We start from the raw sequence: 115343 nt of genomic DNA, 5'->3' as shown, positions 1-115343 counted from the left end.
ATCACCCCGTACGACGCCACGCACCTCGGGCACGCCGCCACCTACCTCGCGTTCGACCTGGTGGGCCGCGTGCTGCGGGACAACGGGCACGACGTGCACTACGTGCAGAACGTGACCGACGTCGACGACCCGCTGTTCGAGCGGGCCGAGCGCGACGGGATCGACTGGCGCGATCTGGGCGCCCGCGAGACGGACCTGTTCCGCGAGGACATGGAGGCGCTGCGGGTCATCCCGCCGCGCGACTACATCGGTGCCGTGGAATCGGTCGGGGAGGTGGTCGACCTCGTCGGGAAGCTCCTGGACAACGGCTCCGCGTACGTCGTCGACGACCCCGAGTACCCGGACGTCTACTACCGTGCCGACGCCACGGAGCAGTTCGGCTACGAGTCCGGCTACGACCGAGCGACCATGGAGACGTTGTTCGCCGAACGGGGCGGCGACCCCGATCGCCCCGGCAAGCGCGACGCCATCGACCCGATCCTGTGGCGCGCCGCGCGGCCCGGCGAACCGTCGTGGCCCTCGCCGTACGGTCCCGGCCGACCCGGCTGGCACATCGAGTGCGCCGCGATCGCGGCGAACCGCCTGGGCGCGACGTTCGACATCCAGGGCGGTGGCAGCGACCTGATCTTCCCGCACCACGAGTATTCCGCCGCGCACGTCGAGGCGGCGACCGGCGAACGCCGATTCGCCCGGCACTACGTCCACGCCGCCATGATCGGCCTCGACGGCGAGAAGATGTCCAAGAGCCGCGGCAACCTCGTCTTCGTCTCGACGCTGCGACGCTCCGGCGTCGATCCCGCGGGGATCCGGTTGGGCCTGCTCGAAGGCCACTACCGGCAGGACCGGCCGTGGTCCGACGAGGTGCTGCAGCGCGCGCTGGCGCGGTTGGACCTGTGGCGACGCGCCTTCCGCGCGTCCTCGGGCCCCGAGGGCGACGAACTCATCGCCCGGGTCCGCCGGTACCTGGCGGACGATCTGGATACCCCGCGCGCCCTTGCCGCGATCGACGCCTGGGCGGAGAGGGCCGTCACCGTCGGCGGCCCCGACGCGAGCGCCCCGACCGCCGTGGCGACCGCGGTCGACGCGCTACTCGGTGTACCTGGCGCGGCCTGACAGCTCGACACGCTATATTGCGCCTGTGAGGACCGTCAGCGAGTTGGCCCCGGATCTGACCGAGGGCGTGTGGACCGTACAGACCCGCACGTCCACGTACGTGGTCGACCTGGGTGAGATGACCCTGATGCGCGCCCCCGGCATCGGGGGCGACTCGGAGGGCGAGCAGTGGAGCATCAGCTCGCTGCGCCGCGACTCGGAGGACATCCCGCTGCTGGGCATCAAGAGCTGCCGGGTGGGGGAGTCGGCCCAGTTCTGGGTCCGCGCCGCCGACGACCCCGACGTGCGCACCTGGCGCATCACCACCCCGGTGGTCTCGATCGAACGGATCGGCTAGAACCGAACGGGCCCGTCTAGGGACCAGTGCCCGGGTCCCGGCGCCGCAGGTACTTCTCGAACTCCGCGGCGATCGCGTCGGCGTCGATGTGCTGCTCGACGTCCTTCGCCTCCGCGTCGCCGCGCTCCTCGAGGCCGCGGACGTAGTCGGCGACGTCCTCGTCGTCCTCGGTCATCTCCGTCACCGACGATTCCCAGGCCTCGGCGCGGGTCGGCAGATCGCTCAGCGGCACCGCGAGGTCGAGGGCCTGCTCCACCCGCTGCAGCAGTGCGACGGTGGCCTTCGGGTTCGGGGGCTGAGAGACGTAGTGCGGCACGGCGGCCCAGAACGAGACCGCGGGGAAGCCCGCGCGCACGCACGCGTCCTGCAACACGCCGGTGATCCCCGTAGGGCCCTCGTAGCGATTCTGCTCGAGCCCGAAGCGCTTCGCCGACTCCGCGTCGTAGCCGGCCCCCGTCACCGGAACAGGGCGGGTGTGCGGCGTGTCGGCGAGCAATGAGCCCAGGATCACGACGCTGTCGATGTGCAGCTCGGCGAAGACGGCCAGCAGTTGGTCGCAGAAGGCGCGCCAACGGAAGTTCGGCTCGGTGCCGCGGAGCAGCACCACGTCGCGGTCCGCCTTGGGCGGCCGGCACACGGAGAGCGTGGTCGACGGCCACTCGACGGCCCGGGTCACCCCGTCGACCTGCTTGATGATGGGCCGGTTGACCTGGAAGTCGTAGAAGTCGTCCGAGTCGACCTCGGTGATGAGCTTCGCGTCCCAGGTCAGTTCGAGGTGCTCAACGGCACCCGACGCGGCGTCACCCGCATCGTTCCAGCCCTCGAACGCCGCGATGAGGACCGGGCGGTCGAGCTTCGGGAAGGACGTCACTTCGAACAGAGTACGCGCAGGTCGTGCCGATTCGATTTGCCCGCACCCACTACCCTGGGACTATGACCCGTACGCATCAGCAGCCGCTGCAGTCGAGTTTCCTGGAGGCGGCGTCACGCCGTGTTCTCATAGGCGACGGTGCGATGGGCACGATGTTGCAGGCAGCGGACCTGACCCTGGACGATTTCCTGGGGCTGGAGGGCTGCAACGAGATCCTCAACGACACCCGGCCGGACGTGCTGGAGGGGATCCACCGCGCGTATTTCGCCGCCGGCGCGGACGCGGTGGAGACCAACACGTTCGGCTGCAATCTGAGCAACCTCGGCGATTACGACATCGCCGATCGCATCCGGGAGCTGTCGGAGAAGGGCGTCGCTATCGCCCGGCGGGTGGCCGACGAGTTCGCCGCGGACGGCACGCCCCGGTTCGTCCTGGGGTCCATTGGCCCCGGCACCAAGTTGCCCACGCTGGGCCACACCTCGTTCGCGGTGATCCGCGACGCCTACGCCGAGGCCGCGCGGGGCATGCTCGACGGTGGCGCCGACGCCTTCCTCATCGAGACCTGCCAGGACATCCTGCAGTCGAAGGCCGCAGTCCTGGGCTGCCACGCCGCGATGGACGAGCTGGACCAGCGGATCCCGATCATCGTGCACGTCACGGTCGAGACCACCGGCACCATGCTGCTCGGCTCGGAGATCGGCGCCGCGCTCACGGCGCTGGAGCCGTTGGGCATCGACATGATCGGCCTGAACTGCGCCACCGGCCCGGCCGAGATGAGCGAGCATTTGCGGCACCTGTCGAAGCACGCCGGCATCCCGGTGTCGGTGATGCCGAACGCCGGCCTGCCCGTGCTGGGCAAGAACGGCGCGGAGTACCCGCTCACGCCGGAGGAACTGGCCGAGGCGCTGTCCGGGTTCGTCGCCGAGTTCGGGCTGAGCTTCGTGGGTGGCTGCTGCGGCACCACCCCGGAGCACATCCGCCAGGTCGCCGAGGCGGTGCGCGGGACCGAGCGCCTACAGCGGGTTCCGGAGACCGAGAGCGCGGTCAGCTCGCTGTACACGTCGGTGCCCTTCGCGCAGGACAGCTCGATCCTGATGATCGCCGAGCGCACGAACTCCAACGGCTCCAAGGCCTTCCGCGAGGCGATGCTCGCCGGCGACCACGACAAGTGCGTGGACATCGCCAAGGACCAGGTGCGCGACGGCGCCCACATGCTGGACCTGAATGTCGACTACGTGGGCCGCGACGGCGCCGCGGACATGGCTGCGCTGGCGTCCCGGTTCGCGACCGCGTCGACGCTGCCGGTGATGATCGACTCGACCGAGCCCGCGGTCATCCGGGCCGGTCTGGAACACCTCGGCGGCCGGTGCGCGGTGAACTCCGTCAACTACGAGGACGGTGACGGCCCGGAGTCGCGGTTCACCAAGATCATGGAGCAGGTCGTGGCGCACGGCGCCGCGGTGGTGGCTCTCACGATCGACGAGGAGGGGCAGGCCCGTACCGCCGAGTGGAAGGTGCGGATCGCCGAGCGGCTCATCGCCGATCTCACCGGGAACTGGGGCCTGTCGCTCGACGACGTCATCATCGATCCGCTGGTGTTCCCGATCTCGACCGGTCAGGAGGAGGTCCGGCGCGACGCGCTCGAGACCATCGAGGCCGTGAAGATCCTGCACGCGAAGTACCCGAGCCTGCACTTCACCGTCGGCCTGTCGAATGTCTCGTTCGGTTTGAACCCCGCCGCGCGGCAGGTGCTGAACTCGGTGTTCCTGCACGAGCTGACCGAGGCGGGTCTCGACTCCGCGATCCTGCACGCGTCGAAGATCCTGCCGATGAGCAAGATCGAGGACGTGCAGCGCGAGACCGCACTCGATCTCGTGTACGACCGCCGCGGCCTCGACGGCCTGCAGTCCCAGGGCGACCCGGACTACAACCCACTGTCGAAGCTGATGGAGCTGTTCGAGGGCGTCTCCGCCGCCGGGGCCCGCGAGTCCCGCGCCCAGGAACTCGCGAAGCTGCCGCTGTTCGAGCGGCTGGAGCGCCGCATCGTCGACGGCGAGCGCGAGGGCCTCGACGCGGACCTGGACGCCGCGCTGCAGGAGAAGCCGGCACTGGCGATCATCAACGAGACGCTGCTGTCCGGCATGAAGACCGTCGGCGAGCTGTTCGGCTCCGGCCAGATGCAGCTGCCCTTCGTGCTGCAGTCCGCCGAGGTGATGAAGGCCGCCGTCGCCTACCTCGAGCCGCACATGGAGAAGGCCGAGGACGACGCGGGCAAGGGCCGGATCGTGCTCGCCACCGTCAAGGGCGATGTGCACGACATCGGCAAGAACCTCGTCGACATCATCCTGTCCAACAACGGCTACGAGGTGGTCAACATCGGCATCAAACAGCCGATCGCCGCCATCGTCGAGGCCGCCGAGGACAAGCACGCCGACGTGATCGGTATGTCCGGCCTGCTCGTGAAGTCCACCGTCGTGATGAAGGAGAACCTCGAGGAGCTCAACACCCGCGGCCTGGGGGAGAAGTACCCCGTGCTGCTGGGCGGCGCCGCTCTGACCCGCGCGTACGTGGAGAACGACCTCGCGGAGGTCTACGCGGGCGAGGTCAGCTACGCCCGCGACGCCTTCGAGGGCCTGCGCCTGATGGACGACATCATGGCGCTCAAGCGCGGCGACGGTCCCGATCCCGACAGCCCCGAGGCCCTCGCGGCCGCGGAGAAGGCGCGCGAGCGCAAGGAGCGGCACGCCCGCAGCCGTCGCATCGCCGAGAAGCGCAAGGCCGAGGCGGCGCCGGTCGTGGTGCCGGAGCGTTCCGACGTGGCGGCCGACTTCGAGGTCGCGACTCCGCCGTTCTGGGGCACCCGCGTGGTCAAGGGCATCGCGATCAGCGAGTACGCCTCTCTGCTCGACGAGCGGGCGCTGTTCTTCGGTCAGTGGGGCCTGCGCGGCGCCCGCAAGGGCGAGGGCCCGTCGTACGAGGAACTCGTCGAGACCGAGGGCCGGCCCCGGCTGCGGTACTGGCTCGACAAGCTCAAGTCCGAGAAGATCCTCGACCACGCGGCCGTGGTCTACGGCTACTTCCCGGCCGTCAGCCACGGCAATGTCATCGACGTCCTGGAGTCCCCGGATCCCGATGCACCCGTGCGGTACTCGTTCGAGTTCCCGCGGCAGCAGCGCGGCCGGTTCCTCGCGATCTCGGACTTCATCCGCGACCGCGACACCGCCCGCGCGCGCGGCGAGGTGGACGTGCTGCCCTTCCAGCTGGTCACGATGGGGCAGCCCATCGCGGACGCGGCCAACGAGCTCTTCGCCGCCAACAGCTACCGCGACTACCTGGAACTGCACGGCATCGGCGTGCAGCTCACCGAGGCCCTCGCGGAGCGCTGGCACCAGCGCGTGCGGCAGGAGCTGATCCTGCCCGGCGGCCGGACGGTCGCGGACACGGACCCGTCGGCGGTCACCGACTTCTTCGACCTCAAGTACCTCGGCGCGCGCTACAGCTTCGGCTACGGCGCCTGCCCGGACCTCGAGGACCGCGCGAAAATGGTCGACCTGCTGCAGCCCGAGCGGATCGGCGTGGAGCTGTCCGAGGAGTTGCAGCTGCACCCGGAGCAGTCCACCGACGCCTTCGTCCTGACGCATCCTGAGGCGAAGTACTTCAACACCTAGGCCGCGATGGACGACTACCGCCTGCACCTCCAGGCCGGCGAGCCGGGCGACGAGGGCGCCTGGTTCTGGCGACTCGACGACGCCGCCGGCCTGCAGATCGCGGCATCCTGGGCCGCGTCGCTCGTGGATGCTCTCGATGCCGTGAAGCAGGTGTCCGTGGATCTCGGCCTCGACGACGCCTGACGGCGAGGAAGTCGGCGTCAGCGCAGTTCGGACAGATCGACGATGAGGGGGAAGGCACCGTCGATCGCGATGCGCCCCGTGACTCGGGCGACGTCCCGCCTCACGTCTGGTGGGGTGCGCTAGCAGCCACGCCGTACACGTCGCGGCGGGCGGTCGCTACAGCTTCGTGATCCGGCTGGTGGGGACCTGCAGGTCCGGGGTGGCCTGCAGGTACTTCTCCAGCGCGTCCAGGTCGATCCCGCCGACGGTGAGGTCGGTGGACTGGGTGAAGACGCTGAAGCCGTCGCCGCCCGCCGCCAGGAAGTTGTTCGTGGTCACCCGGTACTTGGCGACTGTGTTGAGCGGCTGGTCGCCGACCTTCACGCTGTCGCGCACCACCTTTCGGTTCGGCGCACCGTTCGGGTCGTAGCTGTACGTGATGCCCGACGGTGCCAGGATCGTGGTCTTGGCGGGGTTCTGCCACTGCTGCTCGAGCAGGTCGATGATCTGCTGGCCGGTGAGCGAGACGGTGACGACCTGGTTGCCGAAGGGCTGCACCGTGTACGCGGCGCCGTAGGTGACGTCGCCGCCCTTGAGATCGGCGCGGACGCCGCCCGGGTTCATGAGCGCGATCTGTCCGGCGGCCTCGTTCGGGGGCCGGGTGGTGAAGAGCATCCCGTCGGCGATGACATCACCGAGCGGCGAGTCACCGCCGGGGAAGGCCTCCCGCTTGAGGTCGGCCGGGATCGTGCCGATCACCCGGTCGGCCCGCGGCTTGGCCTCCTTCTCGTAGAACTCGACGAGGCGCTGTGTCGCGGCGTCGGCGGGGAGGGTCCGGCGCACGACCCGGTTCACGGCCGTGGCCTTCGCCGTCGGACCGCTGAAGTCGAGGGTGATGTCGGTGATGAGACGGCCGTAGGACGCGGCCTGCGTGATCGTCCGGCCGTCGATGGTGCAGGTGTAGGCCTGATGCGAGTGCCCCGTGACGAGCGAGGTGACGGCCGGATCGATCCGCTTCGCGAGGTCGGGCACGGGCGCGGAGACGTCCTTGCACGCGTTCGGATCGGCCTCGCCGGAGCCCTTCTGGGAGCCGCCGTTGTGCATGGTCGCGACGATGGCCTGCGCTCCGGCGGCCTTGATCTCGGGTACGTCCTTGTTGATGGCGTCGGCCTCGTCTCCGAAGCTGTAGCCGCGCACGCCCTCCGGGGCGACGATGGTCGCGGTCTCCGGCGTGACCGTGCCGATGACCGCGATCTTCTTCCCGCCGACCTCGAACATCTTCCACGGGACGGTGCCGGGCGGCAGTTGGCCCTGCTCGTTGGTGACGTTCGCGGCGAGGTACTGGTACGCGGTGCCGGTGAAGGGCTCGCCCGGCTCGCAGCCCTGCGGCGCGCAGCCGCCCTTCTGCAGCCGCTCCAGCTCGATGGTGCCGTGGTCGAACTCGTGGTTGCCCACCGAGCTCGCCTGCAATCCCACGGAGTTCAGGAACTTGATCGTCGGCTCGTCGCGGAACAGGGCGGAGACCAGCGGGCTGGCGCTGACCAGGTCGCCCGCCGCGACCGTGAGGTTGTTCGGGTACTGCTTCTTCAGGCGCTGCAGCGCCGTGGCGAAGTACGCGGCGCCGCCCGCATCCTGGCCGGCGATCTTCCCCGTCGAGCCGGTGGGCGGCTGCAGGTTGCCGTGGAAGTCGTTGAACGCGAGCAGGTGCACCTGGTCCGGGTTCGCCGCCGGCAGATCGTCGACGCCGGGCACCGTGAAGCTCGCCTGCGCGGCTGACGACGCCGCTCCGGAGGACGATGCCGCGCCGGACGACGGCGACGCGTCGTTCCCGGAGGTGCCGCAGCTCGCGAGGAGCGCGGCGGTCGCGGTGAGTGCCAGGACGGTGTGCAGCCTGCGATTGCGCATGGCAGGAATTCGAGCACAGACAACCATCGTTCGGGTGACGAATGAATTAACACCGCGTGCGCGCTCCACCCTAGGGTGATGGGCATGACCTCTCCGTCGCTGCCCGCCGCGGTCCTGTTCGACATGGACGGCACCCTCCTCGATTCCGAGAAGCTCTGGGACATCGCCGTCGCCGAGTTCACCCGCGACCTCGGCATGGAGATCACCGCGGAGGCGCGGGAGTCGACGCTGGGCAACGCGACCGCGGATGCGCTGCGCAAGCTGTTCGACTTCGCACGGGTCCCGGAGGTGGACCGCGACTACGCCGGAGCCGAGCGGTGGGTGTCGGACCGCGTGGTCGAGCTGTTCGACGGCGGTATCCCGTGGCAGCCGGGCGCCCGCGAGGCGCTGGACCTCCTGGCCGCGGCGGACGTTCCGTTGGTCCTGGTCACCAACACGATCCGCGAGGTCACCGAGCACGCGCTGGGCACGCTCGGGCGGGACCGGTTCGTGGCCACCGTCTGCGGCGACGAGGTGCCCAGCCCCAAGCCCGCCCCCGACCCGTACCTGCGCGGCGCGAAGCTCGCCGGCTTCCCGGCCACGGACTGCGTCGCCGTGGAGGACTCACCGACCGGCTCCCGCTCCGCGCTCGCCGCGGGCTGCACGGTCCTCACCGTCGGCCCCGCGCCGGTGCTCGACGGTGCCCGCCACCTCGGCACGCTGTCCGGCGCGACCCTGGCGGACTTCGCGCGGCTCAGCCGACGCTGAACGAGGCGTCGCCGGCGCGGCAGGTCGCCGGACCGCGCGAGACAGTCGCGGTGCAGCGCCAGCCTCCCGTCTCGACGGTGACCGCCTGGCCGTCGGCGTGCGCCGCCGCCGAGGAGTAGGCGCGTGCCGCCCGCAGCACTCGCACGCAGTTCGCCGAGCCGCTGCGGATCACGACGGGCGCGTCGTCCTGCGCGGCGGCGACGGAGCCGCAGATCGTCCCCGGCGCCGCGAGGTCGACGACGTCGATCGGCGCCGCGGACGGCGCGGTCGACGTGCCCGCGATGGAGGAGAAGCTCACCTCGCTCGCCGCCGCATCGTCGTTCGCAATCGCGCATCCCGCGAGAGGGAGCAGCAGCAGGCCGCTCACCGCCAGCCAACGTAGGTTCATTGCCAGAACGCTAGCGCCGGCCGGTCGCCCGCGCCCGGCGAGACGACCCGGAAGTGTTGGGCGTCACTGTTTTCCCGGTCCCGCCGAGGTGCGGCCGGACTACTTCTCCGCGCCGTCGACCGCGGCGCTGGCCATGACGGCCATCCGCACGCGCTCGGTGTCCGCGGGCGTCCAGCCGGCCGGCGGGAGAACCGCGGCGAAGGCGTCGACCACGGCGGTCCCGTAGTTGTGCCCGTGCCCGTCGGGCACCCCGGCCGCGTTGGCGAGGTCCGCGGAGACCTGCCAGAACGTGACGAACGGATACCAGGCCATCGCCGCGCTGCGGTCGCGCCCGGGAGCCTCCCGGAGCCAGTCCGGCTGGCGCAGCATCAGGTCGGTGGACCACCACACCACCGGATCCGACGGGTGCTGCACGTAGACGATGTGCGGCGTGAGCCACTCGGCCCCACCGCTACCGTCCTCGCCGGTCAGGGGGCGCTGCCCGTCGGTGAACCGGACGATCAGCCCGTCGGTGTACGTGGGAAGCACCTCGGGGGTGCCCAGGTCGCGACGCTCGGTGATCGCCGAGTGGAGGGGGTTCGCCCGTGGCGGGCCGAGCCAGACGACACCGTCGACCTCGCTCCGGATGTCGGACAGCCCCGTGAACGCACCCTCGCCGGCGCGGGTACCCAGGCTTTCTCCCATGACCAGGAGCTTGGGGCGCGTCTCGGTGGGCCGGGCGCGGACGTCGGCGACGACCGCGTCGATGAGCCGCTTCCCGGATGCGAGGGAGGCCTCGCCGTCGGTGAGGAACGAGATCCAGCTCGGCAGGTACGAGTACTGCATCGCGACCAGGGCGACGTCACCGTCGTACATGAGCTCGACGGCGCGGGCGGCCGTCGGGTTCACCCAGCCGGAGCCGGTGGTCGGTACCACCACGACGTGCCGGCGCTCGAGCGCGCCGGTCCGGGCCAACTCGCGGTGCAGGAGTGCGATCCGGTCCTCGGGGCTGTCCGCGTTCTCGAGGCCCACGTAGACGCGCACCGGCTCGGTCACGGGCCGGGTGGTGAACCGCGCTATTTCGGCGGCGCGCAACCCGCCGGAAACGAACTTGCGCCCCTCGTTCCCGAGACCCGACCACCGCGCGGCGGAGCCCTCGGACCCCGAGCGCCAGCTCTCGGCCGGCTGCGGGAACTCGGGCGACTCCTGGTCGTTGGTCGACGATGCCACCGTGTTCGCCGTCGCGGTGAACGCCCGCAGGCCCACGTCGTTGATCGCGAAGACCACCAGGATCACCACCAGTCCGAAGCCCAGCACCTTGGCCGCGGGCTGCGGCACCCGCAGGTACGTATTGGCGCGCCGCGCCAGGAACAACCCGAGGTCGCGGAGGACGCGGAAGGTCGAGATGAGAGCGGCGGCCACGAGGAAGGCCACGATCGGCGTGAGCACGTACCAGAGGTTGGACCCCGGAGGCATGCCCATCAGCGCCCGGACCTCGTCCTGCCAGCGCTTCGCGGCGACCATCATCGTGAACCCGCCCAGGAGCACGCCGAGGACGATCAGCGCCCGCCAGACGGGCACCAACCGGGCGCGCCGGGGATCGTCGCGGATGGGGTGCGCGCGCACCAGCAGTTCGACGATCACCCACTTGAGGAAGACGCCGATCGCGTAGCCGATCACCGCGTTGATCCCCGAGACGATGCCCTGGAAGAACCAGGAGCGGGGGAGCAGCGAGACGGTCAGGCTGCTCATCAGGAACAGGCCGCCCACGAACAGGCCCGCGAAGTCGAGGTGCAGCAGGCTCCACGCCCATGCGAGGAGTGGATGCCGGGCGGCGAAGTCGTCGTAGCTCTCCCGCAGGAAGCGGTCGGGGTCCCGCGCGGCGCGCACGAACCTCAGCCTCGCCCGGATCAGGGCGCGGGCGTACCGGTACTGGGCGGCGCCCTTCGCGGGCGTGGTGGCGGGAGCGTCGGAATGCGGGGCCGACGGTGCGCTCGCCTCGGTCCCCCTGCCCTCCACACGGACCACTGTAGTTCGCGTGGGAGAATGACCTCCGTGAAGACCATGGAGACGCTGTTCGCGGAGTTGGCCGTCAAGGCCGAGGAGCGGCCCGCCGGAAGCGGGACCGTCGAAGCGCTGGACCGCGGTATCCATTTCCTGGGCAAGAAGGTGCTCGAGGAGGCCGGCGAGGTCTGGATGGCCGCCGAGCACCAGAGCGACGAGGACCTCGCCGAGGAGGCCTCGCAGCTGCTGTACTGGCTGCAGGTGCTCCTGATCAAGCGCGGTCTGACGCTCGACGACGTCTACTCCTACCTGTAGCCCGACTCTCTTCTTCGAAGGATCTGACAGACACATGTTGCGGGTCGCCGTACCGAACAAGGGCGCGCTTTCCGAGGCCGCCGCCGCCATCCTGAGCGAGGCGGGCTACCGCCGCCGCACCGACGCCAAGGACCTCACGGTCCTCGACAACACCAACGAGGTCGAATTCTTCTTCCTCCGCCCCAAGGACATCGCCCACTACGTGGGCTCCGGCGATCTCGACATGGGCATCACCGGCCGCGACCTCGCGCGGGACTCCGGCGCCGCGTTCACCGAGCGCCTGGCGCTGGGCTTCGGCCGCTCGACCCTCCGCTACGCCGGCCCGGCCGGGAGGGACTGGACCGTCGCCGACCTCGACGGTAAGCGCGTCGCCACGTCGTATCCCAACCTGGTGCGCCGCGACCTCGCCGCACGCGGCCTCGACGCCACGGTGATCCGCCTCGACGGCGCCGTCGAGATCTCCGTCCAGCTGGGCGTCGCCGACCTCATCGCCGACGTCGTGGAGTCCGGCCGCTCGCTACGGCAGAACAACCTCGTCGCCTTCGGCGAATCGCTCTGCGACTCCGAGGGCGTGCTGATCGAGCGCGTCGGCACCGAGGCGGACCGCGCCAGGGGGCTGGAGACCGCGCGCGGCCGGGACCAGCTCACAGCGCGGCTGAAGGGCGTCGTCTTCGGTCGGCAGTACGTGTTGCTCGACTACGACTGCCCGCGCACGCTGCTCGACGGTGCCATCGCCGTCACGCCGGGCCTGGAGTCGCCCACCGTGTCGCCGATGGCCGACGACAAGTGGGTGGCGGTGCGTGCCATGGTGCTCCGCAAGGAGGCCAACACGGTCATGGACGACCTCGCCGAGCTCGGCGCGAAGGCGATCCTCATGACCGACATCCGCAGCTGCCGCTTCTGACCCGGACCGGTCAGCGCGCGGCGACGAGCAGCGTCTGGGCGCCGACGGCGAAGGCACCGTCACCGTCGTAAAGACGGGAGATCGTGGTGCCGATGCCCTCGCCACCGACCAGTTGGTCGCCCAGGAGGCCGACCCAGCCGTCGACGGGCCGTGGCGATCGGTGGAAGTGGACCGTCATATCGAGGTTCATCCAGGTCACAGCCGTGGGGTCGAGATAGGCGGAGATGCCGTTCGCGGCGTCGACCACCGAGAAGACCTGGACCAGCCGCGACGGTTCCTCGCCGGCGACGAGCGGTATCGTCGCGCGGACCCAGCACTGCTTGGCGCCGCCGGGCCCGTCGGGGTGATCGACGAACTTCCACTCGCACGCGGCGAGGAAGCCGTGGTCCTTGAGATGCGCGAAGAAGTCCGGCATGGCGCCCTGCTCCGCACCCGCCGGGGGGAGCGCGGGGGAGAGGTCGCGGGCGATCGCGGCGGTGTCCGACGCCGCGAGCGCCCATGCCTGCGCCCGAGCGACGGTGCGGTACTCCCCGGCACCGTCGACGCAGTCCATCTCCGCGGCGATGAGCGAGATGGTCCGCCCGGGCCGCGTGACCCAGGCCCGCACGCGGGTCCGGGTGATCGGCACGACGCCGAGCAGGTCGATGGTCACGCGGGAGATCCGCGCCTGCTCACCGACGAGCTTCTCCATCGCGCGCACCATGATCGCCGCGGGCGGCGCCCCGTGCTGCATGGTGTCGGCCCAGACGCTCGCGGTGGACGGCGTGGGGTCGAAGACCTCGTACTCGAGGCCGTCGGCGGCGAGGGGGCCGGCGGGGTGGAAGAACGCGTCATCAGCCATGCACCAGTCCTACCGATAGGTCGGATTCGCGGCGCGACCGGGGTGGCTGGGAAGATGTTCCACCATGGCGAACAGTGGGCCCTTCGTGGTGGGCGACCGAGTGCAGCTGACGGACGCGAAGGGCCGGAAGTTCACCGTCCACCTGGAGGCGGGCAAGGAGTTCCACACGCACAAGGGCGGCATCCGGCACGACGAGCTGATCGGCGCCCCCGAGGGCAGCGTGGTCAAGGCGGTCAACGGCACCCCCTACCTGGCGCTGCGGCCGTTGCTCACCGACTACGTGCTGTCGATGCCGCGCGGAGCGCAGGTCATCTACCCGAAGGACGCCGCGCAGATCGTCGCCGAGGGCGACATCTTCCCCGGTGCGCGGGTGCTGGAGGCCGGCGCCGGCTCGGGCGCGCTCACCTGCTCGCTGCTGCGTGCCGTGGGCCCCGCGGGCTCCGTGACCTCGTGGGAGGTCCGGGAGGACCACGCGGAGTACGCGGCGGCGAACGTCGAGGAGTTCTTCGGCGGCCGTCCCGACAACTGGAACCTGCAGCTGGGCGACCTCGCCGAGTACGACGGCCCGCAGGTCGATCGCGTGGTGCTCGACATGCTCGCCCCGTGGGACGTGCTGGACGCGGTCGGCAAGGCGCTGGTGCCGGGCGGCGTGCTCACCGTCTACGTCGCCACCACGACCCAGCTGTCGAAGGTGGTCGAGGCGATCCGCGAACAGGCGATGTGGACCGAGCCCCGGTCGTGGGAGGCGCTGGTGCGCGAATGGCACGTCGTCGGCCTCGCCGTCCGCCCCTCGCACCGCATGCAGGGTCACACCGCGTTCCTCATCACCTGCCGGCGCCTCGCCGACGGCACCGTCGCGCCGCGTCCGCAGCGGCGGTCCAACAAGGGGTAGCGTGAGAGGTCCCCACGGAAAGGGAGTGCATTCGTGACGGAACCGGATCCGACTCGTACCCCGGCCGCTGCGGCGGACTCGTCCGGCCCGCAGGCCACGTCCGCGGCCGTGCTGCGCGAGCGCGTCGATGCGCTCACCACCCGGAACGCGAAGCTGCTCGAGACGCTGCGCGATGCGCGTAACCAGCTGCTCACCCTCCGTGAAGAGGTCGAGCGGCTCGGCCAGCCGCCGTCGGGTTACGGCGTGCTCCTGGGCACCTTCGAGGACGACACCGTGGACGTCTTCACCTCCGGGCGCAAGATGCGGCTCACCTGCTCCCCGAACCTCGACGTGGCAGCCTTGCGCACGGGCCAGACTGTGCGCCTCAACGAAGCGCTGACCGTGGTCGAGGCCTCCGATTACGAAACGGTCGGGGAGATCTCCACCCTGCGCGAAATCCTCGACGACGGGGCCCGCGCCCTGGTCGTCGGCCACGCCGACGAGGAGCGTGTGGTGCGGCTGGCCGCCCCGCTGGCGTTGCAGGCCTCCGAGGATCCGGGCCTCGACGAGTTCGGGCTGCCCCGGCGCAAGCTCCGCGTGGGCGACTCACTGCTGGTCGACGCCAAGGCGGGCTACGCCTTCGAGCGGATCCCCAAGGCCGAGGTCGAGGACCTGGTGCTCGAGGAGGTCCCGGACGTCGACTACTCCGACATCGGCGGCCTGGGCCGGCAGATCGAGCTCATCCGCGACGCCGTCGAGCTGCCCTTCCTGCACAAGGATCTGTTCAAGGAGTACGCGCTGCGCCCGCCGAAGGGCGTGCTGCTCTACGGCCCGCCCGGCAACGGCAAGACGCTCATTGCGAAGGCCGTCGCGAACTCGCTCGCGAAGAAGATCGCAGAGATCCGCGGCGACGACTCGCGCGAGGTCAAGTCCTACTTCCTCAACATCAAGGGCCCCGAGCTGCTCAACAAGTTCGTCGGCGAGACCGAGCGGCACATCCGCCTGATCTTCCAGCGCGCCCGTGAGAAGGCGTCCGAGGGGACGCCCGTCATCGTCTTCTTCGACGAGATGGATTCGATCTTCCGTACGCGCGGCTCGGGTGTGAGCTCCGACGTCGAGACCACGGTCGTGCCGCAGCTGCTGTCGGAGATCGACGGTGTCGAGGGCCTCGAGAACGTCATCGTGATCGGCGCGTCGAACCGCGAGGACATGATCGACCCCGCGATCCTGCGGCCCGGACGTCTCGACGTGAAGATCAAGATCGAGCGGCCCGACGCCGAGGGTGCGATCGACATCTTCTCCAAGTACCTGACGACCGCCCTGCCGATCCACGAGGAGGACCTGGCCGAGTTCGGCGGCGACCGCGAGGCCTGCGTGAAGGCGATGATCGAGCGGGTCGTCGAGCGGATGTACGCGGAGACCGACGACAACCGGTTCCTGGAGGTGACCTACGCCAACGGCGACAAGGAGGTCATGTACTTCAAGGACTTCAACTCGGGCGCGATGATCCAGAACGTCGTGGACCGGGCCAAGAAGCACGCCATCAAGGGCTTCCTCGACACCGGCCAGCCCGGTCTGCGGATCACCCACCTGCTGGAGTCCATCGTCGACGAGTTCGCCGAGAACGAGGACCTGCCCAACACCACGAATCCCGACGACTGGGCTCGGATCTCCGGCAAGAAGGGCGAGCGCATCGTCTACATCCGCACGCTCGTGACGGGCAAGAATTCGAGCGCCTCCCGGGCGATCGACACGGAGAACAACACCGGCCAGTACCTGTAGGCCACCGGGCTCTGCGCGCCCGGCAAGCGCGGCATAAGTCCAGCGCAAGCGGCGTCCGAATATAGTCATCCGTGATGAGTACGGATACCGCGGTTCTCACCGTCACTGTGGACGGGCAGACGCTGACCTTCACCCCCGGTAAGACGGTGACCTTCGGGCGCACGCTCGAATCGGACGTGACGATCAACCACCCGTTGGTCTCGCGGACGCACGCCGTCGCGTCCGCGGGCCCGACGGGGTGGAGCCTCGCCGACCGCAGCACCAACGGCGTCTTCGCGGGGGGCGTCCGACGGCCCACGATCGCGCTGACCGGCACGCAGCAGCTGATGTTCGGCGACCCGCGGACCGGCGCTGCGGTCACGTTCTCGACGGCGGCACGATCGAACACCCCGCCCCCGCCGCCGGCCCGGACGCCGCCGTCCGCGGCCCCGCAGCAGCCTGTCCAGCAGCTCCCGGCCGCGCGGCGCGCACCGTCGAACCCCGGACGGGCCGCGGGCCCGGCGCCCCAGGCCAGCCCGGCACCTCCCTCCCGGCCGATGCCGCTGCCGCCGCGCCAGCCGGCCCCGATATCCCGCCCGCAGGCTCCGGTGCCGCCACAGCGGCTCACGGGCGACGTGCCGCCGCACCTGCGCGCCATGGCCGGCAACACCGGCCTGTACCAGGTGGCGAAGATGCCGGCGCGGCCCGTGGGCACCGGGCAGATGACCATCGGCCGCACCCCGGACAACGACATCGCGATCGGCGACATGCTGGTCTCGCGGCGGCACGCGCGCCTGCTCAGCGGCCCGCAGGGCCTCGTCATCGAGGACCTGGGTTCGGCGAACGGCACCCAGGTCAACGGTCGCAGGATCGCCGGTCCGACCGCGCTGCGCGAGGGCGACTTGGTCACCGTCGGCAACTCCGACCTCATCGTCGACCAGGGGCGCCTCGAGCGCCCGAAGGCCCAGGAGTTCGCGGGGGCCGGCCTCGCGGTGCAGGGCATCACGCTCACGGTCGACGGCAACAAGACGCTGCTGCACGGCGTGGACTTCCGCGCCTCGCCTGGCACGCTGACGGCCGTGATCGGCCCGTCCGGCGCCGGCAAGTCGACGGTGTCGCGGGTCGTCTCCGGCGCGGTCGCGCCGACCGCGGGCCGGGTCGAATTCGAGGGCCGCGACGTGCACCGCGACTTCGACGCGCTCCGCTCCCGTATCGGCATGGTCCCGCAGGACGACGTGCTGCACCGGCAGCTGACGCTGCAGCAGGCGCTCCGGTTCGCCGCCGAACTGCGGCTGCCGCCCGACATGTCGAAGGCGGACCGCGATCAGGTGATCGACGGCGTGCTCTCGGAGCTGCAGCTCACCGAGCACAAGCAGACGCGGGTCGACAAGCTCTCGGGCGGCCAGCGCAAGCGCGCTTCGGTGGCGATGGAGCTGCTCACCGGCCCGTCCCTGCTGATCCTCGACGAGCCCACGTCGGGCCTGGACCCGGCGCTGGACCGGCAGGTCATGCAGACGCTGCGCCGGTTGGCCGATGCCGGCCGCGTGGTCATCGTCGTCACACACTCCCTGACGCACATCGACATGTGCGACCAGGTGCTCCTGCTCGCGCCCGGCGGCAAGACCGCCTACTGCGGCTCGCCGAAGGGCGTGAAGGCCGCGATGGGCACCGACGACTGGGCGGAGATCTTCGACTTCGCCGCCAAGCAGCCCGACGTGGCCTGGCAGCGGTACCGCTCCGCGCACCCCGTCCCGCATCCGCCCGCGCCCACCGGAGCCCCGCCGGCGCCGACGAAGGCACCGCGGACCTCGACGCGCAAGCAACTGTCGGTGGTCGCGCGGCGGCAACTGCGGCTGATCCTCTCCGACAAGGCCTACCTCGCGTTCCTCGTCGCGCTGCCCTTCGTGCTCGGCGGCGTCACCCTGCTGGTGCCGGCGGAGAAGGGCCTCGTCGGCGTCGTCGAATCCGAGGTCGCGACGCCCAAGATGATCCTGGTGCTACTGGTGATCGGCGCCTGCTTCATGGGTGCGGCGCTCACCGCGCGCGACCTGGTCGGCGAGCGGGCGATCTTCCAGCGCGAACGCGCCGTCGGCCTGCGGCCCGGCGCCTACCTCTCGGCGAAGACGATCGTCTTCTTCGCGGCCGCGAGCATCCAGGCGGCGATCATGGTAGGCATCACACTCCTCCGCACGGAGGTGCCCCAGCAGGGCGCGATCCTGGCGATGGTGCCGCTGGAGCTGATCATCGACATCGCCGTCCTGGCCTGCGTCTCGACGCTGGTGGGCCTGCTGATCTCGGCGATCGCGAGGTCCGCCGAGCAGGTCATGCCGCTGCTCGTGGTGGTCGTGATCTCGCAGCTCGTGATGAGCGGTGGCCTGTTCGGCCTGCACGACCGGCCCGGCCTGGAGCAGGTGTCGTGGCTGTTCCCGTCGCGTTGGGGCTTCGCCGCCAGCGCGTCCACCATCGACCTGCAGAAGGTGACCGAGGTGACCGACCCGGTCTCGGGACGCCCGATGCCGGCGGAGGTGGACCCGCTGTGGGACTCGACGCCCATGCAGTGGGGCATCGCGATCGGCGTGCTCGCGCTCATGGCGGTGGTCCTGTGGGCGGCCACGCGGTGGCGCATCGCACGGCAGTCGGCCTGACGGGGCGTCGGCCGGTCGCCGTCATGGGAGCGGGGCGAGCGAGCGAACGGGATCACCCCCGATAGGCTGGCGCCATGCAGCGCATCATCGGGACAGAGGTGGAATACGGGATCTCCGCGCCGAAGGATCCCACCGCCAATCCGATCCTCACGTCGACGCAGGCCGTGCTCGCGTACGCCGCCGCGGCGGCGGTGCCGCGCGCCAAGCGCACCCGATGGGACTACGACCTCGAGTCGCCGCTGCGCGACGCCCGCGGCTTCGACCTCGGCCGCGGCGGACCGGCGCCGATCATCGACGCCGACGAGATCGGCGCGGCGAACATGATCCTCACCAACGGCGCCCGGCTGTACGTGGACCACGCGCACCCCGAGTACTCGGCGCCCGAGGTCACCGATCCGCTCGACGCGGTCATCTGGGACAAGGCGGGGGAGCGGGTCATGGACGCCGCGGCCCGCTACGCGTCGACGGTGCCCGGCGCCTCGGCACTGCAGCTGTACAAGAACAACATCGACGGCAAGGGCGCCTCGTACGGAACGCACGAGAACTACCTGTGCCGGCGCGAGACGCCGTTCGCGGCGATCGTCACCGGACTCACGCCCTTCTTCGCGACCCGGCAGGTCTTCACCGGCAGCGGCCGCGTCGGCATCGGCGCCAACGGCGACGAGCCGGGCTTCCAGCTCTCGCAGCGCGCCGACTACATCGAGGTCGAGGTCGGCCTCGAGACCACGCTCAAACGCGGCATCATCAACACCCGCGACGAGCCGCACGCCGACCCGGACAAGTACCGCCGGCTGCACGTGATCATCGGCGACGCCAACCTCGCGGAGACCTCCACCTACCTCAAGGTCGGCACGTCGGCGCTGGTGCTGGACCTGATCGAGGCGGGCGTCGACCTGTCGGACCTGCAGCTCGCGGCGCCGGTGACCGCCGTGCACCAGGTGTCGCGGGACCTGTCCTTGGCCGGCCGCCTGGAGCTGGCCGACGGTCGCCGCATGACGGCGCTCGACGTCCAGCGCGCCTATGCCGACCGTGTCGGGGCCTTCCTCGAGGGCTCCGACGATGCCCGCGCGCTCGACGTGCACGCGACCTGGGTGCGGGTGCTCGACACCCTCGCCGACGATCCGCTGCGGCTCGCGGACGAGTTGGACTGGCCGGCTAAGCTGCGCCTGCTCGAAGGCATCCGACAGCGCGAGGGCCTGGGCTGGGCGGCGTCGAAGCTGCAGCTCGTGGACCTGCAGTACTCCGACGTGCGGCTCGACAAGGGCCTGTACAACCGGCTCGTCGCGCGCGGCTCGATGAAGCGCCTGGTGACCGAGCAGCAGGTGATGGACGCCGTCACCACCCCGCCCGAGTCGACGCGCGCGTACTTCCGCGGCGAGTGCATGCGCCGGTTCGGCACCGACATCGCCGCCGCCAGCTGGGACTCGGTGATCTTCGACGTCGGGGCCGAGTCGCTGGTGCGGATCCCGACGCTCGAGCCTCTGCGGGGCACGAAGGAGCACGTCGGCGACCTGCTCGACGAGGCGGCCACCGCGCGCGAGCTCGTGGATTCTCTGCGAGGCTAGGGCCATGGACATCGGTCGCGAAGTGGAAAGGCTCTACGCGAAGGCGTTCCCCGAGGTGCTCAAGGCGCACGGCGCGCTGTACGTGCGTTCGGGCGGCCGGATCGGCCACAAGCTGCTCCTCGGCGTGCCCAGCCTGATCGTTCGCACCGTCGGGGCGAAGTCGGGCGAGCCCCGCACCACCGTCCTCACCTACGTGCGCGACGGCGACGACTACGTGGTGGTCGCCTCCAAGGGCGGCGCCCCGCGCAACCCGGCGTGGTACCACAACCTGGTCAAGGCCGGCACCGTGGACGTGCAGGTCGGCACGGATCGCTTCCCGGCCACCGTCGAGGCACTCAAGCCCGGCGACGGCGACTACCAGCGCCTCTGGGACCTCGCCGACGCGAACAACGGCGGCCGCTACGCCGCGTACCAGCGCAAGACGAAGCGCCCGATCCCGGTGGTCCGCCTCCGCCCCGCCTGACCGGTCGGGCTACATGCCGATCGCGAGGTTGCGGGCGAAGTCGACGCGCTGGAAGACGTCCTGCACCGCGAGGGGCGAGTGCACCGGGATGTTGGTGGTGTACGAGCGGCCTTCGGGGCCGAAGACGCTGACCTGGACGAAACCCTGCGTGCGGTCCTCCTTGACGAGCAGGAAGAGCAGCGAGAACAGGCAGACGACGAACGCGCCGACGATCGCCAGCACGGTGGCCCACGTCGGGATCTCCCGGGTCGTCACGCTCTGGTTCGTCACGGTCCACTGCGCTCCCGCGATGGGAAAGGTGCCCGCCGGGGTGATCACATCGGTCCGGGTGCAATGGATGTCGCCGATGCTCACGAGCACCGGATCGGGCAAGTTGGGCGGCGTGTACGGATCCACGGGAGAAGTGTAGGCCGGTAGTGTTGGCACATCGGGCCGTACGGCACGGATACGGTCGCTAAGGAGGCAGCGAGATGGCGCAGGAGCAGGTCAAGCGTGGCGGCGGCGGCGACGACGAGGATGCTGCGGGCGGCCCGTCGGGCGCCGGCCAGGAGCGCATCGAGAAGCTGACCGACGAAACGGACGATCTGCTCGACGAGATCGACGACGTCCTCGAGGAGAACGCGGAGGACTTCGTGCGCGCCTACGTCCAGAAGGGCGGCCAGTGACGCCGCTGCACGGCGGATCGTCGTTCGTCGAACATCTCGCCGCGGTGGCGCCGGAGGCGCTGCCCGGCGGGAGTTCCGGGTCCGACGGTGCGCCGGACGTGCCGCACGGCACCACGATCGTCGCCGTGGCCTTCGCGGACGGGGTGCTGCTCGCGGGCGACCGCCGCGCCACCATGGGCAATCTCATCGCGCAGCGCGATATCGTCAAGACCTTCGTGACGGACGAGCTCACCGCGGTCGGCATCGCCGGCACCGCGGGCATCGCCAAGCAGATCGTCAAGCTGTTCACCGTCGAGCTCGAGCACTACGAGAAGATCGAGGGCGTGCCGCTGACCTTCGAAGGTAAGGCGAACCGCCTGGCCGGCATGGTGCGGAGCAATTTCGGCGCCGCGTTGCAGGGCCTCGCGGCCGTTCCCCTGCTGGTCGGCTTCGACGAGGCCGAGGCACGCGGCCGGATCGTCTCCTACGACGTCACCGGTGACTGGCACGACGAGGTGGGTTACCACTCCATCGGCTCGGGCTCGGCGTGGGCGAAGTCGTCGATCAAGAAGCGCTTCCGGCCCGGCCTCGACGCCGACGGTGCGCTCGACGTGGCCGCCGAGGCCCTGTTCGACGCCGCCGATGACGACACCGCCACGGGCGGCCCCGACGTGCTCCGCAAGCTGTACCCGACGGCGATCGTCATCACCGCTGACGGTGCCGTCGAGGTCGCGGAGCAGGACGTGGCGGCTGCCACGGACCGGGTGATCGCGGCGAGGGGAGGTCGGGCATGACGTTCCCGTACTACGCCTCCGCCGAGCAGATCATGCGCGATCGCTCGGAGCTGGCGCGCAAGGGCATCGCGCGCGGTCGGAGCGTCGTCGTGCTCAAGTACGCCGACGGCGTGGTCTTCGTGGCCGATAACCCGAGCTCGCTGTACAAGATCAGCGAGATCTACGACCGGATCGGCTTCGCCGCCGTCGGCAAGTACAACGAGTTCGAGTCGCTGCGCCGCGCGGGCATCCAGTTCGCCGACACCCGCGGCTACCAGTATTCGCGGCGCGACGTGACCGGGTGGTCGCTGACCAACGCCTACGCCTCGACGCTCGGCACCGTCTTCACCGAGCAGGCCAAGCCCTACGAGGTGGAGCTGTGTGTCGCCGAGGTGGGCACCCCCGCGAATCCGGGGTCCCGGCTCTATCGCGTGGGCTACGACGGTTCCGTGGGCGACGAGAAGCAGTTCGTCGTCATGGGCGGGCAGACGGAGTCGATCACGCCGGTGCTCACCGAGGGCTACGCCGAGGCGCTCGATCTCGCGGCCGCCGTCGCGCTGGCGGTGAAGGCGCTGGGTGCGCCGGCACCGTCGAACGGCTCGTCGTCGGCGACCGCCGAGGCGAAGACCTTTCGGGCGAGTGAACTCGAGGTCGCGATCCTCGACCACACCCGACCCCGCCGCGCCTTCAAGCGACTCTCGGACGAGCGCGTCGGGGAGCTGCTGAGCTGAGGCGTCGAGCTGCCCGGTATCGTCCCAAAACGCACCGTTTATATCGCTATGACCGATACGGTTGACAGCGACGACGGAGGACCGCGTGAAGGGGAGGTTCTGGGTGACGGAGGCGACGATCGACCGGCCGCGCGAACAGTGGGGGACCCGCGCCGGGTTCCTGTTCGCGGCCATCGGGTCCGCGGTGGGTCTCGGCAACATCTGGCGCTTCCCGAAGGAGGCGTACGACAACGGCGGCGGCGCGTTCATGGTGCCGTACCTGATCGCGTTGCTGTCCGCCGGCATCCCGCTGCTGATCTTCGAGTACGCGGTGGGGCATCGGTACCGGGCCTCGGCGCCGCGGGCGATGCGCCGGCTGGGGCGTCCGGCGGCCTTCGTCGGCTGGTGGCAGGTGGCGATCTGCTTCTTCATCGCCACCTACTACGCGGTGATCCTGGCCTGGTCGGTCCGGTACATCGGGTTCTCGCTGGACAAACGGTGGGGTGACGACCCGGCGTCGTTCTTCCAGAAGGACTTCCTGCACGTCTCGGACACGCCGGCGCTGCTCGGCGCCTACGTGCCGGGCGTGCTGTGGCCGCTGATCGGGATCTGGATCGTGACGCTCGGCGTGCTTGCGCTGGGCGTCAAGCGCGGCATCGAGCTCGCCAATCGCATCTTCATCCCGCTGCTGGTGGTCCTGTTCGGGATCCTGGTCGTGCGGGCGTTGTTCCTGCCCGGCGCCGCCGACGGGCTCAACGCGCTGTTCTCGCCCGACTGGTCCGCGATCACCGACGGGGAGGTGTGGCGCTCGGCCTACGGCCAGATCTTCTTCTCGCTGTCGGTGGGCTTCGGCATCATGGTCACCTACTCCTCGTACCTCAAGCGCAAGGCCGACCTCACCGGTTCAGCGCTGGTCGCCGGGTTCGCCAACAGCGCGTTCGAGATTCTCGCGGGCATCGGTGTCTTCGCCACGCTGGGCTTCATGGCGCTGCAGGCGCAGTTGCCGGTGAGCGAGGTGGTTCAGGGCGGGACCGGGCTGGCCTTCATCGCCTTCCCGCAGATCATCTCCGAGATCAGCGGCGGCTCCGCGCTGTTCGGCGTGCTCTTCTTCGGCAGTCTGCTCATCGCCGGCGTCACCTCGCTGATCAGTATCGTCCAGGTGATCGTCGCGGCGGTCGAGGACAGGACGGGCCTCGGGCGCGTGCCCGCGGTGCTGGCCGTCGGTGGCCTCACGGCGGTCGTTTCGATCGCCTTCTACCCCACGGAGAACGGGCTCTACATCCTCGACTCGGTGGACCACTTCATCAACGCCTACGGCATCGTGCTCGCGGCGCTCGCCGCGATCGTCGTGGCGACGTACGTGCTGCGCAGGCTGCCCTTGCTGCAGCGGCACGTCGACGCCGTGTCGAGTTTCCGGGTGGGCCGCACGTGGCAGGTGCTGCTGGGCGTCGTCACTCCGATCATGCTGATCTGGATGAGCGTGGACAGCCTCATCGGGGAGTTCGAGGAGAACTACAGCGGCTACAGCACCGATTTCCTATTGGCGGCCGGCTGGGGCGTGGCAGGACTGGCGCTGCTGTTCGGCGTCGGTATGTCGCTGCTCCCCGATCGTGGGGCCGACGCGTACCGGCCCGACGAGGATTCCGAGACGAAGGAGGTGTCCGCATGAGTAGCGGCGCCATCGTGATGCTGATCATCTCGATCGTGGTGGTGTGGGGCGGGTTGATCGCCGCGGTGATCAACTTCCGCCGGCACCCGGAACCGGGCGGGGACGACTGACGGTCGCGGAGTAGTGTTCGTCAGGTGCAGCGCCGAATCATGGGAATCGAGACCGAGTTCGGTGTCACGTGTACCTTTCACGGGCATCGTCGACTGAGCCCCGACGAGATCGCGCGATACCTGTTCCGGCGCGTGGTCTCCTGGGGCCGCAGCTCGAACGTCTTCCTGCAGAACGGCTCGCGCCTGTACCTCGACGTGGGCAGTCACCCCGAGTACGCGACCGCGGAGTGCGATTCGGTGCTCCAGCTGGTCACGCACGACAAGGCCGGCGAGCGCGTGCTCGAGGACCTACTGCTCGACGCCGAGCAGCGCCTGCAGGACGAGGGCATCGGCGGCGACATCTACCTGTTCAAGAACAACACCGATTCGGCGGGCAACTCCTACGGCTGCCACGAGAACTACCTCGTCGGCCGCGTGGGGGAGTTCTCGCGCATCGCCGACGTGCTCCTGCCCTTCCTCGTGACCCGGCAGCTGATCTGCGGCGCCGGGAAGGTGCTGCTCACGCCCAAGAACGCCACGTACTGCCTGAGTCAGCGCGCCGAGCACATCTGGGAGGGGGTCTCGAGCGCCACCACCCGCAGCCGGCCCATCATCAACACCCGCGACGAGCCGCACGCCGACGCCGAAAAGTACCGGCGCCTGCACGTGATCGTCGGCGACTCGAACATGTCCGAGACCACCACCATGCTCAAGGTGGGCACCGCCCACCTGGTGCTCGAGATGATCGAGGCCGGGGTCCAGTTCCGGGACTTCTCGCTGGACAACCCGATCCGCGCCATCCGCGAGGTCAGCCACGACACGACCGGCCGGCACGAGGTCCGGCTCGCCGGTGGCCGGCAGGCGGGCGCCCTGGACATCCAGCGCGAGTACTACGCCAAGGCCGTCGACTACCTCGCGACGCGCGAGCCCGACGAGCAGCTGAGTCGGGTCGTCGACCTGTGGGGCCGCACCCTGGACGCCGTCGAGACGCAGGACTTCTCCGGGGTCGACACCGAGATCGACTGGGTCATCAAGCGCAAGCTCTTCCAGCGCTACCTGGACAAGTACTCGATGGACCTGTCGGATCCGAAGATCGCGCAGCTCGACCTCGCGTACCACGACATCAAGCGCGGCCGCGGCGTCTTCGACCTGCTGCAGCGGCGCGGGATGGCCGCGCGGGTGACCACCGACGAGGCCGTCGAGGCCGCGGTGAAGAACCCTCCCGAGACCACCCGCGCGAAGCTCCGCGGCGACTTCATCACCGCAGCCCAGGCCGCTGGGCGCGACTTCACCGTCGATTGGGTGCACCTCAAGCTCAACGACCAGGCCCAGCGCACCGTGCTGTGCAAGGACCCGTTCCGCAACGTCGACGAGCGCGTCGAGCGACTCATCGCGTCGATGTGACGCGACATCGCGTCGATCCGGGCCGCGCGCCGGCGTAGAACGTAAGATCGACACGTGGCAACTTCGCGGATCGAGCGTCTCACCAATCTGGTGATCTGCCTCCTGTACACGCAACGTCCGCTCGACCGGGACTACATCCGGGCGAACGTCTTCGGGTACGACCCGAACTCCGACGACGAGGCCTTCGAGCGCATGTTCGAGCGCGACAAGGCCGACCTGCGCGAGCTCGGGGTACCCATCGAGGTGGCCCCGGTCTCCCGGATCAACTCGGCCGTGGGCTACCGCATCGCGCTCGACGAGTACGCCCTCGGTGACATCGACCTCGATCCCGAGGAGGCCACCGCCGTCGCCGTCGCCTCGGCGCTGTGGCAGTCGCCCGAGCTGTCCGCCGCCGCCCAGTCAGCGGTCCAGAAGCTGCGCGCGGGCGGCATGGACGTCGACGGCCCCGGAGCGGGCGTGACCCCGGGGATCGCCCCCGACCGCGGGGCCGAGGGCGCGCTGCTCGCCATGCTCGAGGGCGTGGACCGCCGCCGGCAGGTCACGTTCGAGCACAGGGCGAACCCGGCACAGCCCTACGTCGACCGAACGCTTCACCCGTGGGGCGTGGTCACCTTCCGCGGGAGCGCGTACGCCGTCGGCCACGACGTCACTCGCGACGCCGTACGCACCTTCAAGCTCAGCCGCGTCCGCGGCGGCGCGGTCACCAGCGACCCCGCCACCGTCCGGCCTCCGGACGGTTTCGACCTGCACGCGCACGTCGTGGCCACGGTCGCCGAACGTGATCCGATCGGCACCGCCCGGCTCTGGGTCGCGCAGGGCCGGGGCGACGGGCTGCGTCGGCTCGCCTCCGCGCAGGCCGACAGTGACTTCCGCGGCCGGCCCGGCACGGAGCTGACGGTGGAGATGCGCTCGGTGGACGCGGTGGCCCGCGAGGTCAGCGGCCTCGGACCCGACGCGGTGGTCTACGAGCCCCAGCAATTGCGCGACGCCGTCGTCGACCGCCTCACGGCACTGGCAGGGGAGCGATGAGCACGCAGTCGAAGCAGCCGAGCCGGCAGATGCAGCGCCTCGCGCGCTGGCTCAACGTGATCCCGTACTTCCGCTCGCACCCGGAGGCCGATCTCGAGAGGGCCGCGGCCGACCTGGGCGTGACCGTCGCCCAGCTGCGCAAGGACATTACGGGCCTCACGATGTGCGGGCTGCCGGGCATGTTCCCGGGCGACCTCATCGAGATCGACTACGACGAGGCCGGGGTCGACATCGAGTTCAGCGCGAACCTGGACCGGCCGCTCAAGCTGACCGGCCCCGAAGCGGCGTCGCTGCTGCTCGCCCTGCGGGCGCTGGCCGATTCGCCCGGCGTCGCGGACCCGGCGGCGGTGCTGCGGGCCATCGCGAAGCTCGAGGCCGCCGTCGCCGGGGCCGGACGCGACACCGTCGCGTCGATCGACGGCGCGCAGGACGCCGGGCCCGTGGCCGCGATCGCCGGCACCGTGCGCGGCGCCCTGCGCGACGGCCGCGCCCTGCACCTGCGCTACTACTCCGCCACCCGCGACGCCGCCACGGAGCGCGACGTGGACCCCATCGCCCTCGACACCTTCGACGGGCACAGCTACCTGCAGGCCTGGTGCCGCGCCAGCGAAGGGCTGCGAATGTTCCGGCTCGACCGGATCGACGAGGTGGTCGTCCTCGACGAGGCCGCGTCGGTACCCCAGCACGTCGAGCCGGCGTCGGGCCTGTTCGACGGTGCCGCCGCCGACGAGCTGACCACCGCGACGCTCGCGGTCGGACCGGGCGCCGCGTGGGCGCTCGAGTACCACCCGTTCTCGGTGCTCTCGGACGAGGCGGGCGGCCCGGTGATCGCGACGATGCAGTACGCGACCGAGGCGTGGATGGTGCGGTTCGTGCTCAGCTTCGGCGGGGAGCTCACGGTCCGCGGCCCGCAGTCGCTGGCCGACGCCGTCGCCGAGCGCGCTGCCGCCGGGCTTGCCAACTATTCATGAAGTGGACATGTCCGCCGATACTCCGGCGGGCGTTCGCGGTCGGCGTGATCCGGTAGTCTCAGCAGAGATATTCGCGAAGTTAGTGAGGCATCATCATGGGCTGGCATACCCCCTGGTTCTGGATCATCGCTGCGGTGGTCCTGCTGATCCTGTTCGGCGGCAAGAAGCTGCCTGACGCCGCGCGCGGCCTCGGTCGGTCCATGCGCATCTTCAAGAGCGAGATGGAAGAGATGAAGACCGAGGGCGAGAAGAAGGCCGCCGCTGAGCAGCCTCAGGCCCAGGTCACCGACAAGCCGATCGACGTGCAGACGGTCCAGCCGTCCGAGTCCGACCGCAAGTCGGCGTAGCCGCCTGACCTTTTGAAGATCCCGTTCGATCCGCGTCGTCGTCGTGCCGTCGTCAATCCCGACGGCACGATGTCGATCGTGGAGCACCTCTACGAGCTCCGGACCCGGCTGCTGTGGTCGATCCTCGCGATCGTCGTCACCTCGGTCATCGGCTTCTGGTGGTACAGCCACGGCCCCTTCGGACTGCCCTCGACCGGCCACCTGCTGACCGGGCCGTACTGCGACCTCCCCGCGACGTCGCGGGCCGAGATCACCCGCGATGGTGAGTGCCGCCTCCTCGCGACCGGCGTCTTCGATCAGTTCAACCTCCGGCTCAAGGTGGCCGTCGCCACGGGCGTGCTCCTCGCGTGCCCGGTATGGCTGTACCAGATCTGGGCGTTCATCGTGCCCGCCCTGCACCGCAGTGAGAAGCGTTACACGGCGGCCTTCGTGGCCCTCGGCGGAACGCTCTTCGTCAGCGGCGCGGTGCTCGGCTACCTGATGATCACCAGTGCCTTCAGCTTCTTCCTCACGGTCGGCAACGAGACCCAGGTGACGGCCCTGCAGGGTCGGGACTACTTCAGTTTCGTGCTGAACGTCATGGCGATCTTCGGCATCAGCTTCGAGCTGCCGCTGTTCATCATCGCGCTCAATCTGGTTGGCGTCCTCAAGTACGAGAAGCTCAGGCAGTGGCGGCGGGGCCTGCTGCTGTCGATGTTCATCTTCGCCGCCTTCCTGACGCCGACGGGCGATCCGTTCACGATGCTGGCCCTGGGCGCGGCGCTCGCGGTCCTCCTCGAGCTCTCCATCCAGTTCGCGCGGTGGAACGACAGGCGTAAGGCGCGCCGCGCCGCCGTTGCGGACGCCTGGGAGGGCGACCTCGACGACGAGGTGGCGTCGCCAGCACCGTCGGCCCCGCAGCCGGTCGGCGCGTCCGCGGGCCCGTCGAGCACCGCCCTCGCCGCCCCCGCCCCCCTGGGCGAGCCGGAGAAGGTGACCCGCGCGTCGATCCCGCGTTCGGGGTTCGATGACGTCCTCTGAGTTCGACAGCTTCACCGCCGCGCTCGCCTTCACCCTCGACCCGTTCCAGATCCAGGGCTGCCGTGCTCTCGAGCAGGGGCGCGGCGTGCTGGTGTGCGCCCCGACGGGTGCGGGAAAGACCGTGGTCGGCGAGTTCGCCGTGCACCTCGCGCTCGCGGGCGGCACGAAGTGCTTCTACACGACCCCGATCAAGGCGCTCTCGAACCAGAAGCACGCGGAGCTGACGGCGCGCTACGGCGCGCAGAACGTCGGCCTGCTCACCGGCGACACCGCGATCAATTCGTCGGCGCCCGTGGTCGTGATGACCACCGAGGTGCTGCGGAACATGCTCTACGCGAACTCGGCCACCCTCGACGGGCTCAGTCACGTGGTGATGGACGAGGTGCACTACCTCGCGGACCGGTTCCGCGGCGCAGTGTGGGAGGAGGTGATCCTGCATCTCCCGCAGGACGTGCGGCTGGTCAGCCTGTCCGCGACGGTCTCCAACGCCGAGGAGTTCGGCGCCTGGATCACCGAGGTCCGCGGCAGCACCGAGGTGATCGTCGACGAGCACCGTCCCGTGCCGCTCTGGCAGCACATGCTGGTGGGCCGCCGGCTCTTCGACCTCTTCGACACCGCGGCGCTGCGCACCGCGCAGGAGTCCGGGCAGCGCAACCTCGTCCTCGACGCCGACCTGGTGCGCTACGTCAAGCAGCGCGAAACGCTGGACCGCAGCTTCGAGCCGGGGATCAACAGCCGCACGGGTCGACGGGCCGGGGGCCGGGGCCGCCCGCAGATGACGCGCCGACCGATACCGAGGCCCGACGTCATCGCGCTGCTCGACGCCGAGGGCCTGCTGCCGGCGATCACGTTCGTCTTCTCGCGGTCCGGCTGCGAGCAGGCGCTCACCCAGTGCCTGCGGTCGCCCGTGGTGCTCACCGACCAGGCGCAGGCCGACGAGATCGGCCGCATCGTCGACAAGCACGTCGCGGAGTTCTCGCCCGCCGACCTCGACCTGCTCGGCTACGAGGAGTGGCGCGCGGCGCTGCTCCGCGGCTTCGCGGCGCACCACGCCGGGATGTTGCCCGCCTTCCGGCACGCCGTCGAAGAGTTGTTCGTCAGGGGGCTGGTGCGGGCCGTCTTCGCGACGGAGACCCTCGCGCTGGGCATCAACATGCCCGCGCGCACCGTCGTACTGGAGCGCCTCGTCAAGTACAACGGGGAGTCGCACGTCGAGCTGACGCCGGGCGAGTACACCCAGCTCACCGGGCGGGCGGGCCGCCGCGGCATCGACATCGAGGGCCACGCCGTGGTGCTGTGGCAGACCGGGGTGCGCCCGCAGGAGGTGGCCGGCCTCGCCGGCGCCCGCACCTTCCCCCTGGTCAGCTCCTTCCTGCCCGGGTACAACATGTCGATCAACCTGCTCGACCGCCTGGGCCGCGACGGCGCCGAGCGCCTGCTCGAGGCGAGCTTCGCGCAGTTCCAGGCGGACCGCTCCGTCGTCGGACTGGCGAAGCGGGTCGACCGCGGCGAGAAGGAACTCGCGACGCTCGGCGCCCAGATCACGGAGGCGGCGGGCGGCGCCGACTACCTCGAGTACGTGCGGCTGCGCGAGGCCGTCCGCACCCGCGAGCGCTCGCTGCGCCGCGAGCACCTCGCGGACCGCCGCGACGGGACGGCCACCGCGCTGGCCGAGCTGCGCCGTGGCGACGTCATCGCCGTGACCGGCGGCCGCCGCCGCGGCCTGGCCCTGGTCGTGGAGCCCTCGGGCGACCGCCGGGACCCGAAGCCCGTGGTGGTCACCGAGAGCAGTTGGTCGGGCCGCGTCGGTGCCGGCGACTTCGTGGGCGACGTGGAGGTCCTCGGCACGCTCCGGGTGCCGAAGAACGCCGACTACCGCTCCGGTCGCGGCAAGCGCGACCTCGCGTCCACGCTGCGCAACAGCAACATCTCCGCGCCGCGGCAGCAGACGAAGGCGTCGCGGCCCGCCGCGACCGACACCCAGCTCGCCGACCTGCGCGCCCGCATGCGGGCGCACCCCGCACACACCGGGCAGCGCGCACCGGAACTGGACCGGCTCGCCGAGCGCTACGCCCGCCTGGAACGGGAGATCACCGCGTCGGCGGCCACGGTCCGCGCCACGACGTCGTCGCTGGCGGTCACGTTCGAGCGGATCGTCGCGCTGCTCGGCGACCGCGGGTACATCGAGACGGTGGATGGGGAGCCCGCACTCACGGAGTCGGGACACCGGCTGGCCCGGGTCTACAGCGAGTCCGACCTGCTGGTGTGCGAGTGCATCGAGGACGGCGTCTTCGACGGCCTCGACCCCGCGGGTCTCGCGGCGGTCGTCAGCGCGCTGGTCTTCGAGTCCCGCGGCGAACGCGGCGGCATGCTCCTGACCGGCGAGAAGGTCCCCGGCGCGGTCCGCTCCGCACTGCGCGACGTCGCGGACCGGTGGACCGACATCGTCGCCGCGGAGGCCGCGCACCGGCTGGAGCCGAGCCGCGAGCCCGACATCGGCTTCGTCGCCCCGATGCACCAGTGGGCCGCGGGGGGCACCCTCGCCGCGGTGCTCCTCGCAGCGGGCGAGCGGGGCCGTCCGCTGCCCGCGGGCGACTTCGTCCGGTGGTGCCGGCAGGTGATCGACCTGCTCGATCAGATCAGGCAGACCTCCTTCGACACACGCCCTGGCCTCGCGACCGTCGCCACGTCGGCGATCGCCGCCGTCCGGCGTGGCGTCGTCGCGGAGTCCGGTTGATGATCGGGTATCTTGACCGAAGATGGGTACGTCGCGGGCCTTCGACCGGCGACTAGGGGAGGGATGAACCGATGAGCAACCCGCAGGATCCGAACCAGTGGGGGCAGCAGGGCTGGCAGCAGCCGGGACAGCAGCCTCCGCAGGATCAGACCCAGATCGCACCGCAGTACGGCCAGCAGGGTTTCGGTGCACCGGCGGGTGATCAGACCCAGATCTCGCCGCAGTACCAGGGGCAGTGGGGGCAGCAGCCGCAGCCGCAGGGACAGCAGTACGGCGGCTACCAGCAGCCGCAGCAGCCCCCGCAGTTCGGGCAGGACCAGTTCGGCCAGCAGCCGGGTCACCCGCAGTTCGCTGGTCAGCAGTTCGGGCAGCAGTACGGCCAGCCGCAGTTCGGCGGCCCCAAGAAGTCGAAGACCGGCCTCATCGTCGGCCTCGCCGCCGCGGCGATCATCGTGATCGTCGCCGTCGTCGTGCTGGTGGGCTGGCTGACCGGCGCCTTCTTCAGCAAGAAATTCGACAACGCCCAGGTCAACCAGGGCGTCACCAAGGTGCTCACCGAGAGCTACAACGAGACCGACACCAAGGACGTCTCCTGCAAGACCGACGGTGTCAAGGTCAAGTCCGGCGAGACTTTCACCTGCAGCGCCACCATCGGCGGCAAAGCGAAGACGGTCCAGGTCACGGTGCTCGATGACGACGGCAAGTACCAGGTGGGCGCGCCCTCCTGATCCGCTGGGTCAGCCCGCGAGGGCGGCCAGCAGGCGCTCGACCTGCGCACCGATCCGCAGCTCCTCGGCCAGTTCGGCCAGGCGCTGCGGATCGCGTGCCTCCCGTGGCAGGGCGTCCGGCCCGGAGAGCGCGACGTCCGCGTCGCGGCGGACCCAGACGACGTCCCACGCCGCGTCGAGGTAGTCGGCCGACGCCGCGATCGACGAGGCGGCGCGTGCGGCCAGCGGCGACGGGGTCCGGGCCGCTGCCTCGCGGATCGCCGCGAGCGAGCCGTACTCGAGGAGCAGCTTCGACGCGGTCTTCTCGCCGATGCCCGGCACGCCGGGCAGCCCGTCCGACGGGTCGCCGCGCAGCAGAGCGAGCTCGGCGTAGGCCTCGCCGGCCCGATCCCGCGGCAGGCCGTACTTCTCCGCCACCTCGGCCGGCCCGAACATCTCCGCCTTCGCGATGCCGCGGCCGATGTACAGGCAGCGCACGCCGGGCGCGGTGTCGTCGGCGACCTGCAGGAGGTCGCGGTCCCCGGACACCACGATCACCGGATCGACCTGCTCCCGCGCGGCCAGCGTGCCGAGCACGTCGTCCGCCTCCAGCCCGACGGCGCCGCCGGTCGCGATGCCGACCGCCTCGAGCACCTCGAGGATCATGTCGACCTGGGGAGAGAGCGTGTCGGGGACCTCCTCGGCGCTGCCGTCGCCGTCCTCCGCCACGCGGTGGGTCTTGTAGGTGGGCAGGAGGTCCACCCGGAAGGCGGGACGCCAGTCCAGGTCGAGGCACGCCACGAGCCGCCCGGGACGATGGGTCGTGATCAGCTGCGAGGTCATGTCGAGGAAGCCGCGCAGCGCATTGACGGAGCGGCCGTCGGCCGCCTGCACTTTGTCGGGGATCGCGTAGTAGGCGCGGAACCAGAGCCCGGCGGAGTCGAGCAGCATCACGGGGCGCGCGTCGTTCGTCACGGGAATCATCGTGTCACAATCGGATCATGAGTAACCCCCAGTCCTTTCCCGCCTCGGTGTACGCGACCCGTCTCACCCGGGCCCAGCAGCTCGCGACCACGGCGGGAACCCCGCTCGTCATCACCCCGGGGCCGGATCTCGCCTACCTGACCGGCATTGTCAGCGAGTCCTTCGAGCGGCTGACCGCCCTCGTGATCACCGACGCCGGCTTCGGTCTCGTGGTGCCTAGGCTCGAGCTCGCCATCCTCAAGGACTCGCCGGTTCCGGGCCTGGGCACGGCGGGCGTGGAGCTCGCGGTCCACGACTGGGTCGACGGTGACGACCCGTACGCCCTCGTCCTCGACCTGCTGGGCGGCGCCACGACGGTCGCGGTCGCCGACGCCGTGCCCGCGCTGCACCTGGTACCGCTGCTGGACCGGGGCCTGACCGTCGGCCTGGCGACTGCCGTGCTGCGCCGGCTGCGGATGATCAAGGACCCCGCGGAGCTCGACGAGCTCCGCGCCGCGGGGGCCGCCATCGACCGCGTGCACGCCCGCGTCGGCGATTTCCTCCAGGTCGGCCGGACGGAGCGCGAGGTGGCCGCCGACATCGCCGCCGCCATCGTCGAGGAGGGCCACACCGAGGCCGCGTTCATCATCGTCGGCTCGGGCCCGCACGGCGCGGATCCCCACCACGAGGTCTCGGACCGCGTGATCGAGGCGGGAGACGTCGTGGTCGTCGACATCGGCGGCCCCCTGCCCTCGGGCTACAACTCGGATTGCACCCGGACCTACGCGATGGGCGAGCCGTCGGCGGAGATCCTGGAGCAGTACGCCCTGCTCGAGCAGGCTCAACGCGCCTCGGTCGAGGCCGTGCGGCCCGGCGTGCCCGCCGAGGCGATCGACGCGGCCGGCCGCGATCTGCTCACCGGCGCCGGTCTGGGGGAGTTCTTCCTGCACCGCACCGGGCACGGCATCGGGCTCTCCGTCCACGAGGAGCCCTACATCGTTGCGGGCAACGATATTCCGGTCGAAACGGGCATGGCCTTCTCGATCGAGCCGGGAATCTACTTCAGTGGCCTATGGGGAGCGCGGATCGAGGATATCGTCATCGTCACCGAGGACGGCTGCGAGCCCGTGAACACCAGGCCGCATAGCTTGACGATCCTGTAGGCGCGACACTGGAGGCAGCATGACGCACGGCGGCGGTACGGCCGACGGTCCATCGATCTTCGACGAGGGCGACGGCGATAGTCGGCGCGTCGTCCAGATCGCGGTCGTCGCGGCGATGGGTGGCCTGCTGTTCGGCTACGACAGCGCCGTGATCAACGGCGCCACCAAGGCGATCGAGGAGCGGTTCGGGATCCACGGCTACGCCCTGGGCTTCGCGGTCGCGTCGGCGCTCCTCGGCGCGGCGGCCGGCGCCATGACGGCGGGCCGCATCGCCGACCGGATCGGGCGCCTGCGCGTCATGCAGATCGCGGCCGTTCTGTTCTTTGTCAGCGCCCTGGGCTGCGCGTTCGCCACCAATACCGCGACCCTGATCCTGTTCCGGGTCGTCGGCGGCATCGGCGTCGGCGTGGCGTCGGTGATCGCGCCGGCCTACATAGCGGAGGTGTCGCCGGCCCGGATCCGCGGCCGGCTCGGATCGCTGCAGCAGATGGCGATCGTGCTCGGCATCTTCCTCTCACTGCTGGTCGACTGGATGCTCGCGGCGCTCGCCGGCGGCGCCTCGAACGAGCTGTGGTTGGGGATGGAGGCCTGGCGCTGGATGTTCCTCGTCATGGCGATCCCGGCGATCATCTACGGCGTGGCGTCGACCACGATCCCCGAGTCCCCGCGCTACCTCGTCTCCCGGCACCGCATTCCCGAGGCCCGCAAGGTCCTCTCGATGCTGTTGGGCGAGAGGAACTTGGACATCACCGTCACGCGGATCGAGCAGAGCCTCGCGGGCGAGGAGAAGCACTCCTGGCGCGACCTGATCAAGCCCGGCGGGGGCGTCTACCCGATCGTCTGGGTGGGCCTGCTGCTGTCGATCTTCCAGCAGGCCGTGGGCATCAACGTGATCTTCTACTACTCGAACATGCTGTGGCAGGCCGTCGGTTTCGAGGAGTCGCAGTCGAACCTGATCAGCGTCTTCACCTCGATCGTCAACGTCATCGTGACCATCGTCGCGATCCTGCTCGTCGACCGGATCGGCCGCCGCCCGCTGCTGCTCACCGGCTCGATCGGCATGACGGTCTCCCTCGCCACCATGGCGCTCTGCTTCAGCACCGCCGAGATCGTGGACGGTAAGCCGACGCTGACCGGCGCCGTCGGCGTTCTCGCGCTCGTCGCCGCGAACCTGTTCGTGATCTTCTTCGGCGTCAGCTGGGGCCCCGTCGTGTGGGTGCTGCTGGGCGAGATGTTCCCCAACCGGATCCGCGCCGCGGCGCTCTCCCTGGCCGCGGCCGCGCAGTGGGCGGCCAACTGGGCCATCACCGTGACCTTCCCGAAGATGGAGGGCAACCTCACGCTGGCGTACGGCCTCTATGCGACCTTCGCGCTCCTATCGCTCTTCTTCGTCTACCGGTTCGTGCCGGAGACCAAGGGCAAGACGCTGGAGGACATGGACGGGAACATTCCCGCCCGGTAGCGGGCTCGGCTCACTGCGCGCGGAGGGTGCTCGATCCCAGCACCCTGGTCACGTCGATCTCGATCACCACGCGCTTCGGGTTCTCCCGCGGCGGCTTGTAGCGCACCGCGTACCGGGCCTCGGCGTCGCGGACCGACTCCGGGTCGGTCAGGACCCGCGCCGGCCCCTCCAGGGTGAGCCACCGCGCACCGTCGACCTGCGTCACCGCGGCGTACCCGGCGCGGCCGGCGTTGCGGGCCTTCTGACTGTCGCCGGAGGTGATGACGCGGGCGAGGCCCGTCTCGGGGTCGTAGGTGAAGGCGATCGCGACGGTGTGCGGCGTCCCGTCGCGGCGCACGGTGCTCAGCGTCGCGAGGTGACGGTCGGTCACGAAGGCGAGGGCGTCGGGATTGAGGACGGGGCGGTTGGCGTCGGGCATACCGCCACGGTAGCCGCGCGCCGCGCGTCTAGTCTGGTCCGGTGACTGCGGACAGGATTCCCGACGGGGCGGTGCTTCTCCTGGGCGGCCGAAGCGAGGTCGGACTGGAGGTGGCGCGGCGGATCGCGCCGGGCCGCGACGTGATCCTCGCGGCCCGGCGCTCCGAGCATCTGGACGAGCAGATCGCGACGCTGCGCGGGGTGGGCGCCACCGGCGTCTTCCCCATCGAATTCGACGCCGACCGCACCGAGCTGCACGCCGCCCTCCTCGGCGAGATCGCCGACCGGTTCGGCCGGATCGGTGTCGCGATCGTCGCCTTCGGGATCCTGGGGGATCAGGCGCGGGCGGAGGCCGATCCGTCGCACGCGGTGCGGATCGCGCAGACCGACTACGTGGCGCAGGTGTCGATCCTGCTTGGGCTGGCGAACCTGCTGCGCGCCCAGGAACCGCGGGCCGGCGGTCGCGGGGCCATCATCGCGTTCTCGTCCGTCGCAGGGGTCCGGGTGCGCAAGGCCAACTTCGTCTACGGGAGCACGAAGGCGGGCCTCGACGGCTTCGTCCAGGGATTCACGGACTCGCTGCACGGCAGCGGGATCCACGTGCTGCTCGCCCGGCCCGGCTTCATCGTCGGGGCGATGACGCGCGAGCTCATGGCGTCCGGGGTGAAGCCCGCGCCCTTCAGCCGCACGGCACCCCAGGTCGCCGAGGCGACGGTGCACGCGCTGCGCCGCGGCCGCCGTGTCGTGTGGATACCGCCGGTCCTGCGTCCGCTGTACGCCGGGCTGCGCTTCGTCCCGCAGGCGATCTGGCGGCGGATGCCGCGATGACGGTGACGGTGGTCGGCATCGGAGCCGACGGCTGGCCGGGCCTCACCGATGTCGCGCGCCGCGCCCTGCTCGACGCGCCCGTCATCCACGGCGCGCCCCGGCACCTGGAGTACCTCCCGCCGGGGCCGGCGCGGGAGGTCGCGCGTCCGTGGCCCTCGCCGCTGCTGCCCGCGATCGACGCGCTGTCCGACGGCGCGCACGTGCTCGCGAGCGGAGACCCGATGTTCTACGGCGTCGGCGCGACGATCGCCCGGCGCCGGCCCGACCTGGACCTGCGCGTGATCCCGCACCTGTCGTCGTTCGCGCTGGCCTGCGCCCGCCTGCGCTGGCCGGCGGAGGAGGTCACGGTCGTCTCCGCGGTGGCCCGGGACCCGTCCCCGGTCGTGCGGGCGGTGCGTGCGGGCCGGCGCACCATCGTGCTCAGCGAGTCCGGCGCCACCCCCGCTCAGCTGGCCGACCTGCTGCGCGATGCGGGACTGAGCCCGGCGATCACCGTTCTGGAGCAGCTGGGCGGCGCCCGCGAGAAGGTGCGCCCGTTCCGGAGGAACCTGCGGATCGACGACCTGAACGTGGTCGCCCTCGATCCCGCCGAGCCCGCCGGGGAGTTCGTTTTCGACCACGACGGTCAGATCACCAAGGCCGACGTGCGGGCCCTGACGGTGGCCGCGCTGCGGCCGACGCCGGGTTGGATCTGGGACTTCGGCGCCGGCTCGGGGTCGGTCGGGATCACCTGGGCGCTGCAGGGCGGGGGCTCCGTGCTCGCCGTGGAACGCCGCGCCGACCGGGCCGAGCGGGTGGAGCGCAATGCCGCCCGCGCCGGCGTGCACGTCGAGGTGGTCGTCGGTGACACCGCCGACCTCACGGCCGACCTCCCCGTGCCCGACGCGATCTTCGTCGGCGGCGGTCTCACCGAGACCCTCGCGGCGGCCTGCGTCGGCGTGCTCCCCGCGGGCGGCCGGCTCGTCGCGAACGCGGTCACGGTCGAAGGGCAGAACCTGGCTGCGGCACTGCGAGCCCGGTACGGAGGGGAGCTCCGCAGCTACTCCGTCGCCGATCTGGCGCCGCTGGGCGGCGGAACTGCATGGCAACCGCGGCGGCCGATCGTGCAGTGGGTGCACCGGAAGGGACAGACGTGACCGTCTACTTCATCGGCGCCGGTCCCGGCGCCCCCGACCTGCTGACGCTGCGCGGCGCGGAGGTCCTCGCCCGCTGCACGGTGTGCCTGTACGCGGGTTCGCTGGTGCCGCGGCAGATGCTGGAGCGGTGTCCGCCCGGCGCGACGCTCGTCGATACGGCGCGGATGCCGCTGCCCGAGATCATCGACGCACTGGTCGCGGCGCACGCCGACGGGCTCGACGTCGCGCGCCTGCACTCTGGCGACATCTCGCTCTACTCCGCGTTCACCGAGCAGGCGCGCCGCCTCGACGCGGCCGGCGTTCCGTACGAGATCGTCCCGGGGGTCCCCGCCTTCGCGGCCGCCTCCGCCGCACTCGGCCGGGAGCTGACCGTCCCGGGCGTCGGCCAGTCCCTGCTGATCACCCGCGTCTCCACCCTCTCGACTGACATGCCCGCGGGGGAGGACCTCGCGTCACTGGCCCGCACGGGCGTGACGCTCGCGCTCCACCTCGCCGCGCACCGCGCGCAGGCGCTGACCGACGACCTGGTGCCCCATTACGGCGCCGACTGCCCCGTGGCGGTCGTGGCTTTCGCGAGCCGGGAGGACGAGCGGATCGTGCGGTGCCGCCTCGCGGACCTGCCGCAGCGCCTCGAGACGGAGGGGATCACGCGGACCGCGGTGATCTTCGTCGGGAAGGTGCTCGACGCGGGCGCCTTCGAGGAGAGCTACCTGTACTCGGCGCGTCGGCTGCGCGCCCCGGGTGCGAGCCACTGATGCGTCGGGTGCTCATCCTCGGCGGCACCGCCGAGGCACGGGAACTGGCTCGGTTATTGCACGCGGACCCGCGGTTCGCGGTCCTGAGCTCGCTCGCCGGCCGGGTGGCGGATCCCCGCCTGCCGGTGGGGGAGAAGCGGATCGGCGGGTTCGGCGGACCGTCGGGCCTCGCGGCGTTCCTGGCGGCCGACGGCGTCGACGTGCTGGTGGACGCGACGCACCCGTTCGCGGCGACCATCTCCCGCAACGCCGCACTGGCCGCGGACGCGGCGCGCGTGCCGCTGCTCGCGGTCGTCCGCCCGGCCTGGTCGCCGGGGGCGGGAGACCGTTGGACCCGCGTCCCGACGGTGCGCGACGCTGCGGCGCTGCTCGGGGAGCGGGACGGAGGCCGGGCGATGCTCACCACCGGCCGGCAGGACGCGCACGAGTTCGCCGCCCTCGACGACTGGTGGTTCCTGATCCGCGTCGTGGACGCACCGTCGGGTCCGCTGCCGCGCCGGCACGAGCTGCGCCGCGATCGCGGCCCGTACACCCTCGACTCCGAGCGGGCGCTGTTGCGCGAGAACAGCGTCGACGTGCTCGTGACCAAGAACAGCGGCGGGGATCTGGTCTCCGCGAAGCTCGCGGCGGCACGAGAACTCGGCGTCGAGGTGCTGGTGGTCGATCGACCCGCTCGGCCCTCCGGCGTCCCGGAGGTGCCCACCGCCGCGGCCGCGTACGCCGCGCTCGCGTGATTCGCCATCGGAGGTTGTCGATCACCCCGGAAGGTGAGCGGCACGGCCGCGGTCGCGCCCCTACCATGGCGACTGCGGGGCTACAGCTCCGCGAACGCAACGACGAGGAGATGCGCATGACGAACATCGACATCCCCAGCCCGGTCAAGGAGTTCATCGACTCCGTGAACGCCGGCGACGAAGCCGCCGTCCTCGACGCATTCACTCCCGATGGCTACATCGACGACTGGGGCCGCGTCTTCGGCGACCGCGCCGCGATGCAGGCGTGGAGCGCGAACGAGTTCATCGGCGCGAAGGGCGTGCTGACGCCGGAGAAGGTCACCGTCGACGGCGACACCGTCACGGTGGTCGGCGACTGGCGCAGCAACCACGCGAACGGGCTCAGTGAGTTCACCTTCGTCGTCGCGGGTGAGCGCCTGCGTTCCATGACGATTCGCGAGGGCTGACGGCCGGGCGGGCGTTCACCGTCGTCACGATCGGGATCGGCCCGGCACTCGAGGAGTGACCGCGGCATGATCATGGCATGACAGCTGCTGTTCTCGCCCTGCACTGGCAGGTGAACGTCATCGAGCCGGAGGGCTTCTTCGGCCCGATGCTGGCCGCGCCGGTCGAGGAGTCCGGCGTCGTGGACCGGGCGGCCGCCTTCCATGACGCGGCGCTCGCGGCCGGCGTGCCGGTGATCTTCACCCGATTCACCGTGCCCGAAGGCGAGGGTGACCTGGTGCGGAACACGGCGTTCATGCAGGCGGTCGGCGAGGCGCAGGAGGCCTTCCGCCCGGACGGCGACGGCGCGCGGATCATCCCCGCGATGGCGGATCAGCCGACCGCCGTTTACGACAACCAGCGCCTCTCCGGACTTGCGGGCCCCGCCACGGAATGGCTGGCGGAACACGGGATCGACACGATCTACCTGACGGGCGTCGCCACCAACCTCACCGTCGAGCAGACCGCGCGCCACGGCACCGACCTGGGACTGATCGTCCATGTCGTCGAGGATTGTGTCGCAGCGGCCGATCCCGCGGTGCACGCCGCATCGCTGGCGAATCTGGACCTGGCGACCGCCGGGCGCGTCACGGCGGAAGAGGCCGTGACGCGGCTAGCCACGTAGCTCGCTCAGAACGGTGGCGGCTCGTCGTCGGGGTGCGCGGGTTCCGGCGGTCGGGGATGAGGCGCCACATCAGGGAACCGCGTGGGCGGCCCCATGCTCCGGCGCGATTCGTAGCGGCGGGTGTGCGTGAAGTCGAGGATGGCGATCGCGAGGCTGCGCTCGAATTCGGATTGGGGCGTGTTCGGCTCCGGGTGTTCGCGGTCGTTGAGGAGGGCGACGCTGGCCGCGCGGGCGCCAGCGCGGCGGGCGTGTTCGCGTTCGAGGCGGGTGGGGCCGTTGCGGTGCCGCACCATCGGGGACCCTGCTGCGGGTAGTGGTGTAATCCAGTCGATCCGGCGAAGGTCGGGGAACAGGTCGAGGACGGTGCCTGCGGGGTCGACGGTGATCATCTGGCCAGTGGGACTGGTCCACAGGATGCGGCCGTCGGGCAGTCGCGCGTCGATCCAGCCGCCGGCGGTCTTCAATCGGTGGTGGGCTTTGCAGAGGGGCTGTAGGTTGTCCGCGCTGGAGGCGCCGCCCGCGGCGGGGTCGTGGTGGTCGTACTCGGTGGAGTGGTCGATCTCGCAGCGTGCGGCGGGGCGGGTGCACATCGGGAATACGCACCGGGGGTAGAGCAGGGTCAGGTAGCGGGCGAGGTCGGCGGTGAGCCGGTACCCGGCCGTGCCGCGCGCCTTGACCAGCGGCCGCACAGACTCGGGCGCGTCCGGTGCGGCCTCCGACTCGACCGTGGCCGGCTCGGACACCTCGATCACAGGCGCAGGCGCATCGAGGGCAGGCGTGGTCGCGGGTTCGGGTTCAACAGGCGCGGTGATGCGTTCACCGAATTCGCGGACGACGGCGTCGTCCCGGGCGGCGAGGCCGCGGGCATGCTCCGCGGTGACCGGACCGTGGCCGACGAGGTAGCCGGCGTCGTCGTTGCGCCCGGCCAGGGTGGTTTCGTTGATCACGACGTGGATGAGAGTGCGGTAGCGGATGATCGCCCCGTCGACCGAACCGTCTTCGATCCCGCGCTCCTCGCGGTACGGGCACCCGGGCTGTTCGCATTGGCAGCCGAGGGTGATCGACCCGCGGACGCGAGCAGTCAGGCCATCGGCGCGTCTCTGCGCGACGGTCCGTGGGTCGTGATCGCACACGGTCTCGATGATCTCCTCGACCTTGGCGTTGATCTCGAGGATGTCTTCAGCCGGCAGTAGTGCGTAGGCGGCGGCCATACCGTCGTCCTCCGCCCGGAACACCACGGTGCGGTCCTCCCGCGCCCGCTTGCGGCGCTTCTCCGCAGCATGCGGGTCGATGCCTTCGACGATCTTGTCCGCTGCCTCCCGGACCGCGGGGATCGCCAGCAGCTCGAGCGGGTCACGGCGCAGCCGTTCGGCGATCAGTTCGTCGAATCGGCGAGCCTGCTCGCCGGTGAGGACTCGACTTCGTCGCAACGCCTCCTGTCCGGCGCGCACCGAGATGGTGTTCTCCCCGACGAGGGCCAGCACCTGGGGGAGGCGTTCGACGAACCCGACCGCCTCGGTCAACGCCCGGTCGGTGGCATCGGTTCCTAACCGCAGCTGCGTGGAGACCTGTGCGTTCAAGGCGATCTCCCGCAGCCGCAGGTCCCTCCTGCGGGCCAGGAGCTCTCGGTCAGTGGCATCGGCGGCAGGCAGCGCCAGGTACTCGGCCTCCGCGTCAGCGTAGACGGTGCGGTACAGGCTGTACAGAGTGGTGACGGTGCGGCAGAACGCGAGGTTCTCGCACCGCCTTTGTTCGAACAACAGGTCTGCCGTCCTCTCCCGGAAACCCGCGGCACCGGCGAGCTCCGGAGGCAACAGATGCCCCGGTAGTTCGCGCAACCCGCTGGGAAGGTCCATGACTCAATGGTACGCCGAACTGTTCGATATAGCTAGTCATACTCGAACAATTCTCCGGGTCACGCCGCGACCATGAGGGAGAGGAGGCTCCGGATCAGCGCAGCTTCGCGCCGTAGGTGTGCGTGATCCGCAGGACCAGCAGCACGCGCCGGTCGGCGACCATCACCTCGCGGTACTCGCGCCAGTCCGGGTGCTCGCCGGCGCCGCTGCGGTAGTAGTCGACGAGCGCGTCCACCTCGGGGCCATCGGGGTCGGTCGACGGGCCGATCAGCGTCGCCGTCCCCTCCGCAGTGGCCCAGGTGTACCCGTCGGCACTGGTGAACTCGATCGCCGCGCGGGGATCGCGGCGGAGATTCGCCTCCTTCGCGCGACCGGCGGTCATGGAGACCAGGATCCGGTCGGCCTCCGCGTCGTACACCGTGGTGACGGGGGAGAGCTGCGGCATTCCGCTGGCCCGGAGCGTCGCGAGGACGCCGATCCGGCTGGCGGCGATCAGGGTGCGAGGGTCGAACTCGGTCGAGGCCATGACGGGTGCAACGCGCCGTCGGGCCCGACTGTTCCGGGCCCGGCTGTTCTGGACCCAGCGGCGCCGCGGCCCGCTGTGTGATGCCGCGGCGCATCGAAGCGGGTCAGGAGCCTTCGCAGATGCGGATCTCGCGGACGGCGCCGTCGCCGAGGGCGGCGAGCGCCTCCTGGTAGGCGGCGGAGTCGTGGGTCGCGACGGCCTGCTCGAGGCTGTCGAACTCGATCACCGTCGTGCGCTCGAGCTTCCCCGCCTCGTAGGCGACGGCGGCCTGACCGCGCACGATGAAGCGTCCGCCGCCCGCGAGGATCGCGGGGCCACCGATCCGGGCGTACTCCGCCATCTTCTCGGGATCCTTGATCTCCTGGTAGAACGCGATCCAGTACGCCTTCGCCATGTGTCCGTCTCCTTCACCTAGTACCTACGGGGAGTGTGCACGATCCGGCCGGCGGCGCGCTCGGTGACCTCCGTGCGCGAGGACCCGACGATGAGCAGGCAGCGCATGTCCACCTGCGCCGGATCGAAAGCGCCGAGCGTGGTGACCGTGACCGATTCGTCGGCCGAGCCGACGGCGCGACCGATGATGACCACCGTCTCGCGGGCGCGCACCTCGAGCAGCACCTCACGCATCCGCACCAGTTGCTCGCGCCGCGTCCTCGAGGCCGGGTTGTAGACGGCGAGCGCGAGATCCGCCGCGGCGATGGCGCGCAGCCGCTCCTCGATGACCGCCCAGGGCTTGAGGTAGTCGGAGAGCGAGAGCACCGCGTAGTCGTGGCCGAGCGGAGCGCCCGCCCGGCTCGCGACGGCGTTCGCCGCGGTCATGCCGGGCAGTACGCGCACGGTGACGTCGTGGAAGGCGGGATCCGCCGCGACCTCCGCAACGGCCGATGCCATCGCGAAGACCCCGGGGTCGCCCGAGCTGACCACCGCGACGCGCGCGCCGCTCGCCGCGAGCTCCAGGGCGTGCCGGGACCGCTCGGCCTCGACCCGGTTCTCGGAGGCGTGCACGCGCTGGCCGGGCCTCGGGTGCACCCGATCGGTGTAGGTCCGATACCCGACGATGTCCGTCGCCTCGGACAGCTCGTGCCGCACCTCCGGCGTGGTCCAGGCCTCGTCGCCCGGCCCCAGGCCGACGACCACGACCTCGCCGCCCGACGGTGCCGTGGGCGCGTTGATCCGGCCGGGCACGAGCACGGTGGCGAAGTACGGGACGTCCTCGGCGCTCACGTCGCCCAGCGCGAGCACCCGCTCGTCCGCCCGGCTGGCGCGCTCGACGTACCAGGCCGCCCCGTCGCGGTCTGCTCCCTGTAGCGCGCCGCGGACCGTCGGGAAGGTCCTGCCCAGCTTCATGATCGCGGCGGCGTCGGTGTCGGCGAGTCGGCGGCGCAGTTCGGACGCGGGGAGCGTGCCGGGCAGCACGGTGAGCACCTCGTCGGCCTCGACGAGCGGGACGCCGGTGGCGGCCGCCGCGGCGCTGATGGAGGTGACACCGGGGACGACGATGCACTCGAACCGATCCCGAAGCCGCTTGTGCATGTGCATGTAGGAGCTGTAGAACATCGGGTCACCCTCGGCGAGCAGCGCGACGTTCCGCCCGGCCGCGAGGTGCGCGGCGAGTTCCTCGGCCGCGCCGGCGTAGAAGTCCTCGAGCGCGCCGCGGTAGCCGCCGGGATGATCGGTGGTCTCGGTGGTCACGGGGTACATGAGCCGGATCTCGGTCTGGCCCTCGCGCAGGTACGGCGCCGCGCAGGCCCGCGCGTTCGAGCGGCCGTGCCGCGCACTGTGATACGCCACCACGTCGGCGTCGGCGATGAGCCGTGCCGCCTTGACGGTGACCAGCTCGGGATCGCCCGGGCCCACCCCCACGCCGTACAGGATTCCCGTCACAGCTCCTCCTCCCGCGCCAGCGCGTTGAGCGCCGCCGCCGTGATCGCGCTGCCGCCGCGGCGACCCAGCACGGTGATGTACTCCACGCCCAGCCCGGCGGCCTCGGCGACCAGCGCGTCCTTCGACTCGGCGGCGCCGATGAAACCGACGGGGATCCCCACGATCACTGCGGGTTTGGGCGCGCCCGCCCCGAGCAGGTCGAGCAGGTGGAACAGGGCGGTCGGCGCGTTGCCGATCGCGACCACCGCGCCCTCCATCCGTGCACCCCACAGCTGCAGCGCCGCGGCGCTGCGCGTGTTCCCGATCTCGGTGGCCAGCGCGGGCACGCGCGGATCGCGCAGCAGGCACAGCACCTCGTTGTCCGCGGGCAGACGCGCGCGAGTCACACCCTGCATTACCATGTTCGCGTCGGTGAGGATCGGCGCCCCGGCGCGCAACGCCGCCCGTCCCGCGGCGACGGCGCCCGACGAGATGCGGATATCGCGATCGAGGTCCGTCTGGCCGGCGGCGTGGATCATGCGGACGGCCACCGTCTCCGCGTCCGCGGCGAGTGCGCCGAGATCGGCCTCGGCGCGGATCGTGGCGAACGATCGCCGGTAGATCTCGGCGCCGTCGGTGAGGTATTCGTGCACCCGGGAAGTCTATTCGTCGGGCTTCCCGGTCACGATCACCCGTCGGTGTTCGCCCGGGGGCGCGCCGCAACCGCGCTCGCAGGCCACGACGTGCACGCGCTCGTCGTGGTCGATCCCGCCGTAGGTACCTGCGGCGAGGCCTGCGGCGTGCGCGAGTGCGTCGCCCTGCGCGCGGGCGCAGCCGTGGTCGCCGACGCAGGCGCTCACGCGCAGCAGCGGCGCGGCCGCGTCGAAGATCAGTCCCATCGGCGCCAGCACGCGCACCACCGTCTCCGCGACGCCCTCCTCCAGGCCGTGCAGGTGCAGCGTCCGCCACGGCGTGATCGTGATCGGGTGGTCGACGGCGGCGACGAACCGCGCCGTCCGCGGGTCGAGTCGGCCGAGCGGAACGCCCATACCGAGCGTCACCGTCGCATCGGGGCGATCGAACCAGCCGACGGGGGGCGGCATCGGGGGCGACGGGACCGCACGCGGACCGGTCACCGTGCCACCGAGCGCGGCGGCGATGCGGCGGGCACCGTCGGGCAGGTCGCGCAGGCGCCACTCGTCGGCGCGGAGGTCGAGGAAGGCCTGCGCCACGTCGAGCAGCCTGTCCACTGTGGCCGCCAGGTCGGTCGGGTGTCCGTCGAGATGCAGCACGCCGTCCCGGATCTCGGCGTCCGCGGCGAGGGCCGCGACGTCACCGGCACCGTCGTCGAGGGCGAAGAGGAACCGTCCCGGGAGCGCGGCGAGCTCGGCGCGAGCCCTCAGCGCCCGGTCGAGCGCCGCGGCGGTCCCCCGGAGCTCACCCGAGAGCGGCGAGGCGACGATGTTGCGCACCCGCTCGTGCGTCGGCGAGGGCAGGAGCCCCGCCGCGGTGAGGCGCTCGCGCGCGGCGTCGAGATCGGCGACCCCGCGCAGCTGCACGTTGCCGCGCGAGGTCAGCTCGATCGGCTCCGCGCCGGCGATCTCCGCGAGCACGTCGAGCTGCGGGGGCTCCAGCGCGCCGCCGGGCAGCCGAACCCGCGCCAGGGCCCCGTCGGCCGCCTGGTGCGGCCGCAGGACACCCGGGCAGGAGTCGGGCTGCTTCGGCTGCAGTGCGATCAGTCCTCGACGTGGACCGGCGGCAGGGTGATGACGTGGCCGGCGTAGGCCAGGCCGGAGCCGAAGGCCATGACGAGGGCGGTCTGCCCGGGCCGGGCCTTGCCCGTGCGCAGCAGTTCCTCGACGGCGAGCGGGATCGACGCCGCGGACGTGTTGCCGGTGGTCACGATGTCCTCGGCGACCACACAGTCGTCGCGCAGTTCGAGCGCCTTGATGAGGACCTGGGTGATCCGCAGGTTGGCCTGGTGCGGCACGAAGACGTCGATGTCCTTCGACGTGATGCCGGCGAGCTTGAGCGCCTCTAGGCAGGCCGGCAGCAGCGCGGTCGCCGCCCAGCGGAAGACCTTGCGGCCCTCCATGCGCAGGAACGGGCGGACCGGCGCCTCGGTCCCCGCGGTGTCGTCGCGGAAGGCGTGGACCTCGTCGAAGTAGGTGCCGAAGTCCTTGTCCTGGTAGATCGCGGTGGTGAAGTCGCCGTCGGCGCCCCACGACACCTGGGAGATGCCCACCTCCTCGGACGGTCCGAGGACGGCGGCGCCGGCCCCGTCGGCGAAGATGAACGCGCAGGTGCGGTCCTCGGGCGAGATGAGGTCCGAGAGGCGCTCGACGCCCACGACCACCACGTACTTGGCGGTGCCGGCCCGGATCAGGTCGGTGCCGACGGCGGCGGCGGTGGTGAAGCCGGAGCAGCCCGCCGTGATGTCGAAGGCGGGGATGCCGACGCGGCCCAGCTCCTTGGCGATCTGCGGAGCCAGCGACGGGCCGAGCTCCAGGCGCGTATTGGTGGCGGAGATGACGCAATCGATCTGCTGCGGATCGATGCCCGACGCCTTCACCGCACGCTCGGCGGCCTTGACCGACATCGAGAGGATGGTCTCGTCGTCCTCGGCGAAGTGGCGCGACTCGATGCCCGAACGGGTCTTGATCCACTCGTCGCTCGAGTCGATCTTGTCGACGATCTCCGAGTTGGGCACCACCCGCCGCGGTCGGTAGGCGCCGATCCCGAGGTAGCTGACGTTGGACTGCTCAGCGGGGGCGGGAGGGGCGATCCGGGCGGGCGCGGTCATGCGAGAGGTTCTCCGTTCGAAGGGACGACGGGATGAACCATTCGGTTCACCGATTCGTCATTGGTAACATGAACCGAGCGGTTCAAACAAGCGCCGCCACGCCTGCGTGCCGAAAGTCCACCTCTGCGGTGGATCGTCGCTCCGAAGAGTCGAGGAGGGTCCGGTCCCGATGTCCGCCGCCCCCAAGCCGCGCCCCCGCCCCCGGGTCCGGCTGGTCAACACAGCGCTCAACCTCGTCGGCAGGCACGGCTTCGCCGATGCCGGCCTCGCCGAACTCACCGCGCAGTCGCAGGCCTCCAAGAACTCGCTGTACCAGTACTTCCCGGGCGGCAAGGCGGAGCTGGTGGAAGCGTCCACGTCGCTCGCCGGCCGCCGGCTGCTGCGCTACATCGACGCCGCGACCAGCAAGGGCGAACCGCGCGAGTGGATCGGACGGTTCATCGAGCTGTGGAAGCGGGTCCTCGTGCGGTCCGAGTTCCAGGTGGGGTGCCCGCTGCTCGCGGCCGCCCTCGCCGACGGTGCGCCGCGCGTCCAGGACGCCGCGACCGCGGCGTACACCGAGTGCGAACGCCGGTTCGCCACGGCGCTGGTCGAGTACGGAGTCGAGGAGCGCGGCGCGCTGGTCTTCGCCTCCGTCTTCATGAGCTCGATCGAGGGCGCCGTCGCCCGCGCCCGCGCGGCCCGTGACATCTACCCGCTCACCGACGTCTATCACTCGATGATGGCCCTCCTCGACCTGACGATGACGGCTCCCGACGCGGTGCGGGGCGCTACAGTCGCCGAATGACCGACGGCGACTTCACCCACTGGCTGGACGACTGCTACACCGTCGAAAGGGAGAGCCTGCGGTCCTACGGCCGCGCCACCCGCTCGCCGCACGTGCCCTACGCCAGCAGCCGGATCATTCCGCGGGACACGCCGGTGCCCCCGCTCATGGTGGCCGACCCCGTCTTCAAGCTCGCCGCGCGGATGCTGGCCGAGCAGATCCCGGACTTCAACGTCGGCCGGCTGCTCCACGTCTCGCAGACTGTCCGCCAGGTGGAGCCGATCCGGATCGGCGACGTCGCGTCGCTGGGCGCCCGGATCTCCGACCGCGTCACGCGGGCGGGGATCGACCTGTTCACCGTGGACTGCGTCGTGCGGGTGGACGGCAAGACCCGCATCGAGACCTCGAGCGTCGTCGCCTACGCGGGCGGCGACGAGGCCGGTACCGACCTCGTGGACGCGGCCGCGCCCGGCATCGTCATGCACGGCGCCGTGCTCTGAGGCACTGCCGGTCGTCAGGGCGCGGGGTGCGTGGAAGTCGACCGACTCGGGCATCGTTCATCGTCCGCCGACGCGGGCACGATCGCCCGGATCGGCGCCCGTTAGGGTTGGTGAGGTGATCCTTCTCCTCTCCACTTCGGACACCGACCTCCTCAGCGCGAAGGCCAGCGGCGCCGACTACCGCTGGGCCAATCCCGCACGGATCAGCGTCGACCTCGATCTGCCCGGCCTGCTCGACGGCGCCGACATCGTGGTGGTCCGCATCCTCGGCGGGCGCCGGTACTGGGAGAGCGGCCTCGACGCGCTCGCCGCGAGCGGCACGCCGGTCGTCGTGGTCTCGGGGGAGCAGGCGCCCGACGCCGACCTCATGGAGGCCTCGACGGTGGCCGCCGGCGTCGCCACGCAGGCCCACGCCTATCTCGCCGAGGGCGGCCCCGACAATCTGACGCAGCTGTACCACTTCCTCTCCGACACGATCCTGCTCACGGGCGACGGCTTCGCGCCGCCCGTCGTGGCGCCGCAGTGGGGGATCGTGGAGCGGCCCCCGACGGCCGGAACCACCGACGGTCCGCGGATCGGAGTGCTGTACTACCGCGCCCAGCACCTGGCGGGGAACACCGCCTACATCGACGCCCTGGCCGCGGCGATCGAGGCGCGCGGAGCGGTGGCCGTGCCGATCTTCTGCGCCTCGCTGCGCACCGCCGACGATGACCTCTTCGCCGAACTCGGAAGCCTCGACGCCCTGGTCGTGACAGTGCTCGCCGCGGGCGGCGTGAACGCCGCGGGAGCGGCCGCGGGCGGCGACGACGAGTCCTGGGACGTGGGCCGTCTCGCGGCGCTCGACATCCCGATCCTGCAGGCCCTGGCACTCACCACGTCGCGTGCGCAGTGGGAGGGCAGCGACGACGGCCTCAGCCCGCTCGACGTGGCGACGCAGGTGGCGATCCCCGAGTTCGACGGCCGCATCATCACCGTGCCCTTCTCCTTCAAGGAGATCGGCGACGACGGGCTGCCCGCGTACGTGCCGGACGCCGAGCGCGCCGCCCGGGTCGCGGGCCTCGCGCTGCGCCACGCGCGGCTGCGGTCCATCCCGAACGCCGAGAAGCGCATCGCGCTCATGCTCTCGGCGTACCCCACCAAGCACGCCCGCATCGGCAACGCCGTCGGACTGGACACGCCGCAGTCGGCCCTCGAGCTGATCCGCCGGCTCGCGGCCGCGGGCTACGACCTGGGCAAGGGGCCCGGCGCCACCCCGGATATCCCCGGGCTGGAGGCCGACGACTCGGACGCGTTCATCCACGCCGTCATCGCCCGTGGCGGCCAGGACCCGGACTGGCTCTCCGACGAGCGGCTCGACGGGAGCGAGGTCACCGTCGACCCCGCGACGTACCGCGCCTGGTTCGCGACGCTGCCGGAGGACCTGCGCGACGCGGTGACCGAGCACTGGGGCGAGGCGCCCGGCGGGCTGTTCACCACGGCCGCGGGCGACATCGCGATCGCCGCGCTGCGGTTCGGCAACCTCACGGTGATGGTGCAGCCGCCCCGCGGCTTCGGCGAGAACCCCGTCGCGATCTACCACGACCCCGATCTGCCGCCGAGCCACCACTACCTGGCCAGCTACCGCTGGGTCGCCGACCGCGAGCACGGTTTCGGCGCCGACGCGGTGATCCACCTCGGCAAGCACGGCAACCTCGAATGGCTGCCCGGGAAGACGCTCGGCATGTCCGCGTCCTGCGGCACGGACGCCGCGCTCGGCGACCTGCCGCTGATCTATCCGTTCCTGGTCAACGACCCGGGTGAGGGCACGCAGGCGAAGCGGCGCGCCCACGCGGTGCTCGTCGACCACCTCATCCCGCCGATGGCCCGCGCCGAAAGCTACGGCGACATCGCCCGCCTCGAGCAGCACCTCGACGAGTACGCCAACGTGCAGAGCCTGGACCCGGCGAAGCTGCCCATGATCCGCCAGCAGATCTGGACGCTGCTGCAGGCGGCGAAGCTCGACCACGACCTGGGCCTGACCGACCAGCCCGACGAGGACGCCTTCGACGACATGATCCTGCACGTCGACGGCTGGCTCTGCGAGATCAAGGACGTCCAGATCCGCGACGGCCTGCACATCCTGGGCGCCGCACCGTCGGGCGAGGCCGAGACCGATCTCGTGCTCGCGATGCTGCGCGCCAAACAGATGTGGGCGGGCGCCGTGCACACGCCCGGCCTGCGCGAAGCGCTCGGCCTCGAGGAGGGCTCGGTGGGCGGGCCCGAATCGCGCGCGCGGACCGACGAGTTCGAGGCCCGCGCCCGCGAGCTCGTCGCCGCCGCGGCGGCCGCCGAGTGGGCACCGTCGGCCATGGCGGGCCTCACCGACGAGCCGGCCGTGGCGAAGATCCTCGACTTCGCGGCGACCGAGATCGTGCCGCGGCTGCGCCGCACCGGCGACGAGATCGATCACGTGCTCCGCGCGCTGGCCGGCGGATTCGTGCCCGCCGGACCGTCGGGCTCGCCGCTGCGCGGCCTGGTCAACGTGCTGCCCACGGGCCGCAACTTCTACTCCGTCGATCCCAAAGCCGTGCCCTCGCGGCTCGCGTGGGCGACGGGTCAGGAGTTGGCCGCCTCGCTGGTCTCGCGGTACTTCGGCGAGCACGGCGAGTACCCGCGCTCCGTCGGGCTGTCGGTGTGGGGCACCTCGGCCATGCGGACCGCGGGCGACGACATCGCGGAGGTCCTGGCCCTCCTGGGCGTGACGCCGGTGTGGGACGAGCAGTCGCGCCGCGTCTCCGGCCTGGAGGTCATCGGCCTGCAGGAGCTGGGCCGCCCGCGCATCGACGTGACCGTCCGCATCTCCGGCTTCTTCCGCGACGCCTTCCCGCACGTCGTGGCCATGCTCGACGATGCCGTCCAGCTGGTCGCGCAGCTCGACGAGCCGGACGAGTCCAACTACGTCGCCGCGCACACGCGCGCGGCCCTGGCCGAGCACGGGGACGCCCGTCGGGCGACGACCCGCGTCTTCGGCTCCAAGCCCGGCACCTACGGCGCCGGCCTGCTGCAGCTCATCGACTCGAAGAACTGGCGCAGCGACGCCGACCTCGCGGAGGTCTACACCGCATGGTGCGGCTACGCCTACGGCCGCGGGCTCGACGGTGCGCCCGCCGCGGACGACATGCGGTCCGCGTACCGGCGGATCAACGTCGCCGCGAAGAACATCGACACCCGCGAGCACGACATCGCCGACTCGGACGACTACTTCCAGTACCACGGCGGCATGGTCGCGACGGTCCGCCACCTCACGGGCACCGATCCCGAGGCCTACGTCGGCGACTCGACCCGTCCGGACTCGGTGCGCACCCGCACCCTGAGCGAGGAGACCAACCGGGTCTTCCGCGCCCGCGTCGTGAACCCGCGCTGGATGGCGGCGATGCGCCGGCACGGCTACAAGGGCGCCTTCGAGATGGCCGCGACCGTGGACTACCTCTTCGGCTTCGACGCCACCGCCGGCGTGATGGCCGACTGGATGTACGAGAAGCTCACCGAGAACTACGTCCTCGACCCCGAGAACCGGAAGTTCATGGAGGAGTCGAATCCGTGGGCCCTGCACGGCATCGCCGAGCGCCTGCTCGAGGCCTCCCAGCGCGAGCTGTGGAAGGAGCCGGACCCGGAGCTCCTCGCCGCCCTCCAGCAGGCCTACCTCGACACCGAAGGCGACCTCGAGGACCGCTGACTCGATTGAACGACGTTATGGAGAGCGCGACCTGCGGGTTTCCTCTCCATAACGTCGTTCAATCGCCGGGGGCGGGGAACTTTTCGCCCGCTTCGCCCGTTGTGGGGGTATGAAGCTCTTCGCGTTCCTGACCTACATCGTCGTGGAGATCGCGGCGTTCGCCGGGCTGGTGTCCTGGCTCGGCTTCGGCTGGGCGGTGCTCGCCATGATCGGCGCCACCGTACTCGGCGTGTTCATGCTGCGGCGCACCGCCGCGGGCGTGCTCCGCGACCTCGGGCAGGCGCTCGACGGGCAGCGGTCCGCGGGCCCCGCGCTCATGGACACCGCGATACTCGCGGCCGCCGTCTTCCTGCTCGCCGTGCCCGGCGTGGTGAGCACCGTGCTCGGCCTGCTCCTGTTGGTCAAGCCGGTCCGCGCACTGGTCCGGCCCGCGGTCGCGTACGTCGGCGCCAAGCGTGTCGCCGCCTTCGTCGAGGAGTCGGGCCTGGTGACCGTGCTCGCGGGCCGGCCGCGCGGCTTCGGCACCGTCGTCGACGGTGACGTGGTCACCGATCAGCGCACTTCGGCCGAGCCCGTGGTCGACGTCGGCGGCCCGGGACCGCGCCCCGGGTACCGCGAGTTGCCGCCCGCCCCGTAGTTGGCAGACTGAACCTCCGTGACCACCGAACTACTCGTCGGCGGGCGGATCTACACGCCCACGTCCACCACCGCCACCGCGATCGCCGTCGAGAACGGGCTGATCAGCTGGATCGGCGAGGACCGCGCCGCGCGCGCCCTGCACCCGGACGCACAGGTCACCGACCTCGACGGGGCGTTCCTCGCGCCCGCCTTCGTCGACCCCCATGTGCACCTGACCGCGACCGGTCTCGCGCTGATCGCCCCGGACCTCGCGGGCGGGCGCGACGCCGTCCGCGCCGCGGTGGCCGCCGCGCCCGGACGGACGGTGATCGCGCGCGGCTGGGATGACACCACATGGGAGCGTCCGCTGCAACGCACCGACCTCGACGAGAATCGCGTGATCTACGCGGCCCGCGTCGATGAGCACTCCGCTCAGGCCAGCACCGCGCTCCGCGGCCTGGTCCCCGGTTTGGCCGACCTCGACGGCTTCTCGCCCGACGGTCCCCTCACCGGCACCGCGCACCACGCCGTCCGCGCGGCGGCGCTGGCCTCGCTCACCGACGCGCAGATCACCGCCGCCCAGAACGGGGCCCTCGACGCGGCGGCCGCCGCGGGGATCGCCGCCGTGCACGAGTGCGGTGGCCCCGACATCGCGGGGGAGCGCGACTTCGCCCTCCTCGGCGCCCTCACCCACGGGGTCCGGGTGCGCCGCTACTGGGGCGAGGCGGCCCGCGACGCCGACGACGCCCGCGCGATCATCTACCGGACCGGGGCCGACGGGCTGGGCGGCGACCTCTTCGTCGACGGCTCGCTGGGGAGCCGCACCGCGCTGCTGCACGCCCCGTACGCGGACGCACCGTCGAGCGGCGTGGAGTACCTCGACCAGGAGACCGTGACCGCGCACGTCCTGGCCTGCACCCGCGCCCGGATCCAGGCCGGTTTCCACGCCATCGGCGACGCCGCGGTCGCCCGGGTGGTCGACGCCTTCGCGGCGGCCGTCGACGACTTCGGCGGGCCGCGCGTCGCGTCCTGCGGGCACCGGATCGAACACGCCGAGATGGTCACGCCGGACCAGGCCGCGAAGCTCGGCGACTGGGGCGTGCACGCCTCGATGCAGCCGCGGTTCGACGACCTGTGGGGAGGATCCGACGGGATGTACTCCCGCCGCCTCGGCACCGAACGTGCCGCGACTCTCAACGACTTCGCGCTGCTCGCCAAGAACGCGGTACCGCTCGCCTTCTCGTCCGATTCGCCGGTGACCCCGCTGGATCCCTGGGCCACCCTGCGCGCCGCGGTCCACCACCGCACGCCCGGGAGCGCCGTCTCGCCGCGCGCTGCCTTCGCCGCCGCCACCCGCGGGGCCTGGCGGGCCGGGGGCGTCCGCGACGGCATCGCGGGGACGCTGGTCCCCGGCGCCCCCGCGACCTACGCGGTCTGGGACGCCGACGAACTGGTGGTCCGCGCGCCGTCGGACGCGGTGCAGCGCTGGTCGACCGACCCCCGCGCCGGCGTCGCCCCCCTACCCGACCTCGCGCCCGGCGCGCGCCTGCCGCGCTGCCTGCGCACCGTGGTCGACGGGCGAACGGTGTTCGCGGCGTGAAGCTCCTGGTCCGCGGGGGAGCCGCACTGCTCGCCGGCGTCGCGATGTTCTTCTCCTTTCCGCCCGCGGGCCTGTGGTGGCTCGCGCCGATCGGCATCGCGGTGCTCGTCGCCGTGCTCACGGTGCCCGAGCGGGTCACCCTGCGCGGCGGCTTCCTGTACGGCTTCCTCGCCGGGCTCGGCCTGTTCGTGCCGCTGCTCAAGTGGATCGACTCCATGGTGGGCGCGCTGCCGTGGATCGGCCTCGGCATCACGTGCGCCCTCTACTACGGCGCCTTCGGTCTCCTCGCGACGCGCGTGGCCCGCGCCCCGGGCGGGCCCGTGTGGGTCGCGGCGGCGTTCTGCGTGACCGAGTGGGCGCGCGCCTCCTTCCCCTTCGGCGGCTTCCCGTGGGGGAGGCTCGCGTTCAGCCAGGCCGACGGTCCGCTGCTGGCGCTCGCCCGGTACGTCGGGGCGCCCGGGCTGTCCTTCGCCGTGGCCCTGCTCGGCGCCTGTCTCGCCGCGGCGGGGGTGGCGGCGTACCGGCGCGCGGACCGTCGGACCTACCTGCTGCCCGCGGCCGCGGCGGCCCTGGTGGCGATCGCCGCGGCGGCGGCGTGGCCGTTCGTCGGCGCACCGTCGGAGGGCCGGACGGTGACCATCGCGGCGATCCAGGGCAACGTCCCGGAACAGCGCTGGGACCAGGCGACGCAGCGCGAGGCGGTGCTCAGCAACCACCTGGGCGAGACGCACCGGCTCGCCGAGGAGGTGCGGGCGGGCCGGCAGCGGCAGCCCGACGTGGTGATCTGGCCGGAGAACTCCTCGGACGTCTCGCCGGAGCGCGATCCGGACGTCGCCGCCCGCATGCGCGCCGCCGCCGCCGACGTGCGCGCGCCGATCCTGGTCGGCACGGTGCACTACGACGGCACCGGCCGCTACTACAACAGCATGATCCTGATCGACGCCACGGGACCGCTGGAACGGCACGACAAGGCGATCCTGCAGCCCTTCGGCGAGACCATGCCGATGCGCGAGTTCTTCCGCCTGTTCAGCGACTACGTGGACCTGGCGAACAATTTCACCCCCGGCACCGGGACCGGCACGGTGCGGCCGAACGGGATCCCGCTCGGGGTCGCGACCTGTTACGAGGTGGCCTTCGACCGCTCGCTGCGCGGATCCGTCGAGAACGGGGCGCAGGTGCTGACCGTGCCGACGAACAACGCCACCTTCGGCCGCACCGGCATGACCTACCAGCAGCTCGGCATGTCCCGGGTGCGGGCCGTCGAGCTCGATCGCGATGTCGTGGTCGCGGCCACGACCGGGGTGAGCGCACTGGTCAGGCCCGACGGGGAGGTGACCCGGCAGACGCGCATCTGGACCAACGACCACCTGGTCGAGACGATCCGCCTGCGCGATGGCCTCACCCCCGCCGCCCGGCTGGGAGTGTGGGGCGAGGTCGCGTTGCTCGTGGCCACCCTCTGCGGAATCGCGATCGCGATAAGGCACGATGGAGGTCTGTTCGCGCCCCGCCCCCGGACCGAGGAACCCGCATGAGTGAGACGTCAGCGCCGTCGTCGAAGACGCTGGTGATCATCCCCACGTACAACGAGCTGGAGAACCTGCCGCTCATCGTGGGCCGGCTGCATCGCGCGCAGCCCGCCGTCGACGTGCTTGTGGTCGATGACAACAGCCCGGACGGGACCGGCGACCTCGCCGACTCGATGGCGGCGGAGGACCCGCGGATCCACGTCCTGCACCGGGCCGAGAAGAACGGCCTCGGCGGCGCCTACATCGCGGGCTTCACGTGGGCCCTCGAGCGCGACTACCGCGTGATCGTGGAGATGGACGCCGACGGCTCGCACGCCCCGGAGCAGCTGGAGCGCCACCTCGCCGCGATCGACGCGGGCGCCGACCTGGTGATCGGATCGCGCTACGTCTCGGGCGGGAAGACCGTGAACTGGCCGCTCTCGCGCCAGCTGATCTCGCGCGGTGGAAACCTGTACAGCCAGGTCATGCTCGGCACCCGAATCCGCGACATCACCGGCGGCTACAAGGCCTTCCGCCGGGAGGCCCTCGAGGGCCTGGGGCTCGACGAGGTGGAATCGCTGGGCTACAGCTTCCAGATCGACCTCACGTGGCGTGCTGTGCAAGCCGGCTTCACCGTCGTCGAGGTGCCCATCACCTTCACCGAGCGCGTCATCGGCGATTCGAAGATGAGCGGCTCCATCTTCAAGGAGGCGGCCACCCTGGTGCCGAAGTGGGGTTTCCAGGCTCGCAAGCGCAAGCTGCAGAAGCGCCTCTCCACCTAGGACCTCGGGAACGCCGAAGGGCCCCGGATCACTCCGGGGCCCTTCGTGTTCGTCGGACGAACCTCGCGTCTACTTACCGCGCCGCGCCTTGAGCAGGTCCAGCCGCTCCTTGAGGAGCTCCTCGAGCTCACCCTCGGACCGCCGCTCCAGGAGCATGTCCCAGTGCGTACGCGGCGGCTTGGCCTTCTTCTCCTCGGGTGCGACCCCGTCGATCAGGGTGCCCTCGAGCCCGTTCTTGCACAGCCAGGTGCCGGGGATCTCCGCGTCATCCGCGAACGGGACGTCGAACTCCTCACCGTTGTCCGTGCGGTACCGCGCCACCCGGCGCGGAGCGAGGTCGTGGTCCCGATCCGTCTCATAGCTCACCGCGCCCAGGCGGCTGCCCCGTAGAACTCGATCTGCCATGCTTCTCCCAACCTCTCGCCTACGCCGAACATTCCCAGTCTACCCGGTTCATTAGACTGCGGAGCATGACCACCGCACGCCGTCGCAGGTCCGCCGCGTGTGCGTGGTGCGGGCGCGAGGTGGTCTCCGAGGGGCCGGGCCGCACGCGCAAGTACTGCCGCCGGTCGTGCCGGCAGCGCGCCTACGAGGCCCGCAACGCCGTCGCCGGGACATCGCTGCCCGCGGACTCGGTGGTGCTCACCGCGGACGAGGCCGAGGCGGTCGGGGAGCGTATGTTCGAGGTGCGATGCGCAGCGGAGGACGTGCGCACCGCGATCGCCGAGGGCGCAGGCCAGGACGAACTCGTCGAGCTCGCGGATCGGCTCGTCGAGACCGCGCGCGCCGCCGAACGCCTGCGCTGACCCCCGCGCCGAACCACGAGAGGGAACTCCGATGACCCACGCCCGGACGCGGTTCGCCGCGGTGATCGTCGCGATGCTGCTCGCCGTCGCGTCCTGCGCCTCGGACAAGCCGACGCCCGTGATCTCGCTGGAACCCGCGCCGCCCGCGCCGGCGGCGCTGCCGGCGAACTGGAACGAGTCGATGGTGCAGGTCCCCGGCGACGCCGGCGCGGCGACCTATGTCTCGCCGAGCAACCCGCAGCGGCTGCGCGCCGCGCTGATCCTCACCGGACCGGACCGCGCCGGGCAGATCGCCGGGCGCGAGCTCTCGGTGATGCTCGCCCAGCAGGGCGTGGCCTCGCTCCGGTTCGACGGCGCACCGTCCGGCACCCCGGGCTACGCGGCGCTGCTGGACCGGGCCGGTAAGGGCCTGACGACCCTCGCCGCACGCGCGGGCCTGGGCGACGACCGGCTGCTCGCCGTCGGCCACGGCACGGCGACGCCCCAGGTGCTCGCGCTCGCGACGGGTGGCACCGGCCGCGCGCCGCTGCCGATGGCCCTCATCGAGCCGGTGCTGACGGGCCTGCCCGACGGGACGCCCGACGTGCTGCAGACCGCGATGACGCTGCCGCCGCAGAAGCACAACATCGTGACCTGCTCAGACGCGGACGTCGCCGTCGACTGCTCGGCCACGCAGGGCCTCGCCGACGTCCTGACCGGCACCCACGTCAATTACGTGCGCCTCCGCGGGGTCAGCCACGCGCTGCAGGAGGACACCTCGCGCGATCCGGCGCGTTACGGGAGCGACCTGCCCTTCTCCGCCTCGCTGTACCGCTCGCTGGGCTCGTGGGTGGCGATGCAGTGACGCGGGCAACGCAGTGACCGGGGCGAAGCGGGTGGATCGGATGCGGCGGGGCGCGCCCGCGCTCGCGGCGGGGGCAGCCCTGGCGTGGTCGAATGCGGTCCTCCCGCGGCTCGCGACGCGATTCGACTGGAACCGGGACGCCCGCTCGGCGGCGGCCCTGGCGTTCTGCACGGCCGACGCCGCGCTCGCCCGGTCGACCCGCGTGCCGACCGCGGCCGGCGTCGTCGCCGGGGGAGCACTCGCCACCGCCGGGCTGGCCCTGGTACGGCCCGTGCGGAGGGAGGCACCGTCGAACCGGGGGAAGTGGGTGCTCGTGGACATCCCGCTCGGCACCGCGCTGCCGGAGGAGGTGCTCTTCCGCGGGGCGCTCACCCCGTCGCTGGAGGCGGCGTTCGGCCGGCGGGTCGGCTCCGCGGTGGGGCCGCTGGCGTTCGGGCTGTGGCACGTCGGTGCGGCGCGGAGCGGTCAGGATCCGGTATTTCCCACAATCGTCGTCACCGCGGTTTTCGGCGCCCTGATGGACGCCCTTACCCGGAGAACCGGCAGGTGGTGGGCGAGTTTTTTGGCCCACTGGATGCTTAACGGAACTGGTGTGATCCTCAGCTCCGGTTCAGTGATTTCTTCATTTGAGACCCTCGACCCGTAGAATCGTGCGCAAAGCTTGATACCGCAGGAGGAACAACGATGACTGACCCGAACCTCGGGCCCACCGGCGTCAGCCGCCGCGGCTTCGCGCGCCTCGGCGCGGGCGCGGCAGCGGCGATCGTCGCGGCCACGGCCTCCGCGGCCGTCGCGGGCGCCGCGCCCACCACCCCGTCGCGCCCGACGGAGCCGTCGACGCCGTCCGGCGACACCGAGACCAGCGAGACCCCCGCCGCCTCGCCCCAGCCGCCCGTCGCCACCAAGACGGGCTGGGTGGCCCTCGCGGACGACAACACCAAGCAGATCACCATCTGGCACAACGGCGAGGTCGTCAAGACGATGCCCACGTCCTTCGGCACCAACAAGCACCCCACGCCGAACGGCACGTACTACACGATGGAGAAGAAGCGCGACATGTACATGGATTCGTCCACGTACGGCGTCCCGGTCGACTCCCCGGAGGGCTACCGCACCTACGTCGAGTACGCCACGCGCATGTCGTGGAGCGGCATCTTCGTGCACGCCGCCCCGTGGTCGGTGAACCAGCAGGGCGTCTCCAACGTCAGCCACGGCTGCCTCAACGTGAGCACGGCCAACGGCAAGTACTTCTACGACAACTTCCCGATCGGTTCGCCGATCGTCGTGCGCAACACCGTCGGCGGGCAGTACACCCCCGGCTCCTGAGCGCCTGAAACGCGAACCCGCCCCGGATCTGTCCGGGGCGGGTTCGTCCGTTCAGGGAGTGGTCAGACGCCGGTCTTCGACGGCGCTGCGACGGTGCCGAACTTCAGCTCGGGCGCGTCCACCCGCGACCGCTGGTAGTCGAGCGAGTCCAGCACGAAGTTGTGCCGGATCATCCACGGCTGCTCCGTCGCGGCCTTGGGCATCGCGTCGGGCGAGCGTTGCACGTAGCCGGAGCTCAGGTCGAGCGCCGGGTGCTCGGTGAGCACCGCGCCGCCGACCTCGGGCTCGACGTGCGTGTAGCCCTTGACCACCATGTGGTTGAGGAGGCGCGCGATGCCGCGGGCCGAGATGTCGGCGCGCAGCGTCCACGAGTTGTTGGTGTAGCCGATGATGAATGCGAAGTTCGGCACGCCCTCGAGCATGTAGCCGTTGAACGCGAACTTGTCGTTGGGCTTGATCGGGGCCCCGTCGACGTTGACCTCGACGCCGCCGAAGGCGAGCAGTTGCAGTCCCGTCGCCGTGATGACGATGTCCGCCTCGAGCTCGCGGCCCGAGGTCAGGCGGATACCGGTCGCGGTGAAGGTGTCGATGGTGTCGGTGACCACCTCGGCCTTACCGCGCTTGATCGTCGTGAACAGGTCGCCGTTGGGAACGACGCACAGGCGCTGGTCCCAGGGCTCGTACTTGGGCTTGAAGTGAACGTCCACGTCGTAGCCCTTGGGCAGCATGGCCTGGTTGAGCTTGCGCAGGAACTTGCGGGACGCCTTCGGGAAGGAGCGCGCGAGCACGTACTGGCCGACGTTGATCACGGCGTTGACGTTGCGGGTGAGGTTGTGCGCGACCGTGGCCGGGAGAACCTTCGCCCCGAACTTGGTGAGCGGATCGGCGTTGGGGACCGGCAGCACGTAGGTGGGGGAGCGCTGCAGCATCGTGATGTGCTCGACGTCGTCGGCCATCGCGGGGATCAGGGTGATGGCGGTGGCGCCCGAACCGATGACCACGACCTTCTTGCCATGGTAGTCCAGATCCTCGGGCCAGTGCTGCGGGTGCACGACCTGCCCCTGGAACTGATCGATGCCGGGGAAGGGCGGCTCGTAACCGGCCTCGTAGTTGTAGTAGCCGGTGCAGGCCACGAGGAACCGCGACTGGTAGACGACCTGCGCGCCGTCGCGCTCGGCGGTGACGGTCCACAGGTCGGTGCGCGAGTCGAAATCGACGGTGCCGACCCTCGTGTTGAAGCTGATGTTCTTGTCGATGCCGAACTTCGCGGCGGCCTCTTCGATGTAGGCCTTGATCTCGGGGCCGCTGGCGAGGCGGTTCGTGCCCTTCCAGGGCAGGAACGGGTAACTCAGGCTGAAGATGTCGGAGTCGGACCGGATACCGGGGTACTTGAACAGATCCCAGGTGCCGCCCATCTCGGCGCGCTGCTCGAGGACCGCATAGCTGAACTGCGGCACCTCGTTGGAGACGCGGTAGGCGGTATCGATACCGGCGAGACCGGCGCCCACGATGAGCACGTCCTTGTAGATCGCCTCGGGATTGGCCACGGGGAGCCTCCTCGTTGAAGTGGTGACGGTCCCGCGGTGGCTGCCTACTGAGACCGATTCAATAACGTCTCGCCATGTTACAACGCGGTAGCTTCACGGTCCATCTCTATCAGGGGTATCACCCGACGACGAGTTCCTCCCCGTCCCGCCGCACGGGTGCCGGGGCGAGCGGTGCCGTCGCGGGCCCCTGTTCGACGGCGCCCGTGCCCCCGTTGAACCTGCTCCCGTGCGCGGGGCACTGGAGCGTGAGGCCGTCCTGCGCCCCCACGACGGTGCCCTGGTGCGTGCACGCCGCGTCGAAGGCGACGAACGTTCCGTCGGTGGGCTGGGCCACCACGTAGGGCTTGGCACCCGCGATCACCACGGCGTTGCCGACGGGCACCTGGGCGACCGGGATCCGCGCGCCACCGCCCGCCGCGGCGCCGCCGGCGGACGTGCCGTTCGTCGAAGGGGACCCCGACGAGGTGTCGCCGGTGTTCGAGGTCGTTCCACAGGCCACCGCGACGGGCAGGATCGCGATACCGGGAAGGGCGGCGAGGACCGCGCGCCGCGTCGGACAGAAGCTTGGCTGGGTTGTCTGCGTCACAGTGTCCACTCTGCCACTATTGTTGCGTGCTCACCGAGATCGCCGGACTTCCGAGTCATCCGCTGTTGGTCCACGCCGCGGTGGTCCTGCTGCCCCTGGCCGCCCTCGCGCTCGTCCTTGCCGCGTGGTGGCCCGCCGCGCGCACCCGCCTGGGCGTCGGGCTCCCCGTGTTCGCGCTGGTCGCGGCGGTCGCGTGCTATCTCGCGAAGGAATCGGGCGAGAGGCTGGAACAGCGTCCCTCGATGGAGGGCATGCGTCAGCAGATCGCGGGTCACGCCACCCAGGGGAACGCGACCTTCCTGTGGTCGCTGGGCCTGCTCGTCGTGGCGGTCCTGGTGTGGGCCGGATCGAGCACGGCGGTCGCGTCCCGGGTGTCCGCGGCGACGGTGCTCTCCGGTCGCGCGGGCACCGTCGTGCTGGGCGTGGCATCGACGGTGATCGCCGTCGCGTGCGTGTGGGGCGTCATCGCCGCCGGGCACTCGGGCGCGTCGATGGTGTGGTCCGGGCTCTGAGTCGCTGGGCCGGCGCTACGCCGGCCCGGTCTGCGTCGCGTGCGCCTGCGTCAGGAACTGGTAGCCGGCGGCGTTCGCGGTGATCCCGGCACGCTCCTCGTCGGACAGCTCGCGCCGCACCTTGGCCGGCACTCCGGCGACCATCGACCCCGGCGGCACCTCCATCCCCTGGGGAACGAGCGCGTTCGCGGCGATCAGGCTGCCGGCGCCGATGACCGCCCCGTTGAGGACGACCGCACCCATGCCGATGAGCACGTCGTCGCCGACGGTGCAGCCGTGCACCACCGCGTTGTGGCCGATGGACACCCGCTCACCCACGGTCAGCGGGAAGCCGGGGTCCGCGTGCATCGCCACTCCGTCCTGGACGTTGCTGTTCTCGCCGATGACGATCGGCGTGGTGTCGCCGCGCACCACGGCGCTGTAGAACACTCCCACGCCCGGCCCGAGCTCCACGTCGCCCACGACGGTGGCCGTCTCCGCCACCCACGCCGTCTCGGCGATGCGGGGCGTCCTGTCTGCGAATCGTGCGATCACTCGCGGCCTCCTCGGGCGATGTCCATCGGTGCCGAGGAGCTTACCCACCGAGGCGCGGATCGGGTTCGACGCGCCGCTGCCGGCGAACTGCGTCGTCGAGAGCGCCGCGGCGACGGTGGGACTCTGGGTACGTTCAGGGCATGACTGCAGCCCGGATCGGCCTTCCCCGTCGGCTCGTGATCGGAGGCGGCGCGCTCGCCGACTCCGGCCGCCTGGTCACGGATCTCGGGTTCGCCCGGCCCGTGGTCGTGACGGACGCCTTCCTGTCCGCGCAGGGCACCGTCGCGCGGCTGGTGGCGGCGCTGACCGACGCGGGCTGCGAGGTCGCCGTCTTCGACGGGACGGTGCCCGACCCGACCACCGACTCGCTCGCCCCCGGCCTCTCCGTGGTCCGCGAGCACGGCGCGGACTGCGTGATCGGGCTCGGCGGCGGCAGCCCAATGGACACGGCGAAGGCGCTCGCGGTCCTCGCTGTGGGCGGCGGGACCATGCGCGAGTACAAGGCGCCGACGGTGACCGTCGGACCGGCGCTCCCGGTGGTCGCGATCCCCACGACGGCGGGGAGCGGCAGCGAGGCAACGCAGTTCAGCATCATCACCGACAGCGCGAGCGACGAGAAGATGCTGTGCCCCGGGCCGGCCTTCCTCCCGGTGGCTGCGGTCGTCGACTACGAGCTCACCCTCTCGATGCCCGCCCGCCTCACCGCGGACACGGGCGTCGACGCCCTGACCCACGCCATCGAGGCGTACGTCAGCCGCAAGGCCAACCCGTTCGCCGACGGCTTCGCCCTCACCGCGATCGCCACGATCGCGGCGAACCTCCGGACCGTCGTCGCCGACGGTGCCGACCACCCGGCCCGGGAGGCGATGATGCTCGCCGCCACGCAGGCCGGCGTCGCCTTCTCCAACAGCTCGGTCGCGCTGGTGCACGGCATGAGCCGTCCGATCGGCGCGCACTTCCAGGTGGCGCACGGCCTCTCGAACGCGATGCTGCTGCCCGCGGTGATGCGCTTCTCCGTGGGGTCGGCACCGTCGCGCTACGCCGACTGCGCCCGCGCGTACGGCCTGGCAGGGGACTCCGACGACACGCTCGCGCGCGCTCTCGTCGGGGCCGTCGAGCAGCTCTGCGCCGACCTTGCAGTACCGACGCCGCGGGACTACGGCATCGACCGGGCGCGGTGGGACGAGCTGACGCCGCTCATGGCCGAGCAGGCGCTCGCGTCGGGCTCCCCGGGCAACAACCCGCGAGTGCCCGACGCCGCCGAGATCGCCGCGCTCTACGACGAGGTCTTCGGCTAGGCAGCGGGCGCCGGCGCCTCGGCCGCCTCGGCCGCCTCGGCCGCCGCGGGCCCGCCGGTCGCGGGCGCCTGCTCCGGCTCGATCCGCTCGGACGGCACCGTGAGAGCCTGGCTCGCCGGTTCCGCGGCCTCCGGTTCCGCGGCCGCCGGGGCGGCGGGCCCCGCCGGCGCGGGAGTGGCCGTCGGAGCAGGTTCCGGGACAGTCGGTTCCTGCGGCAGCGGGTCGTCCCGCACGGCGGGCGGCTGCGCCGTCTGCCGCTCCTCCCGCGCAGCCAGCTGCGCGACGGTGACCGCGTCGGGCCGGTCGGTACCGTGCCGGGCGAGCGCAGGGGACGGGTCGAACGACGGCGCGACGGGCAGCCGGGGGACGAGGCCCGAATCGCCGGGCTCGGGTACCGGGACCAGCGTGTTCAGGACCTGGTCGAACTCCTTCGGAACGTCGATACCGTTGCGGCGCAGCATCCATCCCCATGGGTTCTCGCCCGTGTCGATCGAGACCCACGTCGTGTTGTCCTCGGTCCACGTCCGCTTGACGGTGCCGTTCGCGTAGGTGTCGACGGTGACGGTGTTGCCGTTGCGGGTCTCGGTGCGGGTACTGACGGGCGCCTCCGGGGTCGATCCCGGAGTGAACGGCTCACCGTCGGTGGGGGAGTAGCGGCCGATGTTCTCCGCGGTGTACACGGCGCCGTGCATGAGGAAGCCCGGGGGGAGGTAGAACGCGGCGATGAGAGGATTGACGCCCATCCCGCAGCCGTAGTCGCCCTTCACGCAGACGCTGACCACCGTCGCGCCGGACGCGCCGTTGTTGCGGACGGGCCCGTTGTGGAGACCGGGGATACCCGCGGGGATCACGTTCCACACGCCGGAACGGATGTAGCTCGGACTGCCCTGCTCGATGACGGTCAGCTTCGCCGAGCCGTCGGACGGCCGGGGATTGTCCTGTCCGTATCGGAGCACCGCGAGGCTGACGACGTCGGAGCCCTGCGAGATCGTGTAGATCACGACTTCCTCGTCCGGGTCGGCCTTGGCAGCGGTGATCGCGTCGACGGTGGCGGCGGCGCCGATGTCGTTCGACTGGGCGTAGGTGTGCTGGAAGTCGCTGCTGAGGGCGAGTCCTGGAAAGCCGACACCGAAGACGGCGGGATACTGGACGAAGACCGGCGGAGGACCGCTGTAGTCGCGGCCGATGCGGGCCCACTGGTCCTTGCCGGTCGGGTCGCTGGCCCCGCCGACGACGATGATCGTCTTGGCAGCGACCTGCGCGAGGAAGTCCGCGCCGCCACCCGTCAGCGCGAGCACGCCCGCGAGTCCTGTGCCGGCGACCGCCAGTGCGATCGGCCGGGGCGTGCGGACTGCATGCCTCGATGTCATGGGTGCTCACCTTCTTGAAGCAATGACGTGGTTGTCGGTGCGTGCTGATTGTGCCCGGAATTCGCTCCTATGGAGAGACTTCGTCCGATCCGACAGTGTGACCAACTCGGATCGGGGCCCAGGCGAGCATACGGCCGCCGCTCGACCGTATTGCCCGCCTGGCCGCGAATTCCTCCGAACGGACTACAGGAGCTTCTCCATGCGGGCGATCTCCGCCTGCTGACCGCTCCTGATCTGCGCGGCGAGTTCCCGGGTCTCCGGGTTGACGCCCTTCGCCAGCTCGGTATCGGCCATAGCGACGGCGCCCCGATGGTGGGCGATCATCATCACCAGCCACTCGCGGTCGAAGGCGGCACCGCGGAGGGTGCCCAATTGCTGCATCTGGTCCGTCGTCATCATCCCGTCCATGGTGTGCTCCATCGACGCGCTCGGCGCGGGCTCGCCCCACTGCGCGAGCAGTCGGGCGAAGGCATCCATCTCGGGTTGCTGCGCCCGCTGGATCTCGGCGGCGAGTGCGACGACCTCCGGTCGCGCGCCCTTACCTTCGACCAACGCCGCCATCTCGACGGCCTGCGCGTGATGCGGGTACATCATCGTCGCGAACTCGACATCGGAGTCGTTGAAGTCCGCCCTCGCTGCGGCACTCGACGAAGCGGATGCGCCGCCGCCGTGACCGGCGTGCGCCGCGGCGCCGGCCTGGCCCGAGCTCGACGGGGCGCCGCCCGAGGATGCGTCGGTGCCGCACGCGGCGAAGAGGGTCGCGCCGGCGGCAACCGCGGACAGGATGGTGGCGATGCGAATGCGATGGGTAGTCATGGTGGTTCCTCGAATCTGCTCGGGTGATCGATGTGATGGTTCGCTTCGTCGCGCCGCGGCACAGGGCCGCGCGCGGGCGTCCATCAGACGCGGAGCAGGCAGAGTTGCGAGAGGGCGAGCACCGTCCACGGCGGGGGACCGCGGGCGACCGCCGCGCGGTCGGCCGGGGTGGCGCCCGGCGCACCGTCGGGCACGGGGAGCACCGCGACGAGCGACGGCGCGCCGACCGCCTTGTGCACGACGACGGTGCCGGCGCAGTCGTGCGCGTCGTGGTGATGCACGGCGTCGACGGTCTGCTTCTGCGGCGACGCGTCGCGCTCCGCCGCGTGTGCCGCGGCGGGTCGGGCGGTCGTCGCCTCGTGCGGCGCGCCGTGATGCGTCGTCGTGCCCGGCGCGGACGCCGCGGTCGGCATCGCCATGGGTGGCACGCCCAGGTGCATGAGGACGACGGCGAACGCCACGACGACGATCGTGGAGATCGCCGGCCATCCGCTCCGCATCGGCTGCACGTGCGAAGCATACCCCAAGGGGGTATCAGTCAGCGCTCGCGGAGGCGCACCTCGGCGAGCAGTTCGCGCGCGGCGGCGCGGGCTGCGGACGCGTTCCCGGCGGCGACGGCCTCGATCACGGCGTTGTGCGCGCACTCGTACGAGGTGGCGAAGCCCACCGGGAACTCCTGGAGGTGCTCCTGCAAGACGGGCACGAGCGAGTCGTAGAACTCGAGATAGATGGCGTTGTGGCTAGCGGCGACCACCCCACGGTGCATGGCCAGGTCGGCCGTGACCGCCTCGCGCTCGGCGCCGGGCTCGACCTGTTCGGGGGACCAGAGCGCGTTCCGGGTCGCCAGCAGGCGCCGCAGTTCCGCGATGTCCTCGTCGTCACGGCGCTCGGCGGCGAGTCCGGCGGCGGTCACCTCAAGCGCCTCCCGGAGCTCGAGCAGATCGGTATCCCGCGCGGTGGAGAAGTAATCGCCGAGCGTGGAGGTGGCGCACGCGGAGAGCACGTAGGTGCCGGACCCCTGCCGGCGTTCGAGCATCCCGGCGTGCACCAGCGCCTGTACAGCCTCCCGGACGGTGTTGCGCGAGGTGCCGGTGAGCTCGCGGAGCTCCGTCTCGGTAGGGATCCGGCCACCCACGGGCCATCGCCCGCTGGCGATCTCGCCGCGGAGCTGTTCTGTGACCTGCGCTATCAGGGTCTGCCTACGTACCGGCTGCATCACGGCCATCTTATCCGGGCGGAATCAGCTTGCTGACATACATCCATTCATCCTATGATTCGTGTCGACTGTAAGGAGTGCGAATGACCAGCATCGCGACCGACGCGCCGGAGACCGATCAGAAGATGGTGCGATCCGTGATGCAGGGCCGACTGCTCGTCCTGCTCGCGATCGTGCTGTTCGCGCTGTCCCTGCGGACCGCCGTCACGTCGCTGACGCCGCTGCTCACGCAGATCAGCGAGGACCTCCACTTCGGCGCCACGGTCATCGGCGTCTTCGGCATGCTGCCCACCGCCATGTTCGCCGCGGCCGGCATCCTGACGCCGTTCCTGACCAACAGGATCGGCCTCGAGCGCACGACCCTGCTGGCCGTCGCCGCGACGGCGATCGGCATCGGCGTGCGCCCCCTGATGGGCGGCACGCTCGGCCTCCTGGGCTTCTCGTGCCTCGCGCTGATCGGCATGGGCGTGGGCAACGTCGTGCTGCCGCCGCTGGTCAAGCGCTACTTCTCGGACAACGTCGCGGTGCTCAGCACCGCGTACCTCACCTGCGTCCAGCTCGGCACCATGGTGCCCGCGCTCACCGCGGTCCCGGTCTCCGAGGCCTACGGCTGGCGCGTCTCGCTCGCGATCTGGGCGATCATCCCGATCGCCGCGTTCCTGCCCTGGCTCGGCATCGTCCTGGCCCGGCGGGGACACGACGTGCGGGACGTGACGGGGGAGCCCGACGCCGAAACGCCGGCCGAGCGGGGACGCGTCTGGCGCTCGCCGCTCGCGTGGGGCGCGGCTGCGATGTTTGGCATGACCTCGCTGAACACCTACGCGATGTTCACGTGGATCCCGACGATCCTCTCGGACTCCGGCGGCAGCGCTGCTCTCGGCGGCAACATGGTCGCGCTCTTCTCGGGTGTCGGCTTCGTCGCGACGTTGATCGTTCCCAGCCTCTGCGCCCGGATGGAGAACCCCTTCCCGCTGGTGGTCCTGTTCCTCGGCTGCTTCGTGGTGGGCTTCCTGGGCCTGATGTTCGCGCCGATGACGCTGACGTGGGTGTGGGTGATCACGCTGGGACTGGGTCCGACGACCTTCCCGATGGCGCTGACCCTGGTGAACCTGCGGACCCGCACGGGCGCCGGGTCCGCCTCGCTGTCCGGCTTCATGCAGGGCGTGGGCTACCTCGCGGCGTGCGCGGGCCCGCTGGGCTTCGGCTTGCTGCACGAGGCGACCCGCGGGTGGATCGCGCCGTTCCTGATGCTGTTCGGCTGCCTCGTCGTCCTCGGCTTCGGCGCCTACCAGGCGTGCAAGCCGCGGATGCTGGAGGACACCTGGCACTGAGCTAGAACTTGCTGCTCCAGTAGTCCCAGAACTGCACCACGATCAGGCTGATCACGACGATGTACCAGAGCAGCACCAGGGTGGCGAGCCCCTGCTTGACCGGCAGGGTGGCCTTCGGGCCGAGCACGGCGGCGACGGCGGTGGCGAGCACGATGGGCATGATCGTCCAGACGAGCATGCACCACAGGCACAGGGCATGGATCACGAACAGGCTGGAGAAGATCAGGAAGATCACCAGCGCGATGCCGGCGGCGGCGCCGATCGCGAGCCCGGCCCAGAACCAGCGGGGGAGTGCGACACCGCCCAGCGCGAGGACGCCGGCGACGATCACCACCGAGAACGACGCGATACCGATCAGCGGGTTGGGGAATCCGAAGACCGAGCCCTGCCAGGACTGCATCACCGAGCCGCACGAGATCGTCGGGTCGAAGCTGCACCCGGGAACGAAGTTCGGATCCTCGAGGAGCTTGATCTTGTCGATGGTCAGCATCGCCGAGGCCAACAGCCCCAGCACCCCGGTCACGAGAAGCAGGATTCCGGTGGTGCGACGACTCTCGGTGGTCGGCACGGCAGTCTCAGTGGTGGACACGTCAGCGATGGTAGGCGACGAACCTGAGGGACCCGGCACCGTCAGGCACCCACGTACGCGGCGAGGTGCTCGCCGGTCAGCGTGCCGCGCGCCGCGACCAGGTCCGACGGGGTCCCCGCGAAGACGACCCGGCCACCGTCGTGCCCGGCACCGGGCCCGATGTCGATGATCCAGTCGCCGTGCGCCATCACCGCCTGATGATGCTCGATGACGATGACCGACTTGCCGCCGTCGACGAGGCGGTCGAGCAGCCCCAGGAGCTGCTCGACATCGGCCAGGTGCAGGCCCGTGGTGGGCTCGTCGAGGACGAGCACGCCGCCCTTATCGCCCATGTGCGTGGCGAGCTTGAGCCGTTGACGCTCGCCGCCCGACAGTGTGGTCAGCGGCTGCCCCAGCACGACGTAGCCCAGGCCGACGTCGTTCAGGTGCCCGAGGATCTTGTGAGCGGCGGGGATCTTCGCCTCACCCGCGCCGAAGAACTCCAGCGCCTCCGCGACGGGCATGGCCAGCACTTCGCTGATGTTCCTCCCACCGAAGTGGTACTCGAGCACGGCCGCCTGGAACCGTCGGCCCTCGCACTCCACACAGGTGGTCGAGACGCCCGCCATGATGCCGAGATCGGTGTAGATCACGCCCGCGCCGTTGCAGGCGGGGCACGCGCCCTCGGAGTTCGCGCTGAACAGCGCCGGCTTGACGCCGTTGGCCTTGGCGAAGGCCTTACGAATGGGGTCCAACAGCCCCGTGTAGGTGGCGGGGTTGCTGCGCCGGCTGCCCTTGATCGGCGTCTGGTCGACGGTGACCACCCCCTCGCGAGGGCTGATCGAGCCGTGGATGAGCGAGCTCTTGCCCGAGCCGGCGACACCGGTCACCACCACGAGTACGCCGAGCGGGACGTCGACGTCGACGTCCCGCAGGTTGTGCTCGGTCGCGCCGCGCACCTCGAGCACGCCCGACGGTGCCCGCACCCCGTCCTTGAGGAGCGCCCGGTCGTCGAGGTGCCGCCCGGTCAGCGTGTCGGCGCCCCGCAGGCCGTCGACGGTGCCCTCGAAGACGATCTGGCCGCCGCCGGTCCCCGCCCGTGGGCCGAGGTCCACGACGTGGTCGGCGATCGCGATGGCTTCGGGCTTGTGCTCGACGACGAGGACCGTGTTGCCCTTGTCGCGCAGGCGCAGCAGCAGGTCGTTCATGCGGGCGATGTCGTGCGGGTGCAGCCCGATGGTCGGCTCGTCGAAGACGTAGGTGATGTCGGTCAGAGAGCTGTTGAGGTGCCGGATCATCTTGGTGCGCTGCGCCTCGCCGCCCGATAGCGTCCCGGCGGGGCGGTCGAGGGAGAGGTAGCCGAGCCCGATCTCGACGAACGAGTCGAGGGTCTGCTGGAGGCCCTCGACGAGCGGGGCGACGGACGGGTCGTCGACGGTGCGGATCCAGTCCGCGAGCTCGTCGATCTGCATGGAGCAACAGTCGGCGATGGACGTGCCGTTGATCGTCGAGGACCGGGCGAGCTCGGAGAGCCGCGTGCCGTCGCAGTCGGGGCAGACGCTGAAGGTGACGGCGCGCTCGACGAAGGCGCGGATGTGCGGCTGCATGGCATCGACGTCCTTGGCGAGGAAGGACTGCTGGATCTTGGGGATGATGCCCTCGTAGGTGAGGTTGATCCCCTCGACCTTGATCTTGGTCGGCTCCTTGTAGAGCAGGTCGTTCAGCTCGCGCTTGGTGTACTTCGCGATGGGCTTCGCGGTGTCGAAGAATCCGCTGCCGCGGTAGATCCGGCCCTGCCAGCCGTCCATGCTGTAGCCGGGAATGGTGAACGGGCCGTCGTCGAGCGACTTGGTGTCGTCGTAGAGGGCGGTGAGATCGATGTCCGTGACGCTGCCCCGGCCCTCGCACCGCGGACACATGCCGCCGGTGATGCTGAAACTGACCTTCTCCTTGACTTCGCGCCCGCCCTTGTCGTGCTTGACCGCGCCGGCCCCGCTGACCGAGGCCACGTTGAAGGAGTAGGCCTGCGGCGAACCGATGTGCGGCTCGCCGAGCCTGCTGAACAGGATCCGCAGCATGGCATTGGCGTCGGTCGCGGTCCCCACGGTGGACCGCGGGTCCGAACCCATCCGCTCCTGGCCGACGATGATGGCCGTCGTCAGGCCGTCGAGGACGTCGACGTCGGGCCGCGCGAGCGTGGGCATGAAACCCTGAACGAAAGCGCTGTAGGTCTCGTTGATGAGCCGCTGCGACTCCGCGGCGATGGTCCCGAAGACCAACGAACTCTTTCCCGATCCGGAGACGCCCGTGAACACCGTGAGGCGGCGTTTGGGCAGTTCGATGCTGACGTTCTTGAGGTTGTTCTCGCGCGCCCCGTGGACGCGGATCCTCTCGTGGCTGTCGGCGGCGTGCGGGAAGGACTGCGGCATGGACGCTCCTGGTGACCTCGTGCGGCAACCGCACCAGAGTACCGGCGCGGGCCCGTCACAGAAGAAAGCCGAGCGCGCCCGCAGGCGCGCCCGGCTCGACGGAGGGGGGAGGTGTCACTCGTTGTACTGGGAGAGCGAGACCTCGCTCCACTTGTAGCGGTTCCCCGGGGTGAGGGTCGCGCGACCGAAACCCTCGAGATCCTCGAATCCGCTCCAGTTGTCCTGGCCGTCGGTGAGACCGAAGGCGTAGACGTCGGTGCCGAGCAGGTGCTGCACGCCGACCGTGTAACCCTCGACGTTGGTGACCAGCATCGGCATCCGGTGCATGTCGACCATGAGGTCGTTGTCCTCGGGATTGAACGAGATCAGCTTCTCGCCGGACGCGGACAGCTGCCACTTGATCTTGTCGGCGGGGCCGTCCTTCGTGGAGAAGTCCAGCAGCTCCGCGAGGCGGAGCGCACAGTCGGCGCTGTAGGTGGCGATCAACGAGCCCGTCTGGCGAACGCGGCCTTCACGCTCGACCCGCTGGGCACGGACTTCCTCATCGTGCTTGCGAACGAGTTCTTGCGCGCGCTTGAGGACGGAAAGCTCTTCATTGGTCATGGTGTTAACAATAGCGTTATCTGACCATCGGTGGTTAATGTTGCGTGCCGATGACGGCGTGTCGCCGACGGATTCTCCTGTGAGCCGATGCCGCCCGACTCCGGGGTTCCGCATGCGTGTGGCAGCGGCGTGCGCGAATCGGTTTCCGGCCGTAGCGATCTGACGAAAGTTGATGAGAGCACCGCGATGCGCGGCCCGGCGGGTGGCACGCTGATCAGGCGCACTATCAATCATGTCGATCAAATCGATCATGCGTGAAATTGAATCTATGGCCATCTGGCGCGTATCGGAACTGGCCAACGCGGAGGTCGGTCGGGCGAGGTCGAGCCCCGGCAGTGCGAATTGCACCGTTTCCTCGAGTGAGACGTCGACATGCGGAGCGGTCACGACATCTTCCCGCGTATGCCTACCCATGAACCCTCCTTGCTCACGCGAACGAATTCCCCATTCATTCGCAGTGCACCGTGCGGTCCAAGAATAGGAGAATGCGAGTTGCTATTGCAATAGTCGCCATTCGGACATTTCCGCTGGATCGTGCGCGTTGACACCGGAGGAGATGCGACCGAAGCTGTCGAGGCGGGGGAGGGAGGTGCGTTACGCCGCTTCTCACCCGAGGTGACCTTCCGGGCCGGTGACAGATGTGGAGTGATACATGAACGCCGACGACAGCGAGCGCAACCACAGCGACAGCGTGCTCGCCCTGCACGACGTCGCAGTGATCCGTCAGGGACGCGCCCTCGTCGAGGCCATCGAGCTGGACGTCAAGCGGGGGGAGCAGTGGGCACTGCTGGGCCCCAACGGCGCCGGCAAATCGACGATCCTCGCGCTCTGCGGGGCGCGACTGCACCCCACGATCGGAACCGTGCACGTTCTCGGGCATCAGCTGGGTCGCGTCGACATGCGATGGCTGCGCAGCACGATCGGCCACGTCGACCCGCGCACCCGCATCGAACCGCACCTGTCGATCCGCGAGGTCGTCCTGACCGGCCTCCACGCTTCCTCCGACCTGTCGAGGCGGTGGGTTCCGACAGCGGAGCAATCGGAGCTCGCCGACGACCTGCTCGCCACGCTCGGTCTGCTCGGCCGCGCCGGACGGGAATGGTCGGTGCTGTCGCAGGGGGAGCGTGGTCGCGCTCTCATCGCGCGGGCTCTGATCACCGAGCCGCGCCTGCTGCTGTTGGACGAGCCGACGACCGGACTCGACCTGGCTGCGCGCGAAATCCTCCTCGGCGTGCTCGCCGGCCTGAGGAACGTCCACCCCGACCTGGCGACCGTCCTGGTCACCCATCACCTGGAGGAACTGCCCACGTCGACGACGCACGCCTTCGTCCTCGCCGACGGGCGCCGTGTCGCATCGGGTGACGTCGACCGGGTCCTCACCTCCGAGACCGTGTCGCGGGCGTTCGAGCACCCGATTCATGTCCAGCGCAGGGACGGCAGATGGTCGGCGACGGGAGCGACCGGCGCGGCGCACGTCTCCTAGCCGACGCGTAACGGGTCTGACGCGCTCCGCGAATAAGCAAAGGAAGCGTTTCTAATCAACAGTCGCTCTGTCCTCCGAGGGAAGGTTCACATGCGTCTCACCCGTAAGCCCCTGACCGTTGTTGCAGCGACTATCGCGGCCGCCGGAGCCATCGTCGTCGCCGGCGGAGGTCCTGCGTCCGCCGCGACCACGTTCACCTTGGTGGGTTCGGTGACCACGCCCAATTTCGGTGACCCCATGCCGTTCCCGAAGGCTTCCTACGCGGGTGCCGTCACAGCGCCCGGCACGATCCGGGTCGCGCCGTCCTGCGTACAGGGTGGTCTCGCCGGCCCCACGGCGCCGTGCGTGGCCAGCGGGTTTCCCCTGCCAGGACGGGTTCTGACGTGGCAGAACCACACCACCCACCTCTCCGGGCGCGTCAACGGCGACAACGCGAGCGTCTTCGTGGCGAACACTGGTGCAGGCCAGGTCTCGGTCCAGGTCACCCTGCCTGGAGGATGGGGCGTCGCCGCCGGCAGCGTTCGCGTCTAGGTGATCGGAGTCGTCGCACTCCACCGCTCACAGCCGGCGAAACATCACGTGCGTCCCGACCAGACCGTGGGTCGGGGAGCGGTGAGTGTCAGGTACGACGCCTACGCTCTGGAAACCGAGGGAACGCCACAGGTGCACGGCGGCTTCGTTGGTCTCGACCACGGCGTTGAACTGAATGCCGTAGAAGCCGGCGCGGGCCGCCCAGGCGATGAGTTCCTCACCCAGTCGGCGACCGATGCCCATTGACCGGCAGGAGGTATCGACCATGAAGCTGCCGGTCGCGATGTGATCGCCGGGGCCGGCGCGATTGGCGCCCATCTTTGCGGTGCCGACAATACGTCCGTCCACCAGGGCCACGATCGTGCGATCGAGAACGCCGCCGAACCACAGCTCGCGAGCCTGCTGGCTAGTCATGCCCGGGTCGTAGGGATAGGTCTCTTGATCCTCGACGATCGCGGCGAAAAAGGGCCAGATCGACGTCCAATCCTCGATGACGGCGTCTCGGATCTCCACGGCGGGCTCGGTAGGCATACCGTCACCCTGGCCGACACACCAGTGTCGGCACCAGCGGTTTTCAGATTCGCCTCCGTGACGGAATCATTGGACCGTGTGTGATGCAACGGGAGAACTCGCTCGCAATTCGTCACAGTGACATAATCGCGCGGTGCTGCGGCCAACCAGGGAGGCCAGCACAACAGAATCGTCTCGTCGCCCGCCACACTCGCCTGGCAATCCCTAGATGCTGAGCGCGATGATCGCCCTCGGGCCCTGGTGGTAGATCGCCGCATAGGACTGGCGCGGCGCGCGCGGCAGGAACAGCACGTCGACCGGAGCGCACCGCTCGACCTTGTTCACCTTGTCCAAGTTCGCGACGATATTGCGCGCCCGCCCCTGTTCGACCGCATCGACGCGCGGCTCCGCCGGTGCGCTCGTCGATGCGGAACATCGGCTCTCGACCGTCACCCGCTGGGTCGCCGGTGGCGCGACCTGCGACACGAACTCGCTGACCGCCTGCTCGTTACCCTCGATGGTCGCCGAGTACGTCTCATCCGGTGCGGTCATCGCCACAGACGACCGAGCCGATGAGGCAATCCTGATGCCGGCGGTGTTCGGGATCGCGGTCCCGATGCGTTCCTCAACCTTCTTGATCGTGGAGGTATCGCTGGCACCGGTGGCTTCTGACCCGCTCACGGTCGGATCCATGCTGCACCCGCTCACGACCACTGCAGCACCGGAAAGCGCCAGAAGACCGCTCGAAACCATTCTCCGACGAGCACTTCGGCAAGTTGCCGACGCCTTGAAAGTCATACCTCTATTGTACGCGACCGCTCTGCTGAACGGGGGTGCCCGAACCGGTTATCAAGAATGGTCTGGCCCAGCCCATGTCTGCCTGGCCGGCGACTTGATTCGAGACGACATTTTCAGGGGTGTTGTTTGGCAAGGTGCCCGTGAAGTCGTAGACGTCAGCGAAGTCAGGCCGATACGTCAATGTGTAGGACCCATCCGGCTTCATATCGACCACCGTGGCTGTCGACACCTGGAACCGGCCAAGCGAGTGCACCAAATCTCCGTCAGCGCCAGCGGCGGAATCCCAGCCGGAGTTCTGACTGATCCTCACCGCCTGGCCGGTTTCGCGTGATCTGGCACGAGCCTGTGCGACTGCTGCGTCCACCTGCCTCTGTATCGCCACGGCGACTGGAACCGGCGGTTTCGGATCGTTCGGATCGATGGGGTAATTGTGCGTCGTTTCCCGTGACAGCGCCTGAATTCGGTGCAGCGGTGATTCCCGCCGCGCCGGGGCCGGCCAACGACAGTTCGTGGCTCCCTTCCGACTGGGGAGTTGACGCCCATTCGAGCTACTGGTCGGAAGGAAATCCTGCGCTTGAAGGAATAGCTAAGGTAATCGCTGGGAAGTAGAATCGATTTCGCGGTTCGATTGCCCGCTCAGACAAGGTCTGGTGCGTCGAACTGAGTAGTATTACCTAGGTAAGCCGAGTAGCGACCCAGTTGGATAACCTCTTAGAAGGATGAAGGATGGTCGTATGAATAGGATCTCCCACTGGATAGCCGCGATCTTAGTCATCACAGTTTCTGTGCTGACAACGGGGTGCGAGTCTCGCGAATCTTCGAGTCTTGCGCCACTCGACGACGTCTCTGCGCAATGGGGAATTCTGCGCCAGTCGGAGAATGTCCTCAGATCTGCCGCCGGTATCGCGAACCCAATCCGCGAACCGCGCGATATGTCAATAGTTGCCTACAGCTATCCTGGAATTGAAATGAGTAAGACGCGATGCTCCGATTCCCGAGACGACGTCATTGCGATTGACGCCACATGGATTGTTGAAGCAGCAAATCCTCGCGACACGATGAAGAGGATTGTTGAGTACGGGCAGTCTACGGGAGGGACTGCGGTGTCTTCTGATCAGGAATTCCTCACACAAGTTCGCCCGCAAACACCGGAGCGGTCGAAAACTACCCCGACTGTCGACGGATACTTCCTTCGCTGGGAAAACTCCTACAACTACTCGATCAAATTGGCGCCCGCAAGACCGGCATTGATTTTTACGGTCGTATCACCGTGCTATATCGGGGCAGGTTTTGAAGTTGCGCGAATAATACCGCATACGGTCGACGTTTATGGCGCTCGTTAGTTCCACGCCGTGAGGCCTTGGTGTGGCCATCGCGCGACAATGACAGGCCTTTTGACATGCGCTAGTTAAGTGCTCGTCGGCAAGCTGCCGCTGACGGTCCTGTTCGCTACATGCTCGGGGATCATCTCCAGCTGACAGACCTGGTGAAGCGATGGACTCACGTGGATAACATGGTGGACATGGCTACCCATGCAGTTTTCGACGGGGCACCACTATGCCAAAGGCCAGGCCGAGAGCATTACGCGCCGCCTCGCGCGGTGGTCCTGACGGAATACTGGATAGGCTTTAGCGGGGGTCGGACATCTCCCGATTCACCGTGAAAGGACCTGACGGAGCGCTGTTTCGTCTCCTTCGATTCCGACGGCCTCACGGAGGTCTTCGATGCTAAGCATTCCAGCTGCGATGCCGAGAATGATCGGGGGATCGGTGCGTAGGACTGCAGCGAGAGGACGGCCGTCGTGGCGCGCAACCTCCCAGCCCTCTGTTCCTGCTTCCACCTGGAACATAACCTGATTTAGCTCGATCCCGATTGTCGGGTAGGCGTCTCCGGCAGGCCTCGTTCGGTTCAGCAACGCTGGTAGCGCGACAGCGAGCCAGTCCGGCAGGAACGGATCCCCTTCCGGTCCACGCACCATGAGCGGTGCCGACCATCGAATCAGGCCCTCGATCGGCCCTCGAAGTTCGGCCCCCCACGCCGTTAGTGCGTACACCACAGCGTTGCCCGTGGGTGCAGGGCGACGTTCGATCACCCCTGCCGTCTCCAAGTCCCGCAGACGGTCCGACAGCAGGTTGCTGGCGATCCCGGGCAGACCATCGGCGAGCTCGCGGTATCGAGCCTCGCCCACGAGCAGCTGCCGCACGATCAGCAGATTCCAGCGGTCACCGATCACGTCCAAGGCGCGCGCGAGACCGCAGTAGTGCCCGTAGCTTCGACTCATACCTATCACTTGACTTTCCTAGAATGACTTGAAAATCTCAAGCCTACCTGATGGAGAGGACCATGCCCATGTCAACAGCAGAGCGGCCCCGCTGGGTCGACGACGAACTGTTTCCGTTCACGAGTCGCTTCGTGGACCTTGACGGCCACACGGTGCACTACATCGACGAGGGGAGCGGGCCAACCTTGCTGATGCTCCACGGGAATCCGACCTGGTCGTTCCTCTGGCGGGACGTAATCCGCGACCTGAGTAGCGCGTTCCGCTGCATCGCGGTCGACTACCCCGGCTTCGGCCTGTCCACCGCCGCTCCTGGCTACCACTATCTGCCCGAAGAGCACACGGACGTTATCGGTTCGTTCGTCGACGCACTCGACATTAGCGGGGCCACGCTCGTCGGACAGGACTGGGGCGGACCCATCGGCCTGGCCGTTACCCAGCGCCGGCCAGGCACCTTCGATCGGCTAGTGCTGACCAACACCTGGGCGTGGCCGACGAACGGCGATCTCTACTTCGAGGGATTCTCCCGAATCGGCGGCGCAAGCCCCCTCCGCCTGCTCGCGCGCCATGTCGATCTCGTCGTGAACACCTTCATTCCCATGGGCCATCACCGACGGAAACCATCACCGGCCGAGATGGCGCACTATCGCCAAGCGCAAGCTACTCCGCAGCGCCGGCAAGCTTCTGCGATCCTCCCCAGCCGCATCATCGCCAGCCGGGGCTTCTTCACCGACATCGAATCCCGGCTCGGCGAAGTTGACCACCTTCCAACCCTGATCGTGTGGGGCGGAGCAAGCTGGGTCTTCCGGCATAACGAACTCAAGCGCCTCGAATCGACCTTCCGTGACCGGCAAACCGTCACCATTGACGGCGCTGGCCTGTACGCCCAATCCGACGCTCCCACCGACTTCGCAGCTGCGATCCGCAACTGGCACCTCCAGGACCAGTCGTGACCCGTGCGCGAGTCGTTCCTCGCCGGCCTGACGACCGCCTGTGTCGTAGTCGCCGTTCTCTGCTTCGCAGCCGCCCTCGCCGGACTAGTCGCCCTTCCTGGACGCCAGTTCATGCCGACGGGCGTGCAGTTGGCGAAGGCCTGAGCACAGCGGGCCGACACCGAACTGCATGGCGAACGCGGAACCCCTCTGACTGAAAATACGTCACAGTGACAGAATCGCGGATTGCGGGTCCGGGCACGCATCAAACCAGAGAGGTCGGGGCCTGGCAGCACCTGTATGCATCGCACGTAGATCAAACGACCCTCACAGCCGTGTGGACACGCCGGTGGTGGCTACGTCACCAATCTGAGATCTACACACCAGATGCGTCAAGAAGTTGAGAGCGACCACGCGGATGCGTCAACTCGACCGAGAATGCGTCATGAAGAGCGAGAACGGACAACCGAGAAGAACCTCGGCATCGACCTAGGCCGACCGGACCTCCCACGATTCGCCGATAATCTACATTATGACATATGGAACCGTCATAATTGCACTGGATGCATGATCCCCTGCGGCTCTCCTCGCGCACGAGATCCGCTCAGCTCGCTGTAGCACGGCTACGACCTGGGGCGTCTCCGCCCGCTTCCTCCGTGCGGCCGGGCGGCCGGGGCTCTGAATAGACCAGTCGTACTAGTCTATCCGAGTGGCACGGCGATCCTGGCCACGTAGCTCGTGAACGCGTCGACCTCCAGGATGAGCCGCCCCTCTTCTGTCGTCGACGCCTCGGAGATCGAGGTACGGCCGATGAACGTCGTCTCCGGCACGGCGCCGGGCGGTGCCGAACCGGGCACTCTGATCGGGAAGTCCACACGCGTTCCGTCGGCGAGCACGGCCTGAAGGGAGCGGACCTGCGCCTGCGCGCCCTCCCCCGGCCGGATCACCACCTTCCATCGCTGCGGACCGATTCGCGCGGGTTCGACGTCGACGGTCAGTGAGTACGGACCGGCCTCCGCTTCCACCCGGGCGACGGGGTGGAAGACGGCGGCCGCGATAGGCGTCGACGCCAGCACGCCCGCCACCCCGAACGCCGTCGCCAGAACGGCTGATTCGAGCGCCGTCGGTCGTCCGGCCGCGCGTCGTCGAGCCGCGATCCCACCGAGCGCGATGGCGAAAGCGGCTAGAGCGACCTTGATCAGGACCAGTCGCCCGTAATCGGTCTGGGTGAGCGCGTCCCACCAGTGGACGCGGTCGATGCTCTGCGCGACGCCGGTCAGAATCAAGGTCCCGATCGCGACCGCGGCGAATGCCGTGGTTCTCCGAGGCGGGCCGCCCAGTAGGGTCGCGGCCACCGCTGCGAACCACACCGCGGCAGCGAAGGCGTGCGCCCACCCGATCGCCAGCGACGGTACGCCGCCAGGCCAGGCGTGTCCGCCGGCGACGACCCCGAGTGCGGCGATGGCAACGGCCGCCCACCGGAGCGCGGACGTGCGCGCACCCGTCGACGCCGGCAGGACCGCCGAGATGAGCGCTGCCACCACAGTGAGACCGGCACCCGCGCCGACCCCGGTAGCGAAGACCAGTTCGCCGCGTGTCGCAACGTCGGCACCGAAGCGGATCGCCGCGGAGGTCACCAGCGCGGCGGAAGACAGCAGGATCCCGGTGCGCCCGACTGCCCTGATCGCCGCGATCGCGACGCCGACGAGCCCCACGTAACCGAGAATTCGAGCGAGTACCTCCCAGGGCCGGACCGGCTCGACCACGTCCTCCGGCGGCGCTGCGTCCAGGCTGCTCGCGGAGACGCCGACGCCGACGCCGAACTGTATCGACCCCGAGATCGAGTGGGAATCGCTCGAAATGATCCGCCAGGTCACCAGGTAGACGCCGGTCCCGCCGTCCCGGATCGGGATGGTCAATCGAGAACCGTTCACCGACGGGGCCTCGGCCAGGTCGCGGTCGGCCACGCGCACCGCGACGGCCGACCCGTTCGGCAGGCTGATGTCCTCGCTGAAGGTGACCTCCACCTGCGCCGGGGCGCGATCGAGCACGCTGCCGTGCGCCGGGTTCGACGATACGAGGTAGGCGTGCGCGAAGGCGCTCGGAGCGTTCACGACCACGAGCACGAATGCGGTCCCCAGTACGGCGACCAGGCGGGCCAGGCGATGCAGGTCAGTTCCTCCTGCGTCGGATGGCTACGGCCACGCCGATCGCGGCGACCAGGATCGCGACGGCACCCACTACCCACCAGAGTGTTCCGCTGCTCGCCTCGTCCGTCTGCGCCGCAGTCGGTGACGCGGCCGGTGTCGCAGTTGGTGACGCCGCCGGCGACCCAGCAGACGCCGTCGCCGTCACCGTCGTCGTGGGGTTTGCCGCCGGTGTGGGCTGGCCCGCGTCGGCCGGTCCGCCGACGGTGAGGGTCGGTGCGGGGTGTTCCAGTTCCAGTCCGGGGGCACCGCGCTCGGTCCAGGACGCGACGGTGCCGTCGGAGTACGTCTGAACGGCCGGGAAGTGGAACGTTCCCGCCGGGAGGCGGTCGACCGCGACGGTGAACACGGCGGCCTGGTGTGCCGGAGCGCCGCCCGCAGTGGCGATCCAGGTGACCGTGACGTCGGATCGTTCGACGCGCCACCCCGCCGGAGCGGTGGCCGTCGCTCCGCCCGCCAATTCGGCGGGTAGTTGGATGCGCACGGTGACCGTTGAGGCGGTGCCGGATTCAGTCGGAACCCGTACCTCGATCGTGGCGGGTCGCCCCGCTACGGCTCCGGGGGCCGAGACCGTGATGTGCGCGCCGGCGTAGGGGGCGAGAGCCAGCGGGAAGAGCGCCAGGAGCATGACGGCGAGAAGGCGAGTGCGGGGGTTCATGAGGCTTCCGTTGTTGTGAGGGAGAGTGCATCGATCACACGGCGGCGCAGGGCAAGGAAGTCCGGATGATCGAAGACACGGGGACGAGGGAGCGGATTGTCGAACTCCGCGATCACGCGAGCCGGGCGAGGTCCGAAGACCACGATCCGCTGCGCCAGGCGCAACGCCTCATCCACGTCGTGGGTCACCAGGATCGTGGTGAATCCGTTGTGCTGCCAAACGGATTCGAGCTCGGATTGCAGGAGGGAGCGGGTCAGCGCGTCGAGCTTCCCGAGCGGCTCGTCGAGAAGGAGCAGGCTCGGCGCGCCGACCAGTGCCCGTGCCAGCGCGGCCCGCTGCGCCATCCCGCCCGACAGGCGGGCAGGAAGGGCGTCGGCGAAGTCTGCGAGCCCGACGCGATCCAGCGCCGCGGACACACCCTCGGGGTCGGCGCTATGCCGAGCGTCAGGGCCGAGTTCCACGTTCTGGCGGACCGTGCGCCACGGCAGCAGCGTCGGGTCCTGGAACATGAGCGCGCGCGACGGGTGCGGCCCCCGAACGGGCTCTCCGTCCACGAACACCGACCCGACCAACGGCAGCTCCAGTCCGGCGATCAGCCGAAGCAGCGTCGATTTCCCGGAACCCGACGGTCCGAGGAGTGCGACGAACTCACCGGGCCGCGCCGAGAGTGAGACGTCGTCGAGAACCGTGAGATCGGTCCTGCCCGTACGGTAGCCGTGGGTCACGGAGAGGATGTCGAGTGCCGCTACCATCGTGTCAAGTCCTTCTGCCAGCGCAAGACGCGATCGCGGGTCCTCAGCAGCGCTATCAGCAGACCGCCGCAGAACAACACCATGATCAGGATCGCCGCATACATGGCCGGATACGCGCTCCAGCCCTTCTTCCAGTTGATGTACCAGCCGAGCCCGGCGTTCACCCCGAAGTTCTCCGCCACGGTCAGCGTCGCGAACGACATACCCAGTCCCATGAAGGCACCGGTGAAGATGCTCGGCAGCGCCGACGGCAGGCTGATCCGGGTCACCAGGAAACGGGTGTCGGCGCCGAGGGTCTGCGCCACGTCATAGAAGGCTCGGGGCGTGGATACGACTCCCGCACGGGTCAGTAGCGTCACCGGGAACCACACGGTAAGGGCGATGAGGAACACCGCGCCGAGGAAACTGGTGGGCGCCGCGACGAACACGATCGGGATCCACGCGATCGCGGGCACCGGACCGAGGTACAGCAGTGCCGGATGCACCCAGTAGTCGGCGCGTTCGCTCCAACCGATGAGAACGCCGGTGGCGATGCCCACGATCAGACCGATCAGGAAGCCCGTGGCCAGGAGCACCAGGGAGCTGCCCAGGCTCCGCGCCAGAATGCCGCGGTCGTTGAACGCCTCGTACAGGAGTTGTTGCGGTGCGGCGAAGTACGGCGGCGCCAGCCAGCCCGACTTGGCCGTCGAGAGTTCCCAAACCACGATCCAGACCGCGCCGGCGATCGCCCACGGCAGCCTGCGACTGAGGGCGGAGCGGGTACGCTCGCTCTGCAGCGAAACGGCCGCGGCTACGGCGATCACGGCCGCTACCACCGCGAGGACGATGCCGAACGCGGTGGTCGCGTCCACCCGGAAGCGGGTCGTGTCCGGCACCGCCAAGACCAGCACTGCCGCCACGATCCAGGCGCCGGCGGAGGCCGTGCCCCACAGCGGAACGCGGGGCGGTGCCGCAGCGCGACGGTCGAGCGCGGCGCGTACCTCGTCGTCCGCGGCGGAAGCCGGGGCCGGCGCCGTGGCGGTCAGCTGGTCGGTCACCAGCCGAGCCCCAGATCGGCGTACACCTTGTCGGCCAACTCCTCGGGGCTGGTGCGTCGGTCGAGGAAGCCGGTCCCGGCGAACTTCTGGATGCCCGGAACCAGAGCGGCGCGTAAAGATTTCGCACTCGGGTTGTAGCCGTACGTCTTGAGGATCGGGACGATCTGCTCGACCGTACCGGCGACGTACTTCTTGTCGACCTCGATCTGCGCGGCCTCCTCGATGTTGCTGCCCACCCACCGGCTGCCCTCCGCCCACGCGGTGACCAGCTTGCGGCCCTCCTCCGGGTAGTCGCGGACGAAGTCGCCGTTGAGGGCCGTCGCGCAGCAGTACTGCTGTGCGTTGACCCCCTGGCGGTTGTTCGTCAGCTCCACCGCTCGGCCTTCGAGCGTGGCCAGCAACGCCACCGGGTCGGAGGCGGCAATGGCATCGACCTTTCCTTCCAGAAGAGCCTTCGGGAGCAGATCGTTCTCGATGACGACCCATTCGACCTGCCTGGCCTCGGGCGAGGGGACGATGCCGGCGTCGAGCAGGTCGAGAGAGAAGAAGTTCAGGGCCGAGGACTGCAGGCCGGAGACGCCGATCCGCTTGCCGCGCAACTGCTGTACTGACGTGATCGGCCCGTTCCTCGGCACCACCAGACGCAGGCAGCCCTCGTGCAGGCCCGCGACCAACTTGACGTTGACCCCCTGCTCGATCGGCTTGAGCCAGGAGAAGAAGATCCCCGGCGCGGCCACGTATTTGCCCGAGCCCACGGCGGGGTGGGTGTCCTCGCCGGTGGCGGTTTTGACGATCTCCACGTCGAGCCCCGCATCGCGGAAGAAGCCCTTCTCGTAGGCGGCGAACAGCGCAGCCTCGCAGACGTCACCGCCGTACGCGATGCGGAGCTTGCCCGCGGACGAGGTGGTCGTCGGGCCACGGTCGCGTGCAGCGAACAGGCCCACCCCTCCCGCCACGACGGCGGCAGCGGCGAGGCCGCCGCCGATCAGCAGGCTCCGTCGCGACGGGCCGCGCTGCTGCGGTTCGGGGCCGATGGTCCCCGTGCCACCGACGACGGCGCCACTGGGCAGAACACTGCCGGCCTCCGGCGTGCCGGCCGGAGGATCGTGCCGTGGTGCGTTCGTGGCCTCGGGTGTGTTCTCGGGTGTGTGGTCGTCGCTCATCGTCGGCGGTCCTCTCGGTGTTCCAGCTGTGGGTGCGAATCGGCGTGGTGGGTGAAGTCGCGCCATTTCACGACGGTGTCGACGAAGCCGCGATCGGAGAGCGCGACGAGGTCCTCCGGCTCGGGCCCGATGGACGCCAACCGCGAACGCGCGACGTCCAACGACTCGCGTCGCCCCGCGACGAGGGCTCGCCGAACGTGCCGTTCGATCGGATCGTTCGGATCGGCGTCGTTGAGTGCCGACCGGCGCACCGAACCCGCCACCTCGGCGGCAACGGTGCGCGGGCCCGTCCGCAGCGTCACGAGCGCGGAGTCGTATCCGTCGGGCCATCGATGGATCGCTTCGCCGACGGTGAGCGATACGGACAGAGTGGGAATCCGTGGGAGCGGAACGCCTGTGGGCTTCGCCGTGAGGTCGTCGAAGCCCCACCGCGCAAGCCAATCCGGCGAGAAGTACTTGCTGAGGTAGGCACGTCCCGAGTCGGGGAGCACCGCGACGATCACCGCTCCGGGGGCGGCGGTCTCGGCGACGCGTGCGGCCGCCGCGAGGGCGGTCCCCGACGATCCCCCCACCAGCAGCCCCTCGTGGCGGGCCACGTGGTGCAGGGTCGCCAGAGCGGTGGCGTCGGGAATCACCTCGATGGCGTCGATGACGCCGGCGTCGTACGAATCCGGCCAGTCGTCGACGGGGCTGCGCGGGTGCCGGAAGTGGCCCACCGCCTCGATGTACCAGGCGTGTTCGCCCTCGGCGTGCGGCTCGGCCGAGCGAGGGAGCGAGTAGTTCGAGCCCTCGGGTTCGGCGCCGATCACGGTGACGGCGCCCTGAGCCTTGAGGAATCGCCCGGTGCCCGTGATGGTGCCGCCCGTACCGATGCCGGCCACGAGATGCGTGACGGTGCCCGCTGTTTGGCGCCAGATCTCCGGACCGGTGGTGGCCTCGTGCGCCGCCGGATTGGCCGGATTGTCGTACTGGCCGGTGAGCCAGCCACCGTCGATCGAGTCGGCGATGCGCCGTGCCTGATTACGGACGTAGTCGGGATGGTCGGCCGGCACGCCGCTGGGTGCGATCACGACCTCGGCGCCGTGTGCGCGGAGGATCGCGAGCTTCTCCTCCGACGTCTTGTCGGGGGCGACCACGACCGTGCGGTACCCGCGTGCCGCACCGAACTGGGCTAGGGCTATTCCCGTGTTGCCGGACGTCCCCTCGACGATAGTGCCGCCCGGACGGAGTAGGCCCCGCCTCTCAGCATCGAGAATCATCGCCGCAGCGGCGCGGTCCTTGCTGCTGCCGCCGGGGTTGAGGTACTCCAGTTTCGCCCAGATCTGCACGTCGTCGCGCGCCGACACGGCCCGCAGGCGTACGAGTGGAGTGTCCCCGACGGCATCCGCGAGGGAGTCGAAGACTCGCTCCGCCCGGCGGTCGGTGGGGGTGGTGGTCACCGACACATCGTGATCGCAGACCGTGAGCGAAGGAATTGATCGGCTCATCGCGATTGCATCGGCCGCACAGGAATACCGTCCGAGCGAGATGGGCACCACAGCGCTCGGCGCGTCCCATCCGCTACAAATGGTGAATGCGGCTAAAGATCGAAGCTCTCCCCCAGACCCGGCCCGTCGCCGCTCTGGGCAGGCGCCGCGCCGCCCTCGCCGGCGCGCTCCTCTCCGGCACTGCGCTGTACTTCGTCGTGGGTCTGATCGTCGCGACGCGCTGGCCGCGACCGTACAGCTGGACCGGGAACATGATCAGCGACCTGGGCGTGCCGGAATGCCTCGGCGACCTCCATCGCGACGGGGGCCTCGCCGTCGCGGACCGGTTCGTCTGCTCCCCCTGGCATCCGGCGATGAACTGGGCGTTCGTGGCTGTCGGTGTGCTCGGCATCGCGGCGGCGTTCGCGGTGCGCCCGCTCCTGCCGCGGCGCTGGGGCACCGTCGCCCTCGTGCTCGCCACGATCAACGGCGTCGCGCTGGCGTGCGTGGGACTCTTTCCCGGAAGCGCCGGCGAGTTCCCCGACGGACCCCGGGCCCGCGTCATCATCCACCCCATCGCGGCATACGTCGAGCACGTGACCGGAATGGCCCTGATGGCCCTGGCCTTCCTACTGCTGATCCGCTCGCGCCCGCGGCTCGCAGTCTTCACCGCCGCCTGCTTCGCGGTCTCCGGCATCGCCGCGCTGGTCATCCCGTGGGCGAACCCGCTCGGCGCGGGTGGCACGGAGCGGGCCGCGATCGACCCGTTCCTCTGGTGGCGCTGCGTCCTCGGAGTCGTCCTGGTGGCGGTCGCAGCCTCCACACGATCCCCCGGCCTCCCTCACGGGCAGTTCGTACGGGCCGCGAACCGCACGGACGACCCGAGCGGCAGCTGAGCCAGCCGGTCCAGATGATGCTCCGCGACCACGGCGAGCACGGGGTAGCCGCCGGTCGTCGGGTGGTCGACGCCGAAGACGACCGGTTCGCCGGACGGCGGCACCTGGATCGCGCCGGGCACCAGCGCCTGGCTCTGCACCTCGCCCTCGGGCCGCCCGAGGGGAACGCCCGTGAGCCGCACGCCGACGCGATCACTGTTCGGCGTGACCTCCCACGGCGCGTCGAGCAGGTGCTCCCAGACCCCGTCCGGGAAGAGCTGTGCGTCCGGCCCCGGCGTCACGTCGAGCACCGTCGGGCGAGCTCCGTCGGGCGCGACGGGCACGGCCTCGGTCTCCCCGACGGCGGTCCGCGGCGCGCGTCCGACGGGCAGCACGTCGCCGGCGGCGATCGGGGCGGGGCCGAGGTGGGCGAGGGTGTCCGTGCTGCGGCTGCCGAGCACGGGCGGGACGTCGACGCCGCCGCGCACGGCGATCACGACGCGTAGACCCGCGGTCACAGGGCCGACCTCGAGGAGGTCACCGTCGTCGAGCGCGAACGGACGCCCTGGTTCGACGGTGCGCCGGCGCCCGTCCGGCGCCTCGACGACGAGCGGTGCGTAGGCGCCGGTCACGGCGACCACCTGCTCCCCCGCAGCGACGAGTTCCAGACCGCCTCCGAGGTTCTCGATCCCCGCCGCCCCCGCCGGATTGCCCACCAGCCGGTTGGCCTGCCGCAGGGCGCCGCGATCGGCGGCGCCCGACCGGGTGACCCCGATGGCAGCGTATCCAGGACGGCCGAGGTCCTCGACGAGGCTCTGCAACCCCGTCTCGCGCACGGCGAGGCCTCGTTCCGGGGGCGAGACGGCGGGGCTCTGCTCGGGCACGACGGGGACCACGAGGCGCTCGCGGACGGCGAGGAATCGCACGCGCGCGCCCGGCACGAGAACGGCGGGCGGATCCCGGTCGAGCGACCACAGCTCGGCGTCGGTGCGGCCGATCAGCTGCCACCCGCCTGGCGAAGTGCGCGGGTAGACCGCGCTGTACTCCCCCGCCAACCCGACGGCGCCGGCGGGGACGCGCACGCGGGGCGAGGTCCGGCGCGCGATCTCGGGACCCGCCTCCGTCGACCGGAGGTATGCGAAGCCGGGTGCGAACCCGAGGAATCCGACGGACCAGGCACGCTCGGTATGCATCCGCACGACACCGGACTCGTCCGTTCCGAGCTGCCGGGCGACCTCGCTCAGGTCCTCCCCGGCGTAGACGACGCCGATCTCGACCAGCGGACCGTGCGCGGCGACCGGTTCCGGGACCGCCATCGCACTGAGCGTGCGCTCGCCGTCCGCGGCCGACCGGGGCGTGTCGAACAGGACGGTGACCGTCTCGCCCCCGGCGACGAGCTCCCGCTGTCCCCGCACCGGCTCTGCTGCGAGCTGTGCCCGGAGCGCCTCGACGGCGCCGGGATCCACGCGGACCCGCACGGCGCGGGCGCCGTGGCGCCGCACATCGTTCGGGGTCATCGACACCGCTCGATCACTACCGCCTCCGCGCCGGGAGAGGATGCTCAACGCGCAGACAGTCTCGAAGATCACACTGCGCCGCCGAGTCGGCGGAGCTCCACCGCCGTAGAATAAGTTACATGTTCGAAGCAATTGTGGCTCTCGGAATCCAGAGCGGAACCATCCTCCACGTGGCCCTCCCCGACGGCGCGGTGCGCACGATCCACACCGACGCGGCCGGGTCCTCCCCCGACGGCGTCGTCGTGGAGAACGGGCGGATCTACTGGACCACGATGGGCCTGCCGTCCTGGGACCCGGATCGCGAGGGCGAGGCGGCCCTCGACTACTCCGCACGCACCGGCGGCCTCCACTCGATCCTGCTCGACGGCACGGACCGGCGCGACCTCGTCGCCCCGGGTGCAATGACCACGGGCAAGCAGCTCGCGTCGGACGGGGCCGGGAGGCTCTACTGGGGCGACCGGGAGGGCTGCCGCGTCAGCTCCGTCGGGACCGACGGTTCCGGCCTGCGCGACCTCGTCGTCAACGCCCCCGCACCCGACCGCCTGGCCGAGTGCGTCGGTGTCGCGGTCGATCCCGCGCGCGGCCACCTCTACTGGACGCAGAAGGGGCCCGCGAAAGGCGGCCGGGGCCGGATCCTCCGCGCCGGACTCGAGCTCCCCGCGGGCGCGACCCCCGAGGACCGCCCCGACATCGAGACCCTGTGGGACGGACTGCCCGAACCGATCGACCTCGAGATCGTGGGCGACACCCTGTACTGGACGGACCGCGGCGCCGCCCCCGACGGCAACTCGCTCAACCGGGCTTCGCTGCCGGCGGCGGGCGCCACGGGCGGCGCGCCCGAGATCCTCGCGCGCGGCTTCGCCGAGGCCATCGGTCTGGCGGTCGACGCGGCCGCGGGTCTCGCCTACGTCTCCGACCTGGGCGGTCGCATCTGGCGTGTACCGCTCGACGGCGGCGAGCCCGAGATCCTCGTCGACCTCGGAGCGCCCGTATCCGGCATCGTCGGCCTCCGGACCGGCGCCGAACCGCACTGAAAATCGCACTGAGAAACGGAGTCGACATGACCACTACCTTCACCTTCGACGACATCCGCCGCCGCCCCGTCGCCGTGATCGGGGCCGGGACGCTCGGCCGCCGGATCGCGCTCATGTTCGCGAGCCGCGGCGGCGAGGTCCGGATCCACGACTCGAACGCCGACCAGGCGCGCGCCGCGGTGGACTTCGTGACCAGTTCCCTTCCCGGCCTCCTCGACCAGCGCGGATCCGGTGAGGCCGGGACCGCGACCGCGCACGACGACCTGTCCGCAGCGCTCGACGGTGCGTGGCTCGTCGTCGAGGCCGTCCCCGAGCGCCTCGACATCAAGATCCCGCTGTGGGGCGAGATCGACAGTGCGGCGCCGTCGGACGCGATCCTCACGACGAACTCGTCGTCCTACGCCTCGCGCCTCATGAGCGAGCGGATCAGCGACCGCACCCGCTTCTGCAACCTGCACTTCTACATGCCGCCGATCTCGAACGCCGCCGACGTGATGTCGGACGGCGAGACCTCCCGCGCCGTGCTGGACACCCTGCTGGAGGTGTTGCCCGAATTCGACGTGCACCCGTTCGAGGCGCGCCGTGAGAGCACGGGCTTCATCTTCAACCGGGTGTGGGCGGCGATCAAGCGCGAGTCGCTGGCCGTCGTCGCCGAGGGCGTCGCGCGGCCCGAAGACGTCGACGGCATGTTCCGGATCAACTGGCACCTGCCCGCCGGGCCCTTCCAGATGATGGACAACGTGGGCCTGGACGTGGTGCTGGACATCGAGGACCACTACGCGGCCGAGAACCCGCACCTGCCCGAGGGGCCGCGCCGCCTGCTGCACGAGTACGTCGACGCCGGCAAGCTCGGCGTGAAGACCGGCGAGGGCTTCTACCGGTACCCGCCGACCACCGCGTCGTGAGCGGCTGTGCGCCGAACCGGATGAGCGCGCCGTCCCGGACCGGACGGGCACGGCGCCCGACCTGATCGACGGGCCGCCCCGGGGCTCCTCGTTGTTAGGATTGCTACCTGCTCACCGTCGATCACGAAGGCACAGCCCTGTCCGAGACATCCCCCCGCGCCGCCGTCGCCGTCCTGTGCGCCGCCGGGATCGTGGTCGCGCTCATGCAGACCATCATCGTCCCGTTGATTCCGCAGCTCCCCGCATTGCTCGACACCACCCCCAGCAACGCGTCGTGGACGCTCACGATCACGCTCCTCGTGGGTGCTGTCGGTACCCCGATCGCGGGGCGCCTCGGGGACATGTTCGGTAAGAGGCGGGTCCTCCTCGGCAACATGGCAGCGGTGGCCTGCGGTTCCGCCGTGTGCGCGGTCTCCACCTCGCTGCTGCCGTTCCTGATCGGGCGCGGACTGCAGGGCCTCGGAATCGGCGCGATCGCGGTCGGCATCAGCATTCTGCGCGACATCGTCCCCGCCCGGCAGCTCGGTTCCGCGGTCGGCGCGATGAGTGCCTCGCTCGGGGTGGGCGGCGCCCTCGGCCTGCCCTTCGCCGCCACTATCGCGCGTCACGTCAGCTGGCACGCGCTGTTCTGGATCTGCGCCCTCGCCGCCCTCGCCTGCGGCATCGCCATCCTGCGGTTCGTCCCCGAGGGGCCGTACGAGGCGGGTGGGCGCTTCGACGCCGTCGGCACCGTCGGCCTCACGGCGGTCCTGACCTTCGTCCTGCTCCCCCTGTCGAAGGCATCGGATTGGGGCTGGACGAGCCCCTGGACCCTCGGCCTGTTCGCCGCCTTCGTGGTGTCGGCGATCGCGTGGTGGCGCTACGAGCGCCGCACCCCGAACGCGCTCATCGACGTCGACACACTGGTCAGCCGTCCGATCCTGCTGACCAACATCGCCTCCGTCGCCACCGGATTCGTGTTCTACGCGATGCAGATGATGCCGATCCAGTTGCTCATGGCGCCCGATCAGGCACCTGCCGGGCTCGGCCTCGACATGGTCCCCGCGAGTCTCGTACTCATGCCCAGCGGCCTGGTGATGTTCGCCTTCTCCTACGTCAGTTCCTGGATCACCGACCGGCACGGCGCCCGGCTCTCGCTGGCCATCGGCGGGGTGGTGATCGCGGGCGGCTATCTGGTACTCCTGGCCGGGCTCGGCGGCCCCTGGAACATCACGTGGCAGTGGGTCCTCGCTGCCAGCGCCCTGGTCGGCGCCGGCCTCGGCATCGCCTATTCCGCCATGCCCGCGCTCATCATGTCGGTGGTCCCGGTCGCCCAGACCGGCGAGGCCAACGGCGTGAACGCCCTCATGCGCTCGGTGGGCACGTCGATGGCGACCGCCGTCGTCGGCATGATCCTCACGGGCGCGACCGTGGTGACCGCGACGGCCGACGGTACCGTCCGGACCCCGTCCGCCGGGGCCTACGAGGCGACGATCCTCCTCAGCCTCGGGGTGTGTGCGCTCGCCGTGGTCTGCTCGCTCGCCATCCCGAGACGACGAACACAGCCCTGACGTGCGGCGGCTGTTACGTTGACAGAGTGCCGATCACCTCGTTGACCGCGCTCCCGCGCACGCTGTCGCACCGCGCCGCCGTCCTGTTCCGCGGGCTCGCCACGCCGGATACCGTCGAGCCCCTCGGGCCACCGAACTGGTCGGGCCTCGACGCGCGCGAGTACGCGGGCCCCGAGCTGCCCCCGGGCACGCCGATCGACCGGGTGCCGCTCGCCGCGGGACTGGGCCTCGCCGACGCCGCGAGCGCCTTCCGGTTCCTGTACGCGACCACCAACCAGCACGGGCCCGCGGTCAGCACGGCCTCGCTGTTCCTGCCCGCCGGAGACGCCCCCGACGGCGGATGGCCCGTGGTCGCGTGGGCGCACGGCACCGTCGGCCTGTCCGACGAGGCGACCCCGTCGGCCCAGCCCCAGCCCGAACGGCAGCAGTTCTATCTCGGGCACTGGCTGCGGCACGGGTACGCCGTGGTCGCGACCGACTACGCCGGCATGGGTACCCCCGGCCTGATGAGCTACCTGAACGGCAAGGTCGAGGCGCACAACCTCATCGACTCGGTGCAGGCCGCGCGCCGGCTCGGGCTTCCGCTGGCCCGACGGTGGGCCCTCGTCGGGCAGTCCCAGGGCGCGGGGGCGGCGATGAACGGCGCGCGCTACGCCGCCGAGTTCGGGGCGGACTACGACCTCGACCTGCGCGGGACCGTCGCGACCGGCACCCCCGCGAACATCGAGGGCGTCGTGCAGTTCCTGCGGCCCTCCTTCCCGCCCGTGGTGCTGCCGCCCCTGACCAACGTCTACACCGCGTACATCCTCGCCGGGTTCAGCGACGCCCGCCCCGACCTCGGGATCGACGCGCTGCTCAGCGACGAGGGCCGGCGGGCCGTCGACCTCGCCGCGCGGCTGAGCCTCTACGACATCCGCGAGGCGGTGCGGGGCGCGAAGATCAGCACGTGGGTCACCGCGCCGCTGCGCTCCGTCCCGGGGGTCTACGACGCCCTGCACGCGTACATGGGCACGCCGACCGAGGGGTACGACCGGCCGATCTTCCTCGGCCACGGCCTCACAGACATCGACGTGCCCCTGCCGTCCGGCCTCTCCCTCGCCGCGGCGCTCGCGATGCACCGCCAGCCGGTCACGCTGAGGCTCTACCCGACCGACCACATCGGCGCCGTGTACGCGGCCGCCGACGACGCCGCCGCCTTCCTCGCGCGGGTCATGCAGACCGAGGAGTGATCGCCTGACGGTCGTGCGCGGCCCGTCCGCCGGGCGCCTGGCGCCGCACGGGCACCGCCGAGATGCTCGACGATGCCCGTGCCAGCGGGTCGATCAGGAGTCGAGCAGCTCCAGGTCCGCGTTGAAGGTCGCGCTGGGACGCATCACCTTCGCCATCTTCTCGGGGTCCGGGTAGTAGTAGCCGCCGATGTCGGCCGGCTCGCCCTGGACCGCACGCAGCTCCTCCACGATGGTGGACTCGTGCTCGGTGAGCGCCTTCGCCAGCGGTGCGAACTTCGCCGCCAGCTCCGGGCTCTCGGTCTGCGCGGCCAGCTCCTGCGCCCAGTAGAGCGCGAGGTAGAACTGGCTGCCCCGGTTGTCGAGCTCCCCCGTGCTGCGCGACGGGGCCTTGTTGTTCTCGAGCAGCTTTCCGGTGGCGGCGTCCAGGGTGGTCGCCAGGACCTTGGCGGCCGCATTGTCGTTCTTGATGCCCGTCTCCTCGAGGCTCACCGCGAGTGCGAGGAACTCGCCCAGCGAGTCCCACCGGAGGTGGTTCTCCTCGGTGAGCTGCTTGACGTGCTTCGGTGCCGAGCCGCCGGCGCCCGTCTCGTACATGCCGCCACCCGCCATCAGCGGGACGATCGACAGCATCTTCGCCGAGGTGCCCAGCTCCAGAATCGGGAACAGGTCGGTGAGGTAGTCGCGGAGGATGTTGCCGGTCGCGGCGATGGTGTCCAGACCGCGCATCGCGCGCTCCAGCGTGTACCGCATGGCGCGGACCTGCGACATGATCTGGATGTCGAGACCCTCGGTGTCGTAGTTCTTCAACTCCGCCTTCACGGCCTTGATCAGCTCGTTCTCGTGCGGGCGGTACGGATCGAGCCAGAACAGCACGGGCATCCCCGAGTTGCGGGCGCGGGTGACGGCCAGCTTGATCCAATCGCGGATCGGTGCGTCCTTGACCGTGCACATGCGCCAGATGTCGCCCTCCTCGACCTCCTGCGACAGGATCACCTCGCCGGTCGCGTTGTCGACGATGTTGGCGGTGCCGGCCGCGGGGACCTCGAAGGTCTTGTCGTGGCTGCCGTACTCCTCCGCCTTCTGCGCCATGAGGCCCACGTTCGGCACGGTGCCCATGGTCCGCGGATCGAAGGCGCCGTTGGTCTTGCAGAAGTTGATGATCTCCTGGTAGATCCGCGCGAAGGTGGACTCCGGCATCACGGCCTTGGTGTCCTTGGGGCGGCCGTCGGCGCCGTACATCTGCCCGCCGGCGCGGATCATCGCGGGCATCGAGGCGTCGACGATCACGTCGGACGGCGAATGGAAGTTCGAGATGCCCCGGGCCGAGTCGACCATCGCCAGCTCCGGGCGGTGCTCGTGACAGGCGTGCAGATCCTTGACGATCTCCTCGTGCTTGCTGGCCGGCAGCGTGGCGATCTTGTCGTAGAGGTCGCCCAGGCCGTTGTTGACGTTCACGCCGAGCTCGTCGAACAGCTCCTGGTGCTTGGCGAAGGCGTCCTTGTAGAAGACCTTCACCGCGTGACCGAAGACGATGGGATGGGAGACCTTCATCATGGTGGCCTTGACGTGCAGCGAGAACATGACGCCGGTCTCGTAGGCGTCCTGCATCTGCTCCTCGTAGAACTCGAGCAGCGCCTTCTTGCTCATGAACATGGAGTCCATGACGTCGCCCGCGCCGAGCTTGACGCTCTTCTTGAGCACGTGGATCTGGCCGTCGGCGGTGACGAGCTCCATCCGCAGGTCGCGCTCGCGGTCGAGCGTCGTCGACTTCTCGCCGTGGTAGAAGTCGCCGTGCTTCATGTGCGCGACGTGGCTGCGGGAGGCCATCGACCACTCGCCCATGCTGTGCGGGTTCTTGCGGGCGTACTCCTTGACCGCGCGCGGGGCGCGGCGGTCCGAGTTGCCCTGGCGCAGGACCGGGTTCACCGCGCTGCCGAGGATCGTCGAGTAGCGCGTCGCGATATCGCGCTCCTCGTCGGTCTTGGGCTCCGACGGCAGGTCGGGGATGTCGTAGCCCTTGCCCTGGAGCTCCGCGATCGCGGCCAACAGCTGCGGCACCGAGGCGCTGATGTTCGGGAGCTTGATGATGTTCGCGGACGGATCGAGCGTCAGCTCGCCGAGTGCTGCGAGGTTGTCCGGCACCTTCTGCTCGTCGGTCAGACGCTCGGGGAAGGTAGCCAGAATGCGCGCCGCCACCGAGATGTCGCTCGTCTGCACGTCGATGCCGGCGGGCCCGGCGAAGGCGCGGATGATCGGCAGGAACGACGCGGTGGCAAGAAGTGGGGCCTCGTCGGTCAGCGTGTAGATGATGGTCTGCTGCTGCGCACTCATTAGTGTTTGCTTCTCCCGAAAGTCGTGGTCGGTCGACTCTTACGAACTGCTCTGTCAGTCTCCATGTAACGGTTCCCCCATTATTCTCCCCCACGCCGATGACCCGCGACGGCAGTCCGGCAAACGCAGGTGCCCGGCGCCGATTACGCTGTCGCCATGGCCGGAGGACTCGCTGCCCTGCTCGACGACATCGCCGCTCTCGCGCGGCTCGCCGCGGCGTCGGTCGACGACGTGGCCGCCGCCGCCGGCCGCGCGAGCGTCAAGGCCGCGGGCGTGGTCGTGGACGACACCGCCGTCACGCCCCGCTACGTGCAGGGCATCAAGCCCGAGCGCGAGCTGAGCATCGTCGCGCGCATCGCCAAGGGCTCACTGCGCAACAAGCTGGTCTTCATCCTTCCCGCCATCCTGCTGCTGAGCTGGCTCGCCCCGTGGGCCCTGACGCCGATCCTCATGCTCGGCGGCACGTACCTCTGCTACGAGGGTGCCGAGAAGATCTGGGAGAAGATCAGCGGCCACGCCGAGCCCGCCGCACCGTCGTCCTCCCCTCGCGAGGTGGACGAGGACACCGTGGTGGCCGGCGCGATCCGCACCGACTTCATTCTCTCGGCGGAGATCATGGTGATCGCGATGAACGAGATCGCGAGCGAGACGATCTGGTCCCGGGCGGTGATCCTCGTCGTGGTGGCGATCCTCATCACCGCGCTGGTGTACGGAGTGGTGGCGGCGATCGTGAAGATGGACGACGTGGGGCTCGCGCTCGCCCAGCGCCCGTCGGAGTTCAGCCGCAAGGTCGGCACCGCGCTGGTCAAGGCGATGCCCGGGGTGCTCAGCGTGCTCGCGAACGTCGGCATCGTCGCCATGTGCTGGGTGGGCGGGCACATCCTGCTCGTCGGGCTGGACGAGCTGGGGTGGCAGTGGCCCTACTCCGTGGTGCACCACTTCGAGACCTGGGCGGCCGACCTGATCCCCTCCATCGGCTCCGTGATCGGCTGGATCGCCAATACCCTCGGCTCCGCGCTGTTCGGTCTGGCGGTGGGCGCCGTGGTCGTCGCGATCGTGCAGGTGATCGGCAAGCTGCGCGGCCGGACCTCCGCCGCACACTGACCTGCGCGTGCGGGGCGTCAGCCGCCGACACCCCTCCCCGGCGCTGACACGATGACGGGGGCTCCGGCCCCGGCGCGCGCGGCGCCCTCCGCGAGCAGGAACTGGGCACCGGTGTAGGTGGCCATGACGGCGCCCTCCGTCCACACCGGAGGGTCGGCGAGGACGAACTTACGCAGGCCGAGGATCGCATCACTCACCAGGAACAGGCCGGCGCCGGCGAGGGTCGCGCGGCGCGCCCCGGCGGGAACCTGCGGGCCGAGCACCGTCGCCGCCGCGGCGGTGCCGCTGAGCAGCGCGGAGTATCCGGCCAGCACCGGCGCGAGCGCGGGCGCGGCGCGGTACGCGGCGAGCAGCGTCCGCGGTGCGCCGACGGCCCAGGCGGCGCCGACGGCGGCGGGCCCCACGAGCGAGGCCCGCGGGTCCCGCTGTGCCAGCAGTCCGGTGATGTACGCGGCGTGACCGGTGGCGAAGGCGCTCGCCCCCAGCGCGAAGTGCCGCGGTTCGTCGCCGAGGAGCGCCACGTCGCCCGCCCAGCCCGCGGCCTGCCCCGCGAGGGTGCTGCGCCGCAGCGGGGAGCGCCGCGCGGGTCGGTCGCGAAGGACGCGGCGAGGGTCGGCAGGAGCAGCGGCTTGGTGATCCGGCGCGCACGGTGGTGGGCGGGCTTCGGCGAGGCCGACAGCGCGGCGTCGACCGCGGCGAGGGCCGCGTAAGCGAGCTTGAGGGAGGTGCTGGCGCGCGTCACCGCGCCAATCTATCCGTAGGCTCGTCCCGTGAGCAGCGACACCGTGCCGGCGGCCCCCGCACCCGAGGAGGGCCGCATCGGCGTCCCGCGCGACCTGGACGCGGTCACCGACATCGGCGCGGAGGACCACACCGGGGTGGACCCGCGCGCGATGGAGCGGATCTGGCTCGCGGCGCGGTCCTGGTACGCGGCGGGCATGCAGCCCGCGATCCAGGTGTGCCTGCGGCACCGCGGCCGCGTCGTGCTCAACCGGGCCGTCGGCCATGCCCGCGGCAACGGTCCCGAGCTCCCCTCGAATAGGGACGACGCGGCGGAACCCGTGCCCGTCACCGTCGACACGCCGTTCTGCACGTACTCCACGGCGAAGGGTGTGGCGGTCACCGTCCTGCATCGGCTCATCGAGCGGGGCGACCTCGATCTCGAGGCGCGGGTCGCCGACTACATGCCGGAGTTCACCAGCGACGGCAAGGACCGGGTCACGGTGCGGCACGTCCTGACCCACAGCGCCGGCATCCCCATCAACACCGGTCCGCGCCCCGACCTCACGCGGTCCGAGGACAGCGAGTACACGCGGGCGATGCTCGCCGGCATCAAGCCGGTCTACTCCCCCGGCCGGCTGCACTTCTACCACGCGCTCACCTGGGGGCCGCTGGTCCGCGAGCTGGTGCTGGCCGCCACCGGTCGGACGATCCGCGAGATCGCCGGAACCGAGATCCTCGAGCCGCTGGGCTTCCGCTGGACCAACTTCGGCGTCGCGCCACAGGATCTCCCCGCCGTCGGACTGAGCTACGCGACGGGTAAGCCCGCGCCGCCCGCGGTCGAGGCCGCCTTCCGCAAGGTCGTGGGCGGCACCATGCAGCAGATCGTGCCGATGTCGAACTCGCCGCAGTTCCTCACCGGCATCGTGCCCTCCTCCAACTTGGTCTCGACCGCGCAGGAGTTGTCGCGGTTCGCGGAGATCCTGCGCCGCGGCGGCGAGCTCGACGGGGTCCGCGTGCTGGAGCCGGAGACCCTTGCGGCGGCGACCCGGCAGGCACGGCGCCTGCGACCCGATTTCGCCACCGGCGGCGCGCCGCTCCGGTGGGGCACGGGATACATGCTCGGTTCGGAGCGGTTCGGCCCGTTCGGGCGGCACGCGCCCGCCGCTTTCGGCCACACCGGATTGACCGAGATCGCGATGTGGGCCGACCCGGAGCGGGACCTGGCGGCCGCCGTCGTGTCGAGCGGCAAGCCCGGCAGCCACCCCGAGGCGAAGCGCTACCCCGCGCTCCTCGACGCCATCACCGCTGCGTTTCCGCGGCGGCGTGGATGAGCCGGTTCGGCGTCGCCAGGGCTCCGCGTGGGAGCGCCGGGCGAAGCCGACCGATAAGGCATTCCTACCGCACCGATAGGGCACCTCACCTCGACTTTCCGGTATTTCTAGAGTAATTCCAGAAAACCTGGAAACCGTCGCCTCTCGGACGTAGAGTGGACGGTGCGGCGCCAGCCCGGCCGCCCCGCTTCACCAGCCGTACACACATCCGTACCGAGAGGAACGCCGTGTCCGAGGATCAGACCACCTCCCCCCAGGAACAGACGAGCGGAAGCGGCGGTTGCCCTGTCGCCCACGGCTCACTGCGCCCGCCCGTGGCCGGCGGTGGCAACCGCGACTGGTGGCCCGACGAGATCAACCTGAAGGTGCTCGCCAACAACCCCGCCGAAGGTGACCCCCTGGGTGCCGACTTCGACTACGCGGCCGAGGTCGCCACGCTCGACGTGAACGCCGTCCGCGCCGATGTCGTCGCCGTCATGCACGAGTCGCAGGACTGGTGGCCCGCCGACTTCGGCCACTACGGCCCCCTGTTCATCCGCATGGCGTGGCACTCCGCGGGTACCTACCGCACCACGGACGGGCGCGGCGGCGGTGGTGCGGGCCTGCAGCGCTTCGCCCCCCTCAACAGCTGGCCCGACAACGTCAGCCTGGACAAGGCGCGCCGCCTGCTGTGGCCGGTGAAGCAGAAGTACGGCCGCAAGCTGTCCTGGGCCGACCTGATCGTGTTCGCGGGCAACGTCGCCCTCGAGGACATGGGTTTCACCACGGAGGGTTTCGCCTTCGGTCGCGCTGACGTCGCGGAGCCCGAGGACGTCTACTGGGGTCCCGAGCACACGTGGCTCGGCTCCGACGGCCGGTTCTCCGGCAACCGAGAGCTCGACCAGCCGCTCGGCGCCACCCACATGGGTCTCATCTACGTCAACCCCGAGGGCCCGGAGGGCGTTCCGGACTTCCTGGCCGCCGCCGCCGACATCCGCGAGACCTTCGGCCGCATGGCGATGAACGACGAGGAGACCGCGGCCCTCATCGTCGGCGGTCACACGTTCGGCAAGACGCACGGCGCGGGACCCGTCGAGAACGGTCCCGAGCCCGAGGCCGCGCCGATCGAGCAGCAGGGCTTCGGCTGGAAGGGCGGCAACGGCACCGGTGTCGGCCCCGACGCCGTGACCAGCGGCCTCGAGGTCATCTGGACGCACACGCCCACCACGTGGGACAACAGCTTCCTCGAGACCCTGTACGGCAACGAATGGGAACTGTTCCAGAGCCCCGCGGGTGCGAGTCAGTGGCGCCCCAAGGACGGTGGCGGCGCGGACTCGGTGCCCGAGGCCTTCGGCACGGGGAAGACGCACCCGTCGATGCTCACGACCGACCTCACCATGCGATTCGACCCGATCTACGGCGCCATCACCCAGCGCTGGCTCGACAACCCGCAGGAGCTCGCCGACGCCTTCGCCAAGGCCTGGTTCAAGCTGCTCCACCGCGACATGGGGCCGACCTCCCGCTACATCGGCCCGCTGGTCCCCGCGACCGAGCACCTGTGGCAGGACCCGGTCCCCGCCGCCGAGGGCGCCCCGATCGATGCGGCCGATGCCGACGCCATCACCGAGCGCATTCTGGCCACCGGCCTGACCACCGCTCAGCTCGTCAAGACCGCGTGGGCGGCGTTCTCCTCGTTCCGCCGCACCGACAAGCGCGGCGGCGCCAACGGCGGGCGCCTGCGCCTGCAGCCGCAGGCCGGCTGGGAGGTCAACGAGCCGGACGAGCTGGCCCAGGTGATCCGCACGCTCGAGGGCGTGGCCGACGCGTGGAACTCCGAGTCGGGCAAGAAGGTCTCGTTCGCCGACGTCGTCGTGCTCGCGGGCAACGCCGGCGTCGCGCAGGCGGCCAAGGCCGCAGGCGTCGACGTGACGATCCCGTTCACGCCGGGCCGCACCGACGCGACCCAGGAGGACACCGACGTCGAGTCCTTCGCGGCGCTGGAGCCGCGGTTCGACGCCTTCCGCAACTACGTCGCGAAGGGCGCGCCGCTGCCGGCGGAGTACCTCCTCGTCGAGAAGGCGAACCTGCTCGGGCTCACCGCGCCGGAGATGACCGTGCTCCTCGGCGGCCTCCGGGTACTGGGCAACAACTACGGCGGGTCGGAGGCGGGCGTGTTCACCGATCGCCCCGGCACGCTGAGCAACGATTGGTTCGTCAACCTGCTCGACATGTCGGTCCAGTGGGCCCCGGCGTCCGACGACGACGCGACCTACGTGGGCACCGACCGCGCGACGGGCGAGAAGAAGTGGACGGCCACGCGCGCCGACCTCGTCTTCGGCTCCAACTCGATCCTCCGCGGTATCGCGGAGGTCTACGGAGCCGCCGACGCCGGCGAGAAGTTCGTGGGCGACTTCGTCGCAGCGTGGACCAAGCTCGCCAACGCGGACCGGTTCGATGTGAAGGCCTGATCCTCTTCCTCCGGCCGGCAGCCGCGCCCCGTACACCACCCCGGTGTGCGGGGCGCGGCCCTTCCCGCCACCCAATTTCAGTTATTAAGAGTTAACCCCTCGCCCGATCTACGCCGGTCGGAGGCGTACGCTCACCCCATGCCGTACTTCGACCGGGTCTCCGCGACCGCGTTCCGTCCCACCGAGCACGTCTCCGGCGGATGGAACACCGAGGAGCAGCACATCGCTCCCCCCATGGGGCTCCTCGCCCACGCGGTCGAGCAGGACCGGGACGCGCGCCGCGACGACGGCCTGCGGATCGCGCGCCTGTCCTACGACATCCTCGGCACCCTGCCGATGGACACCGTCGAGGTGGACGTGCGGGTGGTGCGGCCCGGCCGCACCATCGAACTCGTCGAGGCGGTGCTGAGCCACGGCGGCCGCGCCGGGCTCGTCCTGCGGGCGTGGCTGCTCGACCGGCGCGACACGCGCGCGGTCGCGGGCTCCGAACTGGAACCGATACCGCCCGCCGAGCAGATGCCCGAATGCGACCCCAGCGCGACGTGGCCCGGCGGCTTCATCGCCTCCGCACGCGCCCGCCGCGTCCAGGTGCGCCCCGGCCGCGCGACGTACTGGGTCGAGTCCGCCGTCCCGCTCCTCGACGAGCCGACCGGGCCGATCGCGCAGGCGGCCCGGCTATTTGATATCGCGAACGGAATGGCGCCCCGGTTCACCCCGGAAGAGGTCGCGTACCCGAATCTGGACCTGACGGCGCACCTCTTCCGCGACCCGGTCGGAGGGGCCGTCGGCTTCGACACACGGGTGTCCACCGGACCCGAAGGCGCAGGTCTGACCCATTCCGTCATTCACGACAGCACCGGCCCGGTCGGAACGGTGACGCAGATCCAGACGGTGCGCCCGCGCTGAAATCCGCTCGGAAGTGTGGTTACACTCCGGGTGTTCAATTCACGCTGCCGAAGGGAGCTCTGATGAACACTCGGATCACACGGACGCTCGGTGCAGTCGCCGCCGCCGTCGCGCTGACCCTGACCGCCTCCGCCTGTGACAACGCCGGCGACACCGCGACCGACGCGAAGGACGCCGCGACGTCGGCCGCCGGGGACGCTGCCTCCGGCGCGGGGGAATCCGGAACGAACGGCTCCGGGGCGGGGGAATCCGGAGCGAACGGCGCGGGCTCCGAGTCGAAGGCCGCCGTGCCGTCGACGACGATCGCGACGCCCGGCGGCACCGAGGTCACCCTGACCGACGGACCGCTCATCGCCGCGTACGCCACCTACGGCTACGAGAAGGGCCACCTCGGTGCGCCGCTCGGGCCCGTCGCGACCCTGCCGGACGGCAAGGGCAGGTACCTCACCCTCACGGGCGGCACCATCTACTGGTCCGAGGCCTCGGGCGCGCACGTCGTGCACGGCGTGATCGGCCAGAAGTGGGGCGCCGAGGGCCACGAATCCGGCAGGCTCGGCTACCCCACCAGCGACGAGTCCGCCGAGAACGGCGGGATCAAGCAGACCTTCCAGCACGGGACGATCACCTTCCGCGACGGAGTCGCGACGATCTCCTAGTCCCCGACGACGGTCCCGGCGCCGTCCCGATGTACACCGTTCGTGCGGCCAGCACGAAGACATCGGGGCGGCGTCGCACCCCCTGCGGGTCGTCCGGGTCGGTCAGCCGGCGCAGCACCTGGGCGTCGTCCGGGTCGAGCCGGTCGGCCATCCGCAGGTAGCGGCCCAGCAGGTGCGCGACGCCGCGGCGCGTCCCGTCGTCGAGCGGCGCGGGCCGGTCCACCAGGAAGGTCCGGGCGCGCACGTCGCGCAACCCCGCCGCCCGGAGCAGCGCGGGCCAGTCCTCCGGTACGTCGACGGTGCCGCCGAGCGCGTCCCGCATCTCCCCGAAGCCGACCGCCTGCAGCGCGTCGAGGCGGTCCGCGAGCCCCGGGCGTCCGAGCCCGATGTCGCGCGGGAGGAACCGCGAGGGCAAGCCGCCCTCGGCCACGGCCAGCACGCCGCCCGGGTTCAACCGGCCCGCGAGGGCGCCTACGGCGGCGCTCTGGTCACCGAGATGATGCAGGGTCTGCGCGGTCCACACGAGATCGGCGGCGGGCAGCTCGGCGACGCCGGCGGGCAGGTCGGTGCGCAGCCCCTCGACCGGGTGGCCGACGCCCGCCGCGCGCGCCCGGGCCCGGTCCAGCAGCTCCGGCGCACCGTCGACCGCGATGACGCGGGCCGTGGGGAACCGGGCCGCGAGGGCGGCGGTGAAGACGCCCGGCCCGGAGCCCACGTCGAGCACCGTCGCGGGCGCCGCGATCCGCTCGGCGATCGCGTCGAGCGCCTGCGTCACGTACGGCAGCAGGGTCTCACCCTCGGCCTCGATCTCGGCGGCGAGCGCCGCCCAGTCCGGGCGGGTGTGCGCGTGTCCGTGTCCCCGTGCGTGCTCGGTCATGGCTCCACGGTGCCGCGCCCCGCCCGCCCACGGCAAGTTCCTGTGCCATTCCGGCAAAACCTCAGCCGCACCGGACGCGGACCCCGGGAGGCAGCACCGCCCGCGCCTCCGGCAGGCGCTCGAGGACCGCGCCGTGCAGCACGACGGTGACCGCCGGTTCCGTCCGCAGTTCGATCCGGTCGGCGGGGAAGCCGGCGGCGATCAGCGCGTCCCGGATCCGGGCGGGCACTGCCCACCCGCCGGGCACCGCGATCCGGTCCGGATCCACCGGCCGCGCAGGGACATCGGGGACCGGGACGTGCGGCGCGCGGAGTGCCCTACCGAGCAGAGCGGCGATCGCGTCCACGTGCGCCGCGGCCCGCGCGGCATCGTAGCCGGCCGGGTGGAAGACGCCGTCGACGACGAGCTCGTCGCCCGGCTCGGGATACACCGAGATCAGGCAGTCCGCGACCGGACCCCACGCGGTGACGTCGAGCGACCAGCCCTCGACCCGCACGTCCGGCAGGACGTTGACGATGGGCCCGTACAGGCGACCGGTGCGCCACGCGGCGGGGACCGCGGTCAGGAGCTGTTCGGGCCGCTCCCCCTGGGCGATGCGCTCGGACGCTGCGGCGAGCCAGAGCTGGAGATCGGCCGCCAGGACCGCGGGGGTGACGCCGGGTGGCACGGCGAGGCGGGCCGGCACGACGGCCATCCACTGCGTGGGAGTGGCCCGCTCGAGCGCGGTGCGGCGCAGGGAGGCGGTGACGCCCACGCGAGCGTCGTCGGCGCCGAGGTGCCGGGCGGTGTACGCGGCGACGATGCCGACGGCCTCCCCCGGCCACGCGCGGCGGCCCGCGATGCCCGGCACGGTGATCCGTGCCCGCTCCTGCCGGGGGGCGTCGGCCGGCGATGCGGCGCGGTCGGAGAAGCCGATCTCGCGGCCCGGTTCGCCCACGCCGTCGGTCGCGGCGGACCAGAAGGAGGGCGCGGGCGGGCGGAGCGGCGCGGCCGCGGCGGCGAGCGCGCCGAGGTCGCCGCGGCGCTCGTACGGCAGCGGCGCACCGTCGGCCTCGGCGCGCAGCCGTTCCACGATCCGGCGGAAGACGCGGGCGATGGCGTAGCCGTCGAGCACGGCGTGGTGGGCGAGCAGGCGGACGGCGTGCGCGGCCCCGATGCGCGCGACCGTGGCGCGGACGAGGGGCCCGCCGTCGAGCGGCAGGGTGCCGGCGGCGCGCCACGTCCGGAATCGCTCCTCCGAGGGGAAGGACTCCGTTCCGACGGGTGCGCGGGCGGCGGGCACGAAGCGGGCCGCGCCGTCGATCACCACCCCGATCGCCGCCGCCTCGGTTTCGTCGAGCGCAGCGGTCGCCGCCCGTACCAGCGCGTTCGTGTCGATCGGGAGGTCCGTGCGCCACGCCGCGTCGACAGCCAGTGCCCGTGAGCCGGGGCGCTGGGCGGCGAGCTGCAGCATCGCGACCTGGGACGGAAGGGGCTGCACGCCGCTCACCCTACGCGCGGCGGCGGCGGGGACAGCGCTGGTTGTCGCCACCACGCCGAGGTGTCCTATATTCGACTGACGCGAGCACGATCGGAAATATTCGGGGAGCACATGGCAACGAAAGACGCGCCCGCCGGGAGCGGCCGTCGCATGCGCCGCCACTCGTGGGTGCTCGCGCTCCTCGACTTCATCGTGGTCTCCATGTTCCTGGCGGTGACCAACAACTCCTCGACCTCCCATCTCAGTCATGCGATCGAGGGCGTCATCGGCGGCGCGGCCACCGTGAGCGTCTTCTACCTGTTCGGGCTGTACCGCACGCGGGTCACGCTGAGCGCCCTCGATTCGGTGCCGCAGCTGGCGATCGCAGGGTGGATGCTCGCACCCCTCGGCGTCATCACGGTCTGGCAGCACGACCACTCCCACCTGATCGGCGCCGTGGTGTGCTGGGTGGTGTTGTTCGCTGTGCGGGTGCTCTACTACGGGGCGGTCCGGCGCAACCGCGCCCGGCATCCGGAGCGCGGTGGCCGAACCCTGGTGATCGGCGGCGGCAAGGTCGCCGGCGACCTCGTGCACTCGATGATCGAGTTCCCGGAGTACGGGCTGCGTCCGGTCCTGGTGATGGATGACGACCCCCTCGACGCGACCGCCTTTCCGGTGGAGGTGATCCCCCGCCAGCGGGATCTGGCGGGCCTGATCCGCGAGCGGGAGATCGCCACCGTCATCGTGGCGTTCTCCCGCGATCGGGATGCCACGCTCGTCGAGCCGCTCCGCGAGTGCGACACCCTCGACTGTGAGATCTACGTGGTTCCGCGGCTCTACGAGTTCGTGCACCAGGACCGGGACATGGACCGGATCCACACCACGCCGCTGGTGCTGGTGCGGCGCCTGGCCCTGCGTACGAGCCACTGGCGGGTCAAGCGCGTCACCTCGCTCCTGACCTCGAGCCTCGGCCTGGTGCTGCTGTCGCCGCTGCTACTCCTGGTGGCGGTGGCGATCAAGATCCAGGAGCCGAACGCGCCGATCCTCTTCCGGCAGACGCGCGTCGGGCAGGACGGGCGCCTGTTCTCGCTCTACAAGTTCCGCACCATGCGGCCCGTGCCCGACGAGGAGTCGGATCGCGACTGGACCGACGAGCAGCTCCGCATCACGCGCCTCGGCAGGTTCCTACGGCGCCATTCCATCGACGAGCTGCCGCAGCTGTGGAACGTGGTGCGCGGCGACATGTCCGTGGTCGGCCCGCGACCCGAACGGCCGCACTTCGCGAACCGCTTCGGCGCGGAGATCCCCGCCTATCAGTCCCGCCACCGGGTGATGGTGGGACTCACCGGCTGGGCCGCGATCCACGGGCTGCGCGGCGACACCGACATCCGGGACCGGGCCTCGTACGACAACTACTACATCGAGAACTGGAGCCTGTGGCTCGACACGAAGATCCTGCTGATCTCGGTGGGCACGGTGCTCTTCGGCCGCGGCGGCCGCTAACGGCCCGGGTCCGGTTCCGCGAGCTCGGCGAGCACCACGGCGGCGGCGGACGCGTCCGTGTGCGTGAGGGACAGTTCCGCGCGGATCCAGCCCTGCCGGCGCGCGTGCGCCGCGAGGCCGCCGTGCAGCCGTAGTTCCGGCCCGTGCGGCGTCCCGACCACCTCGGCCTCGCGGGGCGGGGTCGGCACGTCTGGCCCGAGGCGCAGCGCCTTGACCGCGGCCTCCTTCGCGGCCCAGCGTGCGGTCAGGCGGCGTGCGTCGCCGGCGCAGTCGTCGATCTCCCGCGACGTGAAGACCCGCGTCGTGAATCGTGGCCCGAAGAGCGCCAGGGACTCCTCGACGCGCGCCACCTCGGCGATGTCGATCCCCACCCGGTTCACCTGACGGCCTCGGCGACGATCGCGCGCATCCGGTCCCGGAAGGCGGCCACCGAGAACCGCTCGGCGTGAGCACGGAGCGCGACGCGGTCGAAATCGGCCGGCCGCACGTCCCGCATCGCCGCGGCGAGCGCAGCCGTGAAATCCTCGTCCGGCCCGTCGGGCACGAGCACCCCGGAGAGCCCGGGGATCACGGTGTCGAGCGCCCCGCCCGCCGCGCGGGCGAGGACGGGGGTGCCGGTCGCCATGGCCTCCACCGGCACGATGCCGAAATCCTCCTCGCCGGGCATGACGGTGGCGATCGCCGCGCGCTGCAGGCGCACCATCTCCGCGTCCGAGACGCGGCCGAGGAAGACAGTCTCGGCGCCCGCGATGCGCCGCAGGGCGGCCTCGTGTCGTCCGTCGCCGGCGACGACGAGGCGCACCCCGGCGCGCTGGGCGGCGCGGATCGCCAGGTCCACGCGGCGGTAGGGCACGAGCCGCCCGGCGACCAGGAAGTAGTCCCCCGCAGTGGCACCGTCCGGCGTGAACCGCGCGACGTCGACCGGCGGGGCGACCACCTCCGCCGCGACGCCCCACCAGCGCTCGATGCGTCGCGCGACGGCGGTCGAGTTGGCGACGACGACGTCGAGGTGGGGTACCGCGGCGGTCTCGACGGCCCGGGTCCGCGCCGCGAGCGCCGCGAGGGCGAGCCGGCCGGCGGCGCCGTACGCCTCACCCGAGCGCAGCTCGGGCGCCCACGCCCAGCGGGCCGGCGAGTGGACGTAGGCGACCACCGCGGCGCCGGGCCAGGACCGTGCGGCGGAGACGGCCGTGGCGTGGTGGCTGATGACGACGGCGTCGGCCCCGGGGACGGCGCGGTACCGGCGCCACGTGGCGGCGGAGAGCGGGATCAGCGGGGCGTGCGAGCGGCGGCCGAGTGCGCGGTGCACGGCGTCGAGTCCGGTGACGGCGATCCGGTCGCGGAGCTCCGCGGGGACGGCGCGCGGGTCGGCGAAGGCGACGTGCAGGCGGGCGCCGGGCCAGGCGTCGACGAGGGCTCGCGCGACGTTCTCGGAGCCGCCCTGTTCGGTCCACCGCTCGTGGACGACGGCGATGCGGGTCACCGGCGGCTCAGGCGGTCAGCTCGCGGACCGTCGCCGCGAGTGAATCCAAGGTTCCGAAGGTTGTCTTGTTCATCGCCGAATCCGGGAACTCGATAGTGAATCGATCTTCGACAGCGAGCATGATGTTCACTGCCGCGTGCGAGGTGAGACCCAGCGCATACAGATCGTCACCACCGGCAATGTCCGCGATCGGCCTGGTCAACCTGCCGTGCGCCGCCACGATCGCGCGAATCACCTCGTCCACCACGCCTCCCGCCTCCGTCGCATCCGGACCCCGAATCGGCCACGAGACGACTTTGCAGTCACGACTCTCAAGCCTCTTCCGTACACCCTAGCCCTGGTAACGTGTTGCAGTGACAACGGTTCCAGCCATGGAGAAGAGACCGATGACGCAGGCCGAAGCACCCCGTGCGATCGACTTTACTGACCTGCACGCGCGCCAGGAGAAGTTCCGTGCCTCCCTCTTCGATGCGGGCCTGCTCCTGCCCTCGGGCGTGGACGGCGTGTACGGGCACGGCGGCGCGTTCGCGGACCTGACCGCAGCGATCGAGGCCCTCGTCGGCGCGACGGTGCGCGACGTGCACGGCGGCGCCGCCACCGTGCTCTCCTTCCCCCCGGTGATGCCCCGCGAGTATCTCGACCGGAACGACTACATCGCGTCCTTTCCCCAGCTCGCCGCCACGGTGTCGGATTACACCGGCGGCGACGCCGAGCACCGCCTCCTCCTCGCAGGCCGCGACGCCGGCCACGACTGGGGCGGCCACTTCCACACGAGCGACGTCGCGCTCGTCCCGTCGGCCTGCCACTCGGTTTACCCCGTACTGAGCGGGCAGCTGCCCCGCGACGGTGCCTGGGTCGACGTCTCCGGCCACTGCTTCCGCCGCGAGCCCTCGGCGGATCCCGCGCGGCTGCAGAGCTTCCGCATGCGGGAGATCGTCCGCGTCGGCTCGGACCGGGCCGCGGTCGCGCATCGCGACACCTGGGTCGCCCGCGCCGCCGACCTGCTCTCCGACCTCGGCCTCCAGGTGCGGCGGACCCCCGCGACCGACCCCTTCTTCGGCCGCGCCGGGCGCATGCTGGCCGCGAACCAGTCGGCGGAGAATCTCAAGACCGAGCTCCACGTGCCGATGTACGGCGACGACATGCCGGGGGTCGCCGTCGCGTCCAGCAACTATCACCGGGATCATTTCGGGGTGCAGTTCGACATCACCACCGTGGACGGCGCGCCCGCGCACAGCGCGTGCCTCGGCTTCGGCATCGAGCGGGTGGCGCTGGCGCTGCTGGCGACGCACGGCCTGGACCGCGCGGCCTGGCCCGGATCCGTCAACGCGCAGCTGTGACCGCGGTCCCCGTCCACCTGACCGGGACCACCTGGCCGGGCACCACGCCCGGCGGACTCCCCCGCTACTTCGCGGACCTGTTCGCGGCCCTGCGCGAGCGCGACGACGTCGCCCCCAGTGCCGCGGCCTTCGGCGAACCCGCCACCGGGGGCCACAGCTGGGGCGCCGACGCCGGGTGCACGGCCGCCCGGGTGCGAGCGTCCCGTCGAGCCGCTCCGAAGGACACCGCCGTCCTCGACCGGCACTTCGCGCTGTTCGGCCCCGCGCCCCGCGGCGCCGCCCTGGTCACGCACTTCCACGGGCCGTGGGCGCAGGAGAGCGCCGCCGCGGGCGAGGGCCGCGCCGCCGTCGCCGTCAAGGCGCTCGTCGAACGCGCCCGTTACCGCGAGAGCGACCGCTTCGTGGTTCTCTCGCGGGCCTTCGCCGACGTCCTCGTCGCGCGGTACGGCGCGGATCGCGGCGCGATCGCCGTGATCCCGCCCGGCGTCGACCTCGCGCGGTTCACCGCCACGCCCGTCCCCGACGGTCCGCCCCGGGTGCTGTGCGTGCGCCGCCTCGAGCGCCGCATGGGCATCGACGTGCTGTTGCAGGCGTGGCCCGCGGTGCTGGCGCGGCATCCGCAGGCCCGGCTCGACGTGGTGGGCGACGGCGCGCAGCGCGGCGATCTGCGTGGCCGCGCAGCGGAGCTCGGGATCACCGATACTGTGACCTTCGTGGGAACGATCGACGACGCGAGCCTCGCGCGCAGATACGCCGCCGCCACCGTGACGGCGGTCCCGTCGCGCGCCTGGGAGGGCTTCGGGCTCGTCGCCCTCGAGTCGCTCGCGTCGGGCCGGGCACCCGTGGTCACCGACGTCGGCGGCCTGCCCGACGCCGTCCGCGACCTCGACCCCGGCCTCGTCGTCGGCGCGGGCGACGCGGAGGCGCTCGCGGACCGGCTGGCCGCGGCGCTCGACGGCGCGCGTCCCTCCCCCCAGGCCTGCCGCGCGCACGCCGAGCGCTTCGGGTGGGACCTCGCCGCCGCGCGGCACGCCGCCCTGTACCGGGAGGTCGTCGCGTGAGGGCCCGCCGTCCCGTCTTCCTCGGGCACACCGCCGCGCCCTCGGGTGCGGAGCTGGCCTTCGCCCGACTCGCCAGGGAACTGCGCCGGCGCGGCGTGCCCGCCTCGGTCATGCTGCTCGCCCCCGGCCCGCTCACCGACGTCCTCGAGGCCGCGGAGGTGCCGGTCACCGTCGTCCCCGGCCGGCCGTCGTCGGTGCGGCGCGACGCCGGACCGTTGGCGCTGCTCCGCGGCGCGGTCGATCTGTACCGCACGGGCCGGCGCCTCGCGCCGCTGCTGCGCGCGCACGACGCCGACGTCGTGGTCGCCGAGTCGACCAAGTCCCTGCTCGTGGGCGCCGTCGCCGCGCGCCGCACGGGTATTCCGCTGGTGTGGCAGGTGCACGACCGGGTCAGCGCGGAGTACTTCGGCCGCACGCGCTTCCCGCTGCGGCTGCTCGGCCGGATGGTCGCGTCCGGCTACCTCGCGAACTCGCGCGGCACGCTGCGCACCATCTCCACCGGCGGCAGCCCCACCGCAGTGTGCCCTCCGGGCGTCGACCTCAGCACCGTTCCGGCGCCCGCGCCCCAGCGCGCACCGAAGCACGTCAAGATCGCGATGATCGGCCGGATCACGGCGTGGAAGGGTCAGGACCTGCTGCTGCGCGCGCTCGCGCAGATGGAGGCGGTGCCCGAGGTGCGGTTCGTGGGCGGCACGCACTTCGGCGACGACGACGGCTACCTCGCCGAACTGGAGGAACTCGCCGAACGCCTGGACATCGCGGACCGGGTGACCTTCACCGGGCACGTGACGGACCCGATCACCGAGGCCGCGGACGCGGACGTCGTGGTGCATTACTCGCGGCTCACCGAGCCCTTCGGGCAGGTCGTCGCCGAGGCCATGGCCGCGGGCCGGGTGGTCGTCGCCGCCGGGGCCGGCGGCCCGACGGAGCTCATCGACGACGGGAAGACCGGCGTGCTGGTGCCGCCCCGGCGGCCGGACCTGCTGGCGATCGCGCTCGACACGCTCATCGACGACTGGGAGCAGCGCGAGCAGCTCAGCGCGGCCGCCGCCGACCGCGGTCGCGACCTGGATCTCAAGACCTCCGGGGCGATCGCGGAGTCCCTCCTGGCCCGGGTGGCGCGGGACGTTCGATGACGCCGCTCCGCGGCTCCGCGGGGGTGCTGCGGGACGTGGTCCTCGTCTCGGCGGGCCGGTACGGGCAGTACGCGGTCACGCTCGTCACGATCCCGCTCTGCGCGCGGCTGCTCGGCCCCGCCGGGATGGGCCTGCTCGCGATCGCGATGGCGACCTACTTCGTGGGGGCGCTGTGCACCGACCTGGGCATCACCGCCTTCGTCGCGGCCCGCGCGGAGAAGCCGGGCCTCGCCCGGCTGCGGGGCGACTACGCCGGTCTCCGCGCCGCGGCGCTCCTCGCGTTCACCGCGCTGTTCCTGCTGGCGGTGGCGCTGCCGGTGCCGCGCGCCGTCGAGATGGGCGCGCTGGGCCTCGTGGTGGGATCCGTCGGCGCATGCGGTGACGACTGGGTGCTGCTCGGCACCGGCCGGTTCGGGGCCGTGGTGGTGCAACAGACCGCGGGCCGCGTCGTCTACCTCGCTCTGCTGCTGGTGCTGCTGCCGCCGGCGCGGACGCCGGAGGCCGCGATGGCGGCCCTCCTCGCGGGAAATCTCGTCGCGGTCGGGTGGTCATGGGCGCGCACGCTCCGGACCCACGGCCTGCCCGCGCGCCCCGGGCCGCCCACCGAGCTGCTGCGGACCGGCGGCCCCGTGTGCACGGCAAGGCTGCTCTCCTCCTCGTACGGCCCCGCCGCCGCCACGGTCTTCGCGCCGACGCTGACTCCGCACGCGCTCGGCCTGTTCAGCGCGAGCGATCGGCCCGTGCAGGCCGCGGGCTCGCTGCTCGACGCCGTCGGCGTGAGCCTGCTCCCGCGGCTGGCGCGCCGCGACACCGACGCCTTCTGGGCCACCACGCGCCGGGCCATCGCGCTGGTCGCGGCCGGGGGCGCCGCGCTTGCCGCGGCCGCGACGGCGCTCGCCCCCTGGCTGGTGCCGCTGATCTTCGGCGCGGAGTTCGACGGCGCGGTCCCCCTCCTGCAGATGCAGGCGTGGGCGCTGCCGGGACTCGCGGTCACCTCCTTCGTCGCCACCGCGGTCCTGCCGGTGCTGGGCGACGCGCGGGGCGTGCTGCTCGCCGGCGGTGTGGGCGCGGCGGTCATCGCCGTCACGCTCGCGGTGGCGGCGCGCACGCACGACCCGCGGACCGTCGTGATCGGGATCGTCGCGGCGCAGACCGCGGCCGCACTCTTTTCCGTCCTGCGGGCCCGGCGCTTGGAGGCGGCGGTCGCGGCGCCGGGAGGCGCGGCATGAGGATCCTGTTCGCCGGCGACGACTGGTACGGCAGCAACGCGCGCTCGCTCGCGGAGGGCTTCCGTCGCGCGGGGCACGACGTGACCGTCGTCGACACGACCGCGGTCACGCTCCCCCGCCGCGGCGGCGCGGCGTGGTGGTACGCCAAGCGCACCGGGCGCCGCGCGCCGCGCACCGTCGACGCGGTGCACCGGAACCTGGAGGCCCACGCGCGCGCCGACCTGCTGTTCTGCTACACCGCCGTGCACCTGGACCAGGAGCGCCTGCTGAACCTCCCGGCGGGACGGCGCGTGCACTACAGCGCCGACGACGTCGCCAACCCCGTCAACACCACCGCCGAGTACCTCGCGGCGGAGCCGGGCTGGGACGCGATCGTCACCACCAAGCGACACAACGTGCCCGAGCTGCTCGCCCGGGGCGCGCGCCGCGCCGTCTTCGTGCGCAGCGCCTACGACCCCGACTGGCACCGGCCCGTCGCCCCCCGCACGGGCCGGCGGTACGCTGCCGGGTTCGTCGGCAACGCCCGTCCCGACCGGACCGCGCTGGTCACGGACCTGGCCGCTCGCCTCGGCCCGGACTTCTACCTGGCCGGGCCGGGGTGGCGCCGCCGGCCCGGCCTCCTGCGCACCCGGGCGACGGTGCGCGGACCGCAGTACGGCACGGCGCTCTCCGGGGCGATCGGCGCGGTGGACGCGAACCTGGTGCTCCTCAATTCGGACAACCGCGACACCCACACCTGCCGGACCTTCGAGGTCCCCGCTGCCGGCGGGCTCTTCGTGGGCCCGCGGACCGTCGAGCACGGTGAGCTGCTCGCCGACGGTCGGGAGGCGCTGCTCTACGACGACCCGGCCGAGATCGAGGGCATCGTCGCACGGGTCCGCGCCGACCCGGCGGCCGCGGCGCGCATCGCCGCCGCCGGCCACGCCGCGATCACCCGGGGCCGGAACACCTACGCGGACCGGGCGAAGGAGATCATCGATGCACTCGACTGAGCCGCCGCTCGAGCAGCGGACGTACTTCGGGCCCGCGGACGCGCCCCTGTACGGCGCGCTGCACCTCCCCGCGTCGCGCCGCGTCCGGGGCACCGTGCTGCTGGTGCCGCCGCTCGCGAAGGAGCAGTACGACGCGCTGCGCGGGCTGCGGCGTCTCGCCGCGCTGCTCGCCGCGGACGGCTTCGCCGCGCTCCGCTTCGACTACCTCGGCACCGGCGATTCCGCGGGCGCCGCGGGCCTTCCCGACGCCGCCGAGGGCTGGATCGCCTCGGTGCGGCACGCCGACGCCTACCTGCGCGCGCTCGGGGCCGGTAC

At 70.8% G+C, this 115343-nt stretch carries 110 protein-coding genes and 1 pseudogene (1 of these 111 running past the window's edge); 68 read left to right on the top strand and 43 right to left on the bottom strand.

The window, feature by feature from the left end:
• Positions 1-1113 carry the 3' portion of a cysteine--1-D-myo-inosityl 2-amino-2-deoxy-alpha-D-glucopyranoside ligase gene (mshC, locus tag FK529_RS06975; protein ID WP_146560267.1) on the top strand. 132 nt of this gene lie to the left of the window's left edge, so only the last 1113 of its 1245 coding nucleotides appear in the window; its start codon lies beyond the left edge, outside the window; its stop codon occupies positions 1111-1113.
• 25 nt (positions 1114-1138) lie between these two features.
• Positions 1139-1450: a hypothetical protein gene (locus tag FK529_RS06970; RefSeq protein ID WP_146560266.1), complete on the top strand. Its 312-nt coding sequence runs from the start codon at positions 1139-1141 to the stop codon at positions 1448-1450.
• A 16-nt stretch (positions 1451-1466) separates the two neighbouring features.
• Here FK529_RS06970 and FK529_RS06965 read toward each other — a convergent pair whose 3' ends face one another.
• Positions 1467-2357: a PAC2 family protein gene (locus FK529_RS06965; protein ID WP_146560265.1), complete on the bottom strand. Its 891-nt coding sequence runs from the start codon at positions 2355-2357 to the stop codon at positions 1467-1469.
• Between the two features lie 26 nt (positions 2358-2383).
• Here FK529_RS06965 and metH point away from each other — a divergent pair, with 26 nt between their 5' ends.
• Together metH and FK529_RS19995 are read left to right on the top strand one after the other, a co-directional pair.
• Positions 2384-5989 (top strand): methionine synthase, encoded by a 3606-nt coding sequence (gene metH / locus FK529_RS06960; protein WP_146560264.1) that lies wholly within the window; start codon positions 2384-2386, stop codon positions 5987-5989.
• 6 nt (positions 5990-5995) lie between these two features.
• The gene (locus FK529_RS19995) at positions 5996-6172 is read left to right on the top strand and encodes a hypothetical protein (RefSeq protein ID WP_158635069.1); all 177 of its coding nucleotides are present in this window, start codon (positions 5996-5998) and stop codon (positions 6170-6172) included.
• A gap of 156 nt (positions 6173-6328) precedes the next feature.
• On the opposite strand, the gene FK529_RS06955 is transcribed toward FK529_RS19995, so the two are convergent.
• Complete coding sequence (locus FK529_RS06955; RefSeq protein WP_146560263.1) at positions 6329-8056, bottom strand: bifunctional metallophosphatase/5'-nucleotidase; 1728 nt, start codon at positions 8054-8056, stop codon at positions 6329-6331.
• 84 nt (positions 8057-8140) lie between these two features.
• On the opposite strand from FK529_RS06955, the gene FK529_RS06950 reads away from it, so the two are divergent.
• Positions 8141-8803 (top strand): HAD family hydrolase, encoded by a 663-nt coding sequence (locus tag FK529_RS06950; protein WP_146560262.1) that lies wholly within the window; start codon positions 8141-8143, stop codon positions 8801-8803.
• Here FK529_RS06950 and FK529_RS06945 read toward each other — a convergent pair.
• Together FK529_RS06945 and FK529_RS06940 are read right to left on the bottom strand one after the other, a co-directional pair.
• The gene (locus tag FK529_RS06945; protein ID WP_146560261.1) at positions 8790-9191 is read right to left on the bottom strand and encodes a hypothetical protein; all 402 of its coding nucleotides are present in this window, start codon (positions 9189-9191) and stop codon (positions 8790-8792) included. The genes FK529_RS06950 and FK529_RS06945 overlap by 14 nt on opposite strands.
• Before the next feature lie 99 nt (positions 9192-9290).
• Complete coding sequence (locus tag FK529_RS06940) at positions 9291-11060, bottom strand: alpha/beta hydrolase (RefSeq protein ID WP_438947184.1); 1770 nt, start codon at positions 11058-11060, stop codon at positions 9291-9293.
• Between the two features lie 165 nt (positions 11061-11225).
• On the opposite strand from FK529_RS06940, the gene FK529_RS06935 reads away from it, so the two are divergent.
• Positions 11226-11489 (top strand): phosphoribosyl-ATP diphosphatase, encoded by a 264-nt coding sequence (locus FK529_RS06935; RefSeq protein WP_166436393.1) that lies wholly within the window; start codon positions 11226-11228, stop codon positions 11487-11489.
• 34 nt (positions 11490-11523) lie between these two features.
• On the top strand, positions 11524-12393 hold the full coding sequence (gene hisG, locus FK529_RS06930) for an ATP phosphoribosyltransferase (protein WP_146560258.1): 870 nt from the start codon (positions 11524-11526) through the stop codon (positions 12391-12393).
• 10 nt (positions 12394-12403) lie between these two features.
• Here the strand turns inward: hisG and FK529_RS06925 are convergent, their stop codons facing one another.
• Positions 12404-13234: a thioesterase family protein gene (locus FK529_RS06925; protein WP_146560257.1), complete on the bottom strand. Its 831-nt coding sequence runs from the start codon at positions 13232-13234 to the stop codon at positions 12404-12406.
• A gap of 64 nt (positions 13235-13298) precedes the next feature.
• On the opposite strand from FK529_RS06925, the gene FK529_RS06920 reads away from it, so the two are divergent.
• From FK529_RS06920 to FK529_RS06900, 5 genes are all read left to right on the top strand, one after another.
• Entirely contained in the window at positions 13299-14126 is an 828-nt protein-coding gene (locus FK529_RS06920) for a tRNA (adenine-N1)-methyltransferase (RefSeq protein ID WP_146560256.1), read from the top strand.
• A gap of 33 nt (positions 14127-14159) precedes the next feature.
• Positions 14160-15887 (top strand): proteasome ATPase, encoded by a 1728-nt coding sequence (gene arc / locus FK529_RS06915; RefSeq protein WP_146560255.1) that lies wholly within the window; start codon positions 14160-14162, stop codon positions 15885-15887.
• 74 nt (positions 15888-15961) lie between these two features.
• Positions 15962-18511, top strand: coding sequence for an ATP-binding cassette domain-containing protein (locus FK529_RS06910; protein WP_146560254.1), 2550 nt, complete (start codon positions 15962-15964; stop codon positions 18509-18511).
• Between the two features lie 74 nt (positions 18512-18585).
• Positions 18586-20076 (top strand): depupylase/deamidase Dop, encoded by a 1491-nt coding sequence (dop, locus tag FK529_RS06905; RefSeq protein WP_146560253.1) that lies wholly within the window; start codon positions 18586-18588, stop codon positions 20074-20076.
• Positions 20077-20080: 4 nt separating this feature from the next.
• Positions 20081-20539, top strand: coding sequence for a nitroreductase family deazaflavin-dependent oxidoreductase (locus FK529_RS06900; protein ID WP_146560252.1), 459 nt, complete (start codon positions 20081-20083; stop codon positions 20537-20539).
• A gap of 9 nt (positions 20540-20548) precedes the next feature.
• On the opposite strand, the gene FK529_RS06895 is transcribed toward FK529_RS06900, so the two are convergent.
• Positions 20549-20935 (bottom strand): hypothetical protein, encoded by a 387-nt coding sequence (locus FK529_RS06895; RefSeq protein WP_146560251.1) that lies wholly within the window; start codon positions 20933-20935, stop codon positions 20549-20551.
• 74 nt (positions 20936-21009) lie between these two features.
• Between FK529_RS06895 and FK529_RS06890 the strand changes: the two genes are divergently transcribed.
• From FK529_RS06890 to FK529_RS20690, 12 genes are all read left to right on the top strand, one after another.
• Positions 21010-21204, top strand: a complete 195-nt coding sequence (locus FK529_RS06890) for a ubiquitin-like protein Pup (protein WP_068525632.1) — start codon at positions 21010-21012, stop codon at positions 21202-21204.
• The gene (gene prcB / locus FK529_RS06885; protein ID WP_146560250.1) at positions 21201-21977 is read left to right on the top strand and encodes a proteasome subunit beta; all 777 of its coding nucleotides are present in this window, start codon (positions 21201-21203) and stop codon (positions 21975-21977) included. Before FK529_RS06890 ends, prcB begins: the two co-directional genes overlap by 4 nt.
• Complete coding sequence (prcA, locus tag FK529_RS06880) at positions 21974-22687, top strand: proteasome subunit alpha (protein ID WP_146560249.1); 714 nt, start codon at positions 21974-21976, stop codon at positions 22685-22687. Before prcB ends, prcA begins: the two co-directional genes overlap by 4 nt.
• A gap of 85 nt (positions 22688-22772) precedes the next feature.
• A complete protein-coding gene (locus FK529_RS06875; RefSeq protein ID WP_231702969.1) occupies positions 22773-24335 on the top strand; it encodes a sodium-dependent transporter in 1563 nt (520 codons plus the stop codon).
• Positions 24332-24445 (top strand): methionine/alanine import family NSS transporter small subunit, encoded by a 114-nt coding sequence (locus FK529_RS06870; RefSeq protein ID WP_146560248.1) that lies wholly within the window; start codon positions 24332-24334, stop codon positions 24443-24445. The genes FK529_RS06875 and FK529_RS06870 overlap by 4 nt, the downstream gene beginning before the upstream one ends.
• 24 nt (positions 24446-24469) lie before the next feature.
• Positions 24470-25828 (top strand): Pup--protein ligase, encoded by a 1359-nt coding sequence (gene pafA, locus FK529_RS06865; protein ID WP_146560247.1) that lies wholly within the window; start codon positions 24470-24472, stop codon positions 25826-25828.
• Between the two features lie 54 nt (positions 25829-25882).
• Positions 25883-26857, top strand: coding sequence for a helix-turn-helix transcriptional regulator (locus FK529_RS06860; RefSeq protein ID WP_146560246.1), 975 nt, complete (start codon positions 25883-25885; stop codon positions 26855-26857).
• Positions 26854-27828 (top strand): helix-turn-helix transcriptional regulator, encoded by a 975-nt coding sequence (locus FK529_RS06855; RefSeq protein ID WP_146560245.1) that lies wholly within the window; start codon positions 26854-26856, stop codon positions 27826-27828. The genes FK529_RS06860 and FK529_RS06855 overlap by 4 nt, the downstream gene beginning before the upstream one ends.
• A 95-nt stretch (positions 27829-27923) precedes the next feature.
• Positions 27924-28175, top strand: a complete 252-nt coding sequence (tatA, locus tag FK529_RS06850) for a Sec-independent protein translocase subunit TatA (RefSeq protein WP_146560244.1) — start codon at positions 27924-27926, stop codon at positions 28173-28175.
• A 12-nt stretch (positions 28176-28187) separates the two neighbouring features.
• Entirely contained in the window at positions 28188-29195 is a 1008-nt protein-coding gene (gene tatC / locus FK529_RS06845) for a twin-arginine translocase subunit TatC (protein ID WP_146560243.1), read from the top strand.
• Entirely contained in the window at positions 29182-31932 is a 2751-nt protein-coding gene (locus FK529_RS06840; RefSeq protein WP_146560242.1) for a DEAD/DEAH box helicase, read from the top strand. Before tatC ends, FK529_RS06840 begins: the two co-directional genes overlap by 14 nt.
• Before the next feature lie 71 nt (positions 31933-32003).
• Positions 32004-32660 (top strand): DUF4333 domain-containing protein, encoded by a 657-nt coding sequence (locus FK529_RS20690; RefSeq protein WP_146560241.1) that lies wholly within the window; start codon positions 32004-32006, stop codon positions 32658-32660.
• A gap of 9 nt (positions 32661-32669) precedes the next feature.
• Here FK529_RS20690 and FK529_RS06830 read toward each other — a convergent pair whose 3' ends face one another.
• A complete protein-coding gene (locus FK529_RS06830) occupies positions 32670-33623 on the bottom strand; it encodes a 5'-3' exonuclease (RefSeq protein WP_146560240.1) in 954 nt (317 codons plus the stop codon).
• 17 nt (positions 33624-33640) lie between these two features.
• Between FK529_RS06830 and FK529_RS06825 the strand changes: the two genes are divergently transcribed.
• Both FK529_RS06825 and FK529_RS06820 read left to right on the top strand, forming a co-directional pair.
• The gene (locus FK529_RS06825; protein WP_146560239.1) at positions 33641-34765 is read left to right on the top strand and encodes a M24 family metallopeptidase; all 1125 of its coding nucleotides are present in this window, start codon (positions 33641-33643) and stop codon (positions 34763-34765) included.
• Between the two features lie 19 nt (positions 34766-34784).
• Positions 34785-36227 carry a sugar porter family MFS transporter gene (locus FK529_RS06820; protein ID WP_146560238.1) on the top strand — a complete coding sequence of 481 codons (1443 nt, stop codon included), beginning with the start codon at positions 34785-34787 and terminating at the stop codon, positions 36225-36227.
• A 10-nt stretch (positions 36228-36237) separates the two neighbouring features.
• On the opposite strand, the gene FK529_RS06815 is transcribed toward FK529_RS06820, so the two are convergent.
• Complete coding sequence (locus FK529_RS06815; RefSeq protein ID WP_146560237.1) at positions 36238-36645, bottom strand: PPOX class F420-dependent oxidoreductase; 408 nt, start codon at positions 36643-36645, stop codon at positions 36238-36240.
• 41 nt (positions 36646-36686) lie between these two features.
• Here FK529_RS06815 and FK529_RS06810 point away from each other — a divergent pair, with 41 nt between their 5' ends.
• The 6 genes from FK529_RS06810 to FK529_RS06785 all read left to right on the top strand — a co-directional run bounded on the left by FK529_RS06810 (position 36687) and on the right by FK529_RS06785 (position 41205).
• Complete coding sequence (locus tag FK529_RS06810; RefSeq protein ID WP_146560236.1) at positions 36687-37472, top strand: SDR family NAD(P)-dependent oxidoreductase; 786 nt, start codon at positions 36687-36689, stop codon at positions 37470-37472.
• The gene (gene cbiE / locus FK529_RS06805) at positions 37469-38608 is read left to right on the top strand and encodes a precorrin-6y C5,15-methyltransferase (decarboxylating) subunit CbiE (RefSeq protein WP_146560235.1); all 1140 of its coding nucleotides are present in this window, start codon (positions 37469-37471) and stop codon (positions 38606-38608) included. Before FK529_RS06810 ends, cbiE begins: the two co-directional genes overlap by 4 nt.
• Positions 38605-39363 (top strand): precorrin-4 C(11)-methyltransferase, encoded by a 759-nt coding sequence (gene cobM, locus FK529_RS06800; RefSeq protein ID WP_146560234.1) that lies wholly within the window; start codon positions 38605-38607, stop codon positions 39361-39363. Before cbiE ends, cobM begins: the two co-directional genes overlap by 4 nt.
• Positions 39363-40097: a cobalt-precorrin-6A reductase gene (locus FK529_RS06795; protein ID WP_146560233.1), complete on the top strand. Its 735-nt coding sequence runs from the start codon at positions 39363-39365 to the stop codon at positions 40095-40097. Before cobM ends, FK529_RS06795 begins: the two co-directional genes overlap by 1 nt.
• A gap of 116 nt (positions 40098-40213) precedes the next feature.
• The gene (locus FK529_RS06790) at positions 40214-40543 is read left to right on the top strand and encodes a nuclear transport factor 2 family protein (protein WP_146560232.1); all 330 of its coding nucleotides are present in this window, start codon (positions 40214-40216) and stop codon (positions 40541-40543) included.
• A gap of 77 nt (positions 40544-40620) precedes the next feature.
• Positions 40621-41205 (top strand): cysteine hydrolase family protein, encoded by a 585-nt coding sequence (locus FK529_RS06785; protein ID WP_146560231.1) that lies wholly within the window; start codon positions 40621-40623, stop codon positions 41203-41205.
• A gap of 5 nt (positions 41206-41210) precedes the next feature.
• Here FK529_RS06785 and FK529_RS06780 read toward each other — a convergent pair whose 3' ends face one another.
• The 7 genes from FK529_RS06780 to FK529_RS06750 all read right to left on the bottom strand — a co-directional run bounded on the left by FK529_RS06780 (position 41211) and on the right by FK529_RS06750 (position 48253).
• Positions 41211-43061, bottom strand: coding sequence for an HNH endonuclease signature motif containing protein (locus tag FK529_RS06780; protein WP_146560230.1), 1851 nt, complete (start codon positions 43059-43061; stop codon positions 41211-41213).
• 94 nt (positions 43062-43155) lie between these two features.
• A complete protein-coding gene (locus FK529_RS06775; RefSeq protein WP_146560229.1) occupies positions 43156-43587 on the bottom strand; it encodes a PPOX class F420-dependent oxidoreductase in 432 nt (143 codons plus the stop codon).
• A gap of 103 nt (positions 43588-43690) precedes the next feature.
• Positions 43691-43981, bottom strand: coding sequence for a DUF1330 domain-containing protein (locus tag FK529_RS06770; protein WP_146560228.1), 291 nt, complete (start codon positions 43979-43981; stop codon positions 43691-43693).
• A gap of 17 nt (positions 43982-43998) precedes the next feature.
• Complete coding sequence (locus tag FK529_RS06765; RefSeq protein ID WP_146560227.1) at positions 43999-45471, bottom strand: precorrin-2 C(20)-methyltransferase; 1473 nt, start codon at positions 45469-45471, stop codon at positions 43999-44001.
• Entirely contained in the window at positions 45468-46103 is a 636-nt protein-coding gene (locus FK529_RS06760; RefSeq protein WP_146560226.1) for a precorrin-8X methylmutase, read from the bottom strand. Before FK529_RS06760 ends, FK529_RS06765 begins: the two co-directional genes overlap by 4 nt.
• Positions 46104-46112: 9 nt before the next feature.
• Positions 46113-47114 (bottom strand): ferredoxin-like domain-containing protein, encoded by a 1002-nt coding sequence (locus tag FK529_RS06755; RefSeq protein WP_269432086.1) that lies wholly within the window; start codon positions 47112-47114, stop codon positions 46113-46115.
• A gap of 71 nt (positions 47115-47185) precedes the next feature.
• Positions 47186-48253: a beta-ketoacyl-ACP synthase 3 gene (locus FK529_RS06750; RefSeq protein ID WP_146560225.1), complete on the bottom strand. Its 1068-nt coding sequence runs from the start codon at positions 48251-48253 to the stop codon at positions 47186-47188.
• Between the two features lie 169 nt (positions 48254-48422).
• Here FK529_RS06750 and FK529_RS06745 point away from each other — a divergent pair, with 169 nt between their 5' ends.
• From FK529_RS06745 to FK529_RS06715, 7 genes are all read left to right on the top strand, one after another.
• Entirely contained in the window at positions 48423-49040 is a 618-nt protein-coding gene (locus tag FK529_RS06745; protein WP_146560224.1) for a TetR/AcrR family transcriptional regulator, read from the top strand.
• Positions 49037-49519 (top strand): FAS1-like dehydratase domain-containing protein, encoded by a 483-nt coding sequence (locus FK529_RS06740; protein ID WP_146560223.1) that lies wholly within the window; start codon positions 49037-49039, stop codon positions 49517-49519. The genes FK529_RS06745 and FK529_RS06740 overlap by 4 nt, the downstream gene beginning before the upstream one ends.
• Positions 49520-49634: 115 nt before the next feature.
• On the top strand, positions 49635-53234 hold the full coding sequence (gene cobN / locus FK529_RS06735) for a cobaltochelatase subunit CobN (RefSeq protein WP_146560222.1): 3600 nt from the start codon (positions 49635-49637) through the stop codon (positions 53232-53234).
• A 109-nt stretch (positions 53235-53343) separates the two neighbouring features.
• Positions 53344-53871 carry an FxsA family protein gene (locus tag FK529_RS06730; RefSeq protein WP_146560221.1) on the top strand — a complete coding sequence of 176 codons (528 nt, stop codon included), beginning with the start codon at positions 53344-53346 and terminating at the stop codon, positions 53869-53871.
• A gap of 18 nt (positions 53872-53889) precedes the next feature.
• Positions 53890-55452: an amidohydrolase gene (locus FK529_RS06725; RefSeq protein WP_146560220.1), complete on the top strand. Its 1563-nt coding sequence runs from the start codon at positions 53890-53892 to the stop codon at positions 55450-55452.
• On the top strand, positions 55449-56984 hold the full coding sequence (gene lnt / locus FK529_RS06720; protein WP_146560219.1) for an apolipoprotein N-acyltransferase: 1536 nt from the start codon (positions 55449-55451) through the stop codon (positions 56982-56984). The genes FK529_RS06725 and lnt overlap by 4 nt, the downstream gene beginning before the upstream one ends.
• Complete coding sequence (locus FK529_RS06715) at positions 56981-57739, top strand: polyprenol monophosphomannose synthase (RefSeq protein WP_146560218.1); 759 nt, start codon at positions 56981-56983, stop codon at positions 57737-57739. Before lnt ends, FK529_RS06715 begins: the two co-directional genes overlap by 4 nt.
• Positions 57740-57808: 69 nt before the next feature.
• Here the strand turns inward: FK529_RS06715 and FK529_RS06710 are convergent, their stop codons facing one another.
• Positions 57809-58144: an RNA polymerase-binding protein RbpA gene (locus FK529_RS06710; protein ID WP_068525672.1), complete on the bottom strand. Its 336-nt coding sequence runs from the start codon at positions 58142-58144 to the stop codon at positions 57809-57811.
• 65 nt (positions 58145-58209) lie between these two features.
• On the opposite strand from FK529_RS06710, the gene FK529_RS06705 reads away from it, so the two are divergent.
• Genes FK529_RS06705 through FK529_RS06690 form a run of 4 tightly spaced genes read left to right on the top strand, consistent with a single transcriptional unit; the run spans position 58210 to position 60715 of the window.
• A complete protein-coding gene (locus FK529_RS06705; protein WP_146560217.1) occupies positions 58210-58545 on the top strand; it encodes a hypothetical protein in 336 nt (111 codons plus the stop codon).
• Between the two features lie 31 nt (positions 58546-58576).
• Positions 58577-59389: a hypothetical protein gene (locus FK529_RS06700; protein ID WP_146560216.1), complete on the top strand. Its 813-nt coding sequence runs from the start codon at positions 58577-58579 to the stop codon at positions 59387-59389.
• Between the two features lie 13 nt (positions 59390-59402).
• Complete coding sequence (locus FK529_RS06695; protein WP_146560215.1) at positions 59403-60035, top strand: CPBP family intramembrane glutamic endopeptidase; 633 nt, start codon at positions 59403-59405, stop codon at positions 60033-60035.
• 38 nt (positions 60036-60073) lie between these two features.
• Positions 60074-60715: a L,D-transpeptidase gene (locus FK529_RS06690; protein ID WP_146560214.1), complete on the top strand. Its 642-nt coding sequence runs from the start codon at positions 60074-60076 to the stop codon at positions 60713-60715.
• Positions 60716-60777: 62 nt separating this feature from the next.
• Here FK529_RS06690 and FK529_RS06685 read toward each other — a convergent pair whose 3' ends face one another.
• Together FK529_RS06685 and FK529_RS06680 are read right to left on the bottom strand one after the other, a co-directional pair.
• The gene (locus tag FK529_RS06685) at positions 60778-62262 is read right to left on the bottom strand and encodes a flavin-containing monooxygenase (protein WP_146560213.1); all 1485 of its coding nucleotides are present in this window, start codon (positions 62260-62262) and stop codon (positions 60778-60780) included.
• Positions 62263-62380: 118 nt separating this feature from the next.
• Positions 62381-62848, bottom strand: coding sequence for a Rieske (2Fe-2S) protein (locus FK529_RS06680; protein ID WP_158635068.1), 468 nt, complete (start codon positions 62846-62848; stop codon positions 62381-62383).
• A 26-nt stretch (positions 62849-62874) separates the two neighbouring features.
• On the opposite strand from FK529_RS06680, the gene FK529_RS06675 reads away from it, so the two are divergent.
• Positions 62875-63360, top strand: coding sequence for a DUF2231 domain-containing protein (locus tag FK529_RS06675; RefSeq protein ID WP_146560211.1), 486 nt, complete (start codon positions 62875-62877; stop codon positions 63358-63360).
• Between the two features lie 15 nt (positions 63361-63375).
• Here FK529_RS06675 and FK529_RS06670 read toward each other — a convergent pair whose 3' ends face one another.
• A complete protein-coding gene (locus FK529_RS06670; protein WP_146560210.1) occupies positions 63376-63894 on the bottom strand; it encodes a gamma carbonic anhydrase family protein in 519 nt (172 codons plus the stop codon).
• Positions 63895-64034: 140 nt separating this feature from the next.
• On the opposite strand from FK529_RS06670, the gene FK529_RS06665 reads away from it, so the two are divergent.
• Positions 64035-65192, top strand: a complete 1158-nt coding sequence (locus FK529_RS06665) for an iron-containing alcohol dehydrogenase (RefSeq protein ID WP_146560209.1) — start codon at positions 64035-64037, stop codon at positions 65190-65192.
• On the opposite strand, the gene FK529_RS06660 is transcribed toward FK529_RS06665, so the two are convergent.
• The 4 genes from FK529_RS06660 to FK529_RS06645 form a co-directional block, all read right to left on the bottom strand.
• Positions 65189-66562, bottom strand: a complete 1374-nt coding sequence (locus FK529_RS06660) for a PE-PPE domain-containing protein (protein WP_146560208.1) — start codon at positions 66560-66562, stop codon at positions 65189-65191. The two genes, FK529_RS06665 and FK529_RS06660, sit on opposite strands and share 4 nt — an antisense overlap.
• 183 nt (positions 66563-66745) lie before the next feature.
• A complete protein-coding gene (locus FK529_RS06655; RefSeq protein WP_146560207.1) occupies positions 66746-67378 on the bottom strand; it encodes a DUF305 domain-containing protein in 633 nt (210 codons plus the stop codon).
• Between the two features lie 83 nt (positions 67379-67461).
• Entirely contained in the window at positions 67462-67887 is a 426-nt protein-coding gene (locus tag FK529_RS06650) for a DUF6153 family protein (RefSeq protein ID WP_146560206.1), read from the bottom strand.
• A 29-nt stretch (positions 67888-67916) separates the two neighbouring features.
• Complete coding sequence (locus FK529_RS06645; RefSeq protein ID WP_146560205.1) at positions 67917-68594, bottom strand: FadR/GntR family transcriptional regulator; 678 nt, start codon at positions 68592-68594, stop codon at positions 67917-67919.
• Positions 68595-68677: 83 nt separating this feature from the next.
• Here FK529_RS06645 and FK529_RS06640 point away from each other — a divergent pair, with 83 nt between their 5' ends.
• On the top strand, positions 68678-69925 hold the full coding sequence (locus FK529_RS06640) for a CynX/NimT family MFS transporter (protein ID WP_146560204.1): 1248 nt from the start codon (positions 68678-68680) through the stop codon (positions 69923-69925).
• 1 nt (position 69926) lies between these two features.
• On the opposite strand, the gene FK529_RS06635 is transcribed toward FK529_RS06640, so the two are convergent.
• The 3 genes from FK529_RS06635 to FK529_RS06625 all read right to left on the bottom strand — a co-directional run bounded on the left by FK529_RS06635 (position 69927) and on the right by FK529_RS06625 (position 73525).
• On the bottom strand, positions 69927-70514 hold the full coding sequence (locus FK529_RS06635) for a vitamin K epoxide reductase family protein (protein ID WP_231702967.1): 588 nt from the start codon (positions 70512-70514) through the stop codon (positions 69927-69929).
• A gap of 41 nt (positions 70515-70555) precedes the next feature.
• The gene (locus FK529_RS06630) at positions 70556-72922 is read right to left on the bottom strand and encodes an ATP-binding cassette domain-containing protein (RefSeq protein ID WP_146560203.1); all 2367 of its coding nucleotides are present in this window, start codon (positions 72920-72922) and stop codon (positions 70556-70558) included.
• A 114-nt stretch (positions 72923-73036) separates the two neighbouring features.
• Positions 73037-73525, bottom strand: a complete 489-nt coding sequence (locus tag FK529_RS06625) for a hypothetical protein (RefSeq protein WP_146560202.1) — start codon at positions 73523-73525, stop codon at positions 73037-73039.
• 87 nt (positions 73526-73612) lie between these two features.
• Here FK529_RS06625 and FK529_RS19990 point away from each other — a divergent pair, with 87 nt between their 5' ends.
• From FK529_RS19990 to FK529_RS06615, 3 genes are all read left to right on the top strand, one after another.
• Positions 73613-73783 (top strand): hypothetical protein, encoded by a 171-nt coding sequence (locus tag FK529_RS19990; protein ID WP_158635067.1) that lies wholly within the window; start codon positions 73613-73615, stop codon positions 73781-73783.
• A gap of 394 nt (positions 73784-74177) precedes the next feature.
• Positions 74178-75008 carry an ABC transporter ATP-binding protein gene (locus FK529_RS06620; protein ID WP_146560201.1) on the top strand — a complete coding sequence of 277 codons (831 nt, stop codon included), beginning with the start codon at positions 74178-74180 and terminating at the stop codon, positions 75006-75008.
• 90 nt (positions 75009-75098) lie between these two features.
• Positions 75099-75539, top strand: a complete 441-nt coding sequence (locus FK529_RS06615; protein ID WP_146560200.1) for a hypothetical protein — start codon at positions 75099-75101, stop codon at positions 75537-75539.
• A 27-nt stretch (positions 75540-75566) separates the two neighbouring features.
• On the opposite strand, the gene FK529_RS06610 is transcribed toward FK529_RS06615, so the two are convergent.
• The gene (locus tag FK529_RS06610; RefSeq protein ID WP_231702966.1) at positions 75567-76070 is read right to left on the bottom strand and encodes a GNAT family N-acetyltransferase; all 504 of its coding nucleotides are present in this window, start codon (positions 76068-76070) and stop codon (positions 75567-75569) included.
• Positions 76071-76274: 204 nt separating this feature from the next.
• Complete coding sequence (locus FK529_RS06605) at positions 76275-76742, bottom strand: hypothetical protein (protein ID WP_146560199.1); 468 nt, start codon at positions 76740-76742, stop codon at positions 76275-76277.
• Between the two features lie 839 nt (positions 76743-77581).
• On the opposite strand from FK529_RS06605, the gene FK529_RS06600 reads away from it, so the two are divergent.
• Entirely contained in the window at positions 77582-78190 is a 609-nt protein-coding gene (locus tag FK529_RS06600; protein WP_146560198.1) for a hypothetical protein, read from the top strand.
• Between the two features lie 311 nt (positions 78191-78501).
• Here FK529_RS06600 and FK529_RS06595 read toward each other — a convergent pair whose 3' ends face one another.
• Positions 78502-79128 carry a winged helix-turn-helix transcriptional regulator gene (locus FK529_RS06595; protein WP_146560197.1) on the bottom strand — a complete coding sequence of 209 codons (627 nt, stop codon included), beginning with the start codon at positions 79126-79128 and terminating at the stop codon, positions 78502-78504.
• Positions 79129-79196: 68 nt separating this feature from the next.
• Here FK529_RS06595 and FK529_RS06590 point away from each other — a divergent pair, with 68 nt between their 5' ends.
• Complete coding sequence (locus FK529_RS06590; protein WP_146560196.1) at positions 79197-80078, top strand: alpha/beta fold hydrolase; 882 nt, start codon at positions 79197-79199, stop codon at positions 80076-80078.
• A gap of 680 nt (positions 80079-80758) precedes the next feature.
• On the opposite strand, the gene FK529_RS06585 is transcribed toward FK529_RS06590, so the two are convergent.
• The 6 genes from FK529_RS06585 to FK529_RS06560 are packed head-to-tail and all read right to left on the bottom strand — an operon-like array spanning position 80759 to position 87313.
• Complete coding sequence (locus FK529_RS06585; RefSeq protein ID WP_158635066.1) at positions 80759-82171, bottom strand: copper resistance CopC/CopD family protein; 1413 nt, start codon at positions 82169-82171, stop codon at positions 80759-80761.
• 58 nt (positions 82172-82229) lie between these two features.
• Positions 82230-82922, bottom strand: a complete 693-nt coding sequence (locus FK529_RS06580; protein WP_146560194.1) for a DUF1775 domain-containing protein — start codon at positions 82920-82922, stop codon at positions 82230-82232.
• Complete coding sequence (locus FK529_RS06575; protein ID WP_146560193.1) at positions 82919-83674, bottom strand: ABC transporter ATP-binding protein; 756 nt, start codon at positions 83672-83674, stop codon at positions 82919-82921. The genes FK529_RS06580 and FK529_RS06575 overlap by 4 nt, the downstream gene beginning before the upstream one ends.
• On the bottom strand, positions 83668-84711 hold the full coding sequence (locus FK529_RS06570) for an ABC transporter permease (protein WP_231702965.1): 1044 nt from the start codon (positions 84709-84711) through the stop codon (positions 83668-83670). Before FK529_RS06570 ends, FK529_RS06575 begins: the two co-directional genes overlap by 7 nt.
• On the bottom strand, positions 84708-85874 hold the full coding sequence (locus tag FK529_RS06565; RefSeq protein ID WP_158635065.1) for an ABC transporter substrate-binding protein: 1167 nt from the start codon (positions 85872-85874) through the stop codon (positions 84708-84710). The genes FK529_RS06570 and FK529_RS06565 overlap by 4 nt, the downstream gene beginning before the upstream one ends.
• Positions 85871-87313, bottom strand: coding sequence for a PLP-dependent cysteine synthase family protein (locus tag FK529_RS06560; RefSeq protein WP_231702964.1), 1443 nt, complete (start codon positions 87311-87313; stop codon positions 85871-85873). Before FK529_RS06560 ends, FK529_RS06565 begins: the two co-directional genes overlap by 4 nt.
• A 134-nt stretch (positions 87314-87447) precedes the next feature.
• Between FK529_RS06560 and FK529_RS06555 the strand changes: the two genes are divergently transcribed.
• Positions 87448-88236 (top strand): DUF998 domain-containing protein, encoded by a 789-nt coding sequence (locus FK529_RS06555; protein ID WP_146560190.1) that lies wholly within the window; start codon positions 87448-87450, stop codon positions 88234-88236.
• On the opposite strand, the gene FK529_RS06550 is transcribed toward FK529_RS06555, so the two are convergent.
• Positions 88182-89732 (bottom strand): 5-oxoprolinase subunit B/C family protein, encoded by a 1551-nt coding sequence (locus FK529_RS06550; protein ID WP_146560189.1) that lies wholly within the window; start codon positions 89730-89732, stop codon positions 88182-88184. The genes FK529_RS06555 and FK529_RS06550 overlap by 55 nt on opposite strands.
• A gap of 119 nt (positions 89733-89851) precedes the next feature.
• On the opposite strand from FK529_RS06550, the gene FK529_RS06545 reads away from it, so the two are divergent.
• The 4 genes from FK529_RS06545 to FK529_RS06530 all read left to right on the top strand — a co-directional run bounded on the left by FK529_RS06545 (position 89852) and on the right by FK529_RS06530 (position 94450).
• Positions 89852-90766 carry an SMP-30/gluconolactonase/LRE family protein gene (locus FK529_RS06545; protein WP_146560188.1) on the top strand — a complete coding sequence of 305 codons (915 nt, stop codon included), beginning with the start codon at positions 89852-89854 and terminating at the stop codon, positions 90764-90766.
• 26 nt (positions 90767-90792) lie between these two features.
• Positions 90793-91671, top strand: coding sequence for a 3-hydroxyacyl-CoA dehydrogenase family protein (locus FK529_RS06540; protein ID WP_146560187.1), 879 nt, complete (start codon positions 90793-90795; stop codon positions 91669-91671).
• Between the two features lie 203 nt (positions 91672-91874).
• On the top strand, positions 91875-93221 hold the full coding sequence (locus FK529_RS06535) for an MFS transporter (RefSeq protein ID WP_231702963.1): 1347 nt from the start codon (positions 91875-91877) through the stop codon (positions 93219-93221).
• A gap of 26 nt (positions 93222-93247) precedes the next feature.
• Entirely contained in the window at positions 93248-94450 is a 1203-nt protein-coding gene (locus tag FK529_RS06530; protein WP_146560185.1) for a lipase family protein, read from the top strand.
• A 93-nt stretch (positions 94451-94543) separates the two neighbouring features.
• Here FK529_RS06530 and FK529_RS06525 read toward each other — a convergent pair whose 3' ends face one another.
• Positions 94544-96781 (bottom strand): NADP-dependent isocitrate dehydrogenase, encoded by a 2238-nt coding sequence (locus FK529_RS06525; protein WP_146560184.1) that lies wholly within the window; start codon positions 96779-96781, stop codon positions 94544-94546.
• Between the two features lie 156 nt (positions 96782-96937).
• Between FK529_RS06525 and FK529_RS06520 the strand changes: the two genes are divergently transcribed.
• Complete coding sequence (locus tag FK529_RS06520) at positions 96938-97885, top strand: DUF808 domain-containing protein (RefSeq protein WP_146560183.1); 948 nt, start codon at positions 96938-96940, stop codon at positions 97883-97885.
• A 17-nt stretch (positions 97886-97902) separates the two neighbouring features.
• On the opposite strand, the gene FK529_RS20765 is transcribed toward FK529_RS06520, so the two are convergent.
• A complete protein-coding gene (locus FK529_RS20765) occupies positions 97903-98406 on the bottom strand; it encodes a lysoplasmalogenase family protein (RefSeq protein WP_331456316.1) in 504 nt (167 codons plus the stop codon).
• 249 nt (positions 98407-98655) lie between these two features.
• Here FK529_RS20765 and FK529_RS06510 point away from each other — a divergent pair, with 249 nt between their 5' ends.
• The 4 genes from FK529_RS06510 to FK529_RS06495 all read left to right on the top strand — a co-directional run bounded on the left by FK529_RS06510 (position 98656) and on the right by FK529_RS06495 (position 103948).
• Positions 98656-99939 (top strand): serine hydrolase, encoded by a 1284-nt coding sequence (locus tag FK529_RS06510; protein ID WP_146560182.1) that lies wholly within the window; start codon positions 98656-98658, stop codon positions 99937-99939.
• A gap of 227 nt (positions 99940-100166) precedes the next feature.
• On the top strand, positions 100167-102386 hold the full coding sequence (katG, locus tag FK529_RS06505) for a catalase/peroxidase HPI (RefSeq protein WP_146560181.1): 2220 nt from the start codon (positions 100167-100169) through the stop codon (positions 102384-102386).
• A 138-nt stretch (positions 102387-102524) separates the two neighbouring features.
• Positions 102525-103292 carry a thioesterase family protein gene (locus tag FK529_RS06500; protein ID WP_146560180.1) on the top strand — a complete coding sequence of 256 codons (768 nt, stop codon included), beginning with the start codon at positions 102525-102527 and terminating at the stop codon, positions 103290-103292.
• Between the two features lie 62 nt (positions 103293-103354).
• A complete protein-coding gene (locus FK529_RS06495; RefSeq protein ID WP_146560179.1) occupies positions 103355-103948 on the top strand; it encodes an LGFP repeat-containing protein in 594 nt (197 codons plus the stop codon).
• Here FK529_RS06495 and FK529_RS06490 read toward each other — a convergent pair.
• Positions 103914-104825 carry a class I SAM-dependent methyltransferase gene (locus tag FK529_RS06490; RefSeq protein WP_146560178.1) on the bottom strand — a complete coding sequence of 304 codons (912 nt, stop codon included), beginning with the start codon at positions 104823-104825 and terminating at the stop codon, positions 103914-103916. The two genes, FK529_RS06495 and FK529_RS06490, sit on opposite strands and share 35 nt — an antisense overlap.
• A 61-nt stretch (positions 104826-104886) precedes the next feature.
• The gene (locus tag FK529_RS06485; protein ID WP_146560177.1) at positions 104887-106305 is read right to left on the bottom strand and encodes a condensation domain-containing protein; all 1419 of its coding nucleotides are present in this window, start codon (positions 106303-106305) and stop codon (positions 104887-104889) included.
• Positions 106306-106416: 111 nt separating this feature from the next.
• On the opposite strand from FK529_RS06485, the gene FK529_RS06480 reads away from it, so the two are divergent.
• Positions 106417-107787 (top strand): exopolysaccharide biosynthesis polyprenyl glycosylphosphotransferase, encoded by a 1371-nt coding sequence (locus FK529_RS06480; protein ID WP_231702961.1) that lies wholly within the window; start codon positions 106417-106419, stop codon positions 107785-107787.
• Here the strand turns inward: FK529_RS06480 and FK529_RS06475 are convergent.
• From FK529_RS06475 to FK529_RS06465, 3 genes are read right to left on the bottom strand one after another with little or no spacing between them, the layout of a single operon-like run.
• Entirely contained in the window at positions 107784-108158 is a 375-nt protein-coding gene (locus FK529_RS06475) for a holo-ACP synthase (RefSeq protein ID WP_231702960.1), read from the bottom strand. The two genes, FK529_RS06480 and FK529_RS06475, sit on opposite strands and share 4 nt — an antisense overlap.
• 5 nt (positions 108159-108163) lie before the next feature.
• Positions 108164-109270, bottom strand: coding sequence for a glycosyltransferase (locus tag FK529_RS06470; RefSeq protein ID WP_146560175.1), 1107 nt, complete (start codon positions 109268-109270; stop codon positions 108164-108166).
• Between the two features lie 7 nt (positions 109271-109277).
• Positions 109278-109517 (bottom strand): acyl carrier protein, encoded by a 240-nt coding sequence (locus FK529_RS06465; RefSeq protein WP_146560174.1) that lies wholly within the window; start codon positions 109515-109517, stop codon positions 109278-109280.
• A 139-nt stretch (positions 109518-109656) separates the two neighbouring features.
• Between FK529_RS06465 and FK529_RS06460 the strand changes: the two genes are divergently transcribed.
• The 6 genes and pseudogenes from FK529_RS06460 to FK529_RS06435 form a co-directional block, all read left to right on the top strand.
• Positions 109657-110610, top strand: a complete 954-nt coding sequence (locus FK529_RS06460; RefSeq protein ID WP_146560173.1) for an amino acid--[acyl-carrier-protein] ligase — start codon at positions 109657-109659, stop codon at positions 110608-110610.
• Between the two features lie 17 nt (positions 110611-110627).
• Entirely contained in the window at positions 110628-111671 is a 1044-nt protein-coding gene (locus FK529_RS06455) for a glycosyltransferase family 4 protein (RefSeq protein ID WP_146560635.1), read from the top strand.
• Positions 111668-112807, top strand: a complete 1140-nt coding sequence (locus FK529_RS06450) for a glycosyltransferase family 4 protein (RefSeq protein ID WP_146560172.1) — start codon at positions 111668-111670, stop codon at positions 112805-112807. Before FK529_RS06455 ends, FK529_RS06450 begins: the two co-directional genes overlap by 4 nt.
• Positions 112804-114036: a lipopolysaccharide biosynthesis protein gene (locus FK529_RS06445; RefSeq protein ID WP_231702958.1), complete on the top strand. Its 1233-nt coding sequence runs from the start codon at positions 112804-112806 to the stop codon at positions 114034-114036. The genes FK529_RS06450 and FK529_RS06445 overlap by 4 nt, the downstream gene beginning before the upstream one ends.
• Positions 114033-115028: a CgeB family protein gene (locus FK529_RS06440; protein WP_146560171.1), complete on the top strand. Its 996-nt coding sequence runs from the start codon at positions 114033-114035 to the stop codon at positions 115026-115028. The genes FK529_RS06445 and FK529_RS06440 overlap by 4 nt, the downstream gene beginning before the upstream one ends.
• Positions 115015-115343, top strand: a pseudogene (locus tag FK529_RS06435) (alpha/beta hydrolase); the annotation flags it as partial. The gene FK529_RS06440 and the pseudogene FK529_RS06435, both read left to right, overlap by 14 nt.

The sequence above is a fragment of the Tsukamurella asaccharolytica genome (assembly GCF_007858435.1).
Lineage (GTDB): Bacteria > Actinomycetota > Actinomycetes > Mycobacteriales > Mycobacteriaceae > Tsukamurella > Tsukamurella asaccharolytica.
This window is presented reverse-complemented; position numbering and strand designations above follow the sequence as displayed.

Coding starts and splice junctions, on each gene's coding strand:
- FK529_RS19990 (WP_158635067.1), top strand. CDS start 73,613: ATGCCGCCCGACTCCGGGGTTCCGCATGCGTGTGGCAGCGGCGTGCGC.
- FK529_RS06535 (WP_231702963.1), top strand. CDS start 91,875: ATGCAGACCATCATCGTCCCGTTGATTCCGCAGCTCCCCGCATTGCTC.
- FK529_RS06440 (WP_146560171.1), top strand. CDS start 114,033: ATGAGGATCCTGTTCGCCGGCGACGACTGGTACGGCAGCAACGCGCGC.
- FK529_RS06785 (WP_146560231.1), top strand. CDS start 40,621: ATGACAGCTGCTGTTCTCGCCCTGCACTGGCAGGTGAACGTCATCGAG.
- FK529_RS06555 (WP_146560190.1), top strand. CDS start 87,448: ATGCGGCTAAAGATCGAAGCTCTCCCCCAGACCCGGCCCGTCGCCGCT.
- FK529_RS06690 (WP_146560214.1), top strand. CDS start 60,074: ATGACTGACCCGAACCTCGGGCCCACCGGCGTCAGCCGCCGCGGCTTC.
- FK529_RS06640 (WP_146560204.1), top strand. CDS start 68,678: ATGACCAGCATCGCGACCGACGCGCCGGAGACCGATCAGAAGATGGTG.
- FK529_RS06545 (WP_146560188.1), top strand. CDS start 89,852: ATGTTCGAAGCAATTGTGGCTCTCGGAATCCAGAGCGGAACCATCCTC.
- FK529_RS06925 (WP_146560257.1), bottom strand. CDS start 13,234: ATGGCTGATGACGCGTTCTTCCACCCCGCCGGCCCCCTCGCCGCCGAC.
- dop (WP_146560253.1), top strand. CDS start 18,586: ATGCAGCGCATCATCGGGACAGAGGTGGAATACGGGATCTCCGCGCCG.
- FK529_RS06595 (WP_146560197.1), bottom strand. CDS start 79,128: ATGAGTCGAAGCTACGGGCACTACTGCGGTCTCGCGCGCGCCTTGGAC.
- FK529_RS06565 (WP_158635065.1), bottom strand. CDS start 85,874: ATGAGCGACGACCACACACCCGAGAACACACCCGAGGCCACGAACGCA.
- FK529_RS06745 (WP_146560224.1), top strand. CDS start 48,423: ATGTCCGCCGCCCCCAAGCCGCGCCCCCGCCCCCGGGTCCGGCTGGTC.
- cbiE (WP_146560235.1), top strand. CDS start 37,469: ATGACGGTGACGGTGGTCGGCATCGGAGCCGACGGCTGGCCGGGCCTC.
- FK529_RS06605 (WP_146560199.1), bottom strand. CDS start 76,742: ATGGATCCGACCGTGAGCGGGTCAGAAGCCACCGGTGCCAGCGATACC.
- FK529_RS06740 (WP_146560223.1), top strand. CDS start 49,037: ATGACCGACGGCGACTTCACCCACTGGCTGGACGACTGCTACACCGTC.
- FK529_RS06900 (WP_146560252.1), top strand. CDS start 20,081: ATGGACATCGGTCGCGAAGTGGAAAGGCTCTACGCGAAGGCGTTCCCC.
- FK529_RS06520 (WP_146560183.1), top strand. CDS start 96,938: ATGGCCGGAGGACTCGCTGCCCTGCTCGACGACATCGCCGCTCTCGCG.
- FK529_RS06460 (WP_146560173.1), top strand. CDS start 109,657: ATGACGCAGGCCGAAGCACCCCGTGCGATCGACTTTACTGACCTGCAC.
- tatA (WP_146560244.1), top strand. CDS start 27,924: ATGGGCTGGCATACCCCCTGGTTCTGGATCATCGCTGCGGTGGTCCTG.
- FK529_RS06790 (WP_146560232.1), top strand. CDS start 40,214: ATGACGAACATCGACATCCCCAGCCCGGTCAAGGAGTTCATCGACTCC.
- FK529_RS06660 (WP_146560208.1), bottom strand. CDS start 66,562: ATGACATCGAGGCATGCAGTCCGCACGCCCCGGCCGATCGCACTGGCG.
- FK529_RS06750 (WP_146560225.1), bottom strand. CDS start 48,253: ATGACCGCGCCCGCCCGGATCGCCCCTCCCGCCCCCGCTGAGCAGTCC.
- FK529_RS06550 (WP_146560189.1), bottom strand. CDS start 89,732: ATGACCCCGAACGATGTGCGGCGCCACGGCGCCCGCGCCGTGCGGGTC.
- FK529_RS06700 (WP_146560216.1), top strand. CDS start 58,577: ATGACCCACGCCCGGACGCGGTTCGCCGCGGTGATCGTCGCGATGCTG.
- metH (WP_146560264.1), top strand. CDS start 2,384: ATGACCCGTACGCATCAGCAGCCGCTGCAGTCGAGTTTCCTGGAGGCG.
- FK529_RS06715 (WP_146560218.1), top strand. CDS start 56,981: ATGAGTGAGACGTCAGCGCCGTCGTCGAAGACGCTGGTGATCATCCCC.
- FK529_RS06500 (WP_146560180.1), top strand. CDS start 102,525: ATGCCGTACTTCGACCGGGTCTCCGCGACCGCGTTCCGTCCCACCGAG.
- FK529_RS06795 (WP_146560233.1), top strand. CDS start 39,363: ATGCGTCGGGTGCTCATCCTCGGCGGCACCGCCGAGGCACGGGAACTG.
- FK529_RS06445 (WP_231702958.1), top strand. CDS start 112,804: ATGACGCCGCTCCGCGGCTCCGCGGGGGTGCTGCGGGACGTGGTCCTC.
- FK529_RS06825 (WP_146560239.1), top strand. CDS start 33,641: ATGAGTAACCCCCAGTCCTTTCCCGCCTCGGTGTACGCGACCCGTCTC.
- FK529_RS06590 (WP_146560196.1), top strand. CDS start 79,197: ATGTCAACAGCAGAGCGGCCCCGCTGGGTCGACGACGAACTGTTTCCG.
- FK529_RS06815 (WP_146560237.1), bottom strand. CDS start 36,645: ATGCCCGACGCCAACCGCCCCGTCCTCAATCCCGACGCCCTCGCCTTC.
- FK529_RS06910 (WP_146560254.1), top strand. CDS start 15,962: ATGAGTACGGATACCGCGGTTCTCACCGTCACTGTGGACGGGCAGACG.
- FK529_RS06630 (WP_146560203.1), bottom strand. CDS start 72,922: ATGCCGCAGTCCTTCCCGCACGCCGCCGACAGCCACGAGAGGATCCGC.
- FK529_RS06710 (WP_068525672.1), bottom strand. CDS start 58,144: ATGGCAGATCGAGTTCTACGGGGCAGCCGCCTGGGCGCGGTGAGCTAT.
- FK529_RS06705 (WP_146560217.1), top strand. CDS start 58,210: ATGACCACCGCACGCCGTCGCAGGTCCGCCGCGTGTGCGTGGTGCGGG.
- FK529_RS06830 (WP_146560240.1), bottom strand. CDS start 33,623: ATGATTCCCGTGACGAACGACGCGCGCCCCGTGATGCTGCTCGACTCC.
- FK529_RS06615 (WP_146560200.1), top strand. CDS start 75,099: ATGCGTCTCACCCGTAAGCCCCTGACCGTTGTTGCAGCGACTATCGCG.
- FK529_RS06855 (WP_146560245.1), top strand. CDS start 26,854: ATGAGCACGCAGTCGAAGCAGCCGAGCCGGCAGATGCAGCGCCTCGCG.
- prcA (WP_146560249.1), top strand. CDS start 21,974: ATGACGTTCCCGTACTACGCCTCCGCCGAGCAGATCATGCGCGATCGC.
- FK529_RS06920 (WP_146560256.1), top strand. CDS start 13,299: ATGGCGAACAGTGGGCCCTTCGTGGTGGGCGACCGAGTGCAGCTGACG.
- FK529_RS06610 (WP_231702966.1), bottom strand. CDS start 76,070: ATGCCTACCGAGCCCGCCGTGGAGATCCGAGACGCCGTCATCGAGGAT.
- FK529_RS06955 (WP_146560263.1), bottom strand. CDS start 8,056: ATGCGCAATCGCAGGCTGCACACCGTCCTGGCACTCACCGCGACCGCC.
- FK529_RS06820 (WP_146560238.1), top strand. CDS start 34,785: ATGACGCACGGCGGCGGTACGGCCGACGGTCCATCGATCTTCGACGAG.
- FK529_RS06580 (WP_146560194.1), bottom strand. CDS start 82,922: ATGAACCCCCGCACTCGCCTTCTCGCCGTCATGCTCCTGGCGCTCTTC.
- FK529_RS06540 (WP_146560187.1), top strand. CDS start 90,793: ATGACCACTACCTTCACCTTCGACGACATCCGCCGCCGCCCCGTCGCC.
- FK529_RS06600 (WP_146560198.1), top strand. CDS start 77,582: ATGAATAGGATCTCCCACTGGATAGCCGCGATCTTAGTCATCACAGTT.
- hisG (WP_146560258.1), top strand. CDS start 11,524: ATGTTGCGGGTCGCCGTACCGAACAAGGGCGCGCTTTCCGAGGCCGCC.
- FK529_RS06620 (WP_146560201.1), top strand. CDS start 74,178: ATGAACGCCGACGACAGCGAGCGCAACCACAGCGACAGCGTGCTCGCC.
- FK529_RS06665 (WP_146560209.1), top strand. CDS start 64,035: ATGACTGCAGCCCGGATCGGCCTTCCCCGTCGGCTCGTGATCGGAGGC.
- FK529_RS06480 (WP_231702961.1), top strand. CDS start 106,417: ATGGCAACGAAAGACGCGCCCGCCGGGAGCGGCCGTCGCATGCGCCGC.
- FK529_RS06575 (WP_146560193.1), bottom strand. CDS start 83,674: ATGGTAGCGGCACTCGACATCCTCTCCGTGACCCACGGCTACCGTACG.
- FK529_RS06945 (WP_146560261.1), bottom strand. CDS start 9,191: ATGAACCTACGTTGGCTGGCGGTGAGCGGCCTGCTGCTGCTCCCTCTC.
- FK529_RS06490 (WP_146560178.1), bottom strand. CDS start 104,825: ATGACCGAGCACGCACGGGGACACGGACACGCGCACACCCGCCCGGAC.
- FK529_RS06655 (WP_146560207.1), bottom strand. CDS start 67,378: ATGACTACCCATCGCATTCGCATCGCCACCATCCTGTCCGCGGTTGCC.
- FK529_RS06495 (WP_146560179.1), top strand. CDS start 103,355: ATGAACACTCGGATCACACGGACGCTCGGTGCAGTCGCCGCCGCCGTC.
- FK529_RS06840 (WP_146560242.1), top strand. CDS start 29,182: ATGACGTCCTCTGAGTTCGACAGCTTCACCGCCGCGCTCGCCTTCACC.
- FK529_RS06525 (WP_146560184.1), bottom strand. CDS start 96,781: ATGAGTGCGCAGCAGCAGACCATCATCTACACGCTGACCGACGAGGCC.
- FK529_RS20690 (WP_146560241.1), top strand. CDS start 32,004: ATGAGCAACCCGCAGGATCCGAACCAGTGGGGGCAGCAGGGCTGGCAG.
- FK529_RS06950 (WP_146560262.1), top strand. CDS start 8,141: ATGACCTCTCCGTCGCTGCCCGCCGCGGTCCTGTTCGACATGGACGGC.
- FK529_RS06780 (WP_146560230.1), bottom strand. CDS start 43,061: ATGGACCTTCCCAGCGGGTTGCGCGAACTACCGGGGCATCTGTTGCCT.
- FK529_RS06775 (WP_146560229.1), bottom strand. CDS start 43,587: ATGGCCTCGACCGAGTTCGACCCTCGCACCCTGATCGCCGCCAGCCGG.
- FK529_RS06730 (WP_146560221.1), top strand. CDS start 53,344: ATGAAGCTCTTCGCGTTCCTGACCTACATCGTCGTGGAGATCGCGGCG.
- FK529_RS19995 (WP_158635069.1), top strand. CDS start 5,996: ATGGACGACTACCGCCTGCACCTCCAGGCCGGCGAGCCGGGCGACGAG.
- FK529_RS06645 (WP_146560205.1), bottom strand. CDS start 68,594: ATGCAGCCGGTACGTAGGCAGACCCTGATAGCGCAGGTCACAGAACAG.
- FK529_RS06890 (WP_068525632.1), top strand. CDS start 21,010: ATGGCGCAGGAGCAGGTCAAGCGTGGCGGCGGCGGCGACGACGAGGAT.
- FK529_RS06625 (WP_146560202.1), bottom strand. CDS start 73,525: ATGACCAATGAAGAGCTTTCCGTCCTCAAGCGCGCGCAAGAACTCGTT.
- FK529_RS06770 (WP_146560228.1), bottom strand. CDS start 43,981: ATGGCGAAGGCGTACTGGATCGCGTTCTACCAGGAGATCAAGGATCCC.
- FK529_RS06870 (WP_146560248.1), top strand. CDS start 24,332: ATGAGTAGCGGCGCCATCGTGATGCTGATCATCTCGATCGTGGTGGTG.